Raw genomic sequence first — 115343 nt, 5'->3', positions numbered from 1 at the left:
CTTGAACGGCGTGTCCGTCGCCACCGCCTCGGCGTCCGCGTGCCCCAGCACCGTGGCCGCGTGCGTCCGTACGAGATCCAGCAGCAGTGCCCGCCGCTCCTCGCGCCCCATCGAGGCGAGCCGTCCTGACAGGTCCGCGGGCCGCGCCGCCGCCACGCCCCGCCGGACCGCTGCCCCGGACCGCGCGCCCGCGAGCGCGCGGGCCATGGAGGGCAGCGCCTCGGGCGGCCGGCCGGCCACCGCCGCCAGGTCGAACTCGGCGGCGACCACGTGCGGTTCGCCCGCTGCGAGGGCGGCGTCGAAGAGCGCGAGTGCCTTGCCGGTGGCGAGCGGGGTGACGCCCGTACGCGTCATACGGGCGAGGTCGGTGGCGGTGAGCTTGCCGGTCAGCGCGCTGGTGGTGGCCCACAGGCCCCAGGCGACGGAGGTGGTGGGGTGGCCGGTGCGGTCGGTGGCGAGGGCGTCGAGGTAGGCGTTGGCGGCGGCGTAGTTGGCCTGGCCGGGATTGCCGAGGGTGCCGGCGGCGGAGGAGTAGAGGGCGAAGAAGGCGAGCGGCAGATGCGCGGTGGCCCGGCGCAGGGCGGCGGCCGCGGCGGCCTTCGGGGCCCACACGCGGGCCAGGGCCTCGGGGGTCTGGGCGGTGACGACGGCGTCCTCCGTGACACCGGCGGTGTGGACGACGCCGGTGAGGGGGTGGGCGGGGTCGATGGCGTTGACGAGTGCGCGTACGGCGTGGGGGTCGGTGGCGTCGGTTGCGGTGAGGGTGACGGTGGCGCCGAGTTGTTCGAGGTGGTGGGTGAGTTCGGTGGCTCCTGGTGCGTGGGGGCCGCGGCGGCTGGTGAGGTGGAGGTGGGTGATGTTCCAGGTGGTGACGAGGTGTTCGGCGAGGAGGGCGCCGAGGGTGCCGGTGCCGCCGGTGATCAGGACGGTGCCGTTGCGGTCGAGTGCGGGCGGGACGGTGAGGACGAGTTTGCCGGTGTGCTTGGCCTGGCTCATGTGGCGCAGGGCCTGCCGGGCCTGGGCCAGCGGCCAGGTCTGCACCGGCGGGGGTGTCAGCGCGCCCTGCGCGAAGAGGCCGGCGAGGGTGCGGAGCATCGCGGCGATCCTCGCCGGTCCCGCATGGCTCACCAGATCGTAGGCCTCGTAACGGATGCCCGGGTGGGCCGCGGTGACCTGCTCCGCGTCGCGGATGTCGGTCTTGCCCATCTCCAGGAAGCGCCCGCCCTCACCGAGCAGCCGCAGCGAGGCGTCGGTGAAATCCCCGGCGAGGCAGTTGAGGACGACGTCCATGTCCCCCGCGGCCTCCCGGAAGGCGCCTTCGAATTCCAGGTCGCGGGAGGACGCGCGGTGCCCGGCGTCGATGCCCATGGCCTCAAGGGTGTTGTGTTTGGCGGGACTTGCCGTCGCGTAGACCTCCGCGCCCAGGTGCCGGGCGATCTGTACGGCGGCGGTGCCGACTCCGCCGGTGGCGGCGTGGATGAGCACGCGCTCGCCCGCTGTGAGGCCGCCCAGCTCCACCAGGCCGTACCACGCCGTCAGGAACGCGATCGGCACGGCGGCCGCCTGCGCGTCGGTCCAGCCGGGCGGTACGGGCACCAGCGTGCGGGCGTCCGCCACGGTGACCGGGCCGAAGGCGCCCTCGCACAGGCCGAGTACGCGGTCCCCGGGCGCCACCGACGTCACGTCCGGCGCCGTCTCCAGCACGACCCCCGCGCCCTCGCCGCCCAGCCCGCGCCGGTCGGGCACGACGCCCAGGGTCACCATCACGTCGCGGAAGTTGACGCCCGCGGCCCGGACGCCGATACGTACCTGACCGGCCGCCAGCGGCGCCAGCGCCTCGGGGCGCTCCTCGGCCACCAGGTCGTCGACCGTGCCCGTCTGCTCCTCCGACACGACGAGCTGCCACGCCGGGGCCTTGACGGGCAGCGCGATCCCGGCCGCCGCGTCCGCCGCCACCAGCCGCGGCACCAGGGCCGTACCGCCCCGCACCGCCACCTGCCCCTCGTCCGCCGCGAACGCCGCCGCCAGCGCGGGGACGAGACCGGGCGCCGGATCGGCGTCCAGGTCGAGGAGGGCGAAGCGGTCCGGGTGCTCGGACTGCGCGCTGCGCACCAGCCCCCACACGGCAGCGGCGGGCGGATCGACGGCGCCGCCGCCGTCCGGGCCCTCGGCGCCGGGCTCCACGGCGGAGGTGCCCTTCCGCGTGACGACCACGAGCCGCGACCCCGCGAAACGCGGCTCGGCCAGCCACTCCTGCGCGGCGGCCAGCACGTCGGCCGCCGGTCCGGCGTCGTCGCCGTCCGCCCGCGGCGTGTGGCGCAGCACGACGGGCGGTACGGGCGCCCCGCCGTCCACGGCCGCGACGAGCGCGCCGAGGTCCGGGTGGCGGGTGGCGGCGGGGAGCGCGTCCGCGTACGTACCGTCGTCGCCGATGACCGCCCAGCCGTCCGCGTCCGCTTCCCCGTCCGGCCCGGAGAGCGGCGGCAGGGTCGTCCACCGCACACGGTGGAGCCCGTCGCCGGGGCCGCCGCCCGGGGCCTGCAGCCGGGCGGTGTCGACGGGGCGGCTGGCGAGGGCGTCTGCGGTCAGGACCGGGTGGCCGGCGGTGTCGCTGAGGGCGACGCGGTATTCGTCGTCGCCGCGCGGTGTGATGCGGACCCGTACGTCGGTGGCGCCGGTGGCGTGCAGGACGACGCCCGTCCAGCTGAAGGGGAGCCAGATCTCGCCCGCGGGCTTGCTCGCGGTCGCGATGAGGGGGTGGAGGGCGGCGTCGAGGAGTGCGGGGTGGAGGGTGTGGGTGTTTTCGTCGTCGGTGGGGAGGGTGATGTCGGCGAGGAGGTCGTCGCCGTGGCGCCAGAGGGCCTGGAGGCCCTGGAAGGTGGGCCCGTAGTGGTAGCCCTGGGCGGTGGCGCGGTCGTAGAAGCCGGTGAGGTCGACGGGTTGGGCGCCGGGGGGTGGCCAGGCGGTGGTGTCGGGCTCGGGTGCGGCCTCGGTGGCGTCGGCGGTGAGGGTGGCGGTGGCGTGCCGTACCCACTCCGCCGGCTGGCCGGACGCCGGACGGGTGTAGATGTCCAGGGCGCGGCGGCCGGTGTCGTCGGCGGGGCCCACGATGACCTGGAGCGGCAGGGCCTGCTCGGGGTGCAGGACCAGCGGCTGCTGGAGGACGAGTTCGGCGAGCTGCGGCGTGGCGGTGTGCTCGGCCGCGAACAGGGCGAGGTCGACCAGCGCGGTGCCGGGCAGCAGCGCGGTCCCGGCCACGATGTGGTCGCCGGTCCAGCCCTCGTCGTCGGCCGCGGGGACCTGACCGGTCAGCAGCAGGCCGCCGTCCGCGAGCGGGGCGAGGGCGGTGAGGAGGGGGTGGTCGAGAGCGGCGCCGCCCGGTGCGGCGGGCGCGGTGCGGCTGGGGGTGAGCCAGTAGGGGAGGCGCTGGAAGGGATAGGTGGGCAGGTCGACGACGGGGCCCCCGTCCGCCGGGTACCAGGGTGTCCAGTCCACCGTGTGGTGGGTGGTGTGGAGGGTGGCGAGGGTGTGGGCGAGGGTGTGGGTGTCGGGTTGTTTGCCGGTGAGGGTGGGGAGTGCGGTGGTGTCGGGGAGGGTGTGGTGGACGGCTGTGGTGAGGACGGGGGTGGGGCCGATGTCGAGGAACAACGCTGTGTCGGGGGCGAGGTGGGTGAGGGTCTGGTGGAAGTGGACGGGTTGGCGGATGTGTTGGGCCCAGTAGTGGGGGGTGGTGATGTCGTCGTTTGCGGGCAGGCCGGTGAGGTTGCTGATGAGGGGGATGCGGGGTGTCTGGAAGTCGAGGTCGGCGATGGCTTCGGTGAAGGGGGTGAGGACGGGGTCCATGAGGGGGGAGTGGAAGGCGTGCGAGACCTGGAGGACGCGCGCCTTGCGCCCCTTCCCCTTCCACGCCTCGGCGATGTCGCCGATGACGCCCGCAGGTCCCGAAACGACCGTGCTCGTCGGTGTGTTGTATGCGGCCACGCCGACCTCGGCACCGTGACCGGTGAGCAGTTCCGCGGCCTCCTCGGGGGTGGCCTCCAGTGCGGCCATGGCGCCGCCGGGGGGGAGTTGGCCCATGAGGGTGGCGCGGGCGGCGACGAGTTGGGCGGCGTCTTCCAGGGTGAGGACTCCTGCGATGTGGGCGGCGGTGACTTCGCCGATGGAGTGTCCGGCGACGGCGTCGGGCCGTAGTCCGTGTGCGTTGAGCAGGCGTGCGAGCGCGACCTGGAGGGCGAACAACCCGGCTTGCGTGTAGGTGGTGTGGTCGAGCAGTTCTGCGTGTTCCGGCTCGAACACCACTTTTCGCAACGGGTGTTGGAGGTGCGGGTCGAGGAGGGCGCAGACTTCGTCGAAGGCTTCGGCGAAGACGGGGAAGCGGGCGTGGAGTTCGGCGCCCATGCCGCTGCGCTGGCTGCCCTGGCCGGAGAACAGCCACACCGTCCGGCCCCCGGCCGCCGTACCACCCGGCGCCGTAGCCACGACCCCCGCGTGCGGGGAACCGGCGGTCAACGCCTCCAGCGCGGCAGCCCGTTCGTCCCGTCCCGAGCCCAGGACGACGGCGCGGCGCTCGAAGACCGCCCGGGTCGTGGCGAGCGACCGCCCGACAGCTCCCGCGCCCGGTGACGTCCCCTCCGCTGCGAGGTGCTCGCCGAGCGCGACGGCCATGGCGCGCAGCGCCTCGTCCGTACGGGCCGACAGCACCCACGGCACGACGTCCCCGGAGTCCGGCGGGGGCGTCAACTCCGGCTCCGCGTCCCCCTGTTCGAGGACGACGTGGGCGTTGGTGCCCGACGCGCCGAAGGAGGAGACGGCGGCGCGGCGGGGGCGTCCGGTGTCGGGCCAGTCGGCGGCCTGCGTGAGGAGTGCGACCCCGCCGGACCATTCGACGTGCGGGGTCGGTTCGTCGATATGGAGACTCGCGGGCAGGCGCCCGTGCCGCATCGCCATGACCATCTTGATGACTCCGGCGACCCCCGCGGCGGCCTGCGTGTGGCCGATGTTGGACTTGATCGACCCCAGCAGCAGCGGCCGTTCGGCGGGCCGGTCCTGCCCGTACGTCGCCATGACCGCCTGCGCCTCGATCGGGTCGCCCAGCTTCGTCCCCGTGCCGTGCGCCTCGACGGCATCGACGTCGGACGGCCGAAGTCCCGCCGCCGCGAGGGCCTGCCGGATGACGCGCTGCTGGGAGGGGCCGTTGGGGGCGGTCAGGCCGTTGCTGGCCCCGTCCTGGTTGACGGCCGAGCCGCGCAGCAGCGCCAGCACGCGGTGGCCGTTGCGGCGGGCGTCCGACAGCCGCTCCAGCAGGACGAGCCCGGCGCCGTCACCGAAGCCCGTGCCGTCGGCCGCCGCCGCGAAGGGCTTGCAGCGGCCGTCCGGGGCGAGGCCGCGCTGCCGGGAGAAGCCGGTGAAGACGTCGGGCGTGGCCAGGACGGTCACACCGCCCGCGAGGGCGAGGTCGCACTCGCCCTGCCGCAGCGCCTGCGCGGCCAGGTGGATGGTGACGAGCGAGGACGAGCACGCGGTGTCCACGGTGACCGCCGGGCCCTGGAGCCCGAGGGTGTACGCGATACGGCCCGCGATGATGCTGCTCGTCCCGGCCAGGTTGCCGTAGCCGTCCAGCCGCGGGTCGCCGGGCGGCAGGCCTGTGCCGTAGTCGTGGTACATGACGCCCGTGTAGACGCCGGTCAGGCTGTCCTTGAGGCTCGTCGGGTCGATGTGCGCGCGCTCCAGGACCTCCCACGCGGTCTCCAGCACGATCCGCTGCTGCGGGTCCATGGCCAGGGCCTCGCGCGGGTTGATGCCGAAGAAGGCGGCGTCGAAACCGTCCGCGTCGTAGATGAACGAGCCCTGCGACGCGTAGCTCGTCCCCGGGTGGTCGGGGTCGGGGTGGAAGAGGCCGCCGAGGTCCCAGCCGCGGTTCGCCGGGAAGGGGCCCAGCACCTCGCGGCCACCGTCCACCAGCTCCCACAGGCCCTCCGGCGAGGTCACCCCGCCCGGGAAGCGGCACGCCATCGCCACCACGGCGATCGGCTCGTCGGCGGTGCGGGCGGCGGCGCGGACCGGGGCACGTACCGCCCCGGACGTCCCCGCCGACAGCCGCCCCGCCAGCTCGGCGGCGAGCGCCTGCGGGGTGGGGTGGTCGAAGACCAGGGTCGCGGGCAGCCGCAGCCCCGTCGCGGCCGCGAGCCGGTTGCGCAGCTCCACCGCCGTGAGCGAGTCGAAGCCCAGCTCCTTGAAGGCGGTGCCGTCCGGCACGGCGGCCTCCGAGGAGTGGCCCAGCACGACGGCCGCGGTCCTGCGCACCGTCGTGAGCAGCAGCTCCCGCCGCTCCTCGGCGTCCAGGGCGGCCAGTTGCCCGGCCAGCGCGGGGCCCGCGGCCGCGTCGGGATCCGCGGCGCGGCGGCGGGCCGGAAGGGCCAGCGCGCGCAGCACCGCGGGGCCGTCGGGAGAGAGCCGCGCGGTGTCGAGGTCGGCGGCCACCACGACCGGACGGTCGGTGCGCAGCGCAGCGTCGAAGAGCCGCAGCCCGTGCGCTGTCGCCAGCGGGCGCATGCCGAGCGAGCCGAGCCGGGACAGGCCCGCCCCGCCGAGATGCCCGGTCATGGCCGACGTCTGCTCCCACAGCGACCACGCGATGCTCGTCCCCGGCAGCCCCGCCGCGCGCCGCCGCGCCACGAGGGCGTCCGCCCACGCGTTGGCGGCGGCGTAACCGGCCTGCCCGGCGTTGCCGACGACGCCGGAGGCGGAGGAGAAGACCGCGAAGAGGCGCAGCGGCGCCGTACGGGTCAGGTCGTCGAGATGCCGCGCCGCGGTGGCCTTCGGCGCCCACACCCGGGCGAGGCGCCCGGCGTCCCACGACTCCACGAGGGCGTCGTCGATCACGCCCGCGGCATGGACGACGCCGGTCAGCGGGCGGTCGGCCGGGATCGCGGCGAGGACGCGGGCGAGCGCGGCGTGATCGGCCGCGTCGACCGCGACCGCCTCCGCCTGCGCACCCGCCTCCGCGAGACGGGCCAGCAGTTCGGCCGCGCCCGGGGCGTCGGCGCCGCGCCGCGACAGCAGCAGCAGGCGCCGGGCGCCGTACGCGCGCACCAGGTGCTCCGCGACGGCGCCGCCCAGCACCCCGGTCCCGCCCGACACCACCACGGTGCCGCCCGACAGGTCCACCGGCCCGGCTCCCGCGGGCGCGGCCGTACGCACCAGGCGCGGGACGAGCGTGCGGCCCGCGCGGAGGGCGGCCTGCGGCTCACCGGCGTCCGCGCCCGCCCGCACGGCGGCGGCCAGGTCGTCGTCGCCCGCCGCCAGGTCCACCAGGGCGAAGCGGCCCGGGTGCTCGGCCTGCACCGCGCGGACCAGCCCCCACACCGCGGCCCCGCCCGGCTCGGCGGCCGGATCCCCGTCCCCCGCCGCGACCGCCCCGCGGGTGACCAGCACCAGTCGCGACCCGCTCCAGCGGTCCTCGGCCAGCCACGCCTTGACCAGGGCCAGCACGCCTTCCACGACGCCCGGGCCGCCGTCCGGGTCCTCCGGCACGGGGTGCACGACCACGGACGGGGCCTCGGCGCCCGCGTCCACCGCGGCGACGAGCGCGCCGAGGTCGGGATAGCCGCGCGGTCCGTCCACGGCGGTCGTTCCGGGCACGTCCGCGCGGGTACGGGTGCGGTCGGCGGCGTGGTTCTCCGCGGACGGCGGTGACGCGAGGGGGTGCGGGGCAGCTGCGTCGGGTGCGGGCCGGGGGGGCGTTCCGCTGCCCGGCGGGTCGGTATCGGCGGCGTTGCTGCCCGCGGCTGGCGGTGACGCCGGAAGGTGCGGGGTGATCGTGTCGGGTGCGGGCCGGGGGGTCGTTCCGTCGCCCGGCCGGTTGGCTTCGGCGGCATCGGCCTCGGCGTGGCTGGGGGCGTTGCCGTCCCCGGAAGGCGGGGAGGCCGGGATGTCCGGGTGCGGATCCGTCGTGCCGCGGTCGGGCCGAGGCGCGGTCCCGACGTCCGGCCGGTCGGCTTCGGCGGCACCGGCCGCGTTGCCGTCCGCGGCCGGTGAGGCGAGGGGGCTCGGGTCCGTCACGTCCGTGGGCGGTGCGTCCGCACGGTCCGTGCCGGGACCGGCGGTGGCCGGCGTGCCCGCATCCGCCCGCGGCGCGCTCTCCCCGGCAGGCCGGGCCCTCGACGTCCAGGGATCGTCGGCGCGGGTGCCCACCACGACCCACGCCGCTTCCGGCGCCGCCGCCTCCGCCGGAGGCGATTGCACCCACTCCACCGCGAACAGCCCCTCCACCGCCCGCTCGCCCGCCGCGCGCAACTCGGCGGCCCGCGCCGGGCGTACGGCGACGCGGTCGGCGGAGAACACGGGCGCGCCCGAGGGGTCGGTGAGGGTGAGGCGGCGCCCGCCGGGGGCGGGGGAGAGGCGGACGCGGACGCGCCGCGCGCCCGTCGCCCACACCGTCACACCGCTCCAGGCGAAGGGCAGCCACACCTGCCCCTGCTCGGCCGCCGGGCGCTCCTCCGTGTCGAGCAGCGCCGGGTGCAGGGCCGCGTCCAGCAGGGCGGGGTGGATGCCGAAGCGGTCGGCGCCCTCCCCGGCGGCCTCGGGGAGCAGGGCCTCGCCGAGCAGGTCGTCGCCGTCCCGCCAGGCTGCCGTCAGGCCGCGGAAGGCCGGGCCGTAGCCGTAACCGTCCCCGGCGGCCCGCCCGTAGAGGTCGGCGACGTCCAGCGGCTGGGCGGTGGGCGGCGGCCACGCGGCCGCCGGGTCCTGCGCCGGGGCGGGTTCGCCCGCGGGGGCGAGTGTGCCCTCGGCGTGCCGCACCCACGCGCCGGGCGCGGGCGTGTCGGGGCCGTCCGGGCACGTGTGGACCTCGACCGTGCGCCGCCCCGCGGTGTCCGCCGGGCCCGCCGTGACCCGTACGCGCAGCGCGCCCGCGTCCGGCAGCACCACCGGCACCTGGAGCGCCAGCTCCTCCACCCCGCCGCACCCGGTCTCGTGCGCGGCCTGGAGGGCCCACTCGACGAGCGCGGCCCCCGGCAGCAGGGCGGTGCCGCCCACGGCGTGGTCGGCGAGCCAGCCGGAGCCGGCGCCGCCCCGCAGCCGCCCGGTCAGCACCAGCCCGCCGTCGGGCAGCGGCACCGCGGCGGGCAGCAGCGGGTGGTCCACGGCCCGCACCCCGGCGGCGGACACGTCACCCGTGCCGGCCGTCCCGGCGGGCACCCAGTAGCGGCGCCGCTGGAAGGGGTAGGTGGGCAGGGCGACCTGACGGCCCGGCCGGTCGTCCGGGCCGAGCCACGGGCGCCAGTCGACGTCGAGCCCGGACGTGTGCGCCTGCGCGAGCGCGAGGGCGAGCTGCCGCTCGCCGCCCTGGTCGCGCCGCAGCGTGGCCAGCGCGGTGGCGGCGGTCCCGGCGTCCTCGAAGGTCTCCTGGAGGCTCGCGGCCAGCACCGGATGCGGGTTGCACTGCACGAAGGTGCGGTAGCCGTCGGCCAGCAGCCGCCCCACGGTGTCGGCGAAGCGGACCGGGCGGCGCAGGTTGTCGAACCAGTAGCCGGTGTCCAGCGCGGTCGTGCCGAGCCGCCCCGCGGTGACGGTGGAGTAGAAGGCGACGGCGGACTCCGCGGGCGCCACGCCGTCCAGCGCCGTCAGGATGTCGTCGCGGACCCGGTCCACGTGCGGGCCGTGCGAGGCGTATTCCACGTCGATCGTGCGGGTGCGCGCGCCGCGCTCCTCCGCGGCGGCCAGCACGGCGGCCACGCCCGCGGGCGGACCCGAGACCACCGTGGAGCGCGGCCCGTTGACCGCGGCGACGGCGACGTCCGCGGCGGCCGGGCCGAGGGCGCCGATCAGCTCCGCGGCGTCCTCGGCGCCGAGCGTGAGGGACGCCATCGCGCCGTGCCCGATGAGCGGGCCCAGCGCCCGGCCGCGCAGCGCGATGATCCGCGCCGCGTCGTCCAGGCCCAGCGCCCCGGCCACGCACGCGGCGGCGACCTCGCCCTGGGAGTGCCCGACGACGGCCGCCGGGGTGACGCCGAAGCTCTCCCACACCGCGGCCAGCGACACGTGCATGGCCCACAGCGCGGGCTGGATGACGTCCTCCCGGTGCGGGGCCCCGGCCGTACCCGCACCGCGCAGCACGTCGGCCAGCGACCAGTCGACGTACGGGGCGAGGGCCTGCTCGCACTCCGCGACGCGGGCGGCGAAGACCGGTGAGCACTCCAGGAGTTCACGGCCCATGCCGGGCCACTGCGCGCCCTGGCCGGGGAAGACGAAGACCGGGCCGGGACCGGTGGCGCCCACCGCGCCCGTCACGACGGCCGGATCGGGCTCGCCCGCGGCCAACCGGGCCAGCCCGCCGCGCAGTTCGGCCCGGTCCGCGCCGAGCACCACGGCCCGCTGCTCGAACCGGGCCCGCCCGGTCGCGAGCGCCCGGCCGATCCGCGCCGGGTCCTCCTCGCACCCGGCGAGGGCGCGCGCCTGCTCCGCGAGCGCGGCGGTGTCCCGCGCGGAGAGCACCCACGGTACGAGCGTGCCCCGCACCGCCGTACGGGCCGCCGCCGGGTCCTCCTCCGGCGCGGTCGGCTCGGGCGCCTCCTCCACGATCAGGTGCGCGTTGGTACCCGACACCCCGAACGACGACACCCCGGCCCGCCGCGGGTGGTCCGTACGCGGCCAGTCGACCGGCTCGGTCACCAGCCGCACGGCCCCCGACGTCCAGTCGACGTGCGGGGTCGGCGCGTCGACGTGCAGCGTCGCGGGGAAGACGCCGTGCCGGATCGCCATCACCGTCTTGATGACGCCCGCGACACCGGCCGCCGCCTGGGTGTGCCCGATGTTGGACTTGACCGAGCCGAGCAGCAGCGGCCGGTCCGCGGGCCGCTGCGCCCCGTACGTCGCGTGCAGCGCGTCGGCCTCGATCGGGTCGCCGAGCCTCGTGCCCGTCCCGTGCGCCTCGACCGCGTCCACCTCGGCGGACGACAGGCCCGCGGAGACGAGCGCCTGGCGGATGACGCGCTGCTGGGAGGGGCCGTTGGGCGCGGTGATGCCGTTGCTCGCGCCGTCCTGGTTGACGGCGGAGCCGCGGATGACGGCGAGCACCGGGTGGCCGTTCCGGCGGGCGTCCGACAGCCGCTCCAGCAGGATCAGCCCGGCGCCCTCGCCCCAGCCGGTGCCGTCGGCGGCCGCCGCGAAGGGCTTGCAGCGGCCGTCCGCGGACAGCGCGCGCTGGCGCGCGAAGCCGGTGAAGACCGCGGGCGTCGCCATGATCGTCACCCCGCCCGCCACCGCGAGGGAGCACTCGCCGCGCCGCAGCGCCTGCATCCCCAGATGCATCGCCACCAGCGACGCGGAGCACGCCGTCTCCACCGTCAGCGCCGGGCCTTCGAGCCCGAAGGTGTACGACAGCCGCCCCGACAGCATGCTCGGCGCCGCGCCCGCGTAGCCCTCGGACTCCTTGAGGACCGGGGCGCCCGACGTCGTCGTGCCGATGGTCGCCGCCCCGACAAAGACGCCCGTACGGCTGCCGCGCAGGCCCGTCGCGTCCACGCCCGCGCGCTCGAACAGCTCCCACGCCACCTCCAGCAGCTTGCGCTGCTGCGGGTCGACGGCCAGCGCCTCGCGCGGGCTGATCCCGAAGAAGCCCGCGTCGAAGCGGTCGGCGTCGTGCAGGAAGCCGCCCTCACGGGTGTACGTCGTCCCCGGGTGGTCCGGGTCCGGGTGGTAGAGCCCCGCGAGATCCCAGCCGCGGTCGGCGGGGAAGGGCCCGACCGCGTCCCCGCCGCCGGCCACCAGCTCCCACAGCTCCTCCGGCGAGGCCACGCCGCCGGGGAAGCGGCAGGACATCGCGACGATCGCGACGGGCTCGCGGTCCCGGTCCTCCACCTCGCGCAGCCGGCGCCGCGTGTCGTGCAGATCCGTCGCCACACGCTTGAGGTAGTCGACAAGCCTCTGGTCGTCGGGCATGGTCGGTCACGGCCTCCACACGTGTCGGAGCGGGTGGTGTCGGTGCGGTTCCGCTTCCGGGTCCGGTCGCGGTGACGATTGCGGTCCTGGTCCTGGTCCTGGTCCTGGTGCCGGTCGTGGTCGTGGTGCCGGTCGTGCCGGTCGTGGTGGGCCGGGCGTCAGGAGGCGCCCAGCTCACGGTCGATGAACGCCAGCACCTCGTCGGTGCCGGCGAGCGCGAGCCGGTCGGCCGCGCTGTCCTCGGCCGGCGGCGCGGACGCCGCCTTCCATTGCGCCAGCAGCCCCTCAAGCCGACCTGTCACCGCCCGCGCGTCCGCGTCGGGCAGGTCGAGCGCCGCCAACGCGCCCTCCAGCCGCGCCAGTTCCCCGAGCACCGTGTCCGCGCCGTCCCGCGCCGCGGACGAGCCGTCCGGCACGAGCCGGCCGACCAGGTGGTCGGCCAGCGCCCCGGCCGAGGGGAAGTCGAAGACGAGCGCGGCGGGCAGCCGCAGCCCCGTCGCCGCCGAGAGCCGGTTGCGCAGCTCCACGCCGGTCAGCGAGTCGAAGCCGAGGTCCGTGAACGGCGTCTGCTCCAGCACCCCTTCGGCGTCGGCGTGCCCGAGCACCGTCGCGACGTTCGCCCGCACCAGCGCCAGCAGCTGCTGGCGCCGGTCGGCCGCCGGGAGCCCGGCGAGCCGCCGCGCCCAGTCGTCGGGCTGCTGCTGGGCCGTGGCCGCCCGGCGCGTGGCGCCCCCGGGCCGCGCGGCCAGTGCGCGCATCGCCGCGGGCAGCGTCCCGGCGGGCTGCGCCGCGAGCGCGGGCACGTCGAGGCCGACCGCCGCCAGTTGCGGGCTGCCGTGCTCCAGGGCTGCGTCGAAGAGCGCGAGGGCCTTCTCGGCCGACAGCGGCGTGACGCCGGTGCGGGCCATACGGGCGAGGTCCGCCTCGCCGAGCTTGCCGGTGATGGTGCTGGCCGTGGCCCACAGTCCCCAGGCGACGGAGGTGGTGGGGTGTCCGGTGCGGTCGGTGGCGAGGGCGTCGAGGTAGGCGTTGGCGGCGGCGTAGTTGGCCTGTCCGGGGTTGCCGAGGGTTGCGGAGACGGACGAGAAGTGGGCGACGAAGGCGAGCGGCAGGTGCCGCGTCGCCCGGTGGACGGTGGCGGCGGTCGCGGCCTTGGCCGTCCAGACGTCCGCGAGGGTTTGCGGGGTCTGGGCGGTGAGGACGGCGTCGTGGGTGGTGCCCGCGGTGTGGATGACGCCGGTGAGGGGGTGGGCGGGGTCGATGGCGTTGACGAGGTCGCTCATGGCCTGGGCGTCGGTGGCGTCGGTTGCGGTGAGGGTGACGGTGGCGCCGAGGGCGTCGAGTCGGGCGGCGAGTTCGTGTGCGCCGGGTGCGTCGGGGCCTCGGCGGCTGACGAGGTGGAGGTGGGTGATGTTCCAGGTGGTGACGAGGTGTTCGGCGAGGAGGGCGCCGAGGGTGCCGGTGCCGCCGGTGATCAGGACGGTGCCGTTGCGGTCGAGTGCGGGCGGGACGGTGAGGACGAGTTTGCCGGTGTGCTTGGCCTGGCTCATGTGGCGCAGGGCCTGCCGGGCCTGGGCCAACGGCCAGGTCGTGACCGGCGGGAGCGTCAGCGCCCCGCGCTCGAACAGCTCCACCAGCGTGCCCAGCATGCGCGCGACCAGCTCCGGACCCGCGTCCGAGACCAGGTCGTACACCCGGTAGTCCACCGCTCCGTGGTCCTTCGCCACCTGCTCGGGGTCGCGGATGTCGGTCTTGCCCATCTCCAGGAAGCGCCCGCCCTCGCCGAGCAGCCGCAGCGACGCGTCGATGTACGTGTCCGCGAGGCTGTTGAGGACGACGTCCACGCTCCCGGCGGCCTCCCGGAAGGCGCCTTCGAAGTCCAGGTCACGGGAGGACGCGCGGTGTGCCTCGTTGATGCCCATCGCCTCAAGGGCGGTGTGTTTGGCGGGACTTGCCGTGGCATAGACCTCCGCGCCCAGATGCTGGGCGATCTGCACGGCGGCGGTGCCGACTCCGCCGGTGGCGGCGTGGATGAGCACGCGCTCGCCCGCCGTGAGGCCGCCCAGCTCCACCAGGCCGTACCACGCCGTGAGGAAGGCCACCGGGACGGCCGCCGCGCGGGCGAAGTCCCACTCCTGCGGCATCCGCGTCACCATGTGCGCGTCGGCCACCGTGACCGGCGCGAAGGCGCCGTCGAAGACGCCCATCACCCGGTCGCCCGGCACCACCGACGTCACGTCGGGGGCCACCTCCAGGACGACACCCGCGCCCTCCCCGCCGATCCGGGTCTGGTCCGGCACCATCCCCAGACTGATCAGCACGTCACGGAAGTTGACGCCGGCGGCCCGCACCGCGATCCGCACCCGACCGGGCGCGAGGGGCTGCTCCGCCTCCGGGAAGGGCACCGGCGCGACACCGTCGAGCGTCGCGGTGCCGCCCGTGCCCGCGGCGTCCAGCCGCCAGGCCTCCCGGCCGAGCAGCGGCACCGGCGACACCTGCGCGGGGGCCCGCACCAGCCGCGGGACGAGGATCCGCCCGCCGCGCAACGCCAGCTGCGGCTCGTCGAGTGCGACCGCGCGGCGCACCGCGTCGGCGATCAGCGGATCCGCCCCGGGGTCGGCCGGCAGCTCGGCGTCGGCGTCCAGGTCGAGCAGGACGAAACGGCCCGGGTGCTCCGACTGGGCGCTGCGCACCAGACCGGCGACAGCCGCGGCCACCGGGTCCGCCACCGACTCCTCGTCCACGGCGGCCGCGCGGCGCGTCAGCACCACGAGCCGCTCCTCCTCCGACCGGGGCTCGGTCAGCCACTCCTGAAGGAGTGTCAACGCACTTTGTACGGCGGCAAGTTCGTCGTCACCCCGGGTCGCCGCCGTCGCGTAGACCACGGAGGGTTCCGCGTCCGGCGACCGGTCGGCGAGCGGCGCGGCAGGCGTCCACCGGAGAGCGAACAGGCCGTCGGGCACGGCCTGTCGGGGTGCGCTGAGACGGGCCGGGCGGGTGGTGACGGCCTCGGCGGCGAGGATCGGCCGCCCCGATCCGTCGGTCAGAGTGACGCCGCGCCCGCCGTCGCCCTGCCGGCTGATACGGACCCGCGCCTGCGTGGCGCCCGTCGCGTACAGGGTGACCCCGTTCCAGGAGAAGGGCAGCCAGACGCCCTCCCGGGCGGTGTCCGTGACGGCGATGAGGGGGTGGAGGGCGGCGTCGAGGAGTGCGGGGTGGAGGGTGTGGTCGTCATCGGCTTCCAGGGGGAGGGCGATGTCGGCGAGGAGGTCGTCGCCGTGGCGCCAGAGGGCCTGGAGGCCCTGGAAGGTGGGCCCGTAGTGGTAACCGTCGGTGGTGGCGCGGTCGTAGAAGGCGGTGAGGTCGACGGGTTGGGCGCCGGGGGGTGGCCAGGCGGTGGTGTCGGGTGCGGGCTCGTCGGTGAACGCCGCGGTGAGGGTGGCGGTGGCGTGCCGTACCCACTCCGCCGGCTGGCCGGACGCCGGGCGGGTGTAGATGTGCACGCTGCGGCCGCTGTCGTCCTCGGGAGCGCCGACGACGACCTGCACGTCCAGCGGCGCGGACTCGTGCAGCAACAGCGGCTGCTCCAGGAGGAGTTCCTCGACCCGCGTGCTCCCGGTGCGCTCGGCGGCCTGGAGGGCGAGTTCGAGCAGCGCGGTGCCCGGCAGCAGGACCGTGCCCGCGATCACGTGCTCGCTGAGCCAGCCGCCCTGCCCGGCGGGCGGGACGCGCCCGCTGAGCACCATGCCGCCGTCCGCGAGCGCGGCGACGGAGGAGAGCACCGGATGGTCGATCCCCGTCCCGCCACCCGGGGCCCCCGCGCCCCCGGGGCGTGCGGTGAGCCAGTAGGGCCGGCGCTGGAAGGGGTACGTGGGCAGGTCGGCGGGTGCGCCGGTGGCGGGGAGCCAGGGCGTCCAGTCGAGGGGCTGGTGGGTGGTGTGGAGGGTGGCGAGGGTGTGGGCGAGGGTGTGGGTGTCGGGTTGTTTGCCGGTGAGGGTGGGGAGTGCGGTGGTGTCGGGGAGGGTGTGGTGGACGGCTGTGGTGAGGACGGGGGTGGGGCCGATGTCGAGGAAGAGGGTGGTGTCGGGGGCGAGGTGGGTGAGGGTCTGGTGGAAGTGGACGGGTTGGCGGATGTGTTGGGCCCAGTAGTCGGGGGTGGTGATGTCGTTGTCTGCGGGCAGGCCGGTGAGGTTGCTGATGAGGGGGATGCGGGGGGTCTGGAAGTCGAGTTCGGCGATGGCTTGGGCGAAGGGGGTGAGGACGGGGTCCATGAGGGGTGAGTGGAAGGCGTGGGAGACCTGGAGGACACGGGCCTTGCGCCCCCGCTCCCGCCATGCCTCGACCGCGGTGGCGATCTGCTCGGCCGGACCCGAAAGCACGGTGTTGACGGGGGTGTTGTACGCGGCGACGGACAGCCCGGGGCGGTCCGCCAGCCACGCCGTGACCTCCTCCGCATCCGCGTTGACGGTCGCCATGGCGCCGCCGGGGGGGAGTTGGCCCATGAGGGTGGCGCGGGCGGCGACGAGTTGGGCGGCGTCTTCCAGGGTGAGGACTCCTGCGATGTGGGCGGCGGTGACTTCGCCGATGGAGTGTCCGGCGACGGCGTCGGGCCGCAGTCCGTGTGCGTTGAGCAGGCGTGCGAGCGCGACCTGGAGGGCGAACAACCCGGCCTGGGTGTAGGTGGTGTGGTCGAGGAGTTCGGCGTGCTCGGGCTCGAACACGACGTCGCGCAACGGGTGTTGGAGGTGCGGGTCCAGCAGCGCGCAGACCTCGTCGAACGCCTCGGCGAAGACGGGGAAGCGGGCGTGGAGTTCGGCGCCCATGCCGGCTCGCTGGCTGCCCTGGCCGGAGAACAGCCACACCGTCCGGCCCGCCGTGACCGACCCACCCGGCGCCGTAGCCACGACCCCCGCGTGCGGAGAACCGGCGGCCAACGCCTCCAGCGCGGCGGCGAAGTCCGTACGGTCCCGCCCGAGGAGCACCGCCCGCTGCTCGAAGGCGGCCCGCGTGGTGGCGAGCGACCGCCCCACGTCCGCGACCGAGGCCCCCGCGCCGGCGTCCAGCCACCCGCCGAGCGCGCTCGCCTGGTCCCGCAGCGCCTGCGGGTCGCGGGCCGACAGCAGCCACGGCACGATCTCCCCGGAGTCGGGTAGTGGCGTGAATCCCGGCTCCTCCGGGGCCTGTTCGAGGACGAGGTGGGCGTTGGTGCCCGAGGCGCCGAAGGAGGAGACGCCGACGCGCCGCGGACGTCCGGTCTCCGGCCAGTCGACCGTGTCCGTGAGCAGCTCCACCGCGCCGCTGTCCCAGTCGATGTGCGGGCTGGGCGCGTCGATGTGCAGGCTCGCGGGCAGCCGCCCGTGCTCCATCGCCATGACCATCTTGATGACGCCCGCGATGCCCGCGGCCGCCTGCGTGTGGCCGATGTTGGACTTCACGGACCCCAGCAGCAGCGGTCGCTCGTCCGGCCGGTCCTGCCCGTACGTCGCGAGGATCGCCTGCGCCTCGATCGGGTCGCCCAGCCGGGTCCCGGTGCCGTGCGCCTCGACGGCGTCGACGTCGGCGGCGGTCAGGCCCGCGGTCGCCAGGGCCTGGGCGATGACGCGCTGCTGGGAGGGGCCGTTGGGGGCGGTCAGGCCGTTGCTCGCGCCGTCCTGGTTGACGGCCGAGCCGCGGATGACGGCGTGCACCCGGTGGCCGTTGCGCCGCGCGTCCGACAGCCGCTCCAGGACGACGAGCCCGGCCCCGTCGCTGAGGCCCGTGCCGTCCGCCGCGGCGGCGAAGGGCTTGCAGCGGCCGTCCGGCGCGAGCCCGCCCTGCCGGGAGAAACCGGTGAAGGCGTCCGGGGTGGACATGACCGTCACACCGCCCGCGAGCGCGAGGTCGCACTCGCCTTGCCGCAGCGCCTGCGCGGCCAGGTGCATCGAGACCAGCGAGGACGAGCACGCGGTGTCGACCGTGACCGCCGGGCCCTGGAGACCGAGCGTGTACGCGACCCGGCCGGAGATCATGCTGCCGATGCCGGAGAGCATCGTGTAGCCGTCCAGCCGCGGGTCGCCGGGCGCCAGGCCTGCCGCGTAGTCGTGGTAGATGACGCCCGTGTAGACGCCGGTGAGGCTGTCCTTGAGCGTGTGCGGGTTGATCCGGGCGCGCTCCAGGGCCTGCCACGCGGTCTCCAGCACGATCCGCTGCTGCGGGTCCATGGCCAGGGCCTCGCGCGGGTTGATGCCGAAGAAGGCGGCGTCGAAACCGTCCGCGTCGTAGATGAAGGCGCCCTGCGAGGCGTACGTGGTGCCCGGGTGCTCGCGGTCGGGGTGGAAGAGGTTGTCGAGATCCCAGCCGCGGTTGGTCGGGAAGGGCCCGAGCACGCTGCCGCCCGCCTCGACCAGCTCCCACAGCTTCTCCGGCGAGGTCACCCCGCCCGGGAAGCGGCACGCCATCGCGACCACCACGATCGGGTCGTCGTCCGCGCCGCGGCCGGGGCGGAAGCGGCGCGCGTGCGCGGGCGAGCCGTCCTGGTCGCCGGTCAGCAGGGCCCACAAATGAGCGGCGAGAGCCTGCGGGGTGGGGTGGTCGAAGACCAGGGTCGCGGGCAGCCGCAGGCCCGTCACGGCGGCGACCCGGTCCCGCAGCTTGACCGCGGTGAGGGAGTCGACGCCCAGCTCCTTGAACGCCGCCTCCGGCCGCACCGCCGCCTCCGACGCGTGCCCCAGCACCACGGCGGCCGCCTGCCGCACCAGGGCGAGCAGTTCCTCGTGCTGCCCGGCCGCGTCGAGCCCGGCCAGACGCGCGCCCAGCGCACCGTCCGCGGGCTGCCGCGCCGCGGCCCGGCGCCGCGCGGGGCGTACGGGCTGCTCGGGGGATACGGGCTGCTCGGGCCGTACGGTCGTGGGCTGCGCGTCCCCTTGCGCCGCCGGGCGCAGGGCGACCGCGTCGGCGGTGAGGACGGGCGCGCCGTCCGGGTCCGCGAGGACGAGGCCGACCGTGCGGGCCCCGGCGGCGTCCCGGTCGCGGGCCAGGACGCGGACCCGGGCGGCGGTGGCGCCGGTGGCGTGCAGGGTGACGCCGCTCCAGGCGAAGGGCAGCAGGATCTGCCCGTCGGTGGGGTCGCCGTCGAGGGCGAGGGGGTGCAGGGCGGCGTCCAGGAGGGCCGGGTGGATGCCGAAACCGTCCTCCGCGTCCTCCCCGGCGGGCTCGGGCAGCTCCACGTCGGCGAGCAGATCGCCGTCGTACCGCCACATCGCCCGCACCGTGCGGGGAATCCCGCCGTGCGCGGCCTCGGCGGACGCGTGGAGCGCGGCGAGGTCCACCGGCTCGGCCCCGGCGGGCGGCCAGGTCCCGGCGCCGGTCACCGGGTCGTCCGGGGCCTCGTCCGCCGGTCCGGGCGGGGCCAGCGTGCCCGCCGCGTGCACCGTCCACGGGTCGTCCGCCGCGGCTCCGGCGGGCTGCGAGGCGACACGGAAGGCCCGGTGTCCTTCGGCGTCGGGGGAATCGAGGGTGATCTGGAGGCGGAGGGCAGCGCCCGACGGGGCCACGAGGGGGGTGTGCAGGGCGAGTTCGTCGATGCCGCCGCTTCCCGCCTCGTCGGCGGCGCGAAGTGCCCACTCCACGAGGGCTGTTCCGGTCGGCAGCCCGGCGCCGCCCGCCGCGGGGAGCAGCCCGGTGACGAGCAGCCCGCCGTCCGCGAGACCGGTGACCGCCGACAGGTGCGGGTGCGTGACGGCCCGCAGGCCCGCCGCACCGACGTCGCCTGCCGCGGGAGCGGTGCGCGGCCAGTAGTGGTGGTGTTGGAAGGGGTAGGTGGGGAGGTCGGTGGTGGGGGTTGTGGTGGGGTGGTTCCAGGTGGGGGTGAGTCCGGTGGTGTGGGCGTGGGCGAGTTGGGTGGTGAGGTGGTGTGGGGTTCCTTGGTTGCGGTGGAGGGTGGGGATGGTGGTGGTGGGGTGGGGGTGTTGGTCGGTGGTGTGGGTGATGCCGGGTGTGAGGACGGGGTGGGGGCTGATTTCGATGTAGTGGTGGTGGTTGTGGGTGAGGAGGGTGGCGAGTGTTTGGGTGAGGTCGACTGGTTGGCGGAGGTTGGTGAACCAGTAGTGGGGGGTGAGGGTGGTGGTGTCGTGGGGTTGGGTGGTGACGGTGGAGTAGAAGGGTGTGTGGGCGGGTTGGGGGGTGATGCCGTGGAGGGTGGTGAGGATGTGGTCGTGGAGTTGGTCGACCTGGGGGCCATGGGAGGCGTAGTCGACATCGATCGTGCGGGCCCGGTGGCCTTGGGCTTCGCATGCCGCCGTGACCGTGGCGATCTGGTCGGGTGGCCCGGAAACGACCGTGGATGCGGGCCCGTTGAAGGCGGCCGCGGTGACCTGGTCGGCGTCGGCGCCGAGTTCGGCGAGCAGTCGCGCGGTGTCGTCGGGGCCCAGTGCGAGGGACGCCATGGCGCCCTTGCCGGAGAGGGCTCGTAGCGCTTGGGAGCGGAGGGCGACGACGCGGGCGCCGTCGTCGAGGGTGAGGGCTCCGGCGACGGTGGCGGCGGCGATCTCGCCTTGGGAGTGGCCGATGACGGCGGTGGGGGTGATGCCGTGGGCCTGCCATTCGGCGGCGAGCGCGACCATCATGGCCCACAGGACGGGCTGGATGACGTCCACCCGTTCGGCGTCGGTCTCACAGGTGCCGCGCAGCACGTCGGTCAACGACCAGTCCACGTACGGTGCGAGGGCCTGCTCGCATTCCGCGATACGGGCGGCGAAGACGGGTGAACCGTCCAGCAGGTCGATGCCCATGCCGGGCCACTGCGAGCCCTGACCCGGGAAGACGAACACCGGACCCGCCCCCACCTCCACCGCCGTGCCCCGGACGACGCCCGGGTGGTCCGTGCCCTCCGCCAGCGCCGCGAGCCCTTCCAGGTACGCGTCCCGGGTCTGTCCGACGACCGCCGCGCGGCAGGGGAAGGCGGCCCGCGTGGTCAGCAGCGACCACGCGACCTCCGCCACCGGGACCTCCGGCCGCTCGGCCACCGTCAGCGCCAGCCGCCGGGCCTGCTCGGCGAGGGCCTCCTCGCTGCGGGCCGACAGCACCCACGGCAGCGGTTCCGCGCCGGTGTCCTGGGCGGGAGGTTCGGCCGACTCCTCGACGGCTGCCGGCTCGGGCGCCTCCTCCAGGATGACGTGCGCGTTCGTGCCGGAGATACCGAAGGCCGACACGCCCGCCCGGCGGCCCCCGGCCGCGCCCGCGGGCCAGTCGACCGGCTCGGTGAGCAGCCGGACGGCGCCCGCCGACCAGTCCACGTGCGGGGTCGGCTCGTCGACGTGCAGGGTCGCGGGCAGGGAGCCGTGCCGCATCGCCATGACCATCTTGATGACGCCCGCGACCCCGGCGGCGCCCTGCGCGTGGCCGATGTTCGACTTCACCGAGCCGAGCCACAGCGGCCGTTCCGCAGCCCGCTCCTGCCCGTAGGTGGCGAGCAGCGCGTCCGCCTCGATGGGGTCGCCGAGCCTCGTGCCGGTGCCGTGCGCCTCGACGACGTCCACCTCGGAGGCCGCGAGCCCGGCGTTGGCGAGCGCCTGCCGGATGACGCGCTGCTGGGAGGGCCCGTTCGGCGCGCTCAGGCCGTTGCTGGCGCCGTCCTGGTTGACGGCCGAGCCGCGCACGACGGCAAGGACCTGGTGGCCGTTGCGGCGCGCGTCCGACAGCCGTTCCAGCAGGACGAGCCCGGCGCCCTCGGAGAAGCCCGTGCCGTCCGCCGCCGCGGCGAAGGCCTTGCAGCGCGCGTCGGGCGCGAGGCCGCGCTGCCGGGAGAACTCGACGATGACGTTGGGCGTCGCCATCACCGTCACGCCGCCCGCGAGCGCGAGGTCGCACTCGCCCGACCGCAGCGCCTGGGCGGCCAGGTGGATGGCCACCAGCGACGACGAGCACGCCGTGTCCAGCGTGACGGCCGGCCCCTCCAGGCCCAGCGTGAAGGAGATCCGGCCGGACACGACGCTGAGCGCGTTGCCCGTCAGCAGGAAGCCCTCGGCCTCCCGGTCGACCGGCGGGGTGCCGAAGCCGGGCACCCCGGCGCCGGTGTAGACGCCGGTCGCGGTGCCCTTCAGGCTCGTGGGGTCGATGCGGGCGCGCTCCAGGACCTCCCAGGCGGTCTCCAGCAGGATGCGCTGCTGCGGGTCCATCGCGGTGGCCTCGCGCGGACTGATGCCGAAGAACGCCGCGTCGAAGCCGCCCGCCCCTGCCAGAAAGCCGCCCTCGCGGGCGTAGCTGGTGCCGGAGTGGTCGGGGTCGGGGTGGTAGAGCCCGTCGAGATCCCAGCCGCGGTCGGCGGGGAAGGGGCCGATCGCGTCCCCGCGGCCCGCGACCAGATCCCACAGCGCCTCGGGGGAGTCGATGCCGCCGGGGTAGCGGCAGGCCATGGAGACGATCGCGATCGGTTCGCGCGAGCGCTCCTCGGTCTCCCGCAGGCGCTGCCTGACCTGGCCGAGGTCGAGGGTGACGCGCTTGAGGTACTGGCGCAGCTTGTCTTCCGTGGTCGTCGGCATCGGTTCGGCATCCCCTCAGGACGAGCCCAGTTGCTGGTCGATGAGCGCGAACATCTCGTCGTCCGACGCGGAGCCCAGGGCCTCCCCGTCGATGTCCGGCGCACCGGACGTACCGCCCTCCAGCCGGGAGAGCAGGGCGTGCAGCCGGCCGGCGATCGTCTCGCGGGCCTTCCCGTCGACCTCCCGGCCGCCGAGGGTCGCCTCCAGCCGCGCGAGGTCGCCGAGCACGGGCGCCAGCGGGTCGGCGGGTGCCGCCGCCTGCCCGTCCGGGGCGAGCCTGCCGTCCAGGAAGCGGGCGGCGGCCTCCGCGTCGGGGTGGTCGAAGACGAGCGCGGCCGGCAGCCGCAGCCCCGTCGCGGACGTGAGCCGGTTGCGCAGCTCGACGGCCGTGAGCGAGTCGAAGCCCAGCTCCTTGAACGAGCTGTCGGTACGGACCGCCGCCGGATCGCTGTGCCCGAGCACCGTCGCGGCGTGCGTACGGACCAGGGCCACCAGCTCGCGCTGCCGCTCGTCCGCGGGGAGCCGGCTCATCCGGGCCGCCCACCCGGCGGACTCGGCCGCGGCCGCGGTCCTCCGCACCGGGGCCCCCGCCGCCGCGAGCGCCCGGAGCAGGGCGGGCACCTCGGCGGCCGGGAGGCGGCCGAGAGCGCGCGGGTCGAGGTCCAGCGCGACGAGGGCGGGGTCGGTGTGCCGGACGGCGGCGTCGAGGAGGCCGAGGGCCTTCTGCGTCGACAGCGGCGTCGTCCCGGACCGGCTCATCCGGGCGTGGTCGGTGCCGGTGAGCTGCTGGGTCATGTCGCTCGCAGCGGCCCACAGCCCCCAGGCGAGGGAGGCCGCCGGTCGCCCGGCGCGGTGCCGCCCGACCGCGAGCGCGTCGCAATAGGCGTTGGCGGCCGCGTAGTTGGCCTGCCCGGGACTGCCGAGGGTGCCGGCGGCCGAGGAGTAGACGAGGAAGAGGGCCAGCGGGAGGTGCGCGGTGGCCCGGTCGAGGACGGCGGCCGCGGTGGCTTTCGCGTTCCAGACCCGCGCGAGCCGCTCCGGGGTCTGCGCGGTCAGGACCGCGTCGTCCAGGACGCCCGCCGCGTGGATGACGCCGGTGAGCGGGTGGGCGGGGTCGATGCCGTCGACGAGTGCGCGTACGGCGTGGGGGTCGGTGGCGTCGGTTGCGGTGATGTGCACGGTGGCGCCGAGTTGTTCGAGGTGGTGGGTGAGTTCGGTGGCGCCGGGTGCGTGGGGGCCTCGGCGGCTGACGAGGTGGAGGTGGGTGATGTTCCAGGTGGTGACGAGGTGTTCGGCGAGGAGGGCGCCGAGGGTGCCGGTGCCGCCGGTGATCAGGACCGTGCCGTCCGGGTTGAGGGCCGGGGGGACGGTGAGGACGAGCTTGCCGGTGTGCTTGGCCTGGCTCATGTGCCGCAGCGCGTCGCGGGCGTCGGCGAGCGGCCAGGTCGTGACCGGTGGCGGTGCCAGGGCGCCCTCGGCGAAGAGGCCCGCGAGCGTCGTCAGCATGCGGTGGACGTGGTCGAGGCCCGCGCGGGGGACCAGGTCGTAGAACTGGTAGTCGACACCGGGGTAGGTGGCGGTCAGGTAGTCGGTGTCGCGGATGTCGGTCTTGCCCATCTCGATGAAGCGCCCGCCCTCGCCGAGCAGCCGCAGCGAGGCGTCGGTGAAGTCCCCGGCGAGGCAGTTGAGGACGACGTCCACGCTCCCGGCGGCCTCCCGGAAGGCCGCTTCGAAATCCAGGTCGCGGGAGGACGCGCGGTGTGCCGCGTCGATGCCCATGGCCTCAAGGACCCCGTGTTTGGCGGGACTTGCCGTGGCGTAGACCTCCGCGCCCAGATGCCGGGCGATCTGCACGGCGGCCGTGCCCACCCCGCCCGTCGCCGCGTGGATCAGCACGGTGTCCCCCGCCCGCAGACGGCCCAGGTCGACCAGGCCGTACCAGGCGGTGAGGAAGGCGACGGGGATCGCGGCCGCCTCGACGTCGGTCCAGCCGGGCGGTACGGGCACGAGGGTGCGGGCGTCGGCAACCGTGACGGGGCCGAAGGCGCCCTCGAACAGCCCGAACACCCGGTCGCCGGGCGCCACCGACGTCACGTCCGGCGCGACCTCCAGCACCATGCCCGCGCCCTCGCTGCCGCGGAAGACGCCCTCGTCCGGGTACATCCCCAGCAGGATCAGCACGTCGCGGAAGTTGACGCCCGCCGCGCGGACGCCGACCCGCACCTGACCGGGCGCCAGCGGCTCCAGCACCTCGGGGCAGGGCACCGCCGACACCCCCTCGACCGTGCCGGAGCCGTCCGCGGCCAGCCGCCAGGCCCGCTCGCCCGGCGGCGGCGCCAGCTCCGGCGGCGCGGCCCGCTCCAGCCGCGGTACGAGTACGCGCCCGGCCCGTACGGCGACCTGCGGCTCCTCGCGGGCCACGGCCTGGGCGACGGCGTCGAGCAGCACGGCGGGTTCCGCCGCGTCGTCGAGGTCGCACAGCACGAAGCGGCCCGGCTCCTCCGCCTGCGTGCTGCGCAGCAGGCCCCACACGGCAGCCGACGCCGGGTCGGGCGCGGTGCCTCCCGCCGCGACCGCCCCGCGGGTGACGGCGACCAGCAGCGAATCCGCCGACCGCGGCTCGGCGAGCCACTGTTGGGCCAGCGCGAGGACGTCCGTCACCACCTCCAGGGCGGCCGTTGCGGGCTCGGGGCCGTCCGCCACCGGGGGGACGGCGACCAGCACCGTCGCCGGGAGCGGGCCGGTGGCCGCGAGCAGTGCGGACACGTCGGCGTGGCAGGGCAGTTCGGGCGCGGGCGGCATCTCCCCGAGGCACGCCCAGTCCGCGGGCGCACCCGTCTGCGCCGGCCCGGTCCGCTCGGGCAGCGGTGTCCAGGCGACGGCGAACAGCCCGTCCACCGGCCGGGTCCGGGTGTCGCGCAACTGCCGCGCGCTCGTCGGCCGTACCGTCACCGACTCCGCGCGCAGCACCGCGGCTCCCGCCGCGTCGGCCACCAGGAGGCGCAGGCCCTGCTCCAGGGGCGTCATCCGCACGCGGACGCGGGTGGCGCCGGTGGCGTGCAGGGTGACGCCGCTCCAGGCGAAGGGCAGCAGGATCTGCCCGTCGGTGGCGTCGCGGTCCAGGGCGAGGGGGTGCAGGGCGGCGTCCAGGAGGGCCGGGTGGATACCGAAACCGGCCGCGCCGCTGCGGGCCTGTTCGGGCAGCACGACCTCCGCGAGCAGGTCGCCGCCCTGCCGCCAGGCAGCCACCAGACCCTGGAAGGCCGGTCCGTAGCCGTAACCCGCCGCTTCGGCGCGGGCGTAGAAGTCCGCTGTGTCCACCGGCTCGGCGTCCGGCGGCGGCCATACCCCGGCTTCCTCCGGGTCGGGGGACGCGGTCGCCGCAGGGGCGAGCCGGCCGGTCGCGTGGCAGGTCCAGGGCGAATCGTCGCCGGAGGGGCGGGAGTTGACCCGTATCGCGCGGTGTCCTTCGGCGTCCGGGGCGTCGAGGGTGATCTGGAGGCGGAGGGTGCCGGTGGCGGGGAGCAGGAGGGGGGTGTGGAGGGCGAGTTCGTCGACGGCGCCGCTGCCCGCTTCGTCGGCGGCGCGCAGCGCCCACTCCACGAGAGCCGCGCCCGGCACCAGGGGAACGCCCGCCACCGCGTGGTCGTCCAGCCAGCCACCGCCGCCCGCCGCCGGGAGCACACCCGTCAACACCATTCCGCCGTCCGCGAGTTCGACCGCCGCGCTCAGCTGCGGGTGCCCCACCGGCGCGAGTCCGGCCGCCGTCAGGTCACCCGGGCCGCCGTCCATGTCCAGCCAGTAGTGGTGGTGTTGGAAGGGGTAGGTGGGGAGGTCGGTGGTGGGGGTTTGGGTGGGGTGGTTCCAGGTGGGGGTGAGTCCGGTGGTGTGGGCGTGGGCGAGTTGGGTGGTGAGGTGGTGTGGGGTTCCTTGGTTGCGGTGGAGGGTGGGGATGGTGGTGGTGGGGTGGGGGTGTTGGTCGGTGGTGTGGGTGATGCCGGGTGTGAGGACGGGGTGGGGGCTGATTTCGATGTAGTGGTGGTGGTTGTGGGTGAGGAGGGTGGCGAGTGTTTGGGTGAGGTGGACTGGTTGGCGGAGGTTGGTGAACCAGTAGTGGGGGGTGAGGGTGGTGGTGTCGTGGGGTTGGGTGGTGACGGTGGAGTAGAAGGGTGTGTGGGCGGGTTGGGGGGTGATGCCGTGGAGGGTGGTGAGGATGTGGTCGTGGAGTTGGTCGACCTGGGGGCCGTGGGAGGCGTAGTCCACATCGATCGTGCGGGTGCGCGCGCCGCGCTCGTCTGCTGCCGCGAGGGTGGCGGCGACCTGGTCGGGCGGACCCGAAACGACGGTGGAGCGGGGGCCGTTGTGGGCGGCGATCGCCACGTCCGCGGCTGCTGTGCCCAACTCGTCGAGCAGGTCGCGTACTTCCTGCGGGCCGAAGGTGATCGAGGCCATGGCGCCCTTGCCGGAGAGGGCGCGGAGTGCTTGGGAGCGGAGGGCGACGACGCGGGCGCCGTCGTCGAGGGTGAGGGCTCCGGCGACGGTGGCTGCGGCGATCTCGCCTTGGGAGTGGCCGATGACGGCGGCGGGGGTGATGCCGTGGGCCTGCCACTCTGCGGCCAGCGCGACCATCATGGCCCACAGGACGGGCTGGATGACGTCCACCCGCTCGCGGTCGGCGCTGGACGTGCCGCGCAGCACCTCGGTCAACGACCAGTCCACGTAGGGCGCGAGGGCCTGCTCGCATTCCGCGATACGGGCGGCGAAGACCGGTGAGCCGTCCAGCAGGTCGACGCCCATGCCGGGCCATTGCGAGCCCTGGCCCGGGAAGACGAACACCGGACCCGCGCCGAGCGGCACCGCGGTGCCCGTGACGACCGCCGGGTCCGGCTCGCCCGCCGCCAGCTTCTCCAGGCCCGCCAGCAGCGAGTCCGGGTCGTCGGCGACGATCACCGCGCGGTGGTCGAACGCCGTGCGCGTCGTAGCCAGCGACCGGCCCACCCGCGCGACGTCGTCCACGGGGAAGCGGGCGGCGAGGTTCGCGGCCTGGGCGCGTAGCGCCTCGGGGGTGCGGGCGGACAGCACCCAGGGGATGACCTCGCCCGTGGGGGCGGGCGCGAACTCCGGTTCCTCCGGCGCCTGTTCGAGGACGATGTGCGCGTTGGTGCCGGAGATGCCGAAGGAGGAGACGGCGGCGCGGCGGGGGCGTCCGGTGTCGGGCCAGTCGACGGCCTCCCTGAGGAGTTCGACCCCGCCGGACCATTCGACGTGCGGGGTCGGTTCGTCGATGTGCAGGCTCGCGGGCAGGCGCCCGTGCCGCATCGCCATGACCATCTTGATGACGCCCGCCACGCCCGCGGCGGCCTGCGTGTGGCCGATGTTGGACTTCACGGACCCCAGTAGCAGCGGCCGTTGCGCGGGTCGCTCCTGCCCGTAGGTCGCGTGCAGGGCCTCCGCCTCGATGGGGTCGCCGAGCTTGGTGCCCGTGCCGTGCGCCTCGACGGCGTCCACGTCCGCCGGGGACAGCGCGGCGTTGGCGAGCGCCTGCCGGATGACCCGCTGCTGGGAAGGGCCGTTGGGGGCGGTCAGGCCGTTGCTGGCGCCGTCCTGGTTGACGGCCGAGCCGCGCAGCACCGCCAGCACGGGGTGGCCCTGGCGCCACGCGTCCGACAGCCGCTCCAGGACCAGCAGGCCCGCGCCCTCGCCCCACCCCGTCCCGTCCGCGGCGGCCGCGAAGGGCTTGCAGCGGCCGTCGGGGGCGAGGCCGCGCTGCCGGGAGAATTCCACGAAGGTGTTCGGCGTGGCCATCACCGTCGCGCCGCCCGCGAGGGCGAGGTCGCACTCGCCCGACCGCAGCGCCTGCGCGGCCAGGTGCATCGCCACCAGCGAGGACGAGCACGCCGTGTCGACGGTGAGGGTCGGCCCCTCCAGACCGAACGTGTAGGCGAGCCGGCCGGAGGCCACGCTCGGCGTGCTGCCGGTCATGATCTGGCCCTCGTAGCCCGCCGGGATGCGGCCGAGGAAGCGCGCGCCGTAGTCGTCGTACATGATGCCGGTGACCACCGCGGTGCGGCTGCCACGCAGCGTGACCGGGTCGATGCGGGCGTGCTCGAAGGCCTGCCACGCCGTCTCCAGCAGCAGCCGCTGCTGCGGGTCGGTGGCGAGCGCCTCGCGCGGGCTGATGCCGAAGAACTCCGCGTCGAACAGCGCGGCTTCGCGCAGGAAGCCGCCCTCACGGGTGTAACTGCGGCCCGGCTGCTCGGGATCCGGGTCGTACAGCCCCGCGAGATCCCAGCCGCGGTCGGTCGGGAAGGGGCCCGCCGCGTCCACGCCGTCGGCGACCAACTGCCACAGGGCGTCGGGGGAGTGGACGTCGCCGGGGTAGTGGCAGGCCATGCCCACGATCACGACGGGATCGGCGTCGGCGTCGGCGCGGACAGCGGGGGCGGCGGGGATCGCGGGGGCGGCCGTGTCCGTGCCGGGGAGCTGGGCGAGCAGGTGGCGTACCAGGGCCTCGGGCGTCGGGTAGTCGAAGACGGCGGTGGCGGGCAGCCGGACGCCGGTCGCGGCGGTCACCGCGTTGCGCAGCTCAAGCGCGGTCAGCGAGTCCAGGCCGAGGTGCTGGAAGGTCCGGCCCAACTCGACGGACCCGGGGTCGGGGTGGGCCAGGACGGTGGCGACCTGGTCCCTGACCAGCTCGGTCAGGATCCGTTCGCGTTCCGCCGCGGGCAGCCCCGCCAGCCGCTGCGCGGGAGCGGTGGCCGCCGCACCGGCGGAGGCGGCGGGCGCGGGGGAGCGGACGAGGCGGCGCAGCAGCGGCGGCAGCGGGCCCGCGGCGGCCTGGCCGCGCAGCACCGCGAGGTCGAAGCGGGCCGGGACGAGCACGGGGTGCGGCTGCCCGAGGGCGGCGTCGAAGAGGGCGAGGCCCTGCTCCCGCGACATCGCGGCGGTGCCGGAGCGGGCCATCCGGGCGAGGTCCGCGGTGCCCAGGTGCCCGGTCATGCCCGCCCCGTCGCCCCACAGACCCCAGGCCAGGGCGGTCGCGGTGCCGCCTTCGGCGCGGATGCCCTCGGCGAGCGCGTTGAGGAAGGCGTTCGCGGCGCCGTAGTTGCCCTGCCCCGGGCTGCCCAGGACCGACGCGGCGGAGGAGAAGAGGACGAAGGCGGCGAGGTCCGCGTCGCGGGTGAGCCGGTGGAGGTGCCAGGCGGCGTCCGCCTTGGGGGCCATGACGGCGTCGAGCTGCGCGGGCGTCAGCGCGCCCGCCACCCCGTCGTCCAGGACGCCCGCGGCATGCACCACCGCGGTGAGCGGGTGCGCGGCCGGTACGTTCGCGAGCAGCGCGGCCAGCGCCGCCGGGTCGGTGACGTCGCACCGCTCGACCGCCACGTCGGCGGGGAGTCCGGCCGCGAAGTCGGCGATGCCCTCGGCGTCCGGCCCGCTCCGGCCGGCCAGCAGCAGATGCCGGACGCCGTGCGCCTCGACCAGATGCCGCGCGATCAGCCGCCCGAGCGCGCCGGTCCCGCCGGTGATCAGGACGGTGCCGTCGGGGTCGGGCGCGGCGGGCGCGGTGTCCGCGCCGGGCGGCGCGACGACCAGCCGCGGGACGAGCAACCGGTCGCCACGCAGGGCGAGTTGGGTCTCGTCGCCGGTCGCGGCGACCCTGAGCGCGTCCCAGGCGACCTCCGTGCCTGCCGCGTCCACGTCCGCGAGGACGATCCGCCCGGGGTGCTCGGCCTGCGCGGCCCGCACCAGCCCCCAGACCGCGGCCCCCGCCGGATCCGCCGCCGCGTCCTGCGGCCCCGCGCTGACCGCGCCCGACGTGAGGACGAGCAGCCGGGTGCCGGCGAACACCTCGTCCGCCAGCCACTCCTGGAGCGGCCCGAGCACGCCGAGCACGGCCCCCCGCGCCCGCGCGGGCGCCTCCCCGCCAGGCCCGCCGGCGACGGCCAGCACGACCACGCCGGGAGCCGCCTCCCCGGCGGCGAGGGCGTCCCGCAGCGCGCCGAGCCCGCGGTGCCGGGCGGGCGGGGCGCCCGCGAGCAGGGCGGCGGGGTCGGTGCCGGGCAGGCTGTCGCGCGAGCTGCCGACCGCGCCGGTCGGGCCCGCGTGGTGCGGGTTGGCGGCGCTGAGGGGGACGTCGTGCGGGGCGGTGTCCACCGGGTCCGTTTCGGCGAGAGTGCGGGCGGTGTCGTGCGGGCTCGCGTGGCCCGGGTTGCTGGCGTCGAGGGGACTTTCGTACGCGGTGGTGTCCGCCGGGTCCGTACCGTGCGGGTCGCCCGGGTCGGCGGGCGTGTGGGCCGGGTCCGTACCGTGCGGGTCGTCGGGGTTGGCGGGCGTGTCCGCCGGGTCCGTACCGACCGGGGTCGCGACGGAGTCCGCACCCGCCGGGTGCGGGACGGCGCCGTCCGCGGCGGGAAGCGCCTCCGCCGCGCCCGTCGTGATCAGCGCCCAGCGCTCCGCCGGACGGTGCTCGTCCGCGGGGAGCGGCAGGGGCTCCCACTCCAGCAGGTGGAGGGAGCGGTCCGCGGCTCCCGTCGCGGCGCGCCAGCGGTCGGCGGTGACCGTGCGGAGCGTCAGGGTGTCGACGGCGGCGACCTCCGCGCCGGTCTCGTCGCGCATCCGCAGGGTCACGGTGTCGGGGCCGGTCGGGGTGATGCGGGCCAGGAGGCGGGAGCGGCCGCGGGTGGTCAGCCGTACGCCGTCGAAGGCGAAGGGGAGCCGGACGGTGCCGGGCGCGCCGCCCGCCTGGTGCGCGGCGGTGAAGAGGTCGCCGATCGGGTGCAGGACGGCGTCCAGCAGCGCCGGGTGCAGCGCGTAGCCCGCGCCTTCCGCGCGCTGCCCCTCGCCGAGCGCGATCTCCGCGAAGATCTCGTCCCCCGCCCGCCAGGCCGCGCGCAGCCCGGTGAAGGCCGGACCGTAGCGGTAGCCGTCGCCCGCCAGCCGCTCGTACAGCGCGGCGACATCGAGGGCGCGAGCGCCCGGCGGCGGCCACTCCTGCGGCCAGTCGGCGGCGGGCGGCGCGCCGCCCGCCGGGGCGAGGGTGGCCGTCGCGTGCTGCCGCCAGGGGCGGGGGGCGTCCGGCCCGCCGTCGTCGGGGACGTCCTCCCCGGCGGGCCGGGAGTGGACGGTCAGCGCGCGCCGCCCGGAGGCGTCCCCGGCGGCGACGGCCACCTGCACCTCCACGCCGCCGGTCGCGGGCATCAGCAGCGGCGCCTCCAGCGTCAGGTCCTCGACCTCCGGGCAGTCGGCCAGGGCGCCCGCGTGCAGGGCGAGTTCGACGAAGAGCGTGCCCGGCAGCGGCACATGGCCGACGATCGCGTGGTCGGCGAGCCAGGGCCGGTCGCGCAGCGCGAGCCGTCCGGTCAGCAGCAGCCCGCCGCCCGCCGGTTCGACGACCGCGCCGAGCAGCGGGTGGCCGCTGCATTCCAGCCCCGCCGACCGCACGTCGGCCTCCCGGCCCGCGGCGGCCGGCCAGTAGCGGCGGCGGTCGAAGCGGTAGGTGGGCAGGTCGGCGGCCGCGGCCCCGGCCGGGAAGGCGGTGGCGCTCCCGGCCGGGAAGGCGGCGGAGAAGTCCACGGCCTCGCCGTCCGCGTGCAGCCGGGCCAGCGCGGTGAGCAGCGTGCGCGGCTCGTCGCGGCCCTCCCGGAGCGCACCGGCCAGGACGGCGGGCTCGCCGGGCGGCTCCTCCGCCGCGAGGCAGCCGCGGGCCATGGCGCTCAGTACGGGGTCGGGGCCCAGCTCCAGGAAGCGCGACACGCCCTCCGCGCGCAGCGCCGCGACCGCGTCCCGGAAGCGCACCGGCTGCCGTGCGTGCCGCACCCAGTATTCCGGGTCGCCCAGCTGCGTGGCGTCCGCGAGGGCGCCCGTGACGTCGGAGACGACGGCGATGCGCGGCGGCGCGTAGGTCAACGTGGCCGCGACCGCCCGGAATTCGTCGAGCACGGGCTCGATGCGGGGCGAGTGGAAGGCGTGGCCGACGCGCAGCCGCCGGGTGCGCACCCCGCGCCCGCGCATTGTCTCGGCGATGTCCGCGACCGCCTCCTCGTCGCCGGAGACCACCACCGCGCGGGGCCCGTTGACGGCCGCCAGCGACACCTGGTCCTCGCGCCCGGCCAGCAGCGCCGCGACGTCCTCCTCGGCGGCCTCCACCGCCACCATCGCGCCGCCCGCGGGCAGCGCCTGCATCAGCCGCCCCCGGGCGGCGACCAGCCGCGCCGCGTCCGGCAGCGACAGCACCCCCGCGACGTGCGCGGCCACCAGCCCGCCCACCGAGTGGCCCACGACGTATCCGGGCACCACCCCGAAGGACTCCACCAGCCGGTGCAGCGCCACCTCGACCGCGAACAGCGCGGCCTGCGTGAATTCCGTACGGTCCAGCTCCCCGGCCCCCGCACCCCCGGGCGGCGCGAGGACAAGCTCCCGCAGCGACCGCCCGAGCAGCGGGTCCAGTACGGCGCAGGCCTCGTCGAAGGCCGCGGCGAACACCGGGTAGGCGGCGTGCAGTTCACGTCCCATGCCGGGGCGCTGGCTGCCCTGGCCGGTGAAGAGGAAGGCGCTGCCCGCCCGGCGGACCGCGCTCCCCGGCACGCACACGCCGGGGTGCGCCCGCCCCTCGGCGAGATCCGCGAGCCGCGCCGCCAGCTCCGCGCGGTCCGCGCCCAGCACGACCGCGCGGTGCTCCAGCGGTGAGCGGCCGACGGCCAGCGCCCGCCCGACCGCGGCGACCGGCACGTCCGGACGCGCCGCGACGTACTCCCCGAGCGCCGCGGCCTGCGCCCGCAGGCTCCCCGCGCTCCGCGCGGAGACCACCCACGGGAGGACGGCGCCGATGTCCGCGGCCCGCGCGGTGCCGTCGTGAACGGCGTCGGCGGCTGACACCGAGCCGCCGTGTCCGTCACCGGCGGCCGGCCTGGCGGCTCCCGCGGCGACGGCACCGGCCGTGGCGTGACCGCCGCTGCCGTGCGCCCCGGCGGTGTCGCGGTTGTGGGCGCCCGCGCCCGCCGTCGTGCCGCCGTGGCTGTCGTGCGCTCCGGCCGCGTCACCCCCGTCGGCCTTCGCGCCCGCCGCCCCGTCGGCCGGCTCCTCGGGTACGTCCTCGACGATCAGGTGCGCGTTCGTGCCGCTGATGCCGAAGGACGACACCCCGGCCCTGCGGCGGCGGTCGCCCGCGGGCCAGGGGAGGGGATCGGCCAGCAGGCGCACCGCACCCGCGGTCCAGTCGACGACCGGGGTGGGGCGGTCGGCGTGGAGGAGGGCGGGCAGGGTGGCGTGCCGCATCGCCATGACCATCTTGATGACGCCCGCGACGCCCGCCGCGCCCTGCGTGTGGCCGATGTTCGGCTTGATCGCGCCCAGCCGCAGCGGCCGGTCCGCGGGCCGGTCCTGGCCGTACGCCGCCAGCAGCGCCTGCGCCTCGATGGGGTCGCCCAGCGCCGTGCCGGTGCCGTGGGCCTCGACGGCGTCGACGTCGGCGGGGGTCAGGCGGGCGTTGTCCAGCGCCTGCCGGATCACCCGCTGCTGCGCGAGGCCGTTGGGGGCGGTGAGGCCGTTGCTCGCGCCGTCCTGGTTGACCGCGGAGCCGCGCAGCACCGCCAGCACGGGGTGGCCCTGGCGCCGTGCGTCCGACAGCCGCTCCAGGACGAGCAGTCCGGCGCCCTCGGCGAAGGCCGTGCCGTCGGCGCCCTCGGCGAACGCCTTGCAGCGGCTGTCGGCGGCCAGGCCGCGCTGCCGCGCGAACTCGGTGAAGACGTACGGCGTCGTCATCACCGTCACGCCGCCCGCGAGGGCGAGGTCGCACTCCCCGCCGCGCAGCGCCTGCGCCGCCAGGTGCAGCGCCACCAGCGACGACGAGCACGCGGTGTCGACGGTGACGGCAGGCCCCTCCAGGCCGAGGGTGTACGCGATCCGGCCGGACAGCACGCTCGGCGCGTTGCCGGTGACGAGGTGGCCCTCGGCGGCCGGGTCGACGTGCGGGGTGCCGAAGCCGGGCAGGGCCGTGCCCGCGTACACCCCGACGGGCGCGCCTCGCAGCGACACCGCGGGAATGCCCGCCCGCTCCAGCGCCTCCCAGGCGACCTCCAGCAGCAGCCGCTGCTGCGGGTCGATCGCCGCGGCCTCGCGCGGGCTGATGCCGAAGAACTCCGGGTCGAACAGCGCCGCGCCGTGCAGGAAGCCGCCCTCGCGGGCGTAACTGGTGCCGGGGTGGGCGGGGTCGGGGTGGAAGAGCCGGTCCAGGTCCCAGCCGCGGTCTGCGGGGAAGGCGGTCATCGCGTGCCGGCCGGACGCCACCAGCTCCCACAGGTCCTCGGGCGACTCGACCCCGCCGGGGTAGCGGCAGGCCATGGCGACGACGGCGACCGGCTCGTGCCGGGCGTCCTCCACCTCGCGCAGCCGTGCCCGGGTGTCGTGCAGATCGGCGGCGACCCGCTTGAGGTAGTCGACCAGCCGCTCGTGCGTGGCCTCAGTGGTCACGTCGTGTCACCGCACCTTCCGATGCCGGGAGTTGGCGGGGTTGCCGGGGATTGCCAGGGGGTTCCGAGGGCGTACGCGGGGCGCCGTGCGTTTCGGTTCGGGGCCGCCCGGCGTGCTGCCGGGCGCGCAGGCCGTACGCGGGGGCGCCGTGCCCGCCGCCGAGGGGCGGGGGAGCGGCGCCCGTACCGGGCGGCGGGGGGACCGGGCTCATGACAGTCCGAGTTCCTTGTCGATGAAGTCGAAGACCTGGTCGGCCGTCGCGTCGTGCAGCCGCTCCGCCGCCCGCGCGCCGTTCGGCCCGGCGCCGCTCGCGGCCGCCGGGTGCGCGGCCGTCCACCGGGCGAGCAGCGCCTCCAGCCGCCGGGTGACCTTGTCGGGACCGCCGCCCGCCGGATCCGCGTCCGCCACCGCCTCCAGCGCCTTTTCGAGGTCGGCGAGGCTGCCGAGCGCGGGCCCGTACGCGTCCCGCGGCCCGGCGTCCCGCGCGCCGTCCGGCGCGAGGAGGGTGCGCAGGTGCTCGGCGAGCGCCTCGGCGGCCGGGTGGTCGAAGACGACGGTCGCGGGCAGCCGCGCACCGGTCGCAGCGGTGACGCGGTTGCGCAGCTCGACGGCGGTGAGCGAGTCGAAGCCCAGCTCCTTGAACGCCGCTTCCGCGGGCACCGCCGCCGGGTCGGAATGCCCCAGCACCGTGGCCGCGTGCTGCCGCACCAGGTCGGTGAGCAGCCGCCGCTGCTCGCCCGCGGCGAGCCCGGCCAGCCGCGCGGGCCAGTCCACCGGCCCCTGCCCGGCCGCCGCGGCGGGGCGGGCCGCCGGGGTGCCGGTGCGCGCACCGGCCCGCGCGGCGGCCGCGAGCGCGCGCAGCGGCGGTGGCAGCGCGGCGCCGGGCTGGGCGGCGAGCGCGGCGGTGTCCAGGCCGAGGGCGAGCAGCGCGGGCCCGCCCTGCCCGAGGGCGGCGTCGAAGAGGGCGAAGCCCTGCTCGGCGCTGTTCGGCGCGATGCCCTGCCGGGCGATGCGTGCCACGTCGGAGGCGGTGAGCCGCCCGGTGAGCCCGCTCGCGGCGGCCCACAGGCCCCACCCGACGGACACCGCGGGCAGGCCCGCGGCCTGCCGCCGCTCGGCGAGGGCGTCGCAGAAGGCGTTGGCCGCCGAGTAGTTGGCCTGCCCGGGGGTGCCGAGCACGGAGGCGAAGGAGGAGAAGAGGACGAACATGCCGAGCGGAATCCCCTCCGTCAGCGCGTGCAGATGCGCCGCGCCCGCGGCCTTCGCGGCCCACACCTCGGCGAGCCGCGCGCCGTCCTGCGAGGCCAGCATCGCGTCGGAGACGACGCCCGCGGCGTGCACCACGCCGGTGAGCGGGTGCGCCGGGTCGATGCCCGCCAGGGCCTTCCGCAGCGCCGCAGCGTCGCCCGCGTCCGCCGCGGCCACCTCGACCCGGGCGCCGAGCGCGGTCAGCCGGTCCGCCGGCCCGCCCGCGCCGGGGGCCGCGGGCCCGGACCTGCCGAGCAGCAGCAGATGCCGTACGCCGTGGGCCCGCACCAGGTGCTCGGCCACCAGGCCGCCCAGCGTGCCGGTGCCGCCGGTGACCAGCACCGTGCCGTCCGGGTCGAGCGGGGGCGGCACGTCCAGGACGAGCTTGCCGGTGTGCCGGGCCTCGGTCAGCTCGCGCAGCGCCTCCCGGATCCGGCCGAGCCGCCGCGCGGTGACGGGCGGCGGGGCGAGCGTGCCGGACGCGAACAGCCCGCCCAGGACGTCCAGCATCGCCGCGACGCGCTCCGGCCCCGCGTCCGCGACGAGGTCGAAGGCGCGGTATTCCACGCTGTGCTCCAGCGCGACCAGCTCCGGGTCGCGCACATCCGTCTTGCCCATCTCGACCAGCCGCCCGCCGGGCGAGAGCAGCCGCAGCGACGCGTCGGTCAGCTCGCCCGCGAGGCTGTTGAGGACGACGTCCACGCCCCGCCCGCCGGTCGCGGAGCCGAAGGCCTCCTCGAAGGCCGCGTCCCGCGACGACGCCCGGTGCGCCGCGTCGATCCCCATCGCGTCGAGCACCCCGTGCTTGCCGGGGCTCGCCGTCGCGAAGACCTCCGCGCCCAGGTGCCGGGCGATACGGACGGCGGCCGTGCCGACGCCGCCGGTCGCGCTGTGGATCAGCACCCGCTCGCCCGCGCCGAGCCCGGCCAGCTCCACCAGGCCGTACCACGCGGTGAGATACGCCACCGGGCTCGCGGCCGCGTCGCGGAAGTCCCATCCGGCGGGGACGGGCGCGAGCATCCGTGCGTCCGCGACCGCGACCGGGCCGAAGGCGTCGTCGAACAGGCCCATCACCCGGTCGCCGGGCGCCACCGACGTCACGTCCGGGGCGACCTCCCGCACCACGCCCGCGCCCTCGATGCCGAGCGCCGCCGCGGGGTCCGGGTACATCCCCAGGGCGATCAGCGCATCGCGGAAGTTGAGGCCCGCGGCCCGTACGGCGATCCGCACCTGCCCGGTCGCGAGCGGCGCAGACGCGCGCGGGCTCGGCGCCGCCGCCACGTCGTCCGGCCCGGTCCGCCCCGCCACCACCCGCCACCCGGACACACCGTCGGGCGCCGCCAACTCGGCTTCTGCGCCCGCCGGTTCGAGTCGCGGTACGAGGACGCGCCCGGCCCGTACGGCGATCTGCGGCTCACCCTCCCGCACCGCGGCGGCCAGCGCGTCCGGCAGCGGGGCACCGGATTCCGCCCCCGGGAGGTCGACGAGCAGGAAGCGGCCCGGGTGCTCCGACTGCGCACTGCGCACGAGCCCCCACACGGCGGCTGCCGCCGGGTCCACCGGCTCGCCCCCGCCCTCCGCCGCGACGGCGGACCGCGTCACCCACCCCAGCCGAATCCCCTCGAACGCCTCACCCGCGAGCCACTCCTGAGCGAGCGCCAGCGCGTCACAGGCGGCCGCCAGCCCCCGCCCGGCGTCGAAGGCGCCGTTCTCTTCCACCCCGGCACGGACGACGTCGGGGACGGCCGCCCCCCGGGCCGCCGCCAAAGCGCCGGGCCCGGCGTGTCCCCCGGCTTCCCCTGGCACCTCGGCATCGACGTGAGGGTCGGCCTCTGCCGAGTCCGTTGTCCGGAGCAAGGCGCCGGGCTCGGCGGCGCGTTCAGCTCCGGAGGACACCTCGGTCGCGGCAGTCCCGGCGTGTCGCCCGGCTTCCGCGGGCACCTCGGCCGGATCGGTGTGAGGGTCGGCTTCCGCCGATTCCGTTTCGGTTCCCGAGGGCGCCTCGGGCGCGGCCTCTCCCGAGCCCGTCGCCCGGGCGCGCGTGGCGGGTTCGGCGTGGCACCCGATGGCTCCTGCCGGGCCCGTCGCCTCGGCGTGCGCCGCGGAACCGGCGGGCTGATCGGCCCCCGCGGCTCCTGCCGGGCCCGTCGCCTCCGCCTGCGCGGTGGAACCGGCGGGCCGTTCGGCCCCCGTGTCCACCCCGGCAAGGACGATGTCCGGGGTCGCCGCTCCCGAGCTGATCGCGCGGGCCAGGTCGGCGAGGTCGGCGTGGCGGTCGGCTCCGGGCAGGGCGGGGAGGGTGTCGCCCAGTACCGCGAGCCGCAGGGGGGCGGGGGGCGCGGTGGCGGGCAGCGGCGCCCACCGTACGGCGAGCAGCCCGTCCGTGCCCGGTGTGCGGCTCGCGGCGCGCAGGTGCCCGGCGGCGGTCTCGCGCAGGGCGACCGCGTCCGCGCTCAGGACGGGCGCACCGGTGGCGTCGGCGATCAGTACCCGCAGTCCCTCCGGTCGCGGGGACAGCCGCACCCGTACGCGCGTCGCGCCGTCCGCCCACAGCCGCACGCCGCTCCACGCGAAGGGCAGCAGCACCGTGCCGTCCGCCGGGGAGGAGCCGAGGAGCACCGGTTGCATCGCCGCGTCCAGCAGCGCGGGGTGGACGCCGAAGCCGCCTGCCTGCTCGGCCGCGCTCTCCGGCAGTGCCACCTCCGCGAGCGTGTCCGCCCCGTCGCGCCACACCGCCCGCAGCCCGCGGAAGGTTTCCCCGTAGCCGTAACCGGCGGCCGCGGCACGCTCGTAGAAGTCCTCGACAGGGACCGGTTCGGCGTCCGGCGGGGGCCATGCGCCGTCCAGGCCCCGCGGTACGGGTCCGGGCTCCGCGGGCGCCAGCGTGCCCGTCACGTGGCAGGTCCAGGCCCCGCCGGGCTCCTCGCCGTCCGGCCGCGAGCAGACGCGTACGGCCCGGCGCCCGTCGTCGCCCGCGCCGTCGACCAGCACCTGCACCAGCAGCCCGCCTGTCTCCGGCAGCGCCACCGGCACCTGGAGCGCCAGCTCCTCGACGCCGCCGCAGCCCGCCTCGTCGGCGGCCCGCAGCAGCCACTCCACCAGCACCGCGCCCGGCACCAGTGGCAGCCCCGCGACCACGTGCTCCGCGAGCCACCCGGCGTGCGCGGCGGGCGCGAGCCGTCCCGCGAGCAGCAGCCCGCCGTCCGCGGTGTGCAGGGACACCGGCAGCAGCGCGTGCCCGCCCACGCCCCCGGCCGCGCCGCCCCCCGCGGTGGCGGGCGCGGCCGAGGGCAGCCAGTAGCGCTCGCGCTGGAAGGCGTACGCCGGCAGCGGCACCGCGCGCGGGGTCCGCCCGGCGGCCGTGAACCAGGGCGCCCAGTCGACGCCGACGCCCGCGGTGTGCGCCTCGGCCAGCGCCCGGCACAGCCGCTCGGGCCCGCCCTCGTCGCGGCGCAGCGTGCCCGTCGCGACGGCGGGCACGCCCGCCGCCTCGAAGCACTCCTGGAGGCCGGGCAGCAGCACGGGGTGCGGGCTGGCCTCGACGAAGACCCGGTAGCCGTCCGCGAGCAGCGCCTGCACGGTGTCCGCGAGACGCACCGGCTGCCGCAGGTTGGTGAACCAGTAGCCCGCGTCGAGTCGGGAGCCGTCCGTACGCGACGCGGTGACCGTCGAGTAGAAGGCGACGTCGCAGGCGGCGCCGGTCACCCCGGCCAGGGCGCCCGCCAGCTCCTCCGCGATGCCGTCCACCTGCGGCCCGTGCGAGGCGTAGTCGACGTCGATCGCCCGCGCCCGCAGGCCCGCCGCGGCAGCCGCCGCCACCAGGTCCGCGACCTGCCCGGGCGGCCCCGACACGACCGTGGACGACGGGCCGTTCTCCGCCGCGACCGCCACCTGCGGCGCGTGCTCGGCGGCCAGCTTCGCCGCTTCGGGCGCCCCGCAGCCGAGCGCGGCCATCGCGCCCTGCCCGGCCAGCGACCGCAGCGCCCGCGCGCGCAGCGCCACCACCCGGGCGCCGTCCTGGAGGGTCAGCGCGCCCGCGACGCAGGCTGCCGCGATCTCGCCCTGCGAGTGGCCCACCACGGTGGCCGGCACCACGCCGTACTCCGCCCAGACCGCCGCGAGCGACACCATCACCGCCCACAGCACGGGCTGCACCACGTCCACCCGCGACAGGTCCGCCGCGTCGCCCTCCCCGCGCAGCACGCCGGTCAGCGACCAGTCGACGTACGGGGAGAGGGCCTGCTCGCACTCGGCGACGCGGGCGGCGAACACCGGGGAGGAGGCGAGGAGTTCGACGCCCATGCCGAGCCACTGCGAGCCCTGGCCGGGGAAGACCAGCACGGGGCCGGGGCCCGTCCCGCCCGCCGTACCGCGGACGACCGCCGGGTCGGGGGCGCCCGCCGCGAGCGCGTCCAGGCCCGCGAGCAGGGCCGCGCGGTCGCCGCCCACGACGACCGCCCGGTGCTCGAACGCCGTGCGGCGCGTCGCGAGCGACCACCCGACATCGGCGGCGCCGCCCGCCGCGCCGTCCTCGGCCAGGAATTCCCGCAGCCGCGCGGCCTGCGCCCGCAGCGCCGCCTCCGTCCGGCCCGAGACCGGCCAGGGGACCACGGCGGGCTCCGCCCCGCCGTCCGGCTCGGGGGCGGCGTCCGGGGCCTGTTCGAGGACGATGTGCGCGTTGGTGCCGGACACGCCGAACGCCGACACGGCGGCCCTGCGCGGCCGCCCGGTGTCGGGCCACTCCCGCGGTCCGGTCAGCAGCCGGACCGTGCCGCCGCTCCAGTCGACGTGGTCGGTCGGCTCGTCGAGGTGCAGGGTCGGCGCGAGGGCGCCGTCGCGCAGCGCCATGACGGTGTTGATCGTGCCCGCGACACCCGCGGAGGCGTGCGTGTGGCCGATGTTGGACTTGATCGAGCCCAGCCACAGCGGGCGCCGCTCGGGCCGGTCCGCGCCGTAGGTGGCGATGAGCGCCTCGGCCTCGATCGGGTCGCCGAGCCTCGTGCCCGTGCCGTGCGCCTCGACCATGTCGACGTCCGCGCCCGACAGTCCCGCGCTCTCCAGCGCCCGCCGGATCACGTCCTCCTGCGCCAGGCCGTTCGGGGCGGTGAGACCGTTGCTCGCGCCGTCCTGGTTCACCGCCGAGCCGCGCAGCAGCGCCAGCACCTCGTGCCCGTTGCGGCGCGCGTCCGACAGCCGCTCCAGCACGAGCAGGCCCGAGCCCTCCGAGAAGCCGGTGCCGTCCGCCGCGGCGGCGAAGGGCTTGCAGCGGGCGTCCGGCGACAGCGCCCGCTGGCGGCAGAATTCGGTGAACATCAGCGGCGTCGACAGCACGGTCACCCCGCCCGCCAGCGCCAGCGAGCACTCACCCTGGCGCAGCGCCTGACCGGCCAGGTGGATCGCCACCATCGACGACGAGCACGCGGTGTCCACCGTCACCGCCGGGCCCTCGAAACCGAAGGTGTAGGCGACGCGCCCGGAGATCACGCTCGTCAGGCTGCCCGTCGTCGCGAAGCCCTCGAAGCCCTCGGGGATCCGCGGCAGGCCCGAGACGTAGTCCTCGCTCGACACGCCCACGTACACCCCGGTACGGGCGCCGCGCAGCGTGGCCGGCACGATCCCGGCGTGTTCCAGCGCCTCCCACGCCAGCTCCAGGACGACCCGCTGCTGCGGGTCCATCGCCAGCGCCTCACGCGGGCTGACGCCGAAGAAGCCCGCGTCGAAACGGTCGACGTCGTGCAGGAAGCCGCCCTGCGAGACGTAACTGGTCCCGAAATGGGCCGGGTCCGGGTGGTAGAGGCCCTCCAGCTGCCAGCCGCGGTCGGTCGGGAAGTCGCCGATCGCGTCGCCGCCGGAGCGGACGAAGCGCCGCAGCTCCTCCGGCGAGCGCACCCCGCCGGGGAAGCGGCACGCCATGCCGACGACCGCCACCGGCTCGTGCCGGCCCTGTTCCAGCTCCTGGAGCCGGGTCCGGGCGTCGTGCAGCTCGGTCGTCACCCGGCGCAGGTACTCGACCAGTTGCGCTTCGCTGACCATGCGTCACCTGCCTTCAGCGGGAGGAGTGCGGACGGGAGTGCGGGTCGGCGACGGTGCCGAGCTCGTTGTCGATGAAGGCCAGCAGCTCGTCGGCGGTCGCCGACGCCAGCCGGTCCGCCGCGTCCGGCGGCGGGGGCGGGGGCGGGGACTGCTCCGGCGGGGGCTCGTGCGGCGGCTGCTGCGGGGCCAGCCGCTCGTCGAGGAGCCGGGCCAGCCGCTCCGGCGTCGGGTGCCGGAAGACGACCGCGGCGGGCAGCCGCAGCCCGCTGTCGGCCACCAGGCGGTTGCGCAGCTCGACGGAGGTCATCGAGTCGAAGCCCAGTTCCTTGAAGGACGCGTCGGCGCGGATCGCCCCGGCGTCGGCGCGCCCGAGGACGGCCGCGGCGTGCCCGCGCACCAGCCCCAGCACGGTGTGGTGCCGCTCGGCCGCGGCCAGGCCCGCGAGCCGCCCCGCCCAGCCGCTGCCGCCGTCCGGCACCGGCGCCGCGGCGACCGGCCGCGACGGTACGGCACCGGGCGCCGCGGCGGCCCGCGCCCGCGGTGGGGCCGCCTCCCGCAGGCTCCGCGCCGTACGCGGGCGGAGCAGGACGGAGGCGGCGTCGAGGAGCGGGGCTCCCGCCGGGTCGGTCAGGGTGAGACGGAATTCGCGCCTGTCCGCGGGGGCTTCGGTGTCGCCGAGCGGTACGAGCCGGGCCCGGGCGGCGCGGGCGCCGGTCGCGTGCAGGCGGACCGGCCCCCATGCGAAGGGCAGCCACACCCGGTCGTCGGCGGTGTCCGGCCCCTGCGCCAGGAAGAGGCACTGCAGGGCGGCGTCCAGCAGCACCGGGTGGAGGGCGGTGGCGTCGGCCTCGGCCGGGTCGGGCAGCACGAGCTCCGCGGCAAGCGCGAGGCCCTCCCGCCACAGCGCCCGGACGGCGCGCAGCGCGGGGCCGTATCCGTAACCGCGCCGCTCGGCCTGCTCGTACGCGGAGGCGACGTCCACGGCCTGCACCCCGGTCGGCGGCCACGGCTCGGGGCGCGCGGCGACACGCTCCACGGGCCCGGCGTCGGGCTCCTGCCCGGCAGGGGCCAGCGAACCCTCGGCGTGCAGGGTCCATCCGCCGCCGCCCCGGCGCGAGGAGATGCGCAGCGCCTGGCGGCCCGCCGCGTCCGGCGCCGTCAGGGCGACCTGCGCGAGCACCGGGTCCGCGGGCCCCGCGGGTTCGAGCGGGGCGTGGAGCAGCAGCTCCTCCAGCGCGGCGCCGCCGGACCGGTCCGCGGCCAGCAGCGCCCACTCCACGAGCGCCGCGCCGGGCACGAGCCCGACCCCCGCCACCGTGTGGCCGTCCATCCACCCCGCGGGCAGCAGGCCGCTCAGCACGAGCCCGCCGTCGGCGAGTTCGACCGCCGAGGTCAGCAGCGGGTGCCCGGTGGGGCGGGCGCCCGCGCCGGACCCGGGCGGCGTCCGGCGCCCCTGGTCCGGCGCGAGCCAGTACCGCTGCCGCTGGAAGGGGTACGTCGGCAGCTCGACCGTCCGCGTGGGCCGCCCGTCGCTGTCGCCGCCGTCGAACCAGCGGGTCCAGTCGACCGCGAGCCCCGCCGTGTACGCGTCGCCGAGCGCGCGCGCCACCTGCCGCAGGCCGCCCTGGTCGCGGCGCAGCGTCGGCACGGTGGCGGCCGCGACGTCCGCCTCCTCGACGCATTCGCGCAGCGCCGGCAGCAGCACCGGATGCGGGCTGACCTCGATGAACACCCGGTGCCCCGCGGCCAGTAGGGCTTCGACCGCCGCGGTGAAGCGCACCGGCCGCCGGAGGTTGGTGAACCAGTAGTCCGCGTCGAGCGCGTCCGTGGGCTGCGGGGCGCCGGTGACGGACGAGTAGAAGGCCGGGCCCGAGGCGGTGGGGCGCAGCCCCGCCAGGTCGGCGCGGACCGTGTCCGCGAGCGCCTCGACCTGCGGGCCGTGCGAGGCGTAGTCGACGTCGATGGTCCGCGCCCGGCCGTCCGCCGCCTCGCACGCCGCGACGACGGCGGCGACCTGGTCGGGCGGCCCGGAAACGACCGTGGACGAGGGCCCGTTGAAGGCGGCCACCGTCACCCGGGCGGCAGCCGGGCCCAGTTCGGCGAGGAAACGCTCGGTCTGCGTACCGCCCAGGGCCAGCGAGGCCATCGCGCCCTGCCCGGCCAGCGCGCGCAGCGCCCGCGACCGCAGCGCCACGACCCGGGCGCCGTCCCGCAGCGACAGGCCCCCGGCGACGCAGGCCGCGGCGATCTCGCCCTGCGAGTGCCCGACGACAGCCGCGGGACGCACGCCGTGGTCGGCCCACACGGCGGCGAGCGACACCATCACCGCCCACAGGACGGGCTGGATGACGTCCACCCGGGAGATCCCGGCCGCGCCCGGCGCCCCGCGCAGCACGTCGGTCAGCGACCAGTCGGTGAAGTCGCCCAGCGCCTGGGCGCATTCGGTGATGCGGTCGGCGAAAACGGGTGAGGAGTCCAGGAGTTCGACGGCCATGCCGAGCCACTGCGAGCCCTGCCCGGGGAAGACCATGACCGGGCCCTCCGCCGCGGACACCGGCTCGGGGGCGGGGCCTTCCGCCACCGCCCGCAGCCCCGCGAGCAGTTCCTCGCGGTCGGCGCCGCAGACCACCGCCCGGCAGCGGTCCGCCGAACGCGTCGCGACGAGCGACCAGCCGATGTCGGCGGGGGAGTGCGCGCCGCCGGCGTGCGCGGCGAGGTTCGCGGCGTGGGCGCGCAGCGCCTCGGGGGTGCGGGCGGACAGCACCCAGGGGATGACGTCACCGGCCCGCACCGGCGCGGACTCCGGCTCGCCGGGCGCCTGTTCGAGGATGAGATGGGCGTTGGTGCCGGAGATGCCGAAGGAGGAGACGGCGGCGCGGCGGGGGCGTCCGGTGTCGGGCCAGTCGACGGCCTGCGTGAGGAGTTCGACGCCGCCGGACCATTCGACGTACGGGGTCGGTTCGTCGACATGGAGACTCGCGGGAAGGCGCCCGTGCCGCAGGGCCATGACCATCTTGACGACCCCGGCGACGCCCGCGGCTGCCTGTGTGTGGCCGATGTTGGACTTGACCGAGCCCAGGAGCAGGGGCCGCTCCCGCTCCCTGCCGTAGGCCGCGTGCAGCGCTTCCGCCTCGATCGGGTCGCCGAGCCGCGTGCCCGTGCCGTGGGCCTCCACGGCGTCGACGTCCTCCGGGCCGAGCCCCGCGTTCGCGAGCGCCTGCCGGACGACGCGCTGCTGGGAGGGGCCGTTGGGGGCGGCGATCCCGTTGCTGGCGCCGTCCTGGTTGACGGCGGAGCCGCGGACCACGGCAAGGACCTGGTGGCCGTTGCGCCGTGCGTCGGACAGCCGCTCCAGCAGGACGAGCCCGGCGCCCTCGCTCCACCCCGTCCCGTCCGCCGCGGCGGCGAAGGGCTTGCAGCGGCCGTCGGGGGCGAGGCCGCCCTGCCGGGAGAATTCCACGAACATCCCCGGTGTGGCCATCACCGTCACCCCGCCCGCGAGCGCGAGGTCGCACTCGCCCTCGCGCAGCGCCCGCGCGGCCAGGTGGATGGCCACCAGCGACGACGAGCACGCCGTGTCGACGGTGAGGGCGGGGCCCTGGAGCCCCAGCGCGTACGCCACCCGGCCCGAGACGACGCTCGGCGTGCTCCCGGTGAGCAGGTGCCCGCCGATGTCGGACGCGGCCTCGTACAGCCGGGGCCCGTAGTCGGCGGTGGTGGCGCCGACGAAGACGCCGGTCGCGCTGCCCTTCAGCGAGCCCGGCGCGATACCGGCCCGCTCCAGCAGGCCCCAGGAGAGTTCCAGGAGGATGCGCTGCTGCGGGTCCATCGCCAGGGCCTCGCGCGGGCTGACGCCGAAGAACTCCGCGTCGAAGTCGCCCGCCCCGGCCAGGAAGCCGCCCCGGCCCGTGGCGCTGTCGCCGTCGGCCACCTCCCAGCCCCGGTCGGCGGGGAAGTCCCCGACGGCGTCGGCGCCCTCGTCCACCAGCCGCCACAGCGCCTCGCCGGAGTCCACGCCGCCCGGGTAGCGGCAGTGCACGGCCACGATCGCGACGGCCTCCCCAGCCTCAGGACGGCGCGCCGCCTGGTCCGCGCCCTGCCGGCCGGTACGTCCGCTGTGCAGCCACGCCGCCAGGGCGCGGGGCGTCGGGTGGTCGAAGGTGGCGGTCGCCGCCACGGTGCCGCCGGTGGCGGCGGTGAGCCGCTCGGCCAGCTCGGTCGCGGCGAGCGAGTCGAAGCCCAGCTCCCGGAAGGTCAGTTCGGGGTCGACCCGCTCGGCCCCGTCGTGCCCCAGCACGAGCGCGGTCTGCGCCCGTACGAGCCCGAGCACGTCCCCGGCGGAGCCCCCGGAGGCGTCCTGCGCGGCCGCGCCGCCGTGGTGCGGTCCCGCGTCCCCGGCCGCCGCACGGCTGCCGTGGTGCGGTCCCGGGTCCTCGGACGCCGCGCCGCCGTTGTGGTCCGGCCCCGCGCTTCCGGACGCCGCGCCGTCGTCGTACGCCCCCGCGTCCCCGGACGCCGCGCCGCCGTCCCCGTACGCGCCCGCCTCCGACGCCGGTCCCGCCGCCTCAACCGGTTCACCCTCCAGGGCCGGCGCGCCCGGCACCCCCTCGGGCCAGTGGCGTATCCGCTGGAAGGCGTACGTCGGCAGGCTCGTCTGGCGCGGGGCGTGCGCGGCGAAGGCGGCCCGCCAGTCGACGTCGGCGCCGCGCACGTGCGCCTGGGCCATCGCCGTCGCGAAGGCCTCCGCCTCGGGGCGCCCGCGGCGCTGCGCCGCGACGGCGGCGGGGGCGGGCCCGTCGCCGGTGTGCGCGGCCGCGGTCTCGCGCGCCATGCCGGTGAGCGAGGCGTCGGGGCCGAGCTCGAGGAAGGTGGTCACGCCCGCGTCGCACAGGTGCCGGACGCCGTCCGCGAAGAGGACGGTGCGGCGGGCGTGGTCGGCCCAGTAGCCGGGGGAGCGCAACTGCTCGGCGGTGGCGGGGGCGCCGGTCACGTTCGAGACGACGGGGATCGCGGGCGGCGCGAAGTCCAGCCCCGCGGCGACCTCGCGCAACTCCTCCAGCACACCGTCCAGATGGGCGGAGTGGAAGGCGTGGCTGACCTTGAGCAGCGTGGCCTTGCGGCCGCGGTCCCGCCACGTCGCGGTCACCGCCGCCACCGCGTCGCGGTCGCCGGAGACGACCACGGACGAGGGCGCGTTGACGGCGGCGAGGCCGACCCGCCCGCCGCTGCCCGCGAGGGCGTCGAGGGCCTCCTCGGGGGTCGCCTGCCACGCGGCCATCGCCCCGTCCGCGGTGACGGACTGCATGAGCCGCCCGCGCGCGGCGACCAGCGCGCACGCGTCCGGCAGCGACAGCACCCCGGCCACGTGCGCGGCGGTGATCTCGCCGACCGAGTGGCCCAGCAGGTGGTCCGGCCGGAGGCCCCAGGACTCGACGAGGCGGAAGAGCGCCGTTTCGAACGCGAAAAGCGCGGGCTGCGTGAATTCCGTACGGTCCAGGGGCGAGCCGCCCGCGTCCCCGGAGGCCATGACGTCCAGCAGCCGCACCCCGAGCAGCGGGTCAAGGGCCGCGCACACCTCGCGCAGCGCCGCGCCGAAGACGGGGTGGGCGGCGGACAGTCCGGCGCCCATGCCGGGGCGCTGGCTGCCCTGGCCGCCGAAGAGGAAGGCGACGCCGCCCGCGCCGGCACGCCCGCGTACCAGGCCCGGCGCCTCCCGTCCGGCGGCCAGCGCGTCCAGCCGGGCGAGGAGTTCGTCCTCGTCCGCGCCGAGCACGACGGCCCGGTGCGGGAAGGCCGTCCGGGTGGCGGCGAGCGCGTGGCCGACGTCGACCGGGTGCGCGCCGGGGTGCGCCGCCAGGTGCCGGCGCAGCGCGGCGGCCTGGGCGGGCAGCGCCCGCGGGCTCGCCGCCGACAGGGCCCACGCGGTGATCGGCGGCGCGGTGCGGGCCCGCGCCGGGGCGGGCGCCGCGGGCGCGGGGGGTTCGGTGAGGACGACATGGCAGTTCGTGCCGCCCATGCCGAAGGAGCTGACACCCGCCGCGAGCGGGCGCCGCTCGTCGGGCCAGGGTCCGTACGCCGTCTGCACCCGCAGGCCCAGCTCGCCCAGCGGGATCGCCGGGTTGGGCGCGGTGAAGTGCAGGCTCGGCGGCAGCCGCCGGTGGCGGATGCTCAGCGCGGTCTTGAGCAGGCCCGCGATGCCCGCGGCGGCCTCCAGATGGCCCAGGTTGGTCTTCGCCGAGCCGACCCGCAGCGGCGCGCCGGCCGGGCGCCCGCCCAGCGCGGCGCCCAGCGCGGCGGCCTCGACCGGGTCGCCGACAGGTGTGCCGGTGCCGTGCAGTTCGACGTACTGCAGGTCGGCGGGCGCCACCGCGGCCCGCCGCCACGCCTCCCGCAGCACCTCCTCCTGCGCCCCGGGGTCGGGCCGGGTCAGCCCGTCCGTCGCCCCGTCGTTGTTGACGGCGCTGCCCGCGATCACGCAGTGCACCGGGTCGCCGTCCGCGAGCGCGGCGGCGAGCGGCTTGAGGAGCACCATGCCGCCGCCCTCGCCGCGGACGAACCCGTCCGCCCGCGCGTCGAAGGTGCGGCACCGGCCGCCGGGCGCGAAGCCGCGGAATTCCCCTTCGGCCGCCCGCATGCTCTCCGGCGCGAGGATGAGGTTGACGCCGCCCGCGAAGGCGAGGTCCGCCTCGCCGCGGCGCAGGCTCTCGCACGCCAGGTGCACCGCGACCAGCCCCGAGGACTGCGCCGTGTCCACCGTCATGCTGGGGCCGCGCAGCCCCAGCCGGTGCGAGATCCGGTTGGCGATGATGCCCCGCTGGAGGCCCGCCATGGAGTGCCGGCCCCTGCCGCCGGAAGCGCCCGTACCGCGGCCCCGCAAGAGCGTCGCGTAGTCGTCCCAGATCGCGCCGGTGTAGACGGCGGTGCGGCTGCCCGCGAGCGCCGCGGGCCGGATCCCCGCGTCCTCCGCGGCCTCCCAGGACAGTTCCAGCATCAGCCGCTGCTGCGGGTCCATCGCGACGGCCTCGCGCGGCGGGATACCGAAGAAGGCGGCGTCGAAGGTGTCGACGCGGTCCAGCAGCCCCACGGTCCAGGGCGCTGCCCCGGGCGCGGCCGGCAGCCGGGATCCCGGCACGGGCCCGACGGCGTCCCGGCCCTCCCGCAGCAGGGCCCAGAAGGCGTCGGGGCCGGGCGCGCCGGGCAGCCGGCAGGACATTCCCACGATCGCGACGGGCGCGGCCAGGGAGACGGCGGAAGGCCCGGGGAGAGGGGCGGAGGCGGCGGAAGCGGAGGGCGTCGCCGGTGCGAGGGCGGGGCGTGGGCCGGCCATGAAACCCCCATACATGAATCGCGGAATCACCTGTCATGCGCGCAGGACATGCCCGGAACGCCATTCATTCTCGGAGCGGCCCCTAAAGATGATCTAACCGCCGCCCGGCCGCGTGCGTTTCGGACGTTTACCCGCGGCCGGTCAGGCAAAATGGACATCACCCGTGCAAGCCGGGCAACCGGGCATCAGGTGTGCCGGTCCCGGACGCCCGCCGGGGAGTGGCGGAAAGCTGCCGGTACGCACTCGCGCAGGTCCGCCGGTGCGCCGCCGGTCCATGGCGCGGGCAAGGAAGTCCGCTCGTGGCAGGCGTGCCGGATGCCGGATTGGTCACCGCACGGCCAATTGGCTGTCGGTTGACCGACCCTCACACCGCGCTGCAAGGTGTAGCTATGATGCGGTGATGCTCCTTGCCACAAGCGAATGAATGGCCCTTCTCCCGCCCGACCGGCGCGTGAGAGCTACCCGCCAGGCGAAGTCCCGGCACTGTGGCCGGACTTGTGTCACCGGCTGGCGGATTCCCCTACGCTCGACAACAGGGTGATTCCCGAGTGTTAAAAAAACATATGGAAAACAGCATGTGTCCTTGCCCGGTCGGCGTATGTGCGCCGGCGGAAGGCGCGGTGCGATGAGGTACGAGATACTCGGCCCGCTGCGCCTGGCCGAAGGAGCGTCGACCCGGCTGGTCGGTGCCCGCAAGGTCGAGGTCCTGCTGGCGGCGCTGCTGGTGCGGGCCGGCGAGCCGGTGGGCAGCGACGACCTCGCCAAGGAGATCTGGGGCACCCGCGCGCCCCGCCAGACCCAGGCCGCCCTGCACGTCTACGTGTCCCAGTTGCGCAAGGCGCTGCGGCTGCCCGACCGGAGCGAGAGCCCGGTCGTGACCGCCCGTGGCGGCTACACGCTGCGGCTGGGCACCGACGAGCTGGACTTCGCCCTCTTCCAGGACCTGGTGCGCACCGGGCGCGCCGCCGAGGAGGACGGCCGGCTGCACGAGGCGTGCGAGGCCTACGAGGAGGGCCTCGGCCTCTGGCGCGGACCGGCCCTCGAGGAACTGCGCGACGGCGCCATCGTCAACGGATTCGCGTGCTGGGCCGAACAGGCCCGGCTGGACTGCACGGAGCGCTTCGTCGCGACCGGCCTGGAGCTGGGCCGGCACCGGGAATTCATCGGCTACCTCTACGCGCGGATAGAGGAACTCCCGCTGCACGAGTCCTTCTACCGTCGGCTCATGCTCGCGCTGTACCGTTCCGGTTGCAGAGCCGATGCGCTTGACGTCTACCGTTCGGCACGGACGGTACTCGTCGAGGAACTCGGACTGGAACCGTCCGCCGCTCTCCAGCAATTGCACCACGCCGTGCTCGTCGACGCCCCGGAACTGGCGGCGCCCCGGTGAGTGCCCGCACGTACTGAACGTCCGTCAGGTAAAACGGTCCGGACTTTACGGGGGTAACATGCGGTACGAGATACTGGGTCCTCTGCGGGTGGAAGACGAGCGGGGGAGTTCCCCGCTCGGCGCGCAGCGACTGGCGACCCTGCTGGCCGTCCTGCTCATCCGATCCGATCAGGTCGTCCCGGCGGAACAGATTTCCCGCGAACTGTGGGGTGAAACACCGCCGCACCGCACCACGGCCACCCTCTACGTCTGCATTTCCCGGCTCCGCAAGTTCCTGGACCGGCCGGGGCGGCGCAATCCCATCCTCACCCGGCCCGGCGGATACATGCTGTGCCGGGCCGCCAGCGAATGCGACGCCGACGCCTTCGAGCGGCTGATGGCGGCCGGCCGCAAGAACGCCAGGTCCGGGCAACCGGAAGCCGCCGCCGCGAGCTTCGACAGCGCCATACGGCTGTGGCGCGGCGCCGCGCTCGCCAACGTCCGGTCCGGGCCGCTCGTCACGGGCTTCCGCCGGCGGCTGGACGAGATGCGGATCGAGTGCTCCGAGATGTTCGCGCAGACCCGCCTCGACCTCGGCCGCCACGAGGAGGTCATCGCCCCGCTGAAGTCGCTCGTCACCGAATTCCCGCTGCGGGAGACCTTCTACCGGCAGCTGATGCTCGCGCTCTACCGCTCCGACCGGAAGTCCGAGGCCCTCGGCATCTACGACTCCGCGTGCCGGGTCCTCGACCGGGAGACCGGACTGGAGCCCGGCCGGGACCTCCGGCAGCTCCGGCACGCCGTCCTGGCCTCCCTGTGAGGCCGGCCGCGCCCGCCTCGTCCCGTCGACCGAGGAGGTGAACGTGGTGCCAGCGCTTCCGGTCAGTGTCGTACTCGTCGATCACCACCCCGTCGTCCGCGCGGGGCTCTCGACCTGGTGCGCGGCGGCCGAGGGGCCGATCCAGGTCGTCGCCGAGGGCCCGGACGTCTCCGTCGCGCTGTACGGGCCGGGCCGCGCCGCGGACGTCGTCGTGCTGGAACTCCTCCCGCGCGACGGCCGCCCCACCTGCGCCGAGCTGCACGAACTGGTCGCGCAGCAGCGCAGGATCGTCGGCTACACCATGCGCAGCGGCCCCGAGGCCGCGCTCGCCCGGATGGACCTGGGCTCCACCGCCGTGATCACCCGGGCCGCCGAGCAGCGGCACCTGGTGACCGCGATCAGGGCGGCCGCCGCCGGGGTCCGCTACGCCCCGCCGCGCCCGGTGCCCACCCGCGAGCGCCCGCCCGACCGCCCCCTGCTGTCGGCGCGGGAGCTGGAGGTGCTCGTGTCCTGGTTCCGCGCGGAGTCCAAGGGCGTCGTGGCCAAGAGCATGGGCATCTCGGAACGCACCGTCAACACCTATCTGGACCGGGTGCGGATCAAGTACGCCAACGCGGGCCGTCCCGCGAGCAGCAAGGCGAAACTCATGGCCAGGGCCGTGCAGGACGGCCTGATCTCGCTCGACGAGTTGTGAGAAATGCACGATGCCGTGGGGCAGCCCGCACCCGAGACTGTCATGGAGCGACAAACACCGGGCGGTCGGCGCCCGGACGACACCGCAGAGTCAGCACAACGTGAAGGGAGCACCACTGCCATGACGTCCGCACTCCCGCCCAATGTCATCCTCCGCGGCGGCCCCGAGCAGTTCGCCCCGCCCTCGCACACCCGCCACGTGGACGACACGGACACGAAGCTGAAACTCTTCGTCGGCAACGCCTGGGAGCACTACGAGCCCACCGAGGAATTCATGGAGCACGACGGCCGCAACCTGCGGGTCTTCGAGTGGAGCCGCCGCACGTACGTCGCCGAGTGAGCGACCGCCGGGTGGGCGGCCGCCGGGTGGCCTCCGCGGGGCGGGTTCCGCTTCCCGCGGCGGCCGCCGGCCCGTCCTCCCCGCGCTGACCTGCACCTCTCCGTGCCCGTACGACCGGGGCGCCACGGGTGTGGCGACCCTCATGCGATACCCCGAGGGGTATCCGTGTACCGTGGGATATACCCCGGGGGGTACATGCGCGGAAGGAAGCCTCTCTTGTTCTTCATCGAGACCATCGAGCTCAAGGGCCTCGGCAACCGGCACTACCTGGCCGGCGGCCGCTCGGCCGCCGTCGCGGTGGACCCGCCGCGCGACATCGACCAGGTGCTCGCGGCCGCCGCCCGGCGCGGTGTGCGCATCACGCACGTGGTCGAGACGCACCTGCACAACGACTACGTCTCCGGCGGCCTGGAGCTGGCCCGGGTGACGGGCGCCGCCTACCTCGTGCCCGAGGGGGCCCGGGTCGCCTTCCGCCGGGTGCCGGTGGCCGACGGCGACGCGATACGCGTCGACGCCGGGCTCGGCCTGCGGGCCGTCGCCACCCCGGGGCACACCCCGCACCACACCGCGTACGTCCTGCACGAGGACGGTGCGCCGGTGGCCGCCTTCACCGGCGGCTCGCTGCTCATCGGCGCGGTCGGCCGCCCCGACCTGGTGGAACCCCGGCTCACCGAGGGCCTGGCCCGCGCGCAGCACGCGTCCGTGCGGCGGCTCGTCGACGAGCTGCCCGACGAGGCGTCCGTGCTGCCCACCCACGGCTTCGGCAGCTTCTGCTCCTCCGCCCAGACCGGCGGGGACGCCAGCACGATCGGCCGGGAGAAGACCGTCAACCCGGCATTGACGGCCGACGTGGAGTCCTTCGTCGCCCGCCTGCTCGCCGAGCTGGACGACACGCCCGCGTACTACGTCCACATGGCCCCGGTGAACGCGGCGGGACCGGCCCCGGTGGACCTGACCCCGCCCGGCGTCGCCGACGCGGACGAGATCGCCGACCGGCTCGCGGCGGGGGAGTGGGTCGTGGACCTGCGCAACCGCGTCGCCTTCGCCGAGGGCCATGTCGCCGGGACGTACAACGTCGAGGCGGACGGCAAGCTCGCGACGTACCTCGCGTGGCTGATCCCGTGGGGCCGCCCCGTCACGCTGCTCGCCGAATCCCCCGAGCAGCTCGCGGCCGCCCAGCGCGAACTCGTCCGGGTCGGCATCGACCGCCCCGCGGCCGCCGCGACCGGCACCCCGCGGGAGTGGGCCGCCGGGGGCGCCCCGCTCGCCTCCTTCCCGCGCGCCACCTTCCGCGACCTTGCCGGACGCGGCACGGACGGCGTCGTCGTCCTCGACGTACGCCGCGACGCCGAGCGCGCCGCGGGCCACCTCGCGGACTCCGTCCACATCCCGCTGCACGAGCTGCACGGACGGCTCGCCGAGGTCCCCGCGGGCACGGTGTGGGTCCACTGCGCGAGCGGCCTGCGCGCCGCCGTCGCCGCCTCCCTGCTGGACGCCGCGGGCCGCACCGTGGTGGCGGTGGACGACACCTTCGACGCCGCGATCGCAGCAGACCTGCCACTCGTCACGCCCTGAGCGGCTCCGACACGGCGCCGGTGCTTTCCCGCGCAGGCGCGTCCGTGCGACCCCGGTGCTTTCCCGTGCAGGCGCGTGCGCGCCCCCGGTGCTTTCCCGTGCAGGCGCGTGCGCGCGGCCCTGGTGCTTTCCGCGCGAGCGGGCTCCGCGCGGCCGTGGCGCCCTCCCGCCCGGGCGGAGCCGGTGTTTTCCCGCGCAGGCGCGTCCGCCGCGAAACTGGTGCTTTTCCGCGCAGGCGCGTCCGCCGCGGAACTGGTGCTTTCCCACCTGCGCGGCCCCGGTGCTTTTCCGCGCAGGCGCGTGCGCGCGGCCGGTGCTTTTTCGCCCGGGCGGGCCCGGTAAGGAGCCGGTGCTTTCCCGTGCAAGCGCGTCCGCGCGGCCCCCGGCGCCTTCCGCCCACCGCGTCCGCCGCGGAGCCGGTGCCTACCGGGCCGAACTGCGCTCGCCGCCGGGGCGGCGGCTGGCGGTGCCCGGGGCGGCCCCCGACCCATCGATCCCCCCACGACGAATCACGCGAGGCTTGTGATGCTTTCCTTCCGCGGCGCCCCGCGCCGCGTCCGCGCCGGCGAGGTCCGCCGCCGTAGGCCCGGCGCCGTCGGGTGCGAGGTCGCGGGTCCGCGCGGGACGCTCGGGGTCGTGGCATGACGGACCTGGTCATGGCGCTCACCTCCGGCGCGGTCGTCGGCCTGGCCCTCGGCGGGCTGGGCGGGGGCGGCAGCGTGCTGGCGGTCCCCGCCCTCATCTACCTGCTCGGCTTCACCCCCGCCGACGCGACCACGGCGGCGCTCGTCATCGTCGCGCTCACGTCCGCCACCGCGCTCGCCGGGCATGCCCGGGAGGGCGACGTCGCCTGGCGGACCGGGCTGCTCTTCGCCGCCGGGGGCATCGTCCCCGCGGCGCTCGCCGGGGCCGCCGCGGGCCACCTGCCGCAGGGGGCGCTGACCGCGGCCTTCGCCGCTGTCGCCGTGCTCGCGGCGCTGCGCATGCTGCGCCCCGCGCCGCCCGCGCGCCCCGGCGCCGTGGATCCCGTGCGGGCGGGCGCCGCGGGCGCCGGGCTCGGCGCGGTGACGGGCTTCCTGGGGGTGGGCGGCGGCTTCCTCGCCGTGCCGGTGCTGGTCGGCGTGCTGAAGGTGCCGATGCGGCGGGCGGTCGGGACCAGCCTGCTGGTGATCACCGTCAACTCGCTCGCCGCGCTCGCCGCCCGCTCCGGCAGCGGCTCGTCGCTGGACTGGGCGGCCGTCGCGCCCTTCACCGCCGCCGCGGTGCTCGGCGCGTGGGACGGCAAGCGGCTGGCGCGCAAGGCCACCGGCACCACGCTCCAGCGGCTCTTCGCCTGGGCGCTGCTCGCGGTCGCCGCGCTGATGCTCGTCGACGCCGTCGTATGACCGGCGGCGGCGCGAAACGGGACGGACCGGCACGTACGGGCTCGGCACCGGCCCGCAAGCCTACCGGTCGGTAGAAAGCTTCACACTCCCGTACGACTCCCGAAACAGGACCCGTTCCCGGGGCACTTTTGACCCTTTAGGATGCATGCACTATGGCTACGACCATCACCTCCCTCGACGTCCGCCAGGCCCGTACCCGGCTGGACGACCTCACGGTCATCGACGTGCGGACCGCCGGCGAATACGCCGGCGGCCACATACCGGGCGCGCTCAACGTCCCGCTCGACCGGCTCGACGAGGGCCTCCCCGGCATCCGGGCCGCCGCCGAGCGCGGCCCGGTCCTGGTGGTGTGCGCCTCCGGCACCCGCTCGGAGAACGCCTGCCGCACCCTCGCGCGGCACGGCGTGGAGGCCGCCACCCTCACCGGCGGCACCGGCGCCTGGGCGGCCGAGGGCCACGACCTCGCCCGCCCGCAGGGCAGCCCGCGCGCCGTGTGGGCCATGGAGCGCCAGGTCCGGTTCACCGCGAGCCTCATCATCCTGCTGGGCCTCGCGCTGGGCTTCTTCGTCCACCCGGCCTTCCTGCTGCTGTCCGCGGGCATCTGCGGCGGGCTGATCTTCTCCGCCCTGACCGACACCTGCGGCATGGCCGTCGTGCTGGGCAAGCTCCCGCACAACCGCCCCCGCGCCGCCGACCTCGACGCCACGCTGGCCCGGCTGCGCAGCCGCTGAGCCGCTGAGCCGCTGACCCCCTGCCCCGCTGCGGCGGAACACGCCCGAAACACGCCTGACGTACCATCACCCCCCTACCAGCGGCCCGGACACCCACCGGGCCCCCGGGCGGGGAGGTCACCAGTCATGAGCGACGCAGGGAAGGACGGCGTGCCGGGCGGTCTTCCGCCCCGCATGGACCGCGACGACATCACGGCCGCGATCGTCGCCGCCAGGCTGGCCAAGGGCCTCACCTGGCAGAAGCTGGCCGACGAGATCGGCCGGCCGGTGGTCTGGAGCACCGCGGCACTGCTCGGGCAGCACCCGCTCCCGCCGGACGCCGCACACCGGGTCGTCCGGCTGCTCGACCTGCCCGAAGAGGCCGTGCCGGTGCTCGCCGCCGTCCCGCACCGCGGCGCGGGCGGGGTGCCGACCGATCCGACGATCTACCGCCTGCACGAGGCGGTGCAGGTCTACGGCCCGGCCCTGAAGGAGCTGATCCACGAGCAGTTCGGCGACGGGATCATGAGCGCGATCAACTTCAAGGTGGACATCGGGACCGCGACCCACGACGGGGCCGCGCACGTCGTCATCACCTTCGACGGGAAATTCCTGCCCTACAACTGGCCCAGCGACTGAGCCGGCCGCGCCCTCCCCGCCCGGCCGCCGGTCACAGCCAGCCGCGGCGCATCGCCTGGGTGCCGGCCTGGAAGCGGCTGGTCGCACCCAGGCGCCGGGTGAGGTCGGCGACCCGGCGGCGCAGCGTGCGCTGGCTGAGGTCGAGCTGCCGGGCGATCGCCTCGTCCTTGAGCCCGGCGTTGAGCAGTTGCAGCAGCGCCCGGTCCTCCTCGGCGATCTCCGGATGGACCTGCGCGGCCGCGCCGGGAGCGGCGAAGATCGGCGTGCCCTGCGCCCAGTGGACCTCGAACAGCTCGGTCAGGGCGTCGCTGAGCCCGGACTGCCGCACCAGCACCGCCGCGGTCCGCATCCCCTCGTCGCTGCCGGTGAGCGGCACCAGCGCCTCCCGCCGGTCCACCACGATCAGCTTCGTCGGCACCCGGGGCAGCACCCGCGCCTGCTCGCCCAGCGCCACCAGGTCCCGCAGCCGCTCGGCGTACTCCGGCACGGCCAGCACCTCGCCCGCGTAGGCGGCGCGCACGCTCACCCCGCGGGCCAGCAGATCGCGTTCGGCCTCCGAGGTGCTGCCGTAGGAGGTGACGTACGGGGGCGTGTCGAAGGCCAGCACCTCGCGCTCGGCGCTCGCCAGCAGCTCCTCGACCCGCCGGGTGATCCGGGCCGGGCCCTCGATCACCTCCACCATCAGCCGCGGGTCCGCACGCAGGCTGCGCTCGTGGAATTCCGCGGCGTACGCCTCCACGGACGAGGCCACGCGCTCCAGTTCCGCCTGCCGGGCGCGGATGAGGGAGGCCAGCCCGGTGCGCGGGTCGACCGCCGCGTACTGCGCGGGGCGGCCCGCGCGGCAGCCCGCGAGGCCCGCGGCCACCAGGCCGTCGAGCGCCTGCCGGGCGCGGGCGGGCGGCAGGTCGAGGAGTTCCGCCAGCGCGCCCGCCGTCAGCGACTCCTGGCGCAGCAGCACCTGGTAGGCCCGTTCGGCGCATTCGTCGAGACCGATCGGCTCCAGCACCCTGCCGCCCCCCATCCCTCTGCCGGGTTTTGACCTGATTCAGCCTGACCCCGGTGTGGCCACGTGTGGCCACTGGCCACAAATGGCCAACCGAATCACTCCCGTGTCACCCCTGTGAGCTGCAACTCTACGACCCTTCCCCATTGTTGTGACAAGGAGTTACGAGCCCTCGATGAGAATCCGAGCAAAGGCCCTGCGGGGCGGTGCGCTGGCCGCGGCCCTGGCCACGGCCGCCGCCGTGCTGGCGGCCCCCGCGGCGCATTCCGAACCGTCCGACCACGTGATACGCCTGAACGCCGCCCAGCTGGCGAAGCTGAGCGCCGAGTACACCCCGATGAGCGACGGAACGCCCGGCCTGGTGGCAGCGGCGGCCAAGGCCGGCGGCTCGCAGGGCGACGCTGCCGGGACGGCGGATCCGGCGGCTCCGCAGACGGCGGCGTCGCCGTCCATCGACGAGCAGACGAACTGGCAGACCGCCCGCGGCGCCGCCTCCACGCTGGCGCTGAACGGCACCGGCGACTGGGTCGCGCTGTTCGGCAGCGGCTCGGTGACCCGGTACGACGCCCACGGCAACCCGGTGTGGCAGCGCACCACGCACTCCCTGTACTCCGACTGGAAGGTGACGCCGCAGAGCAGCCTCCAGCCGGAGGAGTACACGGCGTCCATGTACGAGGGCTACAACCCGTACAACCCGTCGTCGACCGGCAAGCACCCTTACGCGCAGGCCGACTTCAACCACGACGGTGTCGCCGACGTGGCCGTGGCCTACTCCGTCGGCGACAACCCGGTGCGCAGCTTCACCAGCCCCGGATCGACCCTGTCGACCGGCACCTTCGTCAGCGTCCTGGACGGCCGCACCGGCCGGATGCTGTGGCACCGGCTCGTGCCCGGCTACGTCGGGTCGGTGCTGGTGCAGGACGGCAAGCTGGTCGTCGCCGAGCGCACCGGCCCCAGCTGGGGCCTGGACCCGGTCGCGGAGCAGGGCGACAGCCGCAGCTCGCTCACCGCGTACTCCTTCACCGCCGGGAAGGCGGGCAGCCTCACCGGGCGCACCGCGTGGACGTACAGCACCGGGGCGCCCTGGGCCTCCTGGTCGGACGTCGAGCCGATGACCGGCGGGCGGATCACCGCCGGCTGGACCGACACCCCCTTCGGCCTGGGCAGCCCGCGCCCGCCGGCCGGCCACGTGGTGGTCCTCGACGCGGCCACCGGCCATGTCAGCGTGGACACCCGGACCCCCGGCTACCCGCGCATCGTGCACCAGGACCCGGGCTCGGACCGGGTGCTGGTCGCCGAGCAGAACGACCCCTACGACGCCGTGCGCTGGGACCTGACCGCGTACGACGCCCGTACCGGCTCCCGTTCGGTGCTCGCCTCGCGTGAGGGCACCATCCCCGAGGCGTTCCTCGTCAACGGGCAGGCCCACGGCAAGCAGGCGCGCTACGCCGTCGCCGAACTCGGCATCGACCCGGTGACGCTGGCCGACGGCCAGAGCACGGTGTCCGGCTGGGACGAGCACGGGAAGACGGTGTGGCACTACCGGACCGCCAGCACCGTCGGCGGCGCCAACGCCCCGGTCCTGTCGCTGGCGTTCGACCCGCACGGGCACGGCGAGGTCCTCGCGACCGTCGCCGACGCCACCGCGGTCACGGCCGCGACGCCCGAGGGCATCTACCACATGCAGCTGCTCGCCCTCGACGCCCGCGACGGCGGGGTCATGTGGCGGCGCGAGGGCGACGTCACCGGCGACCAGGTGACGCCCTACCAGGGCCGCCTGCTCACCGTCGGCTACGACGCCACCGCCTGGTCGACCGACCCGCAGCACGGTTCCGCCACCGCCCTGCCGCTGCTGGGCGACCTGTATTCGGCGGTCTCGGCCGACGTGAACGGCGACGGGGTCAACGACCTGGTCGCCGGCGGCCAGAGCCACGGCCTCTTCGCGCTCGACGGCCGCTCGCTCAAGAGCAGCACGCCGCGCGTCCTGTGGCACGCCGCCGTCAGCGGCGCCGTCCACCAGGTCCAGCTGGCCCAGGTCGCCGACCGCCGGGGCGCCAAGGCGACGCGCCTGGTCGCCGCCACCTCCGGCGGCTTCGCGGTGCTCGACCCGCGCAGCGGCCGTGTCACGGCCGACGTGGCGACGGGCGCCTTCCAGTACGGCGTGACCGTGACCGGCGGCGAGATCGTCGCCACCGGCGCCAAGGGCGTCAGCGCCTACACCGCCGACGGCACGGCCCGCTGGACCTACCGCCCGGCGGGCACCGACGGCAAGCACGTCATCTACTCCACGCCCACCACCGACGGCCAGGGCCGGCTGTTCCTGGAGTACGGCGGCGCCCTGTCCGGCTTCGGCACCGGCGCCAGCGACCCCGCCCCGACGGCCGTCGCGCTGGACACCGCAGCGGGCACCCAGCTGTGGAGCGAGCGGCCCACCGGGCTGACGGCCACCTGGATCGAGCAGCAGGCCGGCGCCTTCGCCAGTCCGGCCGTCCCGTCCGCCGGCGGCCACGGCGTCGCCTTCGCCTTCGGCGGTGACAAGCCCGGCACACCGCACCAGGTCCAGATCGTGGACGGCCGGACCGGCAAGGTCGTCTCGGCCCGCGACACGATCGGGTCGAACACCTTCCAGGGCTTCGCCGCCTCGCGGAAGTACGGCCTGGTCGAGCTGCACGCCTTCGAGGTGACGGTCTACCCGGCCGACGGCAGCGCCGCGTACGACGTCCGTATGAACGTCGACCCGCAGCAGGGCGCGTTCGTCACGACGACCGGCGGCACGGAGACCTTCGTCATGGGCGTCGGCGGGATCGAGCAGTTCGACCAGCCCTTCCCGCAGCCCGAGGACACCCTGGCGTCCACCAGCGAGGCCTTCTCGCAGTTCGCCGGCACGGTCACCCCGGTGACCCTGACCGGTGCCGGATCCGGCACCGAGCTGGTCGGCCTGCCGCGCGACTGGGCCGCGTGGGCGCTCAACCAGGAGGTCGGCACGTACGGCGCCGACATGGCAGCGCCCGACGCCTTCCCGCACGGTGTGACGGTCCAGCAGGTCACCGACACGGCGAAGGCGGCGAAGCCCGCGCCCAAGCCGCTGCTGAAGTCGCCCGCCGCCGGCAGCGCGGCGGCGGCCCCCGTCAAGGACCCGGCCCTGCCGAGCGGCACGGCCACCCCGTCGCTGAAGGTCCAGGCCGCCGTCAAGGTCACCGCGGACGACACGACGGAGACCACCCGCGGCTACACCCCGCAGCAGATCCAGGCCCGGCTCGGCCTGACCGGTGACGGCACCGGCCAGACCATCGCCATCGTCGACGCCTACGACTACCCGAACGCGGCGTCCGACCTGAACCACTTCGCCGACCACTTCGGCCTGCCGCAGACCTGCGACAGCGTCCCGTCCGGCACGGACTGCTTCGACTTCCAGCAGGTCCACGCCGACGGCACGCGGCCCGAGGCGGACGCCGGCTGGGAGGAGGAGGAAGCCCTCGACATCGAGTGGGCGCACTCCGTCGCACCGCACGCGAAGATCGTGCTGGTCGAGGCCGCCGACGCCTCCGCCGCCGCCCTCTACCGGGCCGTCGACAAGGCCGCGGCGCTGCACCCGGCCGTGGTGAGCAACAGCTGGGGCATGTCGGAATTCTCCGAGGAGTCCTTCTACGACGGCCACTGCAAGCTCGCCGACTCCGTCTGCACCCAGTCCACGGGTGACGCCGGCTACCCCGCGGGCTACTCCAGCACCAACCCCAACGCCCTGGCCATCGGCGGCACCAACCTCCAGCTGGACGCCGACGGCGCCACCCTGGGCGAGACGGCCTGGCGCTCCACCGGCGGCGGCCTGAGCTACTTCGAGAAGCGCCCCGCCTACCAGGACGGCGTGCAGGACTCGGCGTACCGGGCCACCCCGGACGTCAGCTTCGTCGCCGACCCGCAGACCGGCGTCGCCGTCTACACCACCGCCCTCGGCGACGCCGAGTGGCTGGAGGTCGGCGGCACCAGCCTGTCCGCCCCGGTCTGGGGCGCGCTGCTGACCGCCGCCGACCAGCTGCGCGCCGCCGCGGGCAAGCACCCGCTGGCCGTGGCCGGTCCTGCCGGGGACACCGCCCACGGCGACGTCTACGGGCTGGGCAGCAAGCTCTACGACGTCACCGCCGGCTCCAACGGCGCGTGCGGCGCCGAGTGCACCGCGGGGCCCGGCTACGACACCGTGACCGGCCTCGGCTCCCCGCTCGCGGGCGTCGACACGGCGCTGGCCGCGATGAGGTGACGGACCTCCGGGGGTGGCGGGGCCGCGGCCCCGCCACCCCCGGACGGGGCGCCTTCGGAGGGGAGCGCCCCACGGCCCGGGGGGCCGGCCCACGCCGTACGGGGGGTGGGCCGGCCCCTCCGGTGCCTCGGGCGGGTGAGCGTGCCTCTGCGTGTCTCGGGCGGGTGAGTCCGCCTCCGCACGGCTCAGGCGGTGAGCCAGCCCCGCAGCGTCGCCTGGACGCCGGCCTGGAAGCGGGTCTCGACGTTCAGCATCTGCATCAGCCGGGTGATACGGCGCCGGACGGTGTGCACGTGCACACCGAGCCGCCGCGCTATCGCCTCGTCCTTGAGCCCGGCCGCGAGCAGCGTCAGCAGCTCGCGGTCCTCCGCCGCGGCCTCGCCGTGCGCCGCCGCCCCGATCGGCAGCGCGCGCTCCCACACCGCCTCGAACAGCGGCGTCAGCGTGTGGCCGAGCAGCGAGTCGCTCACCACCAGCGCCCGCGCCGTCGGATCGGCGGCCTCCGTCGGCGGCAGCAGCGTGACCCGCCGGTCGACCGTGATGAGCTTCGTCGGCAGGTCGGCGCCCACCCTGATCTGCACGCCCTGCGCGGCCAGTTCGGCGAGCCCCTCGGCCCGGCCGGGATAGCGCAGCCCCTCCCGGTCGACGACCACCCGCACCTGCACACCGCGCCGCACCGGGCCCGCCACGTCCAGGGGGGCGGGCATGCCGTCCGGCGCGCTCCCCGCATAGGGCGGGCGGTCCAGGAGGGCCACCTCCACCCGCGCCGAGGCCAGCAGCCCCGCCGCGCGCTGCGCGATGGCCTCCCGGCCGCCGATCGCCTCGATGCCCGCGGCGCGCACATGGTGGGCGTCGCCCAGCAGTTGCTCGCTCGCCCGGTCCACCGAACCGGTCAGCTCCTCCAACGCCGCCGAGCGCACGAGCAGTTCGGCCTGGTGGTGGTGGATCAGTCCGCGCAGCGCGGTGGCCGGGGCGGCCGCCCGGGGCAGCGCGCCCCTCCCCGCGGAGGGGACGGTGAAGCCGCGCTCGGCCAGCCACGCGAGGGCCGCGGCGACGCGCCGCGCGGGCAGGTCCAACTCCCGCGCCAGAGCGGCACGCGAGGCCGCGGGCCCGCTCAGCAGCGCCGCGTAGACGCGGAGTTCGTCCTCGCCCAGCCCGAGCGCCCGCCACTGCGCCTGCACTTCCTCCCGCATCACACCTGCGATCTTGCTGCGTGCACTCGGGACACACAAGTGTCCATGGCCACAAGTACGCACCCCGGAAGCGTTGTTCGCGGCCCCCGCCCGGCCTTTCGATGTCCGCGTTCGTATCTGTACCGCGCTCCGAAGGGAAGACCATGGGGATCCCCGCACGCAGCAGAACGACAGCGGACGCGAGAGCCGGCACACCCCGCCGCCGCGGCGCCCGCGTCACGGCCCAGGGCCTCGCGGCCGCCCTGCTCGCCACCGCGGGCCTGGTCGCGGTCACCGGACCTGCCGCGCACGCCGACTCCGCAGCGCAGCCCGCGCCCGCCGCCGGGACGCGCACCCCGTCCCTGGTCACCGGCCTGGACGAGACCACCACGGCGAGCGGCAGCGCGGCCGACGCCGCTCTCGGGCACCTCGCGGCGAAGAAGAGCCGCTACCACATCGACGACCCGAAACGGGATCTCGCCGCGGTCTCCAGCGAGCGCAGCGGCAAGGACGAGACGGTCCGCCTCCAGCAGAAATACCGCGGCGTGCCGGTCCTCGGCGGCCAGTACGTCGTACGGATGCGCGACGCGAGCGGCACGCGGACCGTCACCGGTACCTCGGGCAGTTTCTACACCCAGCTCGACCTGCCCTCCACGACGCCCGACGTCTCCTCCGCCGTCGCCGTCGGCCGCGCGGTTGCGGCGGTCTCGGCGCAGCTGGGGCAGGCCCCGCTCACCCGCCGCCCGGCCGGCGCCGCCGCACCCCTCACGGGCACCGACGAGGGCCTGACCGTGCTGCCGCAGGGCAAGGGCGTGCTCACCCGGCACATCACCGTGTCCGGCACGGACCCGCGCACCGGGCAGCCGGTGAAGCAGGAGGTCTACGTCGAGGGCCACTCGGGCTACCCCGTCCTGCAGTACAGCGGCATCCAGTCCTTCGCCCCGGCGGGCACCGCGACGGCGGCGCCCACCGCCGCGAGCGGCACCGCCGCCCCGGCGGCCCCCGCGGCCGGCCAGCAGCTCGTCGTCAAGGGCTCCGGCGTGCGCTACAACGGCGAGACGACCGAGCTGAACCTCTACCAGGGCACCGACGGCGCCTACCAGATGATCGACTACGGCCCCCGTGACGCCGGTGTCAGCGGCACCCTGCTCGCCACCTACGACGCCCGCGGCCGCGAGGCCTCGTCCGCGTCCGGCGCCTGGCCCAGCGGCATCAAGACCTTCAGCTCGTCCACGACCGACCTCGGCCCGGAGTACACCGACTCCGGCGCGGTCGACGCCCACTGGGGCGCGGCCCAGGTCTACGACTACTACCAGAAGCACTTCGGGCGGGACGGCCTGGACGGCAAGGGCGGTTTCATCTACTCCCTCGTCGGCGTCGTCGACAACGGGCAGCCGTACAACAACGCCTTCTGGGACGGCGGCAAGATGGTCTACGGCCAGGGCGGCGGCGACTACCGCACGTTCTCGGCGGACACCGACGTCGTCGGCCACGAGATGACCCACGGCGTCATCCAGAACACCGCGAACCTCGTCTACGCCGGGCAGTCCGGCGCCATGAACGAGGCGCTCGCCGACTACTTCGGCAACGCCATCGACGACGAGGCCAACCACATCCCCATGTCCGACCCGGACGCCTCGCTGCTCGGCGAGAACCTGTGCGTCGACGCCTCCCCGCGCGACTGCGCGCTGCGCGACCTCGACGACGGCGCGACCACGTCCAAGGACTTCGTCGGCGTCAGCTACCGCGGTGACGACGGCGGCGTGCACCTGAACTCCACGATCTTCTCCGGCGCCCTGTGGGACATCCGCCAGGACCTCGACCCCGACCTCGCGGACACGATCGTCTACCGCGCGCTCACGGCCTACATGACCCCGCTGGACGGCTTCACCCAGGGCCGCGCCGCCGTCATCGCCGCCGCGCAGGAGCTGGGCGTCACCAAGGCCCAGCTGAAGACCGTGAAGCAGGCGTTCGCCGCGCACGGCATCGTGCCGGGCTGGGAGACCGCGCTCGGCATCGACGCGAGCACCCTGATCGGCAAGGTCAACATCTCGGGCACGGGCGTCGGCGCGGGCGGCGGCAAGTACGCCGTCTCGCTCAGCAACGACGACGGCAGCGAGCCGTACTCGGTGTGGGCGGGCAACACCAGCGGCAAGGGCAAGCTCACCCTGATGAGCGGCAACAACGGCGACTACAACGTGTACGCCGACACCGACGGCAAAACCGTCGCCTGGGCCGAGTTCGCACCCGCCTCGATCCTGATCAAGGTGCGCCCGCTCGCGGGCGGCCCGGAGAAGACCGTGTACTCCTCCTACACCGGCATCTCGTCGGTCGCGGTCGACGGCGACTACGTGGTCTTCACCGAGAACGACCCGTTCGGCAACCCGCACGTCGGCTACCGGAACATCAGGACCGGTGAGGGCACCTGGGTGGACGGCGGCCGGTACGAGCTGTCCACCGCGCTGCCCTCGGTCAGCGGCGGCGTCGTCGCCTACGCCAAGCTGTGGCCCGAGGCGGACGGCTACAAGCTGGGCGTGGAGACCACCGACCTGGCGACGGGTAACAAGACCCTGATGCCCGTCGACAAGAACGCCACCCTCGCCGTCGGCCAGACCGCCGTCACTGCCGACAGCGTCTACTGGATGGCCGACACCGACCTGTCCGACGGCGGCCGGGTGTCCCTCGACCGCGCGGACCACGACGGCTCGGACCCCGCCGTCCTCGTCCCCGAGACCCGCGGCACGCCCCTCTACGGCTACAGCCTGACCGCCTCCGACGACGCGGTCACCGTGATGTCCGTCCCCCCGGCGACCGACTGGGCCAACGACACCCTGCCGAAGCTCCTCCAGATCGCCCCCGACAGCACCGGTGGCCTCCAGCGCGTCTCCTGCGACCGCGGTGACCAGGTCTTTCCCGCCGCCGACACGGGGCAGCGCGTCCTGTGGCTCGACGGCACGACCGGCTGGACCGACCTGGTCGTGCGCGACCGCCCGGCCGGCCGATGCTGACGTGAACACGTCCGAGTGGCCCGTTCGGCGGAGCGCCGGACGGGCCACCCGGGGCTCCGCCGACATGTGGCCGGAGCGGCGCCGCAGCACAATGGGGGGTGAGGAGAAGGACGGCGGACGCGGAGGCGGTCCCGCAACGACTGCCGGGGCGTCCGCGGCCCCGCGATGCGCGAGCGGAAATGGTGCGGCGAGGAGCGATGCGGTTCTCCCGGTCCCGTGACGGCGACGGCACCGGCTGGTCCTGGCAGGCGAACCGGGGACTGGTCGCGGTCCCGATCGCCCTGATCGTCGTGATCACCGTCGCCGACGTGCTGGCGCCGCAGGAGGTCCACCTCGGGCCGCTGCTGGTCGTGGCGCCCGCGCTCACCGCGTCCTTCGGCAGCTCGCGGCTCACCGCGCTCGTCGGTTTCCTCGCCACCGCCGCCCTCTTCACGATATCGGCGGTGCGCAACAGCATCTTCACGTCCAACCACGAGAGCCAGATCATCGCGCTCATCGTGATCTCCGCGTTCACGGTCTTCTTCTGCCGGCTGCGCGAGCGGCACAGCGCCGAGCTGAGACAGGTGCGCTCGGTCGCGGAGGCCGCCCAGCAGGTGGTCCTCCAGCCGCTGCCGGAGCGGATCGGTCCGCTGTCGGTCGCCTTCCGCTACGAGGCCGCGGCCGACCAGGCGCGGATCGGCGGCGACCTCTACGCCGCGGTGCGCACCCGGCACGGCACCCGGCTGCTCATCGGGGACGTGCGCGGCAAGGGCCTCGCGGCGGTGGACGACGCCGACCTGCTGCTGGGCGCCTTCCGCAGCGCCGCCCACCGCGAGCTGCCGCTCGCGGCGCTGCACCTCGAACTGGAGGCCATCGTCGCCTGGGGCCTCACCCAGCCCAACCGGCACGGCGGAGACCCCAGGGAGTCCTTCATCACCGCCGCGCTCATCGACATCCCCGACCGCGAACCGCGCATCAGCATCCTCAACAGCGGCCACCCCGCCCCTTTGCGCCTGCACGGCGGCCGGGTCACCGCGCTCGTGCCGCGCCGCTACTCGCCGCCGATCGGCATCCTGCCGCCCGAGGACGCGGACGCCGCCGCCGACGTCTTCGCCTTCGAGCCGGGCGACACCCTGCTGCTCTACACCGACGGCGTCACCGAGGCCCGCGACCTCGCCGGCACGTTCTACCCGCTCACCGACCGGCTCCCGGACCTCGCCCCCGGCGGGGCGCACCCCGTCGACCTGCTGGCCGCCCTGCGCACCGACCTGATGCGGCACACCGCGGGCAGCCTCGACGACGACGCGGCCGTGGTCGCCGTCCGGCACGACGGCCGGCCCTGACGGGACCGCGCCGCACGCTGCGCGCGGTGATGTCCGTCGGCGGCCTGCGGACCCGCTGGCCGCCGGGGGCGGACGAGACCGTACGGAGACCCCGGCGTTGCCGGAATGCCTCCGTCGCCCCGGCACCATGACGGCATGGGGGATGTCGCGGGAAACATGAGCAGGGGCGAACGGGTGGCGCGCGGCTGCGCGTTCACCGCGTTCGGCGTGGTGGGGCTGGTGCTCGCGGTGCTGCTGTACGGGATGTGGGAATTCCGCGAGCAGACGAAACCTGTCGCCCCGCCGGACGTCGCCGCTTTCGCGCACTCCCCGGCCGCCCGGACGGCCGACGCCGCTGCGGCGCGGTCCGCCTCCGCCGACCTGGGAGCGCTCGCTTCGGCCCTGCCGTGGGCCGAGCCACTCGGCACCTCGGTGTCGGACCTCTGCCGGAGCCGGCCGAGCGGATCGGTGGTCGGCAGCCGGGGGAACTGGAGCCTCGTGGAGTGTGTGCGCTTCACCGTCGCCTACGTCGCGTTCGACGGTGACGTCCGGGCCCGCCTCCGGGTGATCGACTCGGCGGTGGCCGCGCAGGGCTGGGAGGGCGGCAGCACGCTGACCGAATCCGCCGCCGACCCGAACCGGACCACGCCGCTCCCCTCCCCGAGCACGGCGCCCCCCGGATGGGGCCGGATCTCGGTGGTGGATGCCCGTCCCCCCTACCAGCCCACCGGGAACGACGCCGACCCGCACCTGCGGGTCTCCGTGGCCGGCGCGCCGGACGACCCGGAGGCGGACACCGGCGGCTTCCAGGACGGCGTCGGTTCCCAGCGGTACAAGGACCGGGGGACCTTCTACGTCACCTGGCAGCCCCTGTCCACCCACGCGGTGGCCCAGGCCGCCTTCGCCGCCCACCACTACGTCGCCGCCTTCTCCGTCGTCACGCGCTACATCGTGCAGTCCCCGCCCGGGACGCCGACAACGCCCACGACGCCGACGACGTACGACCCCGGGCCGTGCCTCAGCGGCAGCCACAAGTGCTTCTGACACAGGCCGCGGAACACGGGATCTGCCGCCGCGGCAGCCGCTCCCGCGTTGGAACATGTTTCTTTGGTAGGGCACTTGACGCTCATTCGAACACGACCTCACACTGTCGCACACCCCCACCGCAGGCTCTCGGGGCAGCGCCCCGCGCCGCCCCGCCTAAGGAGCGACGCCCATGCCGATCACCCTCCGAAGGTTGACCCGCACCGCCCGCACCGCCCGCACCCCTCGCCCCCCACGTTCCCGGCTCGTGGCCGCGCTGACCGCCCTCGGGCTCGCCGCCGTGACCGCGCCCGCGCTGGCCCTGCTGGCGCCCGCTCCCGAGGCCGCCGCGCTGCCCAACGGGCTGGCCCTCACCCCGCCGATGGGGTGGAACGACTGGAATTCCTTCGGCTGCAACGTCACCGAGCAGAAGGTGAAGTCCGTCGCGGACTACATCGTCTCCTCGGGCCTGGCGGCCGCGGGCTACTCCTATGTCGACATCGACGACTGCTGGATGTCCGGCAGCCGCGACTCCGGCGGCCACCTCGTGCCCGACCCGGCCAAATTCCCCGACGGCATCAGCGGCACCGCCGCGTACGTGCACGGCAAGGGCCTGAAGCTCGGCATCTACGAGAGCGCGGGCACCAAGACCTGCGCAGGCTACCCCGGCAGCCTCGGCCACGAGCAGACCGACGCCGCCAGCTTCGCCTCCTGGGGCGTCGACCTGCTCAAGTACGACAACTGCAACGGCGACGGCTCCTCGCCGCAGTCGCGCCAGACCACCATGCGCAACGCGCTGGCCGGGACGGGCCGTTCCATCCTCTTCAGCCTCTGCGAATGGGGCCAGGACAGCGTCTGGACGTGGGGCGCGGGCGTCGGCAACATGTGGCGCACCACCGGGGACATCAACGACAGCTTCGGCTCGCTGCTGTCCAACTTCCACACCAACGTCGGTCTCGCGCAGTACGCCGGTCCCGGCGGCTGGAACGACCCCGACATGCTGGAGGTCGGCAACGGCGGGATGTCCTACGGCGAGGACCGCAGCGAGTTCAGCCTGTGGGCCGAGATGGCCGCCCCGCTCATCGCGGGCAACGACCTGCCGGGCTCCTCGGCGGCGACGCTGTCGATCCTCGGCAACCGCGACGTCATCGCCGTCGACCAGGACTCGCTGGGCAAGCAGGGCAAGGAGATCTCCTCCTCCGGCGGCCTGGACGTCCTCACCAAGCCGCTCGCCAACGGCGACGTGTCGGTCGTCCTCTTCAACGAGAACGCGGGCGCCGCGACGATCTCCACCACCACGGCGGCGGCCGGGATCTCCGGGGCGTCCACCTACACCCTGAACAACCTGTGGTCGCACGTGAAGACCACGACGAGCGGCGCGATCTCCGCCACCGTCCCCGGCCACGGCAGCGTCATGTACCGCGTGTCGAAGGGCTCGGCCACCACCACCGGCACCACGCACCCGCTGGTCGGCGCGTCCTCCAACCGCTGCCTGGACGCCTTCGACAACCAGACCGCGCCCGGCACGAAGGTCGAGATCTGGGACTGCAACGGCGGCGCCAACCAGCAGGTCACCCTCACCGCGGCCAACGAGCTGCGGCTCTACGGCGGCACCCTGTGCCTGGACGCGACCGGCGGCGGCACCGCCACGGGCACCGCCGTCGAGCTGTGGACCTGCAACGGCGGCGCCAACCAGCAGTGGCGGGCGAATCCGGACGGCACGGTCACCGGCGTGCAGTCCGGCCTGTGCCTGGACGTCACGGGCGGCGACAAGGCCGCGGGCAACGTCAACGGCACCCCGCTGGAGCTGTGGACGTGCAACGGCGGCGCCAACCAGCAGTGGCGCCTGGGCTGATCCCACCGCCCCCGGCCGCGCGGGGAGGGGCGCCGCACCCGGGTCCCCTCCCCGCGCGACCACCCGTCAGAAGGCGCCGAGACCGTCCGGCGTGCCGTTGCCCGTCGGGCTGTCGTAGCCAGGTCCCGCCGTGCACTGGTAGTCGCCGCCGCAGTCCATGCCCTGGACGTTGCTTCCGGTCGTGACGTCCGTCAGGCCTGAGGCCGCCGCGTACAGCGCGGAGGCGTCAGGGAAGCGGGCGGGATGCCCGGCCAGCGCGACGACCGCGGCGACCAGCGGCGCCGACGCGCTCGTGCCGCCCACCACGGCCCACCCGGCGTCCGTCCCACCGGTCCCGTCCGTGGTGTAGACGGCGAGCCCGGTGTCGGGGTCGGCGACCATCGAGACGTCGGCGACCGTCCGGCCCGGGCAGTTGGGGTCGTGCTGCCACGCGGGCTTGCCGACCCACGCAGAGCAGCCGCTGCCCGCGCCCTGCCACGCGCTCTCCGACCACCCGCGGGCGGTGCCGGGATCGCGGGCGAGCGTGGTGCCGCCGACCGCGATCACACTGCTGTACGCCGCCGGGACGCCCGGGATGCCGTACCCGGCGTCCCCGGAGGAGGCCACGACGGCCACGCCCGGGTGGGTGTAGTGGTCGGCGTAGGACGCGTTCGGACCGCTCTCGGCCGCGGTGTAGCTGTTGGAGATCTCGGTGGCGCCGAACGCGGCCGCCGTGTCGACGGACGCGGCGAGCGTGTCCCCGGCGGCCTGGTCGGCCTCCACCAGCAGTAGGTGGCAGGAGGGGCACAGCGCCGAGACCGCGTCGAGGTCGAGCGCGGTCTCCGTCGCCCAGCCCTGGTCGGGTGGCAGCGGGGCGCTGTCCCCGCGCTGGTTCACCTTGCGGAAGCAGCCGTTGGCCGTGGTGCACGCCGACAGGCCGAACGTCGTGCGGTAGACGGCGAGATCGGCCTCGGCCCGCGCGGCGTCGCCCGCCTCGACGACGGCGACGGTCTGCCCGGAGCCCCCGGTCGCGGGCAGGCCGTAGGCCGCCCGCAGCTCCGCCGGTCCGTAGCCGGGCGGCAGCGCGGCCCGCGACGCGGTGGCCGCGTGCGGGCCGCGCACCCCCTCACCGGCGTGCAGATCGGTGCGCACCTGGGCGAGGCAGCGGGCGAAACCCGGCTTCGGGGTGCCGCACACGTCGCGGACGGGTGGGGAGGACGCGGCCGCGTTCCCGGCGGGGACGACGGCCAGGGCGGCGGCCGTGGCGAGGGCGGTGAGGTACGGGCGCACGGTCGCGGACTTCGATGCGGGCTTCCAAGCGGGCTTCATCGGGAGCTTCATCGCGTGCTCCCCGGGGCGATGCCGTAGGCGGCGCTGACGGTCTGGGTGATCGAGCCGCCCGCGCCGTCCGTCGCGGTGACCTTCAGCGAAGGCGCGGCCGTGCCGGTGTTCTGCCAGGTGGCTTGGTAGGCGCCGGCGCTGCCGGTGAGCGTGGCGGGCCGCCAGGTCGCGCCGCCGTCGAAGGAGACGGACACGGCGGCGGACGTGACGGGGGCGTGCGAGCCGCGGCCGTCGTAGGACAGGTGGCCCACGGTGAGGTCCAGGCTCTGCGCGGCGCCCTGGGGCCCGGTGTTGGACGGGTCGGTGTCGAGCCGGTAGTCCAGGGTGAGCGCGGGCATGATGCGGCAGCCGGCCGCCGGGCAGGGCACGTCCGCGGGCAGGTCGAGACCCGGGTCCGCGCCCCGGCCCGGGTCGTGGAAGGCGAGTTCGGTGCGGGTCCGCACCGACTGGCCCGCGCCCGTCGCGGTGCGGTCGGTGTCGAGGACGGCCCGGTAGTCCGCGGGCCCGTCGTCCGCGGGCACCTGGGCGCCGATGACGTCCGGCTCGTCGACGAGCTGCGTGCCGTCCCGGGAGAGGGTGAAGGCGGTGTCCGCGGCGACGTTGCCCGCGTGGTCAGGTTCGCTGTCGCCGGTCGGCAGGTAGAGGGTGAACTGCCCGCCGCCCGCGCACGCGGTGCACGCGCGCACCTGCTGGTCGTGGTGGGTGCCCAGGCCGGGGGCGAGCGGCCCGTGGGCCCAGTCGACGGTGCGGGTGGCTCCGGCGGCGAGGGTCAGGGTGTCGGCGTCGAGGGTGTCGAGCTGGGCCGTCACCGTACCGAAGGCCCATCCGCCGCCGTCGGCGGTGCCGACGTAGTCGGTGCGGCTGCCGGGCATGGCCTGGCGGCCCTGGTCGGCCGGCGGCGGCAGGACGGTCTCGCCCGCCGCCTCCACCGCCCGGGTGAAGTCGTCGACCGGCAGCACGTAGAGGGCGCCGAGGCCGCTGCCGGACGCGGGGTCCGCGGAGAAGCGGTGCCGCACGGTGGCCAGTTCGCCGGGCTCGGCGCGGAACGCCTGGTCGGCGGGCACGTCGTCGGAGCCGAACGCCAGGTCGTAGCGGTACGCCCCGCCGTCCGGCGCCGCGCCGCCCCACTGGACGACGTACCGCGAACCGGCCGCGTCCGCGGGACGCGCGTTGACGTAGACGGGCACGGTCGCCGGGCTGCCGACCTGGACGCTGTCGAAGGTGACGTTGCCGGACGGGCCGGTGCGGAACCAGGTGAGCTTGAGGATGTCCGCGGTGGCGGGCTGCGGGGTGGTGACGGTGACGCGCCGGTCGGCGGCGGCCTCCTCGACGGCCACGGTGGTGTCCGGGCCGTCCTCGGCGACTGTGGCGTCCTGGGCCACCTCGCGCCAGGCCGTGTCGCTGCCGTCCGCGGCGCGGTCGACGAACAGCGTGTAGACGGCGTAATGCCCCGCGGGCACCTGGACGTTGCCCTCGCCGTCCTCGACGGGCACGACCGTGCCGAAGCGGCTCACGTCGTCGGTGTTGAGCACGATGCTGCCCAGCGGTGTGTTCCCCGGCCCGCCGGACAGGCCGCGGGCGCTGATCCGCAGGGTGTGCAGCGGGAAGTGCGGGCGGGCGGCGGTGCCGGAGCCGGCGAGCCGCACGGACTCCAGCGCCGGGGGCAGATGCCGCTCCTTCAGCGCCCGGCCGAACGCGGGCGCCGAGCCCGGGTCCAGGACACCGGTGGCCGAGCTGCCGGATACGGACGTGAGCCGCACCCCGGGCGGGGCGGCGGGCGCGGTGCCGGCGGCGAAGGTCAGGTCCAGCGGCGTACCGCCGCCGGCGGCGCCGCTGCGGGCGAGCGCGGTGACGTCGAAGAGGGAGAGGTCGAGCCGCCGGCCCACCTCCGGCAGGACGTCGGCCGGAACGGCGTAGGTGTCGCCGCCCCCGCCGCCGAAGGACACCAGCGTGGCGGCGGGGCCGTCCTGCGGCAGCATCCGGTAGCCGCCCGCCGGACCGGCCAGCAGCCGCTGTCCGGTGACGAGGGAGACGGTCCTTGTCACGGGCGCGGGCACCGCCTCGACGGAACCGGCCGGGGACGCGCCGCGTGCCGGGGCCCCGCTCGCGGCGCCTCCCGCCGCTCCCGCGGTGGCCAGTGCGAGGGCGAGCGCGACCGCCGCGCGGGTGAGCGCCGGGGCCGGGCGGCCCCTTCGTCTCGTGAGCATGTTTCCTCCGTGGGGGGAAAGGCGTGGGGGGACAGTTGCCGTGCGGGCACTCGCTGGGCCGCCAACTCGCCGCAACGCCACGGGATTCCACTGTGTCACGAGTGACGCACGGGACACAGGTGGCGTGCACGCGCGATGTGCCGCCCGGTCCCGGACACACCGGTGCCCCCGCGCGTCGGCGGGGGCACGGAGAGAGCGCGGAAGGCGCCGCGGCACACGACCGCGCCCCGGTCCGTGACGGGGCACGTCACGGACCGGGGCGCGGGGGCTGCGCGGCGGGGCGTCAGCGCCCCTGCAGGGACCTGACGTTGTCGCCGAAGGTCCAGCCCTTCGAGCCGTCCCAGTTGACCGACCACGTCATGAGGCCCTTCAGCGAGCCGCCGAAGGCGTTCCACGACTGGCTGACCAGGCCGGGCGCCATGTAGCCGCCGCCCGCGCCGGGCTGCGCGGGAAGGCCGGGCACCTGCTTGTCGTACGGCACCTTGACCGTGGTGCCCTGGATGGTCAGGCCGTTGTTGAGGCACGTGGTCTGGGCGGTGAAGCCCGCGACCGTACCGGCCTCGTACGAGTCGCCGGAGCAGCCGTACATGCTGCCGTTGTAGTACTGCATGTTCAGCCACCACAGCCGGCCGTTGTCCACGTACTTCTTCACGATCGGCAGGTACGCGCCCCAGATCGAGCCGTAGGTGACGCTGCCGCCGGTGACGTACGCGGTCTCGGGCGCCATCGTCAGGCCGAAGCCCGCGGGCATCTGCGCCAGCACGCCGTCGATGATGCGTTCCAGGTTGGCCTGGGAGGCGGACAGCGTGTTGATGTTGCCGCTGCCGGACAGGCCGGTCTCGATGTCGATGTCGATACCGTCGAAGTTGTACTGCTTGAGGATCGGCACGACGGTCGCCACGAAGCGGTCCGCGACCGTGCTCGACGACAGGTCGATACCCGCGGTGGCGCCGCCGATGGACATCAGGATCGTCGCCCCGGCCGCCTTGGCCTGGCACATCTCGGCGGGCGTGGCGACCTTGACGCCGCTGTCCATGCCGTCCTGCCACTCGACGGTGCCGTCCGAGAGGATGACCGGGAATGCGGCGTTGATGACGTTGTAGCCGTGCTGGGCGATCCGGCTGTCGGTGATGGGCGTCCAGCCGAGGCCCGGGTGGACACCGTTGGCGGCGCCGTCCCAGTTCTCCCAGTAGCCCTGGAGGACCTTGCCCGCGGGCCGGGGCTTGGTGGCGCAGGTGCTGCCGGGCGGGGTGGTGGTCGGCGGGGTCGTCGTCGGGGTGGTCGGGGGAGTGGTGGTGGGGGTGGTCGGGGGCGTCGTGGTGGGCGGCGTCGTCGGCGGGGTGGTCGTCGGCGAGGTGGGCGGCGTCGTGCCGCTGCCGCCGGGGCCGGTGAGGTTGAAGTCGTCGGCGTAGTAGGCGGGTTGGCCGTACCAGCCGTGTACGTAGACCGTCACCGACTTGGTGTTGGCGCCGGTGGTGAAGGTGGTGCTGAGCTGCTGGTAGGAGGACGCGCCCGGGGTCCAGGTGGACGGGTCGGTGCCGCCGGTGCCGGTCGCGCCGATGTAGACGTAGCTGCCCTGGACGTACGCGCTGAGCGTGTACGCGGAGTTGGGCTGGACGCTCACCGTCTGCGAGCACTGCGCGCTGTCGGAACCGCTCGGCGTGCCCTTCAGCGCGGAAGTCCCGGAATGCACCGGGCTGCTGACGGTTGCGCCGGAGCCGCCGGTGCACGTCCAGCCCGAGAGCCCGCTCTCGAAGCCGGAGTTGGCCACCAGGTTGGCGGCGGCCGCGCCGGCCGCCGCCCCGGAGCCGACGAGCGCGACGCAGGCGCCCACGACGGCCGCGGCGCTCACCCCGGCCACGGTGCGCCGCACGGCGGCCGACCGGTCCGGAAGGGGCAATCTCCTTCGGAACATGCTGTGTTCCCTTCTCGCCACGTGCCAAGGGCATGAGCAAGTGAGTGGGGGGAGGGCGTGACGCCCGGCTCAGGGTGAAGTGGAGACATGCGCGTGTATGACCGTCGGGATCGTAGGAGCGGCAGCAGGGCGCGTCAATAGGTCTGGACCAAAAGAGGTCTGGACCAAAGTCGGATCGGGTCACGCCCGGGACCTGCGGATCGGCCTCCGGTAGCGGTGTCCTCGCGGCGTTCCGTTCGCCGTCAGGCCGCCGGGGGCGGTGTCCAGGCCGCCACGAGGTCGACCAGACCGGGGAAGCGCGCGTCGAGGTCGTCGACGCGGACGTGGCTGCGGCGTTCGAGGCCGTACTGCCGCTGGCGGGTGACGCCCGCCTCGCGCAGCGCCTTGAAGTGGTGGGTGAGCGACGACTTGGGCCGGTCGAGCCCGAACCAGCCGCAGGAGTGGTCGAAGTCCTCGGACTCCAGGAGGAGTTTGCGGACGATCGTCAGCCGCAGCGGATCGCTGAGCGCGCCGAGCACGGTCTCCAGCCGCAGTTCGTCGACGCCCGGCTCCGGCAGCGGTTCGGGCAGGTCGGACGGCTCGGGCAGCGCCTTGACGGCACGTGCGGCCGTCCCGGTGGGGGTGCTGGCCGGGGACATGGCGACTCCTCGTCGGTGCGGAGCGGTCGGTGCGAACTGCTTGTACGACTCGAATCGTACTGCATGCTAAGTTCGACTCGACTCGTACTGCTGGAGACCAGCGGCACATCGGGAGGAGCAGTCATGTCCGAAACCCGTATCGGATCCGTCCGCACCACAGGGGCGAGGGCGCCCGAGGCGCCCGCGCCACCGCTGCGGTGGGTGTGGCTGGCGGCCTGGCCGGTCACGGCGGTGTTCGTGCTGTCGAACGCGGCGACCCCGCTGTACGTGCTGTGGCAGCGCGACATCGGCTTCTCCAAGGGCACCCTGACCGTGGTGTTCGCCTTCTACATCGTCGGCCTGCTCGGTTCGCTGCTGGTGTGCGGCGTGCTCTCCGACCGCCTCGGCCGCAAGCCCGTCCTGCTGCCCGCCCTGGCGCTCGCCCTCGCCGCCTGCCTGGTCTTCGCGACGGCCACCAGCGTGGCCGCGCTCGTCGTGGCGCGGCTCTTCACCGGGATCGCGGTCGGCGCGGCCGTCTCGGCCGGCATGGCCGCGGTGACCGACGTCGCCGGCCCCGCCCGGCGGCGCACCGCCGCCCTGCTCGCCTCCTGCGCCATGGTCTTCGGCGCCGGGCTCGGCCCGCTGCTCGCCGGGCTGCTGTCCGAGCTGGCGCCCGCGCCGACCGTCACCGTCTTCGTCGTCGAAGCCGTCCTGCTGGCCACCGCGGCGCTCTGCGTGCTGCGGATGCCCCTGCACCGCCCCGCCGCACGCGGCACCGGCGCCTGGATACGGGTGCCTGGTGTCCCGCGCGGCAACGGCCGCCGGCTCGCCCTCGGCATCGCGGTGTTCGCGCCCGGCATCACCGCGACGTCCTTCGTCCTGTCGCTCGGTCCCTCGCTGCTGTCCGGGCTGCTCGGCACCACCAACCGGATCGTCGCCGGGGCCACGGCGTTCGTGATGTTCCTCGCCGCCACCGGTGTGCAGTTCGCCGTCCAGCGGCTGCGCCGCCGCACCGTCCTCGCCGCAGGCGCGGTGAGCACCGCGCTGAGCATGGCCGCGCTGGTCGTGGCCGTGCACACCTCGTCGGCGGCCGTCCTCGTCCTGTCCGCGCTGCTGGCGGGCGCGGGCCAGGGCATGGGCCAGCTCGGCGGCCTGTCGCTGCTCAACTCCGCCGTCCCCCCGCAGCGCCTCGCCGAGGCGAACGCGGCGCTCAACGTGGGCGGCTACCTGCCGGCCGGCGTCCTGCCGGTCTCCGCCGGCTACCTGAGCGACGCCGTGGGCCTGACCACCGGGGCGACCGTCTTCGGCGCCGTCCTCATGGGTCTCGCCGTCCTCGCCCTCGTGACGGTCCTGTCCACCCGGCGCGAGGCGACCGACCCGGCCTGACGCGGTCGCCCCGGGCGCGCACGGCGAGCGGCCCGCCCCTCAGCGGTCGGCGCCCGGCAGCGCGGGTGCGCCCTGCGCCGAGGGCGCGCCCGCGTCCGGCCGTACGGCGCGGGTCCGCCCGGCCCACGCGGCGAGCGGCGGCCCCGCCGCGCCCAGGCAGGCGAAGAACACGCCGAGGAGCAGCCACCCGCCGTGCCCGAGGGCGAGGACCGCCCCGGTGAGGACCAGCGGGGCGAGGGCCTGGCCCGCGTCGAACCCGATGCCGAGGAAGCCCTGGTACTGCCCCTGGGCGTGGTCCGGCGCCAGGCCGAAGCCGAGCGCGTAGCCGGCCGAGGACTCCCACACCTCGCCGAGGCTGTGCACGCACACCGCGAGCGTGGCGAGCGCCGGTGCGACCCAGCGCGGGACATCGGCCGTCAGGGCCATCAGCGGGCAGCTGACCAGGAACATCAGCCCGGCGAGGCGGAAGGCGCGGCCGCCCTGCCCGGAGGTCTCCACCCTGGAGCCGAGCCTGCTCTGCAGCAGCACGCACACGACGCTGTTGACCGCGTTGACCGCCGCCACGGTCCAGCGCGGGGCGTCGGTGTGGGAGATGAGCCAGAGCGGCAGCAGCAGGGAGATCACCTGGTATTGCAGCCCCATGGCGCTGTAGACCCCGACGAAGGAGACGTACGGCCGGTCGGCGAGCACCGACCACCGGCGGTGCTCCGCGGGCAGGGGCGGCGGCCGGCGGTCCGGGACACCCACCAGCACGATCAGCGCGGCCAGCGCGAAGCTGGCGGCGTTGGCGAGGATCAGCGCGGTGTAGGCGGCGCGGGTGTCGATCTGGATCGCGACGGCCGCGCCCAGCGTGCCCGCGACGACGCCGAGGTTGACGAAGGTCCGCAGCCTCGCCCGGAAGGCGGCGGGCCGCTCGCCCCCGACCCGCGCGACCACGGCGCCGCTCGCGGCGCCGTTCGCGGTGCCCGCCAGCCGGTCCAGGGCGGCGACGAGGGTGAACGCGGCCCAGCTGTCGACGAGGACGAAGGCAGCCATGGTCGCGGCCTGCACCACCAGGGTCACCAGCCAGATCGTGCGCGCCCCGTACCGGTCGGCCAGATTCCCCGCCGGTACGCCGGCCGCCAGCCCGCACAGGCCCGCGATCGTCAGACCCGCCCCCACCTGCGCGGCGGGCAGGTGCACCACGAGCGTGAAGTAGAGGACCGCCGCGGTGTTGAACAGCCCGTTGCCCACCCTGCTGACGAAGGCGGCGGCGATCAGGGCGCGCTGCGTGCCGGAATCCGGCCCGCGGGGTGTTCGCCCCCCAGCTCCGTTCCCGATCACGCAGGTCAGGCTAACAGGGGGATTTCCCGGTACGGGCCCGGCCGCTGCCCCGGCAGGCTAGGATCGAATGTCCGGGGTCCGTCGAGCGGGCCCGCCAGGCACGGGGGTGCTCATGATCCTGATTCTCGCGGCAGCGGCCTTTCTCCTCGCGCTGATCGCCTGCGTCGTCACACTGGTCCGTCGCGGTTCCGCCCGCGGCGAGCTGCGCGGCGAGGCCGCCCACCGGGCCGAGGCCGTGTACCAGCGCGCCTTCCACGACGCCCGCACCGTGCACAACTCCGCGGCGATGGGCGACAGCTACCACCGCTGACCGCGCCCGGCGCGCCACGCCGTCCCCCCGCCCCGGATTCCGGGGAGCGGGGGGACGGCGTTCGCGTCCCGGCGGCCGGTCCGGCCGGCCGCCGGGAGGGCGTCACCTCAGGGACCAGACCTGGTTGGGCTGGGTGCCGCTGCCGTAGCAGTCCCAGATCTGCAGCCGGGTGCCGTTGGCGGTGCCCTGGCCGGTGGCGTCCAGGCACTTGCCCGAGTTCGGGTTGACGATGGTGCCGTTGCCGTTGACCACCCACTGCTGGGCGGTGTTGTTCAGGCACGTCCACAGCTGCACGACCGTGCCGTTGCCGGTGCGGGCGCCCGAGACGTCCAGGCACTTGCCGGAGTTCGGGTTGACGAAGGTGTTGCCGACGCGGTTCCACTTCTGTGCCACCGTGCCGTTGCAGTCCCACAGCTGGACGACGGTGCCGTCCGCGGTGCCGGCCGCGTCGACGTCGACGCAGCGTCCGCTGCCCTGGCCGACGACGGTGCTGCCGGTGCCGCCGCCCCCGCCGCCCGTGCCGCTGGTGGTGAAGCTGAAGTTGTCGACGCCCAGGCCCTGCCCGCCGACCCACGGCTCGAAGCCGAACTGGACGCTGGTCATGTACCAGGCGCTGCTCATGTACCCGCGGCCGGTGACGTCGTCGGTGAAGTCCTTGATGTGGACGTCGAGGCTGCCGGTGGTCTGCTGCCGCACGTAGGAGATCACGTTCCAGGAGATGCCGCCGTTGGACAGCCGCCCCTCCCACACGTCCCATGCCGCGCCCTCGATGTTCGCGGTGCCCACCTTGCTCCCGGCGGGCTGCGGCGGGCCGGAGTGGCTGCCCCAGATCATCAGCTCGGCGCCGTTGTTCTGCCCGGCGGGGCTGGGCGAGGAGTCGAACCAGATGTCGTACGCGGCGTCCCAGGAGCCGCCGGAGGTGTGGTAGGCGACCGTGGTCTCCGGGTTGCCGAACGCGCTGACCTGGAGCGGGAGCCCGCTGCCCGAGGTGCAGTTGCCGTAGTGGCAGCCGGCGTAGATCGACGGGTAGGCGGCCGGTGCGCCGTTGGTCGGCACGTTGTGGCTGGCCGTGGTGACGGTGAAGCCGCTGCCGGTGACGTTGAGGCACTGCGGGGAGGTGTCCCCCCACTCGTTGTTCTGCACGATGTAGCGGCCGCCGGCGATGGACGTGCTGCCGAACTGGTCGCAGATCTGCGTGTCGGCGCGGGCGGTGGCCGGGTGCAGCAGGGCCGCGGCGACGGCGAGCAGCAGCACCGCCAGCGCGGCGGCGGCACGGCGCAGGGGCCGCGGCGGATGGGCGTTCACGTTCACGGACGGTCTCCTCGGGGGTCGGTGGTGGGGCACGGACCGGGCCGGCAGCGGCGGGCCGCGGGGTCGGGGGGTGGTTCAGCCGGGAGCGGCGGGCTCGCGGTCGGGGGTCAGCGCATGGTCCACTTCTGGTTGGAGCCGCCCCAGCAGTCCCAGATCTGCACCGGTTGGCCGTCGTCGTTCTCGCCGGTCCCGCCCGCGACCTCCAGGCACCGGCCGGATGCCGGGTTGCGTACGGTGCCGTCGCCGCCGATCCGCCACTGCTGGTTCGAGCCGCCGGTGCAGTCCCACAGCCCGACCTTGGTGCCGTTGGCCGTGGCCGAGGGGCCGCCCTGGATGTCCAGGCAGCGCCCGGACACCGGGTTGCGCAGGGTGCCGTCGGCGGACGCCTGCCACTGCTGGTTGGCGCCGCCGTGGCAGCCCCAGACGATCGCGGGCGTGCCGTTGGCGGTGCCGCCGCCGTAGACGTCCAGGCACTTGCCGCTGCCCTGGCCGACGAGGGTGCTCGCGGTGTCCGAGCCGTCCAGGGCGCCGCCGAAGCGAGCCCGGGGCACGCCCTTCGCCCAGGCGGCCGGGCCGAGCCCGAGCGAGCCGCCCGCGACGGCGCCGTTCAGGAAGTCCTTGTACCAGAGGTTCCAGTTGTCGTAGCCGCCCTGCGTGCGGACGTACCCGTACGCCTCGCCGCAGTGCACGCCGTCGACGTGGCTGGGGTCGTCGGCGCACTGCGGAGCGCGCGAGCGCAGGCCCTTCTCGTCGAAGTAGAACTGCGACAGGCCGTGCAGCCACTCGTGCTTGGTGCCGGCGAGCATGTCGCTGCCGTAGCCGTAGCCGTAGCCGTCCGGCGTGCCCGGGTTCCCCTGGGTGGACCAGGTGACCTGGGCCGTGGTGGTGCGGGCCCCGCCGCCCGCGGTGGTGTTGTGGTAGTCGGCGCTCGCGTCCCACACGATCACCGAGTCGTAGCGCCCGGCCGGCTGCACGTAGGCGGCCACGTCCTGCGGCACGTCCTCGGGCCAGACGTTCGGCCACACCGCCGGGTCGCCGCCGCTGCGGTAGCGCTCATTGCTGGTCAGGTCGTGCGGCACGACGACCACGGTGGGCACCACCCGCACCTGCCCGCCGGTGTAGTCCGCGACCGACTGCGGCCAGGTGCCGGCCGCCGCGGTCTGCGCGGCGGACAGCATCGCGGCGCTGAAGTCGGCGGCCGGCTGGCCGGGGACGCGCACGTGCGGATAGATCAGGAAGAGCACCTTGAACGTCACCAGCGGGCCGCCCGCCGCGGCCGCCGCCCGGGCGGGCGAGCCCGCCCACGACACCAGCAGGCACAGGGCCGCCGCCAGGACGGCGGCCGACTTCCGGGCTGCGCGTTTCACAGGACCTCCACGGTCGGGGGGCGGTCTCGGCGCGGAACGCGCCCGGGGGGGGCGGGACCGCCCTTCGTGAGGGGTATGAATCCACGCCCCCGCGCGCCGGGTCAACGGCCCGGCGGGCGTTGAAGAAGTGCACCCGGGCGGCCCGGAAACCGCTTCCCGCGCGCGTCGGCGCAGGCCCGCGAGCGAAACAACCGCGAAACCCGCGCGGCGGGACTCAGCCGGGCGGCGGCGCCGTGCTCTGCCGCTCCACCAGCGGGGTGCGCACCTCCACCCGGGGCGGGTCCACGGTCTCCCCGGCCACGAGCCGCAGCAGCGTCCGGGCGGCGAGCGCCGCCATCTCCCGCACCGGCTGGCGGACCGTGGTCAGCGGCGGCTGGCCGTAGCCGGTCAGCGGCAGGTCGTCGAAGCCGACGACGCTGACGTCGTCCGGCACCCGCAGACCGCGCTCGCGCAGCACGGTGCACACGCTGAGGGCCTGGTGGTCGCTCGCGGCGAAGATCGCGGTGGGCGGCGGCTGCCCGGTGCGGGCGGCGTCGTCGAGCAGCGCGAGGGCCTGGGCGCGCCCGGCCGCGGTGTCGAAGGCCCCGAAGCGCAGCCAGCCGTGCGGCACCTCCTGCCCCGCGCGCTCCATCGCGGTGCGGAAGCCGTCGGCGCGGGCCCTGCTGCTCTGGAAGTGGCTCGGCCCTGCCAGGTGCGCGATACGGCGGTGGCCGAGCGCGAGCAGGTGCTCGGTGGCGGCGATCGCGCCCGCGCGGTTGGTGGCGCCGATCGTCGGCACCCCGGCGTCCACCGCGCCCACCGGGTCCATGACGACGACGGGCAGGCCGCGCGAGGCCAGCGCGAGGTGCTGGCGCGGGGTGGGCTCGCTCGCCACCAGGATCACGCCGTCGCAGCGCCGCTCGCGTAACTGGCCCAGCCAGGCGGCGGTACGGGCCGGCTCCGCCTGGAGGCCGCTGACCGCCATGGTGGCCCCGGCGGCCTGGAGCACCTCGCAGGCGCCCGCGACGACCTGGGCCGACCACTGGCTGTCCAGGTCGTTGAGCACCAGGTCGACGATCAGGCCCGGCGGCGGCGGGGACGGCCGCCGGATGTCCCGGTGCCGGGAGAGCACCTGCTCGACCCGCTCCCGGGTGGCGGGGGAGACCCCCGGGCGACGGTTGAGCACCTTGGAGACCGTGGCTGCGGACACCCCCGCCTCGACGGCGATCATCCGGCTGGTGAGAAGGGCGTCCCGCTGCCGGGCGCCGGGATAGGGCTGCATACGCGCTCCGCGTCCGGAGGAGTGGGGGAGGGACGCTCCGAAAGTTGCGACAGTTTCCATCGGACGGTAGGGACGCCGGTCACCGCCGTCAAGAGGCACGACGCCGCAACTGCGGCTCGTCCACGGTGCGGTGCAGGACCGTGGACGCCCGAGTGGGATGCGGGCGGGGGTCGGAAACACTCCGACAGTTCATCGTTCACCGGCAGCCGGATGCCCGTGCGGGCGGTCGCCCGCCCGCGACAGGCCGCCCGGCGAGGGGGATCCGGACCCGGCCCGACCGCCCGGTCGCCGAGTTTCGCGCCCGCGACCTGCGCACATGCCCTCCGTAACGCCTTGCCGCGTTGCCGCCGGTTGAAGACTTCAAGCCGCTCCGGTGCCTTGACCCGGCACTCCGGGCCGTGACTTCATACCGGCGGCGGCCGGCGGACGACCCGGGAGGGCTCGTGGGATTCGTGAGACGCGCGTGGTGGAAGGCGGCCCTGGCCGCAGGTCTCGCCCTGGGCCTGGTGCTCCCGGCCGTCCCCGGCGTCGCGGCGCACCCGGCCGCCGCGGCGGCGGTCGCGGCCGCGGCGCCGGAGGTGATCACCGTGGACACCGGGGCGCAGAGCGGGCCGATGGCCAAACCGGGGCTCGGCTCGCTCTTCGGTGTCGCCTCGCAACCCGACACCCCGGCCGCACTCGCCGCGCAGACGCAGAATCTGCTGGCCCAGCACGCGAGCCTGGACGGTGACACCTCGTACCCCACCTCCACCGAGAGCGTCGCGGGCAAGCTGAACGGCACCGGCGTACGGATGATCGTGCGGTACAACGACCTGATGGGCGGCTGGCCGTACATCTGGAAGGGCCTGGACGACTGGCTCGGCAAGGTCGACAGCGCCACCCGGTCCGTGCAGAAGTACCGCTCCCAGGTCTACGCGGTGGCGCCCCTCAACGAGCCGGACAACAAGCTCGGCACCTCGGCGGGCAGCCCCTTCATGACCGACCCGCAGGTCCAGGGCGCGACGTACGACGACAAGGTCAACTGGCTGTGGACGCAGACGGTACGCCGGATCCACGCCATCGACCCGACGCTGCGCACCATGGGCCCCAACTACGAGCACTACAACCCCTGGGAGTCCGCCGACCGGCAGCCCCGGATGCGCGCCTTCCTGGTCAACGCCATGAACACCGGGACGGTCCCCGACGTCATCGGCTGGCACAGCCTCGGCCCCAGCCCCGGCGACGTGCCCGAGTCCCTCACGCACTACTACCGTCCGCTGGAGCAGCAGCTCGGGCTGCCGGGCGCCCCGAAGCCGGTGGTCGTCGAGGAGTACGGGCCGGGCACCGGCGACTTCGAGGGCGTGCCCGGCACGATGGTCAAGCACTGGGCGGAGTTCGCCCGCTACGGGATCGACGCGGCCTCGATGGGCACGTACACCAACGTCGGGCTGCTCGGGAACACCCTGCGGCGCACGCCCGGCGGGCAGCTGTCGCCCAACGCCGGCTGGTGGTTCGAGAACTGGTACCAGCAGATGCAGGGCAACCAGCTCGCCGTCAGCCGCTGGGACACCCGCCACTACCAGGCCGCGGACGGCGTCGCGTCCTTCGACCCCGGCAGCCGCACCGTCACGCTGCTGGTCGGCGGGGAGACCACCGACCTGGACGTGAAGCTGCTCGGCGTCGCCGCCCGCGGCCTGGGACCCCAGGTGCGCGTCCGGGTGGACGACGCGCACTGGACCGGCGACCCGAACGCCACCCACGCGAGCGTCGAGCAGGGCGGCGACCCGCAGACCGGCGGCTACCGCGTCCTCGACACCACGATGACGTTCGACGGCTCGGGCAACCTCACCGTGCCGCTGCGCGGCCTGGAGCAGTACGACGGCTACCGCGTCACGCTCTCCCCGGTCACCGCGCCCGACGCCCAGCCCACCAAGTACGAGGCCGAGCAGGCCCGCCGCACCGACGCCGTCCTGCACAACGGTTCCGACGCGGCCCTGGCGTCCGGCCACGCGTACGTCGGCGGCATCGACCACCCGGACTCCTCGGTCGCCTTCACCGTCACCGCGCCCTCGGCCGGGATCTGGACCATGGCCGTCCGCTACGCCAACGGCACCACCGCGGACGCGACCCACACCCTGACCGTCAACGGCCGCGCGGAGCAGCCCGTCGACTACCCGCCGACCGGGGGCTGGCTCGACACCGAACCGCACACCGTCTGGACACGGGTCCTGCTGGACGCCGGGACGAACACCGTCACCCTCGGCAAGGGCACGGGCTACGCCGAACTCGACTCCGTCGACATCCGCCCCGACACCCACCGCTACGAGGCCGAGTACGCCGCCGTCACCGACGCCGGCATCCACCCCTTCGCGTACAACGGCTTCCCCGACTACGTGGGCGGCATCGACAACGCCGACAGCGCCGTCGACTTCGCCGTCACCGCACCGGCCGCCGGCACGTACCGCTTCACGGTCGGCTACGCCGACGGTACGGCTGCCGCCGCGACCCACCAGGTCCTGGTCAACGGCGCCGCCGCCGGGACCATGTCCTACCAGCCGACCGGCGGGTGGCTCGGCACCCCCGTCCAGGACCGGCTGGAGGCGCAGTCCTCGGTGCGCGTCACGCTCACCCAGGGCGTCAACCACATCGTGCTGCGCAAGGGCGACGGCTACGCCGAGCTCGACTGGGGAGTGCTGGGCCCCGGCTGACCGCGCCGGCCCCCGGCGGCCCGGCGGCACCCCCGTTGCCGCCGGACCGCCGGGGCGCGCTACTTCCTGGTGTCGGCCGTGAGCTTGCCGCCGACGCCCCAGCTCTCGGGGCTCGTCTCCTGGATCCACACCTGCACGCTCTCGGCCGGGACCTGGAGCGCGTCCACGAACGCGTCGGTGATCCGCGCGACCAGCTCGCGCTTCAGCTCGACGCTGCGCGGGCCCTGCTGAACGGTGACGATGGGCATGATGTCCTCCTGGGTTCTCCGGGTCGCGGGCGGGTGGCCCGCGACCTCCTGGTGACTCCCAGTCCACACGTTCCGGCGCCCCGCACCCAGACCCGGTCCGCGCGTGCAGTCATCTCGGATCGAGATCGCCAGGACGGGGATCGCCCGGGCCCGGACCGTCGCCCCGGCCGGAGTCGCCGCGCGCCACCGTCCGGCAGGCGTCCAGCAGCGGGCGGAGGCGGTGCGCCGGGGTCTCCCGGCGCACCACCAGCACGCCGGGCAGCGCGAGCCGGTGGCCCGCCGGGTCCGTCACGTGGACGAAGGCCACCCGGCTGTGGCGCAACTGGGCGGCGTGGGAGGCGTACACGACCGTCCACGCCGAGCGGCCCGCGCCCAGCGAGGCGAGGTTGTCCTGGAGCGAGCCGTGGCTGCGGCCGGGGACGGGCTCGAACCCGGCGTCGTGGCAGGCGCCGACGACGAGGTCGACCAGCGGCGGGTTGTTCCGCCGCTCCGTCAGCAGCAGCGGCAGGCCCGCCAGTTCGGTGAGCGGCAGGGTGCCGCGCCCGGCCAGGGCGTGCCCGGCGGGCAGCGCGGCCACCAGCTCGTCCTGCCACAGCGGCAGCAGGCGTACGCCCTCGGGCACGTCCACCTCGCCCCGGGCGAAGGCCGCGTCCCACTCGCCCGCGGCGACCCGCGCGAGCCGCACGTCGAGCGGGCCGGAGAACAGCTCGACCGCGGTGCCGGGCGACTCCCGCTGCAGGACCTCCAGCACCTGGTCGAGGCGCTCGCCCATCCCCGTGCTGGTGCCGACCCGGAGGGTGGCGCCGCGGTCGGCGACGAACCGCTCGACGGCCCCGCTCGCGCGCCGGGCGGCGTCCAGCACCTCGCGGGCGGCGGGCAGGAACTCCTGCCCCGCCTCGCTCAGCCGCACGTGCCGCGGCGAACGGTCGAACAGCTCGACGCCCAGCTCCCGCTCCAGCCGGCGGATCTGCGTGCTCACGGCCGACTGGGCGATCACCAGGCGCTCGGCGGCCCGCCCGAAGTGCAGATCCTCCGCCACGGCCACGAAGTAGCGGATCTGGCGCAGCTCCATGCCGCCGCGTCCCCTCTCACCCGACGACGATCTTTCCAGGCTATCCGGCGGAACCGGGCGGCGCCGTCGCAGGTCCTTGAAGGCATCCGCCCGGGCCGCGGGGCCCACCGCCTGCCGAGACGAGGTCGAGATGAAGCGCCGTTCGACGAAGTACCTGACCGTTTTCGCGTCGATCGCCGTCGCCGTGGCCGCCCTCACCGGATGCGCCAGCGACTCACGCGGCACCGGCGACGCGCCCGTCGCCGACCACCGGGGCGAGGACAGCCCCGCCGACGTCACCAACTTCCCCGACGGCTTCGCGAACATCGCCACCAAGTGCGTCGCGGGCGCCCCCGGCTTCCGTGCCTTCGTCACCACCCGCGAGGCCGCGCCCATCGTGCTCGCCGACCCCGCCTGCAAGGGCTGACGCCCGCGCGCGTCCGGCGGAGCCTCCGGAAAACCCGGGCGAAAGCCCCCGGGTGGCCGAGCCCGGGCCGCGGCGGGCCGGGAAGGAGAACCCTGGCGGCCCGGACCGCGGGCCGCCGGGACCACCGGGAGACAGCGGCATGCTCATCGACCTTTCCGGCCGGACCGCCCTGGTCACCGGCTCCACGCAGGGCATCGGCCGCGCGATCGCGGCCGGTCTGGGCCGGGCCGGTGCCCGCGTCGGGGTGAACGGCCGCAGCGCCGGGTCGGTGCAGCGGGCGGTCACGGAGCTGTGCGACGAGACCGGGCGGGACGGCTTCTTCGCCGCGCCCGGCGACCTGGCCACCGACGAGGGCGCCCGCCGGGTCGCGGACGCGCTGCCCGCCGCCGACATCCTCGTCAACAACCTCGGCGTCTTCGGCGCGGTCCCCGCGCTGGAGATCGACGACGCCGAGTGGCGCCGGTACTTCGAGGTGAACGTCCTCGCGGCGGTGCGGATGATCCGGACGTACCTGCCGGGCATGAAGGACCGGGGCTGGGGGCGGGTGATGAACGTCGCGAGCGACTCCGCCGTGGTCATCCCCGCCGAGATGATCCACTACGGCATGACGAAGACGGCGCTGCTGGCCGTCACCCGCGGCTTCGCGAAGGACGCGGCGGGCACCGGAGTGACCGTCAACTCGCTGATCGCCGGGCCCACCCGCACCGGCGGCGTCGAGGACTTCGTGTACTCCCTGGTGGACCGCGAGCTGCCGTGGGAGCAGGCGCAGCGGGTCTTCATGGCCGAGCACCGGCCGCAGTCGCTGCTGCGGCGGCTGATCGAGCCGGAGGAGATCGCCAACATGGCCGTCTACCTGGGCTCCGACTTCGCGACGGCCACGACCGGCGGGGCCGTCCGGGTGGACGGCGGCTACGTCGACTCGATCCTGCCGTGACCGAAACCGCGGGCGAGGGGCCCCGATGTACGTCTCGTACTGTGGACGATATTGGCTCACCATGTGGACACATGGCTAGAGTTCCCGACATGACCGAGCATGCGAGTGTCCCGCCGTTCGTGCGGGTGGACGAGCTGGACGCACTGACCGGACGCGTGGTCCTGGCGGACGTGCGGTGGTATCTCGACGGCCGCTCCGGGCGGGCCGCCTACGAGACCGGGCACCTGCCGGACGCGGTGTTCGTGGACCTGGACCGCTGGCTGACCGGGCCGGCCACGCCGGAGGGCGGCCGCAACCCGCTCCCGTCGCCGGAGGTCTTCAGCCGGGGCATGCGCACCCTGGGCATCGGTGACGAGGACGTCGTGGTGGCCTACGACGACCAGGGCGGCGTGATCGCCGCCCGCCTGGTGTGGATGCTGCGGACCACGGGCCGGCGTGCCGCGCTCCTGGACGGCGGCCTCGACGCCTACCTCGACGCCCGCCCCGGCACGCTCACCTCGCGCGAACCCGCTCCGGCCGAAGCCGTCTTCACCGAACGCCCGTGGCCGGACGACGTGCTGGTGGACGCCGACGGTGTGACGGGGCCGGACGTCCTGGCGGTCGACGCCCGCAACCGGGACCGCTTCCTCGGCGGGCAGGACCCCGTCGACCCCCGCCCCGGCCATGTCCCCGGCGCGCGCAGTGTCCCCTGCCGGGAGAATCTGGACGACCGCGGCCGCCTGCTGCCGCCCCAGCAGATCCGCGACCGCTTCGCCGCCGCCGGGATCGACCGGCACACCGCGCCGCTGGTCGCCTCCTACTGCGGCTCGGGGGTGACGGCCTGCCACAACCTGCTGACGATGGAGCACACGGGAATCGGCCGGGGCCGCCTCTTCGTCGGCGGCTGGTCCGCCTACGGCCGCGACCCGTCCCGCCCCGTCGAGACCGGGCCCGCGCGCTGATGTCCCGTCAGCCCGCCGCCCCGGGGCAGCCGGGAGCGGCGGCGCGTCGGCACCGCTCAGCTGCGGGCGCGGCGCGCGCGGCGCCGCAGCGTACGGCGCTCGTCCTCGCTGAGCCCGCCCCAGACACCGGCGTCCTGGCCGGAATCCAGCGCCCACTGGCGGCAGGCGTCCATGACGGGGCACCGGCGGCAGACGGCCCTGGCCTCCTCGACCTTCAGCAGGGCCGGCCCCGAATTGCCCACGGGAAAGAACAGTTCGGGGTCCTCGTCGCGGCAGGCGGCGCGCAGTTGCCAGTCGGGGATCATCGTTCCTCCGTCTCTCGGTCGGCCTTCGGTACGGGAGCGGCCGGTGCGGGCGCGCGGTCGGCGGTCGGCCCTCGCCCTTCCCGCGGCCGGCCGCGGCTCGCCGCGGCGGGTGCGCCGGCCCTGCTCCACCGTTCGCCTTACCGCGACGGCGGAGCCGAACCAGCCCGGCGCCGTCGGGTATTGCCGCCCGCCCTCGCGGTGTCCGGTCCGCGGGGGCGGGCGGGGGCGGTGTCAGGCCGCGTCGTCGTCGCACATGGCGTGGTCGGTGAGGGTCTGGACCGCGCGGTCGACCTTTTCCTGGTCGACGAGGGCGGTGGTGGTCGTGACGGAGAGCGTCACCGCGCGGCTGCCGTCGGCGGAGACCACCGGGCGGGTGTAGACGCCGAGGCCGTCGCCCTCGTGCGTGTCGTAGGTACCGCCGCAGGTGAGGGGGACGACGCGGAGGCCGAGGCCGTAGCCGCCCTGCGTGCCGGCGGGCGGCACGGGCAGGTCGTCGTACGGGACCGTGGTGCGCATCTCGGCGAGCAGGGCGGGCGGCAGCAGTCTGCCGGAGGCGAGGGCGCGGAAGAAGGTGTCGAGGTCGGCCGGGGTGCTGACGACGCCGGAGTCCGCGGTGTGCTGGAGGCTCTGCTCGGTGAGGTCGGCGGTCTTCCCGTCCGGCAGGGTGACGGTGACGCGCTCGTGCGGCCCGACCAGGTACGGGTTGGCGCCGGGGATGTAGGTGCGGCGCAGCCCGAGCGGGGCGATGACGCGGTGCGCCACCAGCTCCTGCCAGCTCTGCCCGCCGGCCGCCTTCTCGGCGATCATCGCGGCGAGCAGGTAGTTGGTGTTGGAGTACGCCCATCGGCTGCCGGGTGCGAAGAGCGGCGGGTGGCTCATGGCGACGGCGACGAGCTGCTCGGGCGGGGTGTCGTCGAACCGGTTGTCGTCGAAGTGGTTGAGCATGCGGTCCTGGACGTCCGGGTCCTGTACGTAGTCGTAGATGCCGCTGGTCTGCCGGAGCAGGTCCCGTACGGTGACGCGGCGGCCGTCGTTGCCGTGGCCGCTGACGACGCCGGGCAGCCAGTGGGCGACGGTGTCGTCCAGGGACAGCCGGTGCTCGGCGGCGAGCTGCAGGACGACCACGGCCGTGAACGTCTTGCTGGTGCTGGCGATCCGGAACTCCGGGTCCCACGGGACGGGTGCCTTCGACCCGGGGCCCGCGGTGCCGAGCCTCGCGCGCAGCGGCTCCCGTCCGGCGCGGTCCACCCGGGCGACCACGTTGACGTCCCCGCCGCCGGCCGCGCGTACCGCCGCGAGGTCCCGTCGCAGGTCCGCCGCCGAGTAACCACCGTCCCGCGCGTGTCCGGCCGTGCCGGCGTGCGCGCCCGCGGGCGCTGCCGCGAGCACCGAGGCGGTGAGTGCCGCCACCCCCGCCGCCACCGCGACCGCCTGCTTCCTGGTCAACGCCCTCTGCATGACCCGACTCCCCGTCTGTTCCCGACCGTTGTGCCCGTCCCGGGCATGTGCCGAGTCAACCGCGGGCCGGGCATGCGCCCCATCCGGCCCGCCCCCGGGCCGGGGTGGGGACAGCCCCCGCGGAGGGGCGTCGGGTGCGGGCGGTCAGGAGGCGGCGGGCGCCGGGGGAGCGGCGTCCAGGGCGGCGATGAGCCGGCGCAGGGCGGCGTGCAGCTGCTCGGCCTCGGCGGCGCTGTAGTCGAGGTGGCCGAAGACCCGCTGCACCACGCCCTGGCCGGGCTCCCGCAGGGCGCGGCCCTCCCCGGTCAGCCGGACCAGCACCGAGCGCTCGTCGGTGCGGCTGCGCTCGCGCGTCACCAGTCCGGCGCTCTCCAGGCGCTTGAGCAGCGGCGAGAGGGTGCCGGACTCGAAACGCAGCGCTTCCCCCAGCTCCTTCACGCTGCGTCCGTCGCGGTCCCACAGCAGCAGCATCGTCAGGTACTGCGGATACGTGAGTCCGAGCGGCCGCAGCTCGCGCCGGTAGGCGTTGTCGAGTTCGCGTGCCGCGACGTGGACGGCGAAGCAGGCCAGATCGTCCGGTACGAGTCCCATACCTCCAGCGTACAGGTTTGACAGCGCACGATTGAGTTGCGTACAACTGAATTGCACACAATCAAGTGAGAGGACCCTCGTGATGCCGACCTACACCGCCGTCGCCACCTCGTCCGGCCGCGACGGCCGCGCCACCACCCCCGACGGCCGCCTCGACCTCCAGCTCGCCATGCCGAAGGAGCTCGGCGGCAACGGTGAGGGCACCAACCCCGAGCAGCTCTTCGCCGCCGGTTACGCGTCCTGCTTCGGGTCCGCCCTGAAGCTGGTGGCACGCACCAAGGGCCTGGACGCCGACGACTCGACCGTCACCGCCGAGGTGACCCTGTCCAAGAACCCGGAGGGCCAGGGCTTCGTCCTCGCCGCCGTCCTGCGGGTCGGGCTGCCCGCCGGGCTGACGCCGGAGCAGGGCACCGCCCTGGTCGAGGCCGCCCACGAGGTCTGCCCGTACTCCAACGCCACCCGCGGCAACATGCCGGTCGAGCTGGTCGTCGAGCACGCCTGACGCACCGCGGCCCGGCCGGGAATCCTTCCCGGCCGGGCCGCGCACACCATCCGGTCACAGCAGGCCCAGGTCCTCCAGCTCCTTGTGCAGGTCGGCCCGGGGGTGTCCCGCCCCGCGCGGGGCGACGGCCCGCCCCGGTCCCTGGCGCGGGGCCTGTCCGGGGTGCCGGTCGCGCAGCAGCCACGCCCCGGCGAGGCCGCCCACCAGCCCGCCGAGGTGGCAGAGCCAGCTCACGCCGGGTGTGCCGGGGACGGCCACCGTGAGCATGTAGGCGAAGGAGCCCGCCATGACGAGGCCGATCAGCGTGTCGACGAGGTGCCGGTCGAAGAGCCCGCGGACCACCACGTAGCCGAAGTAGCCGAAGATCAGCCCGCTCGCGCCCGCGGTGTCCATGCGGGAGTCCTCGAAGAACCACACGGCGAGCCCGCTGGTGACCGCCACCAGCGCGGTCAGCACCGCGAAACGCGCCACGCCCCGGTAGGCGGCGAGGAAGCCGAAGATGAACAGCGGCCCCGAGTTGGCCTCGATGTGCATCCAGTTCCAGTGCAGGAGCGGCGCGGTGAAGACGTCGAGGAGCCGCCCGGGTTTCCCGGACATCAGCCCGTAGTCACGGGAGAGCGCGTAGCCGTCCGCCCAGTTGGCGCACTGGACGGCCCAGACGACGGCCAGGAAGCCGACCATCACGAAGAGCGCCCTGCGCGCCTCCGCGATCATCTCCTCCGGGCCCGCCGGACCCGACCGGGAATTTTCCAACCCACTGCCTCCGTACTGGTGTTCCCATGGTGATCAGCGGGCATCGTAGACCCTGACCTGGCCGAAGGACGATCCCCGCGGAGGCGGCGATCAGGGTGTCCGGCCGGGCCGGGCGCCCCCGGAAGGCCGCGAGGCGCGGAGAAGACGCCTGGCGCTCCGTCAGGAACGCCCGGCCGGGGTCGCGGAGTGCGTCCGTGCGGGGCTGTGGCAGGGGGCGGATTCCGGATGGCGGCCGAATCTTGACCCCCTAGTTGGTCTATGCCAATCTTTCCGTCAGGTCTGGACCAAGTGTCATTCGGGGGCGCTCGGAGCCGGCCGGAGAGGCCCGGGGGAAGTGGCAAGCTCCATGCAGCACAGCCGAGTTGGCACCCGATTCGACGCGCCGGCGCAGGCCCGCGACGCCCCGCCGGGACCGGACCCCGCAGCCGGGCGCACCGTGCACGGGCTGCTCGACCTGCGGGCCGCGGCGCAGCCCGACCGGACGGCGATCAGCACCGACACCGGCGCCACGCTGACCTTCGCCGAATGGCGGGAGCGGTCCCTCACCACTGCCCGGGCGCTGGTCGCCCGCGGCGTACGGCCCGGCGACCGGGTGGCCCTGCTGTTCGGGCTGCGGGACTGGCCGGATTACGCCGTGCACTACTGCGCGGTGACCAGGGCAGGCGCGGTCGCGGTGCCCGTCTCGGACGGGCGCCCGGCCGAGGCGACCGCGGGACTGCTGAAGCACTGCGGCGCCGTCGGCGTGATCACCGGGGCCGCGGGCGAGGCCCCGGCCGGCCCCTGGTGGACGGAGCGGGCCGCCGACCTCGCCGCCGCCGGTCCCGTCCCGGCCGACCTGCCCGCGGTCGGGCCGGACGACGCGGCCCAGGTGCTCTACACCTCCGGCACCACCGGGAAGCCGATGGGCGTGCTCGCCACCCACGGCAACGTGGTGCACGGGACGCGCCCGGCCGCCCGGCACCGGCCGCTGAAGCACTCCGAGGAATTCCTGCACGCCTTCGCCGTCGGCACCAACGCCGGCCAGACCATGCTGGTCAACGCGCTCGACGCGCACCCGGCCGCGCTGGTGGCCACTCGCTTCACCCCCGCCCGGTTCGCCCGGCTGATCGAGCAGCGGTCGGTGGGCAGCGTCTTCGTCGTCCCGGCGATGGCCGCCGAACTGCTCAACGCCGGAGTGCAGCAGCGCCACGACCTCTCCTGCGTCCGGCTCCTCGGCTCCACCGCCGCCGCGCTGCCGCCGAGCGTGGCCACCGCGCTGACCGAGGCCTTCCCCAACGCCACCGTCGTCAACTACTACACCTCCACGGAGGCGGCGCCCGCGCAGACCGCGATGGTCTACGACCCGGCCCGTCCGACCGCGCTGGGCCTGGCCGCGCGCGGATCGGTGATGGTCGCGGATCCGGAAGGCCGGCCGCTGCCGCCGGGGGAGACCGGCGACGTGCACCTGCGCTCGCCCGCCGCCCAGCGCGCGTACTACGGGGACGGTGCGGCCGGCGCCCGGGTCTTCCGGGCCGGCTGGGTGCGGATGGGCGACGTCGGCTACCTGGACCGGGACGGCTACCTGCACCTGGTCGACCGCGAGTCCGACGTGATCAAGTCCGGTGCCTACAAGGTCTCCACGCTCCAGGTCGAGGCGGTGCTGCTGGAACACCCGGCGGTCGCCGACGCGGCGGTGGTCGGCGTGCCGCACCCCGTACTCGGCATGAGCGTCGGGGCCGCCGTCGTACCGGCCGGGGCCGGCGTCCTCGACCCCGCCGAACTGCGCACCTACCTCGCCGGCCGGCTGGCCGCGCACGAGATCCCCGGCCGGATCCTCATCCTGGACGCCCTGCCGCGCAACGAGGCGGGCAAGCCGCTCAAGCGGGTCGTACGCGAACTGCTCGCCGGCTGACCGCCACCCTTCCGACGCCCCGTCACCTCACTTCACCTCACCTCACCCCTCACGCGTGGCCGCCGCGCCCTCCGGCGATGGCGCACGCCCCGCGCCGCCGCTCCTCACGGAATTTTCGACAGCGAAGCGAGTTCTCCCATGCCCGAACCCAGTGCCACCGCGCTCCCGGCAAGCCTTCCGCAGCAGGGCGTCTGGCTGACCGAGCGGCTCGACGCCGCCCGTACGAGCTACCACCTCCCGCTGCGGATCGGCTTCGACCGCGTCGACCCGGCGGCCCTGCGCGCCGCCTGCGCGGCCGTCGTCGCCCGCCACCCCGCGCTGCGCGGCGCCCTGGCCGAACACGACGGGGCCGTCGTGTTCCACCGCGCGCAGGCCGATGTCGTCCTGGCCGAGAGCGCCGCCGCCGACAGCCCGGCCGCGCTGGACAAGCTGATCGAGGAGGAGGCGACCCGCCCCTTCGTGCTGGAGACCGGGCCGCTCGCCCGCTTCACCCTCTTCCACGGCCCGGACGGCGCCGCCGACCTGCTGTTCGTCGCCCACCACGCCGTCTTCGACGGCATGTCCAAGGACGTCCTGGTCCACGACCTGGCCGCCGCGTACGACGCGGCCGTGACGGGCGCGCCCGCGGACCTCGGCACGGCGGACCCCGCGCCGCCCGCGGAGCCCGATCCCGCGCTCGTCCGGGCCGCCGCCGACTGGTTCGGGCCGCGCTGGACGGACTCCTCCGACCTGCTGCTTCCCGGCCTGCGGCGCGCCGCGCAGGGCGTCGGTCCGGGCGCGGCCACCGGCCGCCGGCTGGACGCCGGGGCGCTCGCCGCGGCCGCCGCCGCGTGCGGGGTGAGCAGCTTCGAATTCCTGCTGGCCGCCGTCCACACCCTGCTGCGCCGCTACGGCAACACCGGCGTCCCGGTGGCCCTGGCGCTCTCCACCCGGCCCCCGGGACCCGCCCGCGAGATCGGCCTGTTCGTCAACGAGCTGCCGCACCACCCGCCCGCCGTGGACGCGGCGGCGGCGCCGTCCTTCCGCGACTTCGCCCTCGGCGTGCGGGCCGGGCTGCGCGAGCTGTACCGCTTCCGGGCGGTGCCCTTCGCCCCGGCCGTCGGCGGCCTCACCCCCCGGGTCGGCCTCACCCCGGTGTCCTTCGGCTACCGGCGCCGCGGACCGGAGCCCTCCTTCACCGGCACCGCGAGCCGGGTCGACTGGATGATGTTCAACGGGACCGCCCGCAGCACCCTGCACATCCAGGTGGTGGACGCGGCGGACAGCTGCGAGTTCAGCCTCCAGTACGACCCGGCGGTGATCGCGCCGCGGACCGCCGAGCGGATCGCCGGGCACCTGGAGACGCTGCTCGCCGCCGCGGTCGCCGGCCCCGACACCGGTGTGGACACCCTGCCGCTGCTCGGCGCGGACGAACTGCGGCAGGTCACCGAGGAGTGGAACGGCACCGCCCGCGACTACCCGGCCGACCGGACGGTGCTCGACCTGTTCGACGAGCAGGCCGCCGCCCGCCCCGACGCCGTCGCCGTGACGGCCGCGGACGCCGAACTGACGTACGGCCAGCTCCGGGACCGGTCGCTCGAACTGGCCGGGCGCCTGGCCGCCGCCGGGGTCGCTCCCGGCAGCCTGGTGGGGGTGCACCTGGCGCGGACCTCGGTGCTGCCGGTCGCGCTGCTCGCCGTCCTCAGGGCCGGCGCCGGATACCTGCCGCTCGACCCCGGATACCCGCAGGAGCGGCTGGCGCTGGTGCTCGCCGACTCCGGCGCCGCGCTGCTGCTGGCCGACGGCGAGCCCGCCGCGGCGGTGGCGGCCGCCGCGCCCGCCGTGCTGCGGCTCGACCTGCCCGCCGGGCCCGCCGAGCGCGCGGAGCGGCCGCTGCCCGCGCCGGGCCCGCAGGACCGCGCGTACGTCCTCTACACCTCCGGCTCGACCGGCGGCCCCAAGGGCGTGTCCGTCGGCCACCGCGCCCTGGTCAACCTGCTCAGCTCCTTCGCCGACCGGCTCGGTTCGACCGGACGGGACCGCTGGCTCGCGCTGACCTCGCTCTCCTTCGACATCGCGGGACTGGAGATCTTCCTGCCCCTGGTCACCGGCGCCCGCCTGGTGCTGGCCGGCGACGGCCTCGCCTCGGACGGACCCGGGCTGACCGAGCTGATCCGCCGCGAGCAGGTCAGCCATGTGCAGGCCACCCCGTCCGGCTGGCGGGTCCTGCTCACCGCGGGCAGCCTGCCGGACGGGCTGACCGCGCTCGTCGGCGGCGAGGCCCTTCCGCTGCCGCTCGCCAGGGAGCTGCGCGGCCGGGTGGACCGGCTGTTCAACGTGTACGGGCCCACCGAGACCACCGTCTGGTCCACCTGCGCGGAACTGCCGCCGCTGCCGCAGGCCGTCACGATCGGCCGTCCGATCGCCAACACCCGCGCCTACGTCCTCGACCCGCAGGGCCGCCCCGTGCCCGTGGGGATCCCCGGCGAACTCCACCTGGGCGGGGACGGCGTGGCGCAGGGCTACCTGCACCGGCCGGAACTGACCGCCGAGCGGTTCGCCACCGACCCGTACGGCGGCGGCCGGATGTACCGCACCGGGGACCTCGCGGCCTGGACCGAGGACGGCGAGCTGGACTTCCTCGGCCGGCTGGACGACCAGGTGAAGATCCGCGGCCACCGGATCGAGCTGGGCGAGATCGAGTCCGCGCTGCTGGAGCACCCGGCGGTCGCCGCGGCCGCGGTGACCGCCGGCACCGGCCCGGACGGCGAGCAGCGCCTGGCCGGCTACCTGGTGGCCGCGCCCGGACCCTTCCCCGCCGCCGCCGAGCTGCGCGCGCACCTGGCCCGGACGCTGCCCGGCGCCATGGTCCCGCAGGTCTTCGTGACGCTGCCCGCCCTGCCGCTCACGCCCAACGGCAAGCTCGACCGGCGCGCGCTGCCCGCACCACCTCTCGCCGAGGCCCCCGCCGAAGCCGCCCCCGAGCCGCACGGCCTGCCGGCCGCGCCCGCCGCCGACCCGGTGGAGGCGGAGCTGTGCGCGATCTGCTCCGAGGTGCTCGGCATCCCGGACATCGGCGCGGACGAGGACCTCTTCGACATCGGCGCGCACTCCCTCAGCTTCATCCAGATCGCGGCCCGGATCCGCAAGTCCTTCGACGTCGATCTCGACCTGGAGATCTTCTTCGACGTGACGACCGTCGCCGGGCTCGCCGCAGCCGTCAAGGAGCAGCAGTGACCGACGAGTTGAGCACCCCCGCGGCCGTCCGCGCACCGTCCCTGCTCACGGTGCTCGCAGGGATGACGGCCGAGGCGAGCGACAACGCCGTGACCGCCGCCGAACTGCTGGCCGCCCCCGGCACCCCCTTCGTCGCGATGGGCCTCGGCTCGCTCGCCCAACTCCGGCTGGTGGACGCGGTGGAGGGCCGCTACGGGGTCTTCCTCGACCTGGACCAGGACGACTTCCTCAACAACCTCCAGGCGCTCGCCACCCACCTGGTGGCAGACCACGGGGTGGCCGAACAGGCCGCGGACGGGCACGGCGCGGACGCGGCGGGGGAGCGCGGATGAGCGACACCCGACCGCAGCCCGCCGGCTGGTCCGACACCAAGCGCGCCCTGCTCGCCCAGCGCCTGCGCGGCGCCGCCGCCCCCGTCCAGGTGGTCACGCCCCGCCCGGCCGGCACCGTGCCGCCGCTGTCCAGCGGGCAGGAACGGCTCTGGTTCATGGAGCAGTTCGCACCCGGCGGGGCCGCCTACGCGCTGGCCCCCGCCCGCCGGCTGCGCGGCCCGCTCGACCGCACCGCGCTGGACGCGGCCCTCACCGACCTGGTGGCGCGGCACGAGGCGCTGCGGATGGCCTTCCCCGGCACCGAGGACGGCGCCACCGCGCTGCGCATCGCCGAACCCGGCCCGTTCACCGCGCGGTTCACCGACCTCGCCGCCCTGCCCGAGCCCGCCGCCCGCGCCGCCGAGCTGATCGGCGAGCGGGCCGCGGAGCCGTTCGACCTCGCGGCCGGGCCGCTGCTGCGCGCCGAACTGCTCCGGCTCGGCGCCGAGGAGCACGTCCTCGCGCTGGTCATGCACCACATCGTCACCGACGGCTGGTCGGTCGACATTCTGCACCGCGAGCTGGACGCGCTGTACGCCGCCCACGCCGACGGCACGCCGTCCGGACTCGCCCCCCTCGCCGTGCAGTTCGGCGACTACGCGCTCTGGCAGCGCGAGCGGCTGGACAGCGGCGCGCTGGCCGCCGACCGGGCGTACTGGCGGACCGCCCTGGACGGCGTGCCCGCCCTCGACCTGCCCGCCGACCGGCCCCGGCCGCCCGTGCTCACCTTCGCGGGCGCCGCACACGCCTTCCACTGGGACCGCCGGCTCACCGACAAGGTCGCGGAGGTCTCCCGCGCGTACGGCGCCTCGACGTACATGACCGTGCTCGCCGGCTACCAGGCGCTGCTCTCCCGGCTCGGCGGGCAGCGGGACTTCGCGGTCGGCTCGCCGGTCGCCGGCCGGCTGCACCGCGAACTCGAAGGCGTGGTGGGCGCGTTCGTCAACATGCTGCCGATGCGGGCCCGGCTGGAGGAGGGCATGGGCTTCGGCCAACTGCTCAGCCGGGTGCGGGAGACCACGCTCGACGCGTACGCGCACCAGGAAGTGCCGTTCGAGCAGATGGTCGCCGACCTGGACGTCACGCGCGACGTCAGCCGGTCGGCCGTCTTCCAGACCACCTTCGCCTTCCAGAACTACGGCGAGCGGGGAGCCGCGGCGCCGGCCGCCGCGGCCGAGGGCTTCGGCTACGCCGCCACCTCCACCCACTTCGACCTGGCGCTCTACCTCGGCGAGCAACCGGACGGCTTGCACGGCCTGTTCACCTACCGCACCGACCTCTTCGACGAGGCCACCGTCGTCCGCCTCGCCGAGCGCTTCGAACTGCTGATGGACGCCGCGCTGGCCGACCCCGACCGGCCGGTCGACGAACTCCCGCTGCTCACCGAGCGGGAGCGGGAGCAGCTGGCCTCCTGGTCGACGGGCCCCGACCTGCCCGCGGAGGGCCCGCGGACACTTCCCCAACTGCTCGCCCGCGCCGCGGCGGAACACCCCGACCGCACCGCCCTGGTCTTCGAGGACCGCTCGCTGACCTACCGCCGGCTCGACCGCCGGGCCAACGGGCTGGCGCGGCGGCTGCGCGCCCTCGGCGTCGGACCGGACGACCGGGTCGCGATCTGCCTGGAGCAGTCCCCGGACCTGGCCGCGGCCCTGGTCGGCGTGCTGAAGTCCGGCGGCGCGTACCTGCCGCTCGACCCCGAGCAGCCGCCCGCCCGGCTGGCCCACCTGGTCGCCGACGCGCAGGCCGCCGTACTGATCACCGACTCGGTGCTGCGCGAGCGCTTCCCCGGCTACCAGGGCGCCGAACTGCTGCTGGACGCCGAGCCGTTCGAGGAGGCGGACGACCCGCCCGCCGAGGTGTGCGGCCCCGACGACCTGGCCTACGTCATCTACACCTCCGGTTCCACGGGGAAGCCCAAAGGCGTCGCCGTCCAGCACCGGCAGATCCTCAACTACCTCAGCGGTGTGGGGGAGCGGCTGCGGATCGAGCCGGGCGGCCGCTACGGCCTGCTCCAGTCGCTGGCCTTCGACTTCAGCCTCACCATGCTCTACCTGGCCCTCGGCAGCGCCGGCACCCTCCATCTGCTGCCCCGCCGGATCTCCGGCGCCGAACTGGCCGATCAGGTGGAGTCGCTGGCGCTCGACTACCTGAAGATGACGCCCTCGCACCTGGCGGCCCTGACCGCCGACGCCCCGGCCGAGCGGCTGCTGCCGCGCCGCGCGCTGGTGCTCGGCGGCGAGGCATCCGGCTGGGCCTGGGCCGCCGAACTGGCCGCCGCCGGGCGGTGCGCGGTCTTCAACCACTACGGGCCGACCGAGGCGACCGTGGGCGTCTCGGTCTTCGAGGTCGGCCCCGCGTCCGGCCCGGGCAACACCCCCATCGGCACCCCGCTCCCCGGCGCCCGCTGCCTGGTCCTGGACCGCGCGATGCGCCCGGTCCCGCCCGGCGTCACCGGCGAACTCCACCTGGGCGGAGACCGTTTGGCCCGCGGCTACCTCGGCCGCCCCGACCTCACCCACGAGCGCTTCGTCACCGACCCGGAAGGCGGCGGCCGGCTCTACCGCACCGGCGACCTGGCCCGCTGGCGCCCCGACGGCACCCTGGACTACCTCGGCCGCGCCGACGACCAGATCAAGGTGCGCGGCTACCGCGTGGAACCCGGCGAGATCGAGGCCGCGCTCGCCGAACTCCCCGGCGTCACCCAGGCGGTGGTGGTCACCCGGGGCGAGGGCGTACGGCAGAACCTGGTCGGCTACCTGGAGCGCCCCGGCGGCCCCGACCCGCTCGCCCCGGCCGATGTACGGGCCCGGCTGCTGGAGGTGCTGCCCGACTACATGGTCCCGGCGCGCTACATGGAACTGGAGCGGCTACCGCTCCAGGCCCACGGCAAGGTCGACCGCAGGAAGCTCCCCGAGCCCGAGGAGGCCGCCGCCACCGGCGAGTTCGTCGAGCCGGACGGGGAGGCGGAGACCCGGGTGGCCGCCATCTGGACGGAGCTGCTGGAGGTCTCCCGGGTCGGCGCGCTGGACGACTTCTTCGAACGCGGCGGCCACTCGCTGCTCGCGACCCAGGTGGTGGCGCGGATCCGCCGGGCCTACCCCGACCTGCCGGTCCCGATCGGCGTGATGGACATCTTCCGCTTCCCGACCGTCCGCGGGCTCGCCGGGCTAATCAGCGACCCGGCTGCCGACCGGGGTCCCGGCGGGCTGCTGCACCGGCTCACCCCGGAGCGCCGCCGGACCACCGCGAGCGTCGTCTGCGCACCGTACGGCGGGGGCAGCGCGCTGATCTACAAGCCGCTGGCCGACGCGCTGCCGCAGGACTGGGCGCTGCACTCGCTCGCCGTCCCCGGCCACGAACTGGGCGAGCAGGCGATGCCGGTCGAGGAGGTGGCGGCGGCCTGCGCCGCGGAGATCCTCGCGGACGTCGAGGGCCGCCTCGTCCTCTACGGGCACTGCGGGCTCGGTGTGCAGCTCTGCGTCGAGATCGCCCGCCGGGTCGAGGCAGCGGGGCGCGAGATCGAGGCCGTCTACCTCGGCGGGATCTTCCCGTTCGCCCGCCCGCGCGGCCGCGGCGCCGCGCTCGCCGAGCGCTGGTCGGAACTGGCCGAGCGGCTGCGCAGCGACCAGGGCATGGTCAACGCGCTGGCCGCGGCCGGTCTGGACACCGAGGACGTGGACCCCGAGCAGCTGCGGCTGATCATCCACAACCGCAGGAGCGGCACCAAGGAGGCGGAGCGCTACTTCACCGAGCTGTTCGAGACCGAGGGCGGGCAGACGCTCGACGCCCCGGTGATCGCGGTGTGCGGCGAGCGCGACCCGGCGACCGAATTCCACCAGGAACGCTTCCTGGAATGGCACCGGATCACCGGCACCGCCGCCGCCGTGGTGCTGGCCGAGGCCGGGCACTTCTACCTCAGATACCGCGCCGAGGAGCTGGCCGCCGTCGTGACCGGGGTGCACGAGGCGCTCGCCGACGGCACCGAGGACCGCTACCGGCGCACCGAGGAGTCCACCTGGTGGCTGGACGGGGTCTCGCGCGACCCGGCGGCCCGGGACGCGGGCCCCGCCGAGGGCGAGGTCCGGCCGAGCATGGGCCGCTTCCTCACGGTGGCCGCGGGCCAGCAGGTGTCGATGATCGGATCGGCGCTCACCGAATTCGCCCTGCCCATCTGGATCTACCTGCGCACCGGCTCGCTCGCCCACTTCGGGCTGCTGGCCGCGTTCGCCCTGGTCCCCGGCATCCTGGTGGCGCCGCTCGCCGGCACCGTCGTGGACCGGCACGACCGCCGCAGGACCATGCTCGTCGGCGACCTGGCCGCAGGTGTCACCCAGGCCGTGATGCTGGTCCTCGCGCTCAGCCACCGGCTGGAGGTCTGGGAGGTCTACCCGCTGATCTCCGCGCTCTCGGTGGCGCTGGCCTTCCAGCGCTTCGCCTGGGGGTCGGCGGCCGCCCAACTGGTGCCCAAGCGCTTCCTGGGCCGGGCCAACGGCGTCATCCAACTGGCCTTCGGCTTCGCCCAGTTCCTGGTGCCGCTGTTCGCGGTCGGCCTGCTCGCCGCCGTCGGCCTGGGCGGCATCCTCGCCTTCGACGTGGCCAGCTACGTCTGCGCGGTGGCGGTCGTCGCGCTGGTCAGATTCCCCCGGGCCATGGCCTGGCACCGGCGGGAGTCGGTCGCCGAGGAGATACGCGCCGGATTCCGGCTCGCGCTCGGCAGCCGGCACTTCCGCGCCATGCTGCTGTTCTTCGCGGTGCTCAACATCTTCCTCTCCCCGCTCTTCCTGCTCACCACCCCGCTGGTCCTCTCCTTCAGCCACCTCGCCTCCACCGGGTGGATCGCGATGGGCGGCGGCGCGGGCGCGATCGCCGGCGGGCTGACCCTGCTGGTGTGGGGCGGGCCGCGCCGCGACCGGCTGCGCGGGGTGCTGCTCGCCGCCCTCGCCCTCGCCGCGGCCTGCCTGCTCACCGGGCTGCGGCCGTCCCTGCCGTTCGTCGCGCTCGGCGCCTTCGGCATGGCCTACGCGCTGGCGCTCGTCAACGGCGTCTACGCGACGATCATCCAGACCAAGGTGCCGCAGCGCTTCCACGGCCGGGTGATCGCGGTCAACACCATGGTCGCCTGGTCCACCCTGCCGGTCGGCTTCGCCGTGGTCGCGCCCTTCGGACCGCAGCTGCTCCAGCCGCTCATGGACCCCGGCGGCGCGCTCGCCGGCACCGCCGGGCACCTCCTCGGCACCGGCCCCGGGCGCGGCATCGGCCTGCTCTACGTGCTGTTCGGCCTGGCCATCGCGCTGCTCGTGACGATCTCGCGGCGACTGCCGGTGCTCGCCCGCTTCGACCGCGAGGTGCCCGATGCCCCGTCCGACGACCTCGTCGGCCTCCAGGCACTCCATGCCAGGACCGCCGACCGGACCACCACCCGCGAGGTGCCCCGTGACCAGCTCTGACCCCCTGCGCCACTACCCGCTGACGGTCGAGCAGCGCCGCCTGTGGTTCCTCCAGCAGCTCGACCCCGCCGACGCGAGCTACAACATGTACATCGCCTGGCGCTGGCGCGGCCCCCTCGACCTGGCCGCGCTGACCGCCGCACTGGACCGGCTGCGGGCCCGGCACGAGGTGCTGCGCACCCGCTTCGACCTGCTCGACGACCAGCCGGTGCAGCTCGTCGGGCCGCTCGAACAGCTGCCGATCGAGGAGGTCGACCTCGCGGTGCCGCCCGGCACCGACCCGGAGGAGGTCGCCCGGCTCGCGGCCGCGGCCGCCGGCGAGCGGGTCAACGCCCCCTTCGACCTGGCCGCGGGGCCGCCGCTGCGGCCCGCCGTGCTCCGGCTCGGCCCGGACGACCAGCTGTTCTGCCTGGCCCTCCACCACATCGTCAGCGACGGCTGGTCCGCGCGGCTGCTGTGGTCGGAGCTGCTCGCCTGCTACCGCGCCGAACTGGCCGGTGCTGAGCCCGTACTGCCGGACGTCACGGGCACGTTCGGGGACTACGCGGTCGCCGAGGCGGACCGGCTCGGCGGCCCGCAGGCCGCGGCGGAGTTCGACTACTGGCGGGAGAAGCTGGCCGGGATCGCCCGCATCGAACTGCCCACCGACCGCCCCCGCCCGGCCCGCCCGAACCGCCGCGCCGCCTTCGGCGACGTGCGGATCGACGCCGGCCTCTTCTCCGGCGTCGAGCAGCTGGCCCGCAAGGAGCGCTGCACCCCCTTCATGGTGCTGCTCGCGGCCTACCAGATCCTGCTGGGCCGGTGGGCCGGGCAGGACCACTTCGCGGTGGGCGTCCCCGTCGCCGGCCGCACCGAGGTCGAACACGAGGCGCTGCTCGGCTACTTCAGCAAGACCGCGGTGGTCCGCGCCGACCTGTCACCCGCCCCCGGCGACGGGGAGACGGCCGCCGACGCGGACTTCCGTACGGTGCTGCGCCGGGTCCGCTCCGCCGCGATGGGCGCCTTCGGGCACCAGGACGTCCCCGTCGAGCGGCTCGTCCCCGCCCTCGGACTGCCCCGGCAGCGCCACGTACCGCCGCTCTTCCAGACCCTCTTCGTCTTCCAGAGCCAGAACGACCTCTCCACCGAGCCGGCCGAGGACGCCGTACCGGGAGTCGTCCTGGAACCGGCGGACGCCGGATTCGCCCAGGCCAAGTTCGACGTGCTGCTGGACCTGTGGCGGCACGCCGACGGCGGGCTCCACGGGGCCCTGTGCTTCGACGGGGAGCTGTTCGACCGGGCCACCGCCGACAGCGCCGCCGCGCGCTACGAGCAGCTGCTGCGCGCGGTGGTCGCCGACCCGCTGCGCCCGCTCACCGGCGACCTGCTGCTCACCGCGGCCGAACGGCACCGGGTGCTCACCCTCGGCGCCGGGCCCGAGCTGCCCGCCGAACTCCCCACGGCGCCGGAGCTGTTCGCCGCCGCCGCCGTACGGCACCCGGAGGCGGTGGCGCTGGAGTGCGGCGGCGACACGCTGGCCTACGGCGAGCTCGACCGGCGCTCCACCCTGCTGGCCGAGCGGATCGGGCACCGGCCCGGCGCGGTGGTGGCCGTCCGGCTGGACCCCTCCTTCGACCTGGTCACCGCGCTGCTGGCGATCTGGAAGGCGGGCGCCGGATACCTCCCGCTCGACCCGGCGCACCCCGCCGAGCGGCAGCGGCTGCTGCTCGCGGACGGGCAGGCGGAGCTGCTGCTCACCGCCCCCGGCGACCAGGACGCCACCGAACTGGGCGTCCCCGTGCTCGCCCTGCCCGGCAGCCGGCCCGACGACACCCCGGCCGGCACCCTGCCCGCGGTGCCCGGATCGGCGCCCGCCTACCTGCTGCACACCTCCGGCTCCACCGGCCGCCCCAAGGGCGTCCTGGTGGACCACGCGGCGCTCGCCGCCCGGCTGCACTGGATGGCGGGCCCCGACGGATACGGCCTGCTGCCGTCCGACCGGGTCGTGCAGTTCGCCTCGATCGGCTTCGACACGCACGCCGAGGAGCTGTGGCCCGCGCTCGCGTCCGGCGCGCGCTGCGTCCTGCTGCCCGGCGGCGGGCGGATGCTGCCCGACTACCTCCGCACCCCGGCCGCCGCCGAGGTCACCGTCCTCGACCTGCCCACCGCGTACTGGAGCGAGCTGGTCGACCTCGGCGAGGACCTGGAGTGGCCCGCCGCCCTGCGGCTGCTGATCCTCGGCGGTTCCGAGGCCACCTCCCGGTCGGTCGCCGGCTGGCGGGCCCGGCACGGCGACACGGTACGGCTGGTCAACACCTACGGCCCCACCGAGGCCACGGTCATCGTCACCAGCGCCGAGCTGACCGCGGCCGACACCGCCGCCCGCCCGCCGCTGGGCCGCCCGCTCCCGGGCGTGCGCGCCTACGTGCTGGACCGGGGGCTGCGGCTGCTGCCCGCCGGCTTCGAGGGCGAACTCGCGATCGGCGGCGCGGGCCTGGCCGCCGGCTACCACGGGCGGCCCGACCTCACCGAGGCGAGCTTCGTCCCCGACCCGTACGGCGCGCCCGGCGACCGGGTGTACCTGACCGGCGACCGGGTCCGCTGGCGGACGGACGGGCAGCTGGAATTCCTCGGCCGCGCCGACGACCAGGTGAAGATCCACGGCCGCCGCATCGAACCCGGCGAGATCGAGGGCGCCCTGGCCGCCCACCCCGGGGTGGCCCGCGCGTGCGTGGTGGTCCGCGACGGCACCCGGCTGGTGGGCTACGCGGTGCCCAGGGCCGGCGCCGTACTGGAAGCGGCCGCGCTCCGCGAGCACCTGGCGGTCCGGCTGCCCGCCTTCATGGTGCCCGCCGCCTTCGCCGTGCTGGACGCGCTGCCGCTCACCGCCAACGGCAAGCTCGACCGCGCCGCGCTGCCCGACCCGGGCCCGGACGCCACCGGCAGCCGCGAGTACCTGGCACCGCGCACCGACGCCGAGCTGCTCGTCGCCGGTATCTGGCAGGAGGTCCTGGGGGTGGAGAAGGCGGGCGCCCTCGACCACTTCTTCGAACTCGGCGGCGACTCCCTCCTGGTGACCCGCGTCGCCGCCAGGATCCGGGCCGCCGTCGGCCTGGACGTGCAGGTGCGGGACGTCTTCGACGAACCGACCCTGGCGGGCCTGGCAGCCCGGGTGGAGGAACTGCTGATCGCCGAGATCGACGCGCTCAGCGAGGCGGAGGCGGCCGGCCGCCTCGCCTGACGCCCCGCCGGTGGCCCCCGCCCGGCACCCGGGCGGGGGCCGCGCCGTCAGGCCTGGGCGGCCGCGACCACGCGCTCCTCCACCGCCCGCAGCAGCGGTTCCACCTCCGCGGCCGGGACGGAGCGGGTGTCGACCAGCAGCGTCGCGCAGGTGCGGCCCGCGTGCTGCCCCAGGCCGAAGAAGAACCGGCAGTCCTGCCGCGCCCAGCGCGACCGCCAGCGGAAGCCGCCGCGCTCCGCCGCGGTCAGCTCCGCGGGGTCCGGGGCCGCGGCGCCGTGCTCGGTCTCCCGGTGGTCGTTGAAGAGCGCGTTGAGGTCCAGCGCCGCACCCCGCCGCTTCTCCTCGGCCGCGACCGCCTCCGCGAGCGCCCCCGGGTCGTAGTGGCCGTGCCGCGACGTCTGCAGCTGCGCCCGCCACGCCTTGCGGGCCAGCTCGCCGAAGTCGCCGGAAGCGCCCAGCACCACCAGCCCGTTCTGCGCGAAGGCGCCGACCGCCGTGCGCTGCTCCTCGTTCACCCGGTTGCCCAGGATGACCTTGAGCGGCACCTCCGCGAAGCCGGTGCGCTCGGCCAGCTCCTGCCCGAGCGCCGCCAGGACGACCGCGCTCGCCGAGGTGCCGGTCCTGACCGCCGCCAGCCGACTCGCCAGATCCAGCCGCTCGCAGCCGAGTTCGCCCTCCCACCAGCGCACCTCCTCGCCGGGCCCGGCGTCCTCGGGCCACAGCGAGGCGGGGATCCCGGTGAGCTGGCGCGACCACAGGGCGACCGCGGCGGCGCTGCGGGCGGTCGCCTGCGGCCCGGACTCGTACGCCGCCTGCTCGCGCGGCTGCCGTCCCGGCACCGGCGGCGGCAGCACCCCCGGGCGGCGGCGCTGCTGGGCCAGCAGCCGGCGCAGGTCGTCCAGCACCACCTGGGCGCCGGTCCCGTCGGCGGCGATGTGCGCCACCGTCACGACAGCCCCGGTCACCTGTCCCTCCGCCAGGACCGCGGTGACCCGCACCGGCAGCCCGTCGCCGAGCAGGTCGAAGCGCACCGCCTTGTCCGCGGCGGCCTCCCGCTCCAGGACCTGCGCGAGCTCCTGCGCCGCGTCCGCCTCGACCAGGCGCACCGTCAGCGTCCCGGCAGCGGTCAGCCGCTGCCGCAGGCCGCCGCCGGCGTCGAGCCGGTAGGCGGTGCGCAGCGACTCGTGCCGTTCGAGCAGCGCGCGTACCACCGCGGCGAAGTCCGCCGGGGGCACGGGACGGCGCAGGGCGAGCGTGAGCGCGATGTTGAAGTAGTGGTCGTCCGGCGCGTACCAGGAGATCGGCTCCCAGATCGTCCGCTGCCCCCAGGTGGCGGGCCAACTCCCGTCTGCCGCCCCCTCGAACCGGACCTCCAGCCCCGCGCTGCCGCCGTCCATCGGCACCCCTCCGCTCCCCGCAATGGTACAGACCAAAGGGATCCTAGGGCCGCCGCGACCGCGGGGCGAGGGGTTCGCCGACATCCGCGCGGCCGCGGGTGGACGAATCGTGTGACGGGGCGTGTCCTCCGCGGTGTTTAATCTGCGTTTCGCACGCCTCACCCCAGGCCGGCAAAAAGCTGTTCAGCGGCGCCGAGACGGCCGGTTGAGCCGCTTTGCGGCCCCTTTGACGTGGCGTCGAACGTGATATGCGCGGCACCTGTCGGAAATAAATCGGTGAACTGAATTCATGCTGCACGGAATTGGTCTCCGGCGACTTCCCCGCACCGTGCGGGGCGGCCTAAAGTCTTCCGCGGGACGCGAATGCGGAACGCCGGCCTTTTTCCCCGTCCCATTCGCAGACCGCCCGCAGACCTTCCGCCGAGGACAGGAACGCCGTACATGACGCCAGAACGTGCCAGGCCCACCCGACCTTCTCGCACCGGCCTCGCGCCCGAACTCCCGGCCGACACGCGTACGGGGATGAGCCGCCGGGCCGTGCTCGGCGGCGCCGCCGCGGTGACCGGCGCCGCCGCCGTCACCGCCGCCGCCGCGACGCCCGCCGTGGCCGCCCCGCAGGCCGCGGGTTCCGCCGGCGCCACCGCCACCGCCCGGCTGCTGGCCGCCCTGCCGCCGGCCTCCGCCGTGAAGAAGCGCGCCCGGCTGGTCGACTACGAGGTGGTCGAGCTGGCGGCGCTGATGCGCGCCCGGGTCGTCACCGCCGTCCAGGTCACCAAGGCCTACCTGGACCGTATCGACCGCTTCAACGGCCCCTTCGAGACCTACGGCGACAACGGCCTGTACAACGCCTTCGTCCGGATCGACCGGGAGGGCGCCCTCGCCCAGGCCGCCGCGGCGGACGCGCGCTTCGCCAGGGCGCGGCACACCCGCGAGGAGCTGCCGCCGCTGCTGGGCATCCCGTTCGGCATCAAGGACTCCGTCGCCGTCAAGGGCTTCGACGCCAAGGACGGCAGCCACGCCTTCGACGGCAACACCGCGCTGCGCGACGCCACGGTGGTGCACCGGCTGCGCGAGGCCGGCGCGGTGATACTCGGGCACACCGTGTGCTCGGCCTTCTCCGGCTCCATCACCGGCACGTTCGCCGGCAACGCCTGGAACAAGGACTACGTGCCCGGCGGTTCGAGCCAGGGCTCGGGCGTCGCCCCGGTCGCCCGGCTCGCCGCGGCCTGCATCGGCGAGGAGACCGGCGGCTCGATCATGATGCCCTCGGCCGCGAACGGCGCCAGCGGCATCAAGCCGTCGCTCGGGACGAGTTCGGTCGCCGGTCTGATGCCGCTGTCACCCGGCTACGACGTGCTCGGCCCCATCGCCCGCTCGGTGCGCGACGCCTCACTCGTCCTCTCCGTCATCCTCGGCCCCGACCCCGCGAACGATCCGCTGACGCTCGCCGCGCCCGAGCCCTTCCCCGCGATGCCGCTGACCGCCCGCAAGGGCCGCCGCCCGCTGGCCGGCGTCACCATCGGCATCCCGCAGTCCGACTGGATGCGCACCGGCCGCGGCGTCCAGACCGGCACCTCGCCCCAGGACACCTACGACGCCGACCACCTGGCCGCGTTCGAGCGCCTCAAGGGGCAACTGGCCTCTCTCGGCGCCACGGTGAAGGAATTCCCCGGCCTGGACGTCACCGTCGCGGCCAACGACCCGTACTTCTCCAGCTCCGACGTGCTCGCGACCGTCGACGGCTCCCCGGTCTCCCCGTCCTCGGCGGTGCTCAGCCCCAACCGCTACGAGATCCGCTACTGGGACGCGGTCAAGGACTTCGCCGCGACCCGCCCCGCCGACCAGGCCGCCGCGCTGCTCGCCCAGTACGGCCGCAAGGCGCCGGGCGAGAGCGCGGCCTCCTTCGAGTCGGCGACCCGCTTCGCGGGCCTGATCCCGGCGTCCGTACGCGTCGAGGGCGAGAAGCGGCGGCGCACCCTGCAGGCCAACTACCAGGCGGCGCTGGACGCGGCGGGTGTGGACTTCATGCTCGTGCTGTCGCTGGGTGCGCAGATCGGACTGCGCAGCGGCGGCGGCTTCCCGGTCTACCGGGCGTACTACCAGCTCCCCAACGCCCTCGCCTGGCCGATGGTCTCCTTCCCCGTCGGCTACGACAGCACCGTCGGCCTGCCGATCGCCGCGCAGTTCTGGGGCCCGCGCTTCAGCGAGCCGGAGATCGTGCAGGCCGCGATCGACTACCAGGACCACTTCCCGCAGTACCACAACGCCGCCCCGCCCGACCCGGTCGCCGACGCGCCGAAGGCCGCGCCGCGCATGCTGCGCCCGGCCGAGCCGGCCACCCCGCCCGAGCTGTCCAACGACCCGCTGGTCGCCGAGGAGGCCCTGCGATGAGCTTCCTGACGGTCGGCTGGGAGCCGGTGATCAACGCCGGGCTGCTGCCGCAGCACCCCGGGGACGACACCGAGCCCGTCGCCACGGTGGGCTGGCTGCCCAAGCTCGGCACCTCCTTCTACCCCTACCCCGACGACGACCCCGAGGCGGCGGCGCTGCACGGCTGACCGCGACCCGTTCACCTGGGAGCGCTTCCGGGTCTAGCGTCCGGGGAATCGGGCCCCGGCCGGAGGGGGACGCGCCCGCGTCCCGGTCCGGCCGGGGGCGGGCAGCCGGACGCGGAGGAGCGCAGGGGTGGAGAGCATCACCAAGAACCGTCAATCGCCGGAGGTGCTGCGGGCGATGGCCCGCCGCGCGTTCGGGGCGGACCGCGCGCCCGTGGGGGAGGGGTGGGCCGAGGAGTTCGGGCACGGGTGGTTCAACGTGGTCTACGTCCTCCGGCTGCGCGACGGCGAGCGCGTGGCGCTGAAGATCGCGCCGCCGCCCGGTGTCGAGGTGATGACCTACGAGCGCGGCATGATGCGCACCGAGGTGCACGCGCTCCGCCTGATCGCGGAGCGGACCGAGGTCCCGGTACCCGCCGTGCTCTTCCACGACGCGAGCCGCGAGGTCTGCGACGCGGAGTTCTTCTTCATGGAGTACGTCGACGCGGACAACCTCGGCATCGTCGGGGAGCGGATGCCGGCCGCGGAGCGCGAGGCGTACGACGAGGCGCTCGGCGCGGCCAACCGCCGGCTGAACGGCATCCCCGGCGGCCACTTCGGGCCGCTGCTCGGCGGCACGCCCGGCGCGACCTGGCGGCAGGTATTCTGCCGGATGGTCGAGGACGTCCTGGACGACGGGCGCCGGCGCGGGGTGGACATCGGCTGGGACTACGGCCTGGTGAGCCGGCTGGTCGCGGAGCACGCCGACTGCCTGGACGAGGTGACCGAGCCCGTGCTCGTCGAGTGGGACCTGTGGGACAGCAACGTCCTGATACGCGACGGGGCGATCGTGAGCATCATCGACCACGAGCGCGCCTTCTACGGCGACCCGCTGATGGAGGCCGGGTTCGCCGCCACCGAACTGCCGGACCTGCCCCCGCCCGGCGCCTTCCTGCGCGGATACGGCGCGCCCGCGCGCCCGTTCACCGAGGCCGAGCGGATGCGCCGGCGGCTGTACAACGTGCACCTGATCCTCATCATGGTCATCGAGACGGTCTACCGCGGGCACACCGACCCGGCACAGTACGACCTGGCGCGGACGCGGCTCGACACGCTGATGGCCGGTTTCGGCCACCACCGGTAGGCGGCGGGAGGACGGGTGCGACCCTGGCGCCGCAAGCCCGGCGGCACCGGCGCCGGGCGCGAGCAGATCGCCGCGCTGGGCACCGAGCCGATGGGCCGGCTGCTGCTGCGCACCTGCGCGCAGACGACCGTGTCGGTAGGCGTGTTCGGGATCTACGCGCTGACCAACGCCTTCTTCGTTGCGCGCGGTGTCGGCCCGGCCGCGCTCGCCGCCGTCAACCTGCTGGCCCCGGTCCTGCTGGCCGTCGGGGCGGTGTCCACCGCGGTCGGGGCCGGCGGCGCGTCCCTGGTCTCGCGCAGCCTCGGCCGCGGCGACCCGGCCGCGGCCGCGCGGGCCGCCGGGAACGCGTTCGTCGTGTTCTGGGTGTGCGCCGCGGCCGTCGGCGCCGCCGGGCTGCTCACGCTCGGCCCGCTGCTGTCGCTGCTCGGCGCCACCGACGGGACCCGCGGCTACGCGCACGACTACGGGCAGATCCTGCTGGCCGGCACGCTCACCTCGACCGGCTTCTCCAGCCTGATGCGGGCCGAGGGGCGGATGCGCTTCTCCACCCTGCAATGGGTGCTGCCGGTCGTCACCCAGATGTGCCTGGACCCGCTGCTGATCTACGGCTGCGGCCTCGGCGTGCGCGGCGCGGCCCTCGGCACGGTCGGCGGCCAGACCGTCTCCGCGGCCATGAGCGTGTGGTTCTTCTTCCTCCAGCGCGCCCGCCCCTACCGCGTCACGCTCGCGGACCTGCGCCCGCACGGGCCCACGCTGCGCCGTCTGCTCGGCGTCGGCGTGCCGTCCTTCCTCGTCGGATCCGGCGCCACCGTGGTGGCCGGCCTGGCCAACACCCGGCTGGTCGCCGTCGGCGGGCCGCTCGCCGTGGCCTGCTTCGCGCTGTGCGGCAGGGTGGGGACCTTCGCGGCCATGCCCCAGACCGGTATCGCGCAGGCCCTGCAGCCCCTGGTCGGCTACAACGCGGGCCGCGGCCTGGCGGCGCGGGCCGAGCAGGCCACCCGCCTGGCACTGCGCGCCACGGTCGGCTACGGCTGCGCGGTGTGCGCGGTCCTGCTGTGCGCGGCAGGGCCGGTGGTCTCGCTCTTCACCGGCGATCCGGCGCTGCACGCGCGCGCGGTCGGCGCGCTGCGACTGCTCGCCCTCGTCCACCCCTGCGCGGGAGTGGCCCCGCTGGTCTGCGCCCGCTTCCAGGCACTGGGGCGGCCGCGCCCGGCCTACCTGATCTCCGTCGCGGCCGTCGTCGCGGTCCGCGTCCCCCTGCTGTTCGCGCTCGGCCGCTTCGGGACCCGCGGCGTGCTGGTCAGCTTCCCGGTGGCCGAACTGGCCACCGCCCTGCTGGCGCTGCTCGTCCTGGCCCGCGGCCGGGCCGCCGCGGCGCCGGCGGTACTGTCTCATGGGCCGCGGGCGGAGCCGCGCGGCGGTCAGGAAGGTGCAGGTGCCCATGGGTGAGGTCAGGCCCACGATCGACGACGTCGCCCGCGCGGCAGGCGTGTCCCGCTCGACCGTCTCCCGGGTGATCAACGATGTGCCGGGCGCTTCCCCGCCGGTACGCACCCGGGTGCGGGTGGCCGCGGCCGAGCTCGGCTACCACCCCAGCCAGGCCGCCCGTACGCTGGCCTCCGGCCGCCCACGTACCGTCGACCTCGTCGCGGTGACGTACGACACGGACACCGGATGGCTGGGCGCGCACCCGTACTACAGCCGCGTCCTGGCCGGGCTGATGCCGGCCCTGGAAGGCGGCGGCGCCCAGCTGCGCGTCCTCGCGCTCGGCGCCGAGGCGGCGGCGGAGCGGATCGACGCCCTCGCGGACGACGCGACCACCGGGATGATTCTGGCCAACATCACCCCGGAGCTGGCGGCCCGCCTCTACCGGCGGTGCCCCCGGATCGTCTCCCTCGTCCCCACCACCGCGGCGATCCCCGCGCTGGAGGCGGACAACACCGGCGGCGCGCGCACGGCCGTCGCCCACCTCCACGCGCTCGGCCGCCGCCGTGTCGCCGCCGTCCACGGGCCCGGCACCAACACCTGCGCCATCGACCGGCGCACCGGCTACGAGGACGCCGTCCGCCGGCTCGGCCTGCCCGCGATCGGGGCGCCCGGCGGCTTCTGCCGCGAGGGCGGCCACGCTGCCGCCGCGCGGCTGCTCGCCGACCACCCGGACATCGACGCGATGTTCGTCGCCTGCGACCTCATGGCCGCGGGCGCCGTGCAGGCGATCACCGCCACCGGCCGCCGGGTGCCCGACGACGTCGCGATCGTCGGCTTCGACGACAGCATCGCGGCGACCTGCGCCAACCCGCCGCTGACCACGATGCGCCTGCCGGTCGAGCAGATGGCCGCCGAGGCCGCCCGCATGCTGCTGGACGGCACCCCGGCCCGGGGCTACCGCAGGACCTACCCCGTCGAACTGGTCTGCCGGGAAAGCGCCTAGTAGTGCTTCGTTAGGTGTTCCGATCATGGCTGGTCGGGAGCATGTTGGGGGTATGAGGCTTGCGGAAGTAGATGCTCTGCGTGGTGAGTTAGCGGAG

52 protein-coding genes (1 of these 52 running past the window's edge) are annotated in these 115343 nt (G+C 75.5%); 30 read left to right on the top strand and 22 right to left on the bottom strand.

The genetic code is table 11. The features are described 5' to 3' along the window. The 5 genes from ACH4SL_RS29715 to ACH4SL_RS29695 form a co-directional block, all read right to left on the bottom strand. A protein-coding gene (locus ACH4SL_RS29715) for an SDR family NAD(P)-dependent oxidoreductase (protein WP_398451122.1) crosses the window boundary here: on the bottom strand, positions 1-11940 show its 5' portion. It extends 390 nt beyond the left edge of the window; the window shows 11940 of its 12330 coding nt (coding positions 1-11940); the start codon lies at positions 11938-11940; its stop codon lies beyond the left edge, outside the window. A gap of 158 nt (positions 11941-12098) precedes the next feature. Then, the gene (locus ACH4SL_RS29710) at positions 12099-22433 is read right to left on the bottom strand and encodes an SDR family NAD(P)-dependent oxidoreductase (protein WP_398451406.1); all 10335 of its coding nucleotides are present in this window, start codon (positions 22431-22433) and stop codon (positions 12099-12101) included. Between the two features lie 39 nt (positions 22434-22472). Further along, on the bottom strand, positions 22473-34925 hold the full coding sequence (locus ACH4SL_RS29705) for an SDR family NAD(P)-dependent oxidoreductase (protein WP_398451119.1): 12453 nt from the start codon (positions 34923-34925) through the stop codon (positions 22473-22475). Between the two features lie 207 nt (positions 34926-35132). Then, a complete protein-coding gene (locus tag ACH4SL_RS29700; RefSeq protein WP_398451117.1) occupies positions 35133-42206 on the bottom strand; it encodes a beta-ketoacyl synthase N-terminal-like domain-containing protein in 7074 nt (2357 codons plus the stop codon). Positions 42207-42219: 13 nt separating this feature from the next. Next, positions 42220-49533, bottom strand: a complete 7314-nt coding sequence (locus tag ACH4SL_RS29695) for a type I polyketide synthase (RefSeq protein ID WP_398451115.1) — start codon at positions 49531-49533, stop codon at positions 42220-42222. Between the two features lie 625 nt (positions 49534-50158). Here ACH4SL_RS29695 and ACH4SL_RS29690 point away from each other — a divergent pair. The 8 genes from ACH4SL_RS29690 (at position 50159) to cynS (ending at position 57064) form a co-directional block, all read left to right on the top strand. Continuing rightward, the gene (locus ACH4SL_RS29690; RefSeq protein ID WP_398451113.1) at positions 50159-50923 is read left to right on the top strand and encodes a BTAD domain-containing putative transcriptional regulator; all 765 of its coding nucleotides are present in this window, start codon (positions 50159-50161) and stop codon (positions 50921-50923) included. An 88-nt stretch (positions 50924-51011) separates the two neighbouring features. Beyond that, on the top strand, positions 51012-51722 hold the full coding sequence (locus ACH4SL_RS29685) for a BTAD domain-containing putative transcriptional regulator (protein WP_398451111.1): 711 nt from the start codon (positions 51012-51014) through the stop codon (positions 51720-51722). 43 nt (positions 51723-51765) lie between these two features. Then, entirely contained in the window at positions 51766-52416 is a 651-nt protein-coding gene (locus tag ACH4SL_RS29680) for a DNA-binding response regulator (RefSeq protein WP_398451109.1), read from the top strand. 120 nt (positions 52417-52536) lie between these two features. Beyond that, positions 52537-52755, top strand: a complete 219-nt coding sequence (locus tag ACH4SL_RS29675) for a DUF5988 family protein (RefSeq protein ID WP_398451107.1) — start codon at positions 52537-52539, stop codon at positions 52753-52755. Positions 52756-52971: 216 nt separating this feature from the next. Then, on the top strand, positions 52972-54330 hold the full coding sequence (locus tag ACH4SL_RS29670) for a rhodanese-like domain-containing protein (protein ID WP_398451105.1): 1359 nt from the start codon (positions 52972-52974) through the stop codon (positions 54328-54330). 641 nt (positions 54331-54971) lie between these two features. Next, positions 54972-55715 carry a sulfite exporter TauE/SafE family protein gene (locus ACH4SL_RS29665; RefSeq protein ID WP_398451103.1) on the top strand — a complete coding sequence of 248 codons (744 nt, stop codon included), beginning with the start codon at positions 54972-54974 and terminating at the stop codon, positions 55713-55715. A 152-nt stretch (positions 55716-55867) separates the two neighbouring features. After that, a complete protein-coding gene (locus ACH4SL_RS29660) occupies positions 55868-56446 on the top strand; it encodes a rhodanese-like domain-containing protein (RefSeq protein WP_398451101.1) in 579 nt (192 codons plus the stop codon). Positions 56447-56572: 126 nt separating this feature from the next. Continuing rightward, a complete protein-coding gene (gene cynS / locus ACH4SL_RS29655) occupies positions 56573-57064 on the top strand; it encodes a cyanase (RefSeq protein WP_398451099.1) in 492 nt (163 codons plus the stop codon). A gap of 31 nt (positions 57065-57095) precedes the next feature. On the opposite strand, the gene ACH4SL_RS29650 is transcribed toward cynS, so the two are convergent. Next, complete coding sequence (locus tag ACH4SL_RS29650; protein ID WP_398451097.1) at positions 57096-58070, bottom strand: helix-turn-helix domain-containing protein; 975 nt, start codon at positions 58068-58070, stop codon at positions 57096-57098. Between the two features lie 172 nt (positions 58071-58242). Here ACH4SL_RS29650 and ACH4SL_RS29645 point away from each other — a divergent pair, with 172 nt between their 5' ends. Next, positions 58243-62322 (top strand): hypothetical protein, encoded by a 4080-nt coding sequence (locus ACH4SL_RS29645; RefSeq protein WP_398451095.1) that lies wholly within the window; start codon positions 58243-58245, stop codon positions 62320-62322. 185 nt (positions 62323-62507) lie between these two features. On the opposite strand, the gene ACH4SL_RS29640 is transcribed toward ACH4SL_RS29645, so the two are convergent. Next, entirely contained in the window at positions 62508-63515 is a 1008-nt protein-coding gene (locus ACH4SL_RS29640; RefSeq protein ID WP_398451404.1) for a helix-turn-helix domain-containing protein, read from the bottom strand. Positions 63516-63658: 143 nt separating this feature from the next. Here ACH4SL_RS29640 and ACH4SL_RS29635 point away from each other — a divergent pair, with 143 nt between their 5' ends. The 4 genes from ACH4SL_RS29635 (at position 63659) to ACH4SL_RS29620 (ending at position 70681) form a co-directional block, all read left to right on the top strand. After that, positions 63659-66502 carry a M4 family metallopeptidase gene (locus tag ACH4SL_RS29635; RefSeq protein ID WP_398451093.1) on the top strand — a complete coding sequence of 948 codons (2844 nt, stop codon included), beginning with the start codon at positions 63659-63661 and terminating at the stop codon, positions 66500-66502. A gap of 197 nt (positions 66503-66699) precedes the next feature. Further along, on the top strand, positions 66700-67824 hold the full coding sequence (locus tag ACH4SL_RS29630) for a PP2C family protein-serine/threonine phosphatase (RefSeq protein ID WP_398451091.1): 1125 nt from the start codon (positions 66700-66702) through the stop codon (positions 67822-67824). Between the two features lie 156 nt (positions 67825-67980). After that, a complete protein-coding gene (locus ACH4SL_RS29625) occupies positions 67981-68847 on the top strand; it encodes a hypothetical protein (protein WP_398451088.1) in 867 nt (288 codons plus the stop codon). A 172-nt stretch (positions 68848-69019) separates the two neighbouring features. Continuing rightward, the gene (locus ACH4SL_RS29620; protein WP_398451086.1) at positions 69020-70681 is read left to right on the top strand and encodes a glycoside hydrolase family 27 protein; all 1662 of its coding nucleotides are present in this window, start codon (positions 69020-69022) and stop codon (positions 70679-70681) included. A 66-nt stretch (positions 70682-70747) separates the two neighbouring features. On the opposite strand, the gene ACH4SL_RS29615 is transcribed toward ACH4SL_RS29620, so the two are convergent. The 4 genes from ACH4SL_RS29615 to ACH4SL_RS29600 all read right to left on the bottom strand — a co-directional run bounded on the left by ACH4SL_RS29615 (position 70748) and on the right by ACH4SL_RS29600 (position 76761). Beyond that, positions 70748-72001, bottom strand: coding sequence for a S8 family serine peptidase (locus ACH4SL_RS29615; protein WP_398451084.1), 1254 nt, complete (start codon positions 71999-72001; stop codon positions 70748-70750). After that, positions 71998-74208, bottom strand: a complete 2211-nt coding sequence (locus ACH4SL_RS29610) for a hypothetical protein (protein ID WP_398451082.1) — start codon at positions 74206-74208, stop codon at positions 71998-72000. Before ACH4SL_RS29610 ends, ACH4SL_RS29615 begins: the two co-directional genes overlap by 4 nt. A gap of 283 nt (positions 74209-74491) precedes the next feature. Then, the gene (locus ACH4SL_RS29605; RefSeq protein ID WP_398451080.1) at positions 74492-76123 is read right to left on the bottom strand and encodes a carbohydrate binding domain-containing protein; all 1632 of its coding nucleotides are present in this window, start codon (positions 76121-76123) and stop codon (positions 74492-74494) included. A 242-nt stretch (positions 76124-76365) separates the two neighbouring features. Then, on the bottom strand, positions 76366-76761 hold the full coding sequence (locus ACH4SL_RS29600; RefSeq protein ID WP_398451078.1) for an ArsR/SmtB family transcription factor: 396 nt from the start codon (positions 76759-76761) through the stop codon (positions 76366-76368). A 123-nt stretch (positions 76762-76884) separates the two neighbouring features. Between ACH4SL_RS29600 and ACH4SL_RS29595 the strand changes: the two genes are divergently transcribed. Continuing rightward, positions 76885-78126 (top strand): MFS transporter, encoded by a 1242-nt coding sequence (locus ACH4SL_RS29595; RefSeq protein ID WP_398451075.1) that lies wholly within the window; start codon positions 76885-76887, stop codon positions 78124-78126. Between the two features lie 39 nt (positions 78127-78165). On the opposite strand, the gene ACH4SL_RS29590 is transcribed toward ACH4SL_RS29595, so the two are convergent. Beyond that, a complete protein-coding gene (locus ACH4SL_RS29590; protein ID WP_398451073.1) occupies positions 78166-79449 on the bottom strand; it encodes an MFS transporter in 1284 nt (427 codons plus the stop codon). 112 nt (positions 79450-79561) lie between these two features. Between ACH4SL_RS29590 and ACH4SL_RS29585 the strand changes: the two genes are divergently transcribed. Beyond that, positions 79562-79759: a hypothetical protein gene (locus ACH4SL_RS29585; protein ID WP_398451071.1), complete on the top strand. Its 198-nt coding sequence runs from the start codon at positions 79562-79564 to the stop codon at positions 79757-79759. Positions 79760-79861: 102 nt separating this feature from the next. On the opposite strand, the gene ACH4SL_RS29580 is transcribed toward ACH4SL_RS29585, so the two are convergent. The 3 genes from ACH4SL_RS29580 to ACH4SL_RS29570 form a co-directional block, all read right to left on the bottom strand. Next, positions 79862-81070, bottom strand: a complete 1209-nt coding sequence (locus ACH4SL_RS29580) for an RICIN domain-containing protein (protein ID WP_398451069.1) — start codon at positions 81068-81070, stop codon at positions 79862-79864. 107 nt (positions 81071-81177) lie between these two features. Next, positions 81178-82437, bottom strand: coding sequence for an RICIN domain-containing protein (locus ACH4SL_RS29575; protein WP_398451067.1), 1260 nt, complete (start codon positions 82435-82437; stop codon positions 81178-81180). A gap of 214 nt (positions 82438-82651) precedes the next feature. Beyond that, positions 82652-83698: a LacI family DNA-binding transcriptional regulator gene (locus ACH4SL_RS29570; RefSeq protein ID WP_398451065.1), complete on the bottom strand. Its 1047-nt coding sequence runs from the start codon at positions 83696-83698 to the stop codon at positions 82652-82654. Positions 83699-84141: 443 nt separating this feature from the next. Between ACH4SL_RS29570 and ACH4SL_RS29565 the strand changes: the two genes are divergently transcribed. Next, positions 84142-86385, top strand: coding sequence for a CBM35 domain-containing protein (locus ACH4SL_RS29565; RefSeq protein ID WP_398451062.1), 2244 nt, complete (start codon positions 84142-84144; stop codon positions 86383-86385). A 59-nt stretch (positions 86386-86444) separates the two neighbouring features. Here ACH4SL_RS29565 and dmpI read toward each other — a convergent pair whose 3' ends face one another. Further along, positions 86445-86633, bottom strand: a complete 189-nt coding sequence (gene dmpI, locus ACH4SL_RS29560) for a 4-oxalocrotonate tautomerase DmpI (protein ID WP_398451060.1) — start codon at positions 86631-86633, stop codon at positions 86445-86447. Positions 86634-86742: 109 nt separating this feature from the next. Then, on the bottom strand, positions 86743-87705 hold the full coding sequence (locus ACH4SL_RS29555; protein WP_398451057.1) for a LysR family transcriptional regulator: 963 nt from the start codon (positions 87703-87705) through the stop codon (positions 86743-86745). A gap of 130 nt (positions 87706-87835) precedes the next feature. Here ACH4SL_RS29555 and ACH4SL_RS29550 point away from each other — a divergent pair, with 130 nt between their 5' ends. The 3 genes from ACH4SL_RS29550 (at position 87836) to ACH4SL_RS29540 (ending at position 89986) form a co-directional block, all read left to right on the top strand. Further along, a complete protein-coding gene (locus ACH4SL_RS29550; protein ID WP_398451055.1) occupies positions 87836-88111 on the top strand; it encodes a hypothetical protein in 276 nt (91 codons plus the stop codon). Between the two features lie 139 nt (positions 88112-88250). Then, positions 88251-89045: an SDR family NAD(P)-dependent oxidoreductase gene (locus tag ACH4SL_RS29545; protein WP_398451053.1), complete on the top strand. Its 795-nt coding sequence runs from the start codon at positions 88251-88253 to the stop codon at positions 89043-89045. A gap of 89 nt (positions 89046-89134) precedes the next feature. Continuing rightward, positions 89135-89986, top strand: coding sequence for a sulfurtransferase (locus ACH4SL_RS29540; protein WP_398451051.1), 852 nt, complete (start codon positions 89135-89137; stop codon positions 89984-89986). 56 nt (positions 89987-90042) lie between these two features. On the opposite strand, the gene ACH4SL_RS29535 is transcribed toward ACH4SL_RS29540, so the two are convergent. The 3 genes from ACH4SL_RS29535 to ACH4SL_RS29525 all read right to left on the bottom strand — a co-directional run bounded on the left by ACH4SL_RS29535 (position 90043) and on the right by ACH4SL_RS29525 (position 92340). Further along, positions 90043-90291 (bottom strand): WhiB family transcriptional regulator, encoded by a 249-nt coding sequence (locus tag ACH4SL_RS29535; RefSeq protein ID WP_398451049.1) that lies wholly within the window; start codon positions 90289-90291, stop codon positions 90043-90045. Between the two features lie 231 nt (positions 90292-90522). Further along, positions 90523-91749, bottom strand: coding sequence for a serine hydrolase domain-containing protein (locus tag ACH4SL_RS29530; RefSeq protein WP_398451047.1), 1227 nt, complete (start codon positions 91747-91749; stop codon positions 90523-90525). Positions 91750-91893: 144 nt separating this feature from the next. After that, positions 91894-92340, bottom strand: a complete 447-nt coding sequence (locus ACH4SL_RS29525) for a MarR family winged helix-turn-helix transcriptional regulator (RefSeq protein ID WP_398451045.1) — start codon at positions 92338-92340, stop codon at positions 91894-91896. An 82-nt stretch (positions 92341-92422) separates the two neighbouring features. On the opposite strand from ACH4SL_RS29525, the gene ACH4SL_RS29520 reads away from it, so the two are divergent. Beyond that, positions 92423-92842, top strand: a complete 420-nt coding sequence (locus ACH4SL_RS29520) for an organic hydroperoxide resistance protein (RefSeq protein WP_398451043.1) — start codon at positions 92423-92425, stop codon at positions 92840-92842. Positions 92843-92896: 54 nt separating this feature from the next. Here the strand turns inward: ACH4SL_RS29520 and ACH4SL_RS29515 are convergent, their stop codons facing one another. Beyond that, positions 92897-93595, bottom strand: coding sequence for a rhomboid family intramembrane serine protease (locus ACH4SL_RS29515; RefSeq protein WP_398451041.1), 699 nt, complete (start codon positions 93593-93595; stop codon positions 92897-92899). Positions 93596-93941: 346 nt separating this feature from the next. Here ACH4SL_RS29515 and ACH4SL_RS29510 point away from each other — a divergent pair, with 346 nt between their 5' ends. From ACH4SL_RS29510 to ACH4SL_RS29490, 5 genes are all read left to right on the top strand, one after another. Then, on the top strand, positions 93942-95486 hold the full coding sequence (locus ACH4SL_RS29510; RefSeq protein ID WP_398451039.1) for an AMP-binding protein: 1545 nt from the start codon (positions 93942-93944) through the stop codon (positions 95484-95486). Between the two features lie 138 nt (positions 95487-95624). Continuing rightward, complete coding sequence (locus ACH4SL_RS29505) at positions 95625-98702, top strand: amino acid adenylation domain-containing protein (protein ID WP_398451037.1); 3078 nt, start codon at positions 95625-95627, stop codon at positions 98700-98702. Further along, entirely contained in the window at positions 98699-99034 is a 336-nt protein-coding gene (locus tag ACH4SL_RS29500) for a phosphopantetheine-binding protein (protein WP_398451035.1), read from the top strand. The genes ACH4SL_RS29505 and ACH4SL_RS29500 overlap by 4 nt, the downstream gene beginning before the upstream one ends. Beyond that, positions 99031-104520, top strand: a complete 5490-nt coding sequence (locus ACH4SL_RS29495; RefSeq protein WP_398451033.1) for an amino acid adenylation domain-containing protein — start codon at positions 99031-99033, stop codon at positions 104518-104520. The genes ACH4SL_RS29500 and ACH4SL_RS29495 overlap by 4 nt, the downstream gene beginning before the upstream one ends. Further along, entirely contained in the window at positions 104507-107740 is a 3234-nt protein-coding gene (locus tag ACH4SL_RS29490; RefSeq protein ID WP_398451030.1) for an amino acid adenylation domain-containing protein, read from the top strand. Before ACH4SL_RS29495 ends, ACH4SL_RS29490 begins: the two co-directional genes overlap by 14 nt. 47 nt (positions 107741-107787) lie before the next feature. Here the strand turns inward: ACH4SL_RS29490 and ACH4SL_RS29485 are convergent, their stop codons facing one another. Continuing rightward, positions 107788-109137, bottom strand: a complete 1350-nt coding sequence (locus ACH4SL_RS29485) for a condensation domain-containing protein (RefSeq protein WP_398451028.1) — start codon at positions 109135-109137, stop codon at positions 107788-107790. A 441-nt stretch (positions 109138-109578) separates the two neighbouring features. On the opposite strand from ACH4SL_RS29485, the gene ACH4SL_RS29480 reads away from it, so the two are divergent. From ACH4SL_RS29480 to ACH4SL_RS29460, 5 genes are all read left to right on the top strand, one after another. Next, on the top strand, positions 109579-111528 hold the full coding sequence (locus tag ACH4SL_RS29480) for an amidase (protein WP_398451026.1): 1950 nt from the start codon (positions 109579-109581) through the stop codon (positions 111526-111528). Beyond that, positions 111525-111695, top strand: coding sequence for a hypothetical protein (locus tag ACH4SL_RS29475; RefSeq protein WP_398451024.1), 171 nt, complete (start codon positions 111525-111527; stop codon positions 111693-111695). The genes ACH4SL_RS29480 and ACH4SL_RS29475 overlap by 4 nt, the downstream gene beginning before the upstream one ends. Positions 111696-111822: 127 nt before the next feature. Then, complete coding sequence (locus tag ACH4SL_RS29470; protein ID WP_398451022.1) at positions 111823-112815, top strand: phosphotransferase family protein; 993 nt, start codon at positions 111823-111825, stop codon at positions 112813-112815. 15 nt (positions 112816-112830) lie between these two features. Further along, entirely contained in the window at positions 112831-114264 is a 1434-nt protein-coding gene (locus ACH4SL_RS29465) for an MATE family efflux transporter (RefSeq protein WP_398451020.1), read from the top strand. Further along, the gene (locus ACH4SL_RS29460) at positions 114257-115246 is read left to right on the top strand and encodes a LacI family DNA-binding transcriptional regulator (protein WP_398451018.1); all 990 of its coding nucleotides are present in this window, start codon (positions 114257-114259) and stop codon (positions 115244-115246) included. Before ACH4SL_RS29465 ends, ACH4SL_RS29460 begins: the two co-directional genes overlap by 8 nt. The last annotated feature ends 97 nt before the right edge of the window (positions 115247-115343 follow it).

This window comes from Streptomyces sp. NPDC021020 (genome assembly GCF_044333285.1).
Taxonomy (GTDB): Bacteria; Actinomycetota; Actinomycetes; order Streptomycetales; family Streptomycetaceae; genus Actinacidiphila.
Note: the sequence above shows the minus strand (reverse complement) of the source record. Positions and strands in the feature narration are given on the sequence as shown.

Excerpts from the sequence above, each read along its gene's own strand:
- ACH4SL_RS29700 (WP_398451117.1), bottom strand. The coding sequence starts at position 42,206 with ATGGTCAGCGAAGCGCAACTGGTCGAGTACCTGCGCCGGGTGACGACC.
- ACH4SL_RS29695 (WP_398451115.1), bottom strand. The coding sequence starts at position 49,533 with ATGGCCGGCCCACGCCCCGCCCTCGCACCGGCGACGCCCTCCGCTTCC.
- ACH4SL_RS29690 (WP_398451113.1), top strand. The coding sequence starts at position 50,159 with ATGAGGTACGAGATACTCGGCCCGCTGCGCCTGGCCGAAGGAGCGTCG.
- ACH4SL_RS29675 (WP_398451107.1), top strand. The coding sequence starts at position 52,537 with ATGACGTCCGCACTCCCGCCCAATGTCATCCTCCGCGGCGGCCCCGAG.
- ACH4SL_RS29665 (WP_398451103.1), top strand. The coding sequence starts at position 54,972 with ATGACGGACCTGGTCATGGCGCTCACCTCCGGCGCGGTCGTCGGCCTG.
- ACH4SL_RS29660 (WP_398451101.1), top strand. The coding sequence starts at position 55,868 with ATGGCTACGACCATCACCTCCCTCGACGTCCGCCAGGCCCGTACCCGG.
- cynS (WP_398451099.1), top strand. The coding sequence starts at position 56,573 with ATGAGCGACGCAGGGAAGGACGGCGTGCCGGGCGGTCTTCCGCCCCGC.
- ACH4SL_RS29645 (WP_398451095.1), top strand. The coding sequence starts at position 58,243 with ATGAGAATCCGAGCAAAGGCCCTGCGGGGCGGTGCGCTGGCCGCGGCC.
- ACH4SL_RS29640 (WP_398451404.1), bottom strand. The coding sequence starts at position 63,515 with ATGCGGGAGGAAGTGCAGGCGCAGTGGCGGGCGCTCGGGCTGGGCGAG.
- ACH4SL_RS29635 (WP_398451093.1), top strand. The coding sequence starts at position 63,659 with ATGGGGATCCCCGCACGCAGCAGAACGACAGCGGACGCGAGAGCCGGC.
- ACH4SL_RS29630 (WP_398451091.1), top strand. The coding sequence starts at position 66,700 with ATGCGGTTCTCCCGGTCCCGTGACGGCGACGGCACCGGCTGGTCCTGG.
- ACH4SL_RS29625 (WP_398451088.1), top strand. The coding sequence starts at position 67,981 with ATGAGCAGGGGCGAACGGGTGGCGCGCGGCTGCGCGTTCACCGCGTTC.
- ACH4SL_RS29620 (WP_398451086.1), top strand. The coding sequence starts at position 69,020 with ATGCCGATCACCCTCCGAAGGTTGACCCGCACCGCCCGCACCGCCCGC.
- ACH4SL_RS29615 (WP_398451084.1), bottom strand. The coding sequence starts at position 72,001 with ATGAAGCTCCCGATGAAGCCCGCTTGGAAGCCCGCATCGAAGTCCGCG.
- ACH4SL_RS29610 (WP_398451082.1), bottom strand. The coding sequence starts at position 74,208 with ATGCTCACGAGACGAAGGGGCCGCCCGGCCCCGGCGCTCACCCGCGCG.
- ACH4SL_RS29605 (WP_398451080.1), bottom strand. The coding sequence starts at position 76,123 with ATGTTCCGAAGGAGATTGCCCCTTCCGGACCGGTCGGCCGCCGTGCGG.
- ACH4SL_RS29600 (WP_398451078.1), bottom strand. The coding sequence starts at position 76,761 with ATGTCCCCGGCCAGCACCCCCACCGGGACGGCCGCACGTGCCGTCAAG.
- ACH4SL_RS29595 (WP_398451075.1), top strand. The coding sequence starts at position 76,885 with ATGTCCGAAACCCGTATCGGATCCGTCCGCACCACAGGGGCGAGGGCG.
- ACH4SL_RS29585 (WP_398451071.1), top strand. The coding sequence starts at position 79,562 with ATGATCCTGATTCTCGCGGCAGCGGCCTTTCTCCTCGCGCTGATCGCC.
- ACH4SL_RS29570 (WP_398451065.1), bottom strand. The coding sequence starts at position 83,698 with ATGCAGCCCTATCCCGGCGCCCGGCAGCGGGACGCCCTTCTCACCAGC.
- dmpI (WP_398451060.1), bottom strand. The coding sequence starts at position 86,633 with ATGCCCATCGTCACCGTTCAGCAGGGCCCGCGCAGCGTCGAGCTGAAG.
- ACH4SL_RS29555 (WP_398451057.1), bottom strand. The coding sequence starts at position 87,705 with ATGGAGCTGCGCCAGATCCGCTACTTCGTGGCCGTGGCGGAGGATCTG.
- ACH4SL_RS29550 (WP_398451055.1), top strand. The coding sequence starts at position 87,836 with ATGAAGCGCCGTTCGACGAAGTACCTGACCGTTTTCGCGTCGATCGCC.
- ACH4SL_RS29545 (WP_398451053.1), top strand. The coding sequence starts at position 88,251 with ATGCTCATCGACCTTTCCGGCCGGACCGCCCTGGTCACCGGCTCCACG.
- ACH4SL_RS29540 (WP_398451051.1), top strand. The coding sequence starts at position 89,135 with ATGACCGAGCATGCGAGTGTCCCGCCGTTCGTGCGGGTGGACGAGCTG.
- ACH4SL_RS29535 (WP_398451049.1), bottom strand. The coding sequence starts at position 90,291 with ATGATCCCCGACTGGCAACTGCGCGCCGCCTGCCGCGACGAGGACCCC.
- ACH4SL_RS29530 (WP_398451047.1), bottom strand. The coding sequence starts at position 91,749 with ATGCAGAGGGCGTTGACCAGGAAGCAGGCGGTCGCGGTGGCGGCGGGG.
- ACH4SL_RS29525 (WP_398451045.1), bottom strand. The coding sequence starts at position 92,340 with ATGGGACTCGTACCGGACGATCTGGCCTGCTTCGCCGTCCACGTCGCG.
- ACH4SL_RS29520 (WP_398451043.1), top strand. The coding sequence starts at position 92,423 with ATGCCGACCTACACCGCCGTCGCCACCTCGTCCGGCCGCGACGGCCGC.
- ACH4SL_RS29510 (WP_398451039.1), top strand. The coding sequence starts at position 93,942 with ATGCAGCACAGCCGAGTTGGCACCCGATTCGACGCGCCGGCGCAGGCC.
- ACH4SL_RS29505 (WP_398451037.1), top strand. The coding sequence starts at position 95,625 with ATGCCCGAACCCAGTGCCACCGCGCTCCCGGCAAGCCTTCCGCAGCAG.
- ACH4SL_RS29495 (WP_398451033.1), top strand. The coding sequence starts at position 99,031 with ATGAGCGACACCCGACCGCAGCCCGCCGGCTGGTCCGACACCAAGCGC.
- ACH4SL_RS29485 (WP_398451028.1), bottom strand. The coding sequence starts at position 109,137 with ATGGACGGCGGCAGCGCGGGGCTGGAGGTCCGGTTCGAGGGGGCGGCA.
- ACH4SL_RS29480 (WP_398451026.1), top strand. The coding sequence starts at position 109,579 with ATGACGCCAGAACGTGCCAGGCCCACCCGACCTTCTCGCACCGGCCTC.
- ACH4SL_RS29475 (WP_398451024.1), top strand. The coding sequence starts at position 111,525 with ATGAGCTTCCTGACGGTCGGCTGGGAGCCGGTGATCAACGCCGGGCTG.
- ACH4SL_RS29460 (WP_398451018.1), top strand. The coding sequence starts at position 114,257 with ATGGGTGAGGTCAGGCCCACGATCGACGACGTCGCCCGCGCGGCAGGC.